Source organism: Coprococcus sp. LG101-27 (assembly GCF_027695515.1).
Lineage (GTDB): Bacteria > Bacillota > Clostridia > Lachnospirales > Lachnospiraceae > Allocoprococcus > Allocoprococcus comes.
Genome location: NZ_JAQEUJ010000007.1, coordinates 1 through 115,343, shown reverse-complemented (window position 1 = coordinate 115,343; position 115,343 = coordinate 1). Strand labels below are relative to the sequence as shown.

At 43.1% G+C, this 115,343-nt stretch carries 108 protein-coding genes, 4 tRNA genes, 2 pseudogenes and 1 riboswitch; of the genes and pseudogenes, 25 read left to right on the top strand and 89 right to left on the bottom strand.

All coding sequences use genetic code 11. The features are described from left to right. Window positions 1-49 precede the first annotated feature (49 nt). The 5 genes from PG766_RS07530 to PG766_RS07510 all read left to right on the top strand — a co-directional run bounded on the left by PG766_RS07530 (window position 50) and on the right by PG766_RS07510 (window position 3,261). On the top strand, window positions 50-904 hold the full coding sequence (locus tag PG766_RS07530; RefSeq protein ID WP_175306231.1) for an ATP-binding protein: 855 nt from the start codon (window positions 50-52) through the stop codon (window positions 902-904). 165 nt (window positions 905-1,069) lie between these two features. Further along, the gene (locus PG766_RS07525) at window positions 1,070-1,516 is read left to right on the top strand and encodes a sigma-70 family RNA polymerase sigma factor (RefSeq protein WP_118382994.1); all 447 of its coding nucleotides are present in this window, start codon (window positions 1,070-1,072) and stop codon (window positions 1,514-1,516) included. Further along, window positions 1,497-1,718 carry a helix-turn-helix domain-containing protein gene (locus PG766_RS07520; protein WP_270590705.1) on the top strand — a complete coding sequence of 74 codons (222 nt, stop codon included), beginning with the start codon at window positions 1,497-1,499 and terminating at the stop codon, window positions 1,716-1,718. Before PG766_RS07525 ends, PG766_RS07520 begins: the two co-directional genes overlap by 20 nt. A 135-nt stretch (window positions 1,719-1,853) precedes the next feature. Next, window positions 1,854-2,096, top strand: coding sequence for a DUF3173 domain-containing protein (locus tag PG766_RS07515; RefSeq protein WP_055167997.1), 243 nt, complete (start codon window positions 1,854-1,856; stop codon window positions 2,094-2,096). Continuing rightward, window positions 2,077-3,261, top strand: a complete 1,185-nt coding sequence (locus PG766_RS07510; protein WP_118382993.1) for a site-specific integrase — start codon at window positions 2,077-2,079, stop codon at window positions 3,259-3,261. Before PG766_RS07515 ends, PG766_RS07510 begins: the two co-directional genes overlap by 20 nt. 166 nt (window positions 3,262-3,427) lie before the next feature. On the opposite strand, the gene guaA is transcribed toward PG766_RS07510, so the two are convergent. From guaA to PG766_RS07475, 7 genes and pseudogenes are all read right to left on the bottom strand, one after another. Next, complete coding sequence (gene guaA / locus PG766_RS07505; RefSeq protein ID WP_008374035.1) at window positions 3,428-4,975, bottom strand: glutamine-hydrolyzing GMP synthase; 1,548 nt, start codon at window positions 4,973-4,975, stop codon at window positions 3,428-3,430. Between the two features lie 194 nt (window positions 4,976-5,169). After that, window positions 5,170-6,534: an MATE family efflux transporter gene (locus PG766_RS07500; RefSeq protein ID WP_118199821.1), complete on the bottom strand. Its 1,365-nt coding sequence runs from the start codon at window positions 6,532-6,534 to the stop codon at window positions 5,170-5,172. Window positions 6,535-6,634: 100 nt separating this feature from the next. Continuing rightward, window positions 6,635-6,787, bottom strand: a pseudogene (locus PG766_RS07495) (sporulation transcriptional regulator SpoIIID); the annotation flags it as partial. Further along, window positions 6,774-8,309, bottom strand: a complete 1,536-nt coding sequence (locus tag PG766_RS07490) for a recombinase family protein (protein ID WP_117467738.1) — start codon at window positions 8,307-8,309, stop codon at window positions 6,774-6,776. The gene PG766_RS07490 and the pseudogene PG766_RS07495, both read right to left, overlap by 14 nt. Window positions 8,310-8,400: 91 nt before the next feature. Continuing rightward, complete coding sequence (locus tag PG766_RS07485) at window positions 8,401-8,568, bottom strand: hypothetical protein (RefSeq protein WP_165853158.1); 168 nt, start codon at window positions 8,566-8,568, stop codon at window positions 8,401-8,403. Window positions 8,569-8,635: 67 nt separating this feature from the next. Then, entirely contained in the window at window positions 8,636-9,742 is a 1,107-nt protein-coding gene (locus tag PG766_RS07480; protein WP_173821263.1) for a replication initiation factor domain-containing protein, read from the bottom strand. 64 nt (window positions 9,743-9,806) lie between these two features. Continuing rightward, entirely contained in the window at window positions 9,807-10,136 is a 330-nt protein-coding gene (locus PG766_RS07475) for a hypothetical protein (RefSeq protein ID WP_117467739.1), read from the bottom strand. A gap of 250 nt (window positions 10,137-10,386) precedes the next feature. Here PG766_RS07475 and PG766_RS07470 point away from each other — a divergent pair, with 250 nt between their 5' ends. Next, window positions 10,387-11,076 carry a helix-turn-helix domain-containing protein gene (locus PG766_RS07470; RefSeq protein ID WP_117467740.1) on the top strand — a complete coding sequence of 230 codons (690 nt, stop codon included), beginning with the start codon at window positions 10,387-10,389 and terminating at the stop codon, window positions 11,074-11,076. A gap of 146 nt (window positions 11,077-11,222) precedes the next feature. Here the strand turns inward: PG766_RS07470 and PG766_RS07465 are convergent, their stop codons facing one another. The 6 genes and pseudogenes from PG766_RS07465 to PG766_RS07440 all read right to left on the bottom strand — a co-directional run bounded on the left by PG766_RS07465 (window position 11,223) and on the right by PG766_RS07440 (window position 13,216). Then, the gene (locus PG766_RS07465) at window positions 11,223-11,681 is read right to left on the bottom strand and encodes a VOC family protein (protein ID WP_117467741.1); all 459 of its coding nucleotides are present in this window, start codon (window positions 11,679-11,681) and stop codon (window positions 11,223-11,225) included. A 60-nt stretch (window positions 11,682-11,741) separates the two neighbouring features. Next, window positions 11,742-11,915 (bottom strand): DUF6440 family protein, encoded by a 174-nt coding sequence (locus PG766_RS07460; RefSeq protein ID WP_117467742.1) that lies wholly within the window; start codon window positions 11,913-11,915, stop codon window positions 11,742-11,744. A 27-nt stretch (window positions 11,916-11,942) separates the two neighbouring features. Beyond that, on the bottom strand, window positions 11,943-12,107 hold the full coding sequence (locus tag PG766_RS07455; protein WP_165853157.1) for a hypothetical protein: 165 nt from the start codon (window positions 12,105-12,107) through the stop codon (window positions 11,943-11,945). 24 nt (window positions 12,108-12,131) lie between these two features. Next, window positions 12,132-12,656 carry a cysteine hydrolase family protein gene (locus PG766_RS07450; RefSeq protein WP_117467743.1) on the bottom strand — a complete coding sequence of 175 codons (525 nt, stop codon included), beginning with the start codon at window positions 12,654-12,656 and terminating at the stop codon, window positions 12,132-12,134. Window positions 12,657-12,838: 182 nt separating this feature from the next. After that, window positions 12,839-12,967 (bottom strand): annotated as a pseudogene (locus PG766_RS07445) (sporulation transcriptional regulator SpoIIID); the annotation flags it as partial. Between the two features lie 33 nt (window positions 12,968-13,000). Beyond that, a complete protein-coding gene (locus tag PG766_RS07440; protein WP_118199819.1) occupies window positions 13,001-13,216 on the bottom strand; it encodes a hypothetical protein in 216 nt (71 codons plus the stop codon). 235 nt (window positions 13,217-13,451) lie between these two features. On the opposite strand from PG766_RS07440, the gene PG766_RS07435 reads away from it, so the two are divergent. Beyond that, on the top strand, window positions 13,452-14,822 hold the full coding sequence (locus tag PG766_RS07435) for an MATE family efflux transporter (protein ID WP_117824578.1): 1,371 nt from the start codon (window positions 13,452-13,454) through the stop codon (window positions 14,820-14,822). 358 nt (window positions 14,823-15,180) lie between these two features. Here PG766_RS07435 and PG766_RS07430 read toward each other — a convergent pair whose 3' ends face one another. From PG766_RS07430 to PG766_RS07415, 4 genes are all read right to left on the bottom strand, one after another. Beyond that, window positions 15,181-16,386 (bottom strand): tyrosine-type recombinase/integrase, encoded by a 1,206-nt coding sequence (locus PG766_RS07430; RefSeq protein ID WP_009244191.1) that lies wholly within the window; start codon window positions 16,384-16,386, stop codon window positions 15,181-15,183. A gap of 67 nt (window positions 16,387-16,453) precedes the next feature. Then, the gene (locus tag PG766_RS07425; RefSeq protein WP_004844108.1) at window positions 16,454-16,639 is read right to left on the bottom strand and encodes a helix-turn-helix domain-containing protein; all 186 of its coding nucleotides are present in this window, start codon (window positions 16,637-16,639) and stop codon (window positions 16,454-16,456) included. Further along, window positions 16,632-17,768: a replication initiation factor domain-containing protein gene (locus PG766_RS07420; protein ID WP_022431989.1), complete on the bottom strand. Its 1,137-nt coding sequence runs from the start codon at window positions 17,766-17,768 to the stop codon at window positions 16,632-16,634. The genes PG766_RS07425 and PG766_RS07420 overlap by 8 nt, the downstream gene beginning before the upstream one ends. Before the next feature lie 113 nt (window positions 17,769-17,881). Beyond that, entirely contained in the window at window positions 17,882-18,214 is a 333-nt protein-coding gene (locus PG766_RS07415; protein ID WP_009244196.1) for a hypothetical protein, read from the bottom strand. Between the two features lie 283 nt (window positions 18,215-18,497). Between PG766_RS07415 and PG766_RS07410 the strand changes: the two genes are divergently transcribed. Beyond that, window positions 18,498-19,337, top strand: a complete 840-nt coding sequence (locus tag PG766_RS07410; RefSeq protein ID WP_004844111.1) for a helix-turn-helix domain-containing protein — start codon at window positions 18,498-18,500, stop codon at window positions 19,335-19,337. A 170-nt stretch (window positions 19,338-19,507) separates the two neighbouring features. On the opposite strand, the gene PG766_RS07405 is transcribed toward PG766_RS07410, so the two are convergent. Together PG766_RS07405 and PG766_RS07400 are read right to left on the bottom strand one after the other, a co-directional pair. Continuing rightward, window positions 19,508-19,876: a hypothetical protein gene (locus PG766_RS07405; protein ID WP_004844112.1), complete on the bottom strand. Its 369-nt coding sequence runs from the start codon at window positions 19,874-19,876 to the stop codon at window positions 19,508-19,510. After that, entirely contained in the window at window positions 19,869-21,002 is a 1,134-nt protein-coding gene (locus tag PG766_RS07400; RefSeq protein WP_004844113.1) for a hypothetical protein, read from the bottom strand. The genes PG766_RS07405 and PG766_RS07400 overlap by 8 nt, the downstream gene beginning before the upstream one ends. 724 nt (window positions 21,003-21,726) lie before the next feature. Between PG766_RS07400 and PG766_RS07395 the strand changes: the two genes are divergently transcribed. After that, window positions 21,727-22,815, top strand: coding sequence for a DUF3810 domain-containing protein (locus PG766_RS07395; RefSeq protein WP_243014469.1), 1,089 nt, complete (start codon window positions 21,727-21,729; stop codon window positions 22,813-22,815). Window positions 22,816-22,831: 16 nt separating this feature from the next. Here the strand turns inward: PG766_RS07395 and PG766_RS07390 are convergent, their stop codons facing one another. The 6 genes from PG766_RS07390 to PG766_RS07365 all read right to left on the bottom strand — a co-directional run bounded on the left by PG766_RS07390 (window position 22,832) and on the right by PG766_RS07365 (window position 28,040). Further along, window positions 22,832-23,731 carry a LysR family transcriptional regulator gene (locus PG766_RS07390; RefSeq protein ID WP_118199156.1) on the bottom strand — a complete coding sequence of 300 codons (900 nt, stop codon included), beginning with the start codon at window positions 23,729-23,731 and terminating at the stop codon, window positions 22,832-22,834. A 47-nt stretch (window positions 23,732-23,778) separates the two neighbouring features. Next, complete coding sequence (locus PG766_RS07385) at window positions 23,779-24,036, bottom strand: HPr family phosphocarrier protein (RefSeq protein ID WP_055155739.1); 258 nt, start codon at window positions 24,034-24,036, stop codon at window positions 23,779-23,781. Window positions 24,037-24,188: 152 nt separating this feature from the next. Continuing rightward, a complete protein-coding gene (locus PG766_RS07380; protein ID WP_117824576.1) occupies window positions 24,189-25,577 on the bottom strand; it encodes a citrate/2-methylcitrate synthase in 1,389 nt (462 codons plus the stop codon). A gap of 110 nt (window positions 25,578-25,687) precedes the next feature. After that, window positions 25,688-26,371, bottom strand: a complete 684-nt coding sequence (locus PG766_RS07375; protein ID WP_008374092.1) for a TIGR00266 family protein — start codon at window positions 26,369-26,371, stop codon at window positions 25,688-25,690. Then, complete coding sequence (gene rsmA / locus PG766_RS07370; RefSeq protein ID WP_118199149.1) at window positions 26,361-27,245, bottom strand: 16S rRNA (adenine(1518)-N(6)/adenine(1519)-N(6))-dimethyltransferase RsmA; 885 nt, start codon at window positions 27,243-27,245, stop codon at window positions 26,361-26,363. Before rsmA ends, PG766_RS07375 begins: the two co-directional genes overlap by 11 nt. 33 nt (window positions 27,246-27,278) lie before the next feature. Beyond that, complete coding sequence (locus PG766_RS07365) at window positions 27,279-28,040, bottom strand: TatD family hydrolase (protein ID WP_118199148.1); 762 nt, start codon at window positions 28,038-28,040, stop codon at window positions 27,279-27,281. 206 nt (window positions 28,041-28,246) lie between these two features. Between PG766_RS07365 and PG766_RS07360 the strand changes: the two genes are divergently transcribed. The 4 genes from PG766_RS07360 (at window position 28,247) to PG766_RS07345 (ending at window position 31,610) form a co-directional block, all read left to right on the top strand. Further along, window positions 28,247-28,537, top strand: a complete 291-nt coding sequence (locus PG766_RS07360) for a hypothetical protein (RefSeq protein WP_118199147.1) — start codon at window positions 28,247-28,249, stop codon at window positions 28,535-28,537. A gap of 324 nt (window positions 28,538-28,861) precedes the next feature. Next, window positions 28,862-28,970: riboswitch (TPP riboswitch) on the top strand. A gap of 140 nt (window positions 28,971-29,110) precedes the next feature. Beyond that, window positions 29,111-29,617, top strand: a complete 507-nt coding sequence (gene thiW, locus PG766_RS07355; RefSeq protein WP_117835381.1) for an energy coupling factor transporter S component ThiW — start codon at window positions 29,111-29,113, stop codon at window positions 29,615-29,617. A gap of 273 nt (window positions 29,618-29,890) precedes the next feature. Further along, entirely contained in the window at window positions 29,891-31,201 is a 1,311-nt protein-coding gene (thiC, locus tag PG766_RS07350) for a phosphomethylpyrimidine synthase ThiC (protein ID WP_270590698.1), read from the top strand. A 172-nt stretch (window positions 31,202-31,373) separates the two neighbouring features. Beyond that, a complete protein-coding gene (locus PG766_RS07345; RefSeq protein WP_117558755.1) occupies window positions 31,374-31,610 on the top strand; it encodes a hypothetical protein in 237 nt (78 codons plus the stop codon). A 64-nt stretch (window positions 31,611-31,674) separates the two neighbouring features. Here PG766_RS07345 and metG read toward each other — a convergent pair whose 3' ends face one another. From metG to nadA, 5 genes are all read right to left on the bottom strand, one after another. Then, window positions 31,675-33,579, bottom strand: coding sequence for a methionine--tRNA ligase (metG, locus tag PG766_RS07340; protein ID WP_118199144.1), 1,905 nt, complete (start codon window positions 33,577-33,579; stop codon window positions 31,675-31,677). 434 nt (window positions 33,580-34,013) lie between these two features. Continuing rightward, complete coding sequence (locus PG766_RS07335; protein WP_117558751.1) at window positions 34,014-34,529, bottom strand: transcription repressor NadR; 516 nt, start codon at window positions 34,527-34,529, stop codon at window positions 34,014-34,016. A gap of 110 nt (window positions 34,530-34,639) precedes the next feature. Continuing rightward, the gene (gene nadC / locus PG766_RS07330) at window positions 34,640-35,491 is read right to left on the bottom strand and encodes a carboxylating nicotinate-nucleotide diphosphorylase (RefSeq protein WP_118199155.1); all 852 of its coding nucleotides are present in this window, start codon (window positions 35,489-35,491) and stop codon (window positions 34,640-34,642) included. 35 nt (window positions 35,492-35,526) lie between these two features. Further along, window positions 35,527-36,729: an L-aspartate oxidase gene (locus tag PG766_RS07325; RefSeq protein WP_118199143.1), complete on the bottom strand. Its 1,203-nt coding sequence runs from the start codon at window positions 36,727-36,729 to the stop codon at window positions 35,527-35,529. Between the two features lie 70 nt (window positions 36,730-36,799). Continuing rightward, window positions 36,800-37,708 carry a quinolinate synthase NadA gene (gene nadA, locus PG766_RS07320; RefSeq protein WP_118199142.1) on the bottom strand — a complete coding sequence of 303 codons (909 nt, stop codon included), beginning with the start codon at window positions 37,706-37,708 and terminating at the stop codon, window positions 36,800-36,802. Window positions 37,709-37,893: 185 nt separating this feature from the next. Here nadA and PG766_RS07315 point away from each other — a divergent pair, with 185 nt between their 5' ends. Beyond that, window positions 37,894-39,657 carry a DUF885 domain-containing protein gene (locus PG766_RS07315; protein WP_118199141.1) on the top strand — a complete coding sequence of 588 codons (1,764 nt, stop codon included), beginning with the start codon at window positions 37,894-37,896 and terminating at the stop codon, window positions 39,655-39,657. A 94-nt stretch (window positions 39,658-39,751) separates the two neighbouring features. Here the strand turns inward: PG766_RS07315 and PG766_RS07310 are convergent, their stop codons facing one another. The 4 genes from PG766_RS07310 to PG766_RS07295 all read right to left on the bottom strand — a co-directional run bounded on the left by PG766_RS07310 (window position 39,752) and on the right by PG766_RS07295 (window position 45,423). Then, window positions 39,752-40,804, bottom strand: a complete 1,053-nt coding sequence (locus PG766_RS07310; protein WP_008374119.1) for a PTS transporter subunit IIC — start codon at window positions 40,802-40,804, stop codon at window positions 39,752-39,754. A gap of 212 nt (window positions 40,805-41,016) precedes the next feature. Next, window positions 41,017-43,260, bottom strand: coding sequence for a beta-L-arabinofuranosidase domain-containing protein (locus PG766_RS07305; RefSeq protein WP_118199140.1), 2,244 nt, complete (start codon window positions 43,258-43,260; stop codon window positions 41,017-41,019). 186 nt (window positions 43,261-43,446) lie between these two features. Next, entirely contained in the window at window positions 43,447-43,971 is a 525-nt protein-coding gene (locus PG766_RS07300; protein WP_118199139.1) for a spore maturation protein, read from the bottom strand. Between the two features lie 87 nt (window positions 43,972-44,058). Beyond that, window positions 44,059-45,423, bottom strand: a complete 1,365-nt coding sequence (locus tag PG766_RS07295; RefSeq protein WP_118199138.1) for an MATE family efflux transporter — start codon at window positions 45,421-45,423, stop codon at window positions 44,059-44,061. Window positions 45,424-45,626: 203 nt separating this feature from the next. On the opposite strand from PG766_RS07295, the gene PG766_RS07290 reads away from it, so the two are divergent. Together PG766_RS07290 and PG766_RS07285 are read left to right on the top strand one after the other, a co-directional pair. After that, window positions 45,627-47,393 (top strand): ABC transporter ATP-binding protein, encoded by a 1,767-nt coding sequence (locus PG766_RS07290; protein WP_118199137.1) that lies wholly within the window; start codon window positions 45,627-45,629, stop codon window positions 47,391-47,393. Further along, on the top strand, window positions 47,390-49,369 hold the full coding sequence (locus tag PG766_RS07285) for an ABC transporter ATP-binding protein (RefSeq protein ID WP_118199136.1): 1,980 nt from the start codon (window positions 47,390-47,392) through the stop codon (window positions 49,367-49,369). The genes PG766_RS07290 and PG766_RS07285 overlap by 4 nt, the downstream gene beginning before the upstream one ends. Before the next feature lie 537 nt (window positions 49,370-49,906). Here the strand turns inward: PG766_RS07285 and PG766_RS07280 are convergent. The 11 genes from PG766_RS07280 to holB form a co-directional block, all read right to left on the bottom strand. Beyond that, window positions 49,907-50,701 carry an ABC transporter ATP-binding protein gene (locus tag PG766_RS07280; protein ID WP_172679847.1) on the bottom strand — a complete coding sequence of 265 codons (795 nt, stop codon included), beginning with the start codon at window positions 50,699-50,701 and terminating at the stop codon, window positions 49,907-49,909. Between the two features lie 8 nt (window positions 50,702-50,709). Then, on the bottom strand, window positions 50,710-51,645 hold the full coding sequence (locus PG766_RS07275) for an ABC transporter permease (protein ID WP_055155726.1): 936 nt from the start codon (window positions 51,643-51,645) through the stop codon (window positions 50,710-50,712). 24 nt (window positions 51,646-51,669) lie between these two features. Further along, window positions 51,670-52,665: an ABC transporter substrate-binding protein gene (locus tag PG766_RS07270; protein WP_055155725.1), complete on the bottom strand. Its 996-nt coding sequence runs from the start codon at window positions 52,663-52,665 to the stop codon at window positions 51,670-51,672. A gap of 169 nt (window positions 52,666-52,834) precedes the next feature. Then, window positions 52,835-53,446, bottom strand: coding sequence for a nucleoside recognition protein (locus PG766_RS07265; protein WP_118199135.1), 612 nt, complete (start codon window positions 53,444-53,446; stop codon window positions 52,835-52,837). Between the two features lie 337 nt (window positions 53,447-53,783). Continuing rightward, on the bottom strand, window positions 53,784-55,025 hold the full coding sequence (locus PG766_RS07260; protein ID WP_243014468.1) for an AI-2E family transporter: 1,242 nt from the start codon (window positions 55,023-55,025) through the stop codon (window positions 53,784-53,786). Window positions 55,026-55,095: 70 nt separating this feature from the next. Continuing rightward, window positions 55,096-57,705 carry a cation-translocating P-type ATPase gene (locus PG766_RS07255; RefSeq protein ID WP_118199134.1) on the bottom strand — a complete coding sequence of 870 codons (2,610 nt, stop codon included), beginning with the start codon at window positions 57,703-57,705 and terminating at the stop codon, window positions 55,096-55,098. 302 nt (window positions 57,706-58,007) lie between these two features. Continuing rightward, window positions 58,008-59,120, bottom strand: coding sequence for an ABC transporter ATP-binding protein (locus PG766_RS07250; protein ID WP_117824646.1), 1,113 nt, complete (start codon window positions 59,118-59,120; stop codon window positions 58,008-58,010). A 148-nt stretch (window positions 59,121-59,268) separates the two neighbouring features. Further along, window positions 59,269-60,108 (bottom strand): 16S rRNA (cytidine(1402)-2'-O)-methyltransferase, encoded by an 840-nt coding sequence (rsmI, locus tag PG766_RS07245; RefSeq protein ID WP_117558727.1) that lies wholly within the window; start codon window positions 60,106-60,108, stop codon window positions 59,269-59,271. Window positions 60,109-60,110: 2 nt separating this feature from the next. After that, complete coding sequence (locus PG766_RS07240) at window positions 60,111-60,866, bottom strand: tRNA1(Val) (adenine(37)-N6)-methyltransferase (protein WP_118199133.1); 756 nt, start codon at window positions 60,864-60,866, stop codon at window positions 60,111-60,113. Then, entirely contained in the window at window positions 60,856-61,767 is a 912-nt protein-coding gene (locus PG766_RS07235; RefSeq protein WP_117558723.1) for a PSP1 domain-containing protein, read from the bottom strand. Before PG766_RS07235 ends, PG766_RS07240 begins: the two co-directional genes overlap by 11 nt. A 3-nt stretch (window positions 61,768-61,770) precedes the next feature. Next, complete coding sequence (gene holB / locus PG766_RS07230) at window positions 61,771-62,760, bottom strand: DNA polymerase III subunit delta' (RefSeq protein WP_118199132.1); 990 nt, start codon at window positions 62,758-62,760, stop codon at window positions 61,771-61,773. Between the two features lie 334 nt (window positions 62,761-63,094). On the opposite strand from holB, the gene PG766_RS07225 reads away from it, so the two are divergent. Next, entirely contained in the window at window positions 63,095-63,820 is a 726-nt protein-coding gene (locus PG766_RS07225; protein WP_022220430.1) for an ABC transporter ATP-binding protein, read from the top strand. 17 nt (window positions 63,821-63,837) lie between these two features. Next, window positions 63,838-64,764, top strand: a complete 927-nt coding sequence (locus PG766_RS07220) for a SufB/SufD family protein (protein WP_117824642.1) — start codon at window positions 63,838-63,840, stop codon at window positions 64,762-64,764. Window positions 64,765-65,091: 327 nt separating this feature from the next. Here the strand turns inward: PG766_RS07220 and PG766_RS07215 are convergent, their stop codons facing one another. The 9 genes from PG766_RS07215 to PG766_RS07175 form a co-directional block, all read right to left on the bottom strand. Beyond that, window positions 65,092-65,691: a guanylate kinase gene (locus PG766_RS07215; RefSeq protein WP_118199131.1), complete on the bottom strand. Its 600-nt coding sequence runs from the start codon at window positions 65,689-65,691 to the stop codon at window positions 65,092-65,094. Next, window positions 65,684-67,099, bottom strand: a complete 1,416-nt coding sequence (locus PG766_RS07210; RefSeq protein WP_118199130.1) for an aminotransferase class I/II-fold pyridoxal phosphate-dependent enzyme — start codon at window positions 67,097-67,099, stop codon at window positions 65,684-65,686. The genes PG766_RS07215 and PG766_RS07210 overlap by 8 nt, the downstream gene beginning before the upstream one ends. Window positions 67,100-67,202: 103 nt before the next feature. After that, the gene (locus tag PG766_RS07205) at window positions 67,203-69,425 is read right to left on the bottom strand and encodes an alpha-galactosidase (protein ID WP_118199129.1); all 2,223 of its coding nucleotides are present in this window, start codon (window positions 69,423-69,425) and stop codon (window positions 67,203-67,205) included. Between the two features lie 203 nt (window positions 69,426-69,628). After that, window positions 69,629-70,570, bottom strand: coding sequence for a DUF4340 domain-containing protein (locus PG766_RS07200; protein ID WP_118199128.1), 942 nt, complete (start codon window positions 70,568-70,570; stop codon window positions 69,629-69,631). 18 nt (window positions 70,571-70,588) lie between these two features. Further along, on the bottom strand, window positions 70,589-72,043 hold the full coding sequence (locus tag PG766_RS07195; protein WP_118199127.1) for a Gldg family protein: 1,455 nt from the start codon (window positions 72,041-72,043) through the stop codon (window positions 70,589-70,591). 12 nt (window positions 72,044-72,055) lie between these two features. After that, window positions 72,056-72,922, bottom strand: a complete 867-nt coding sequence (locus tag PG766_RS07190; RefSeq protein WP_055297387.1) for an ABC transporter permease subunit — start codon at window positions 72,920-72,922, stop codon at window positions 72,056-72,058. Continuing rightward, entirely contained in the window at window positions 72,906-74,027 is a 1,122-nt protein-coding gene (locus PG766_RS07185; protein WP_118199126.1) for an ABC transporter ATP-binding protein, read from the bottom strand. Before PG766_RS07185 ends, PG766_RS07190 begins: the two co-directional genes overlap by 17 nt. A gap of 272 nt (window positions 74,028-74,299) precedes the next feature. Beyond that, window positions 74,300-75,205, bottom strand: coding sequence for a hypothetical protein (locus tag PG766_RS07180; RefSeq protein ID WP_117824713.1), 906 nt, complete (start codon window positions 75,203-75,205; stop codon window positions 74,300-74,302). A gap of 138 nt (window positions 75,206-75,343) precedes the next feature. Beyond that, complete coding sequence (locus PG766_RS07175) at window positions 75,344-76,036, bottom strand: 5'-methylthioadenosine/adenosylhomocysteine nucleosidase (protein ID WP_117835348.1); 693 nt, start codon at window positions 76,034-76,036, stop codon at window positions 75,344-75,346. 190 nt (window positions 76,037-76,226) lie between these two features. Here PG766_RS07175 and PG766_RS07170 point away from each other — a divergent pair, with 190 nt between their 5' ends. Beyond that, window positions 76,227-76,478: a TIGR03905 family TSCPD domain-containing protein gene (locus tag PG766_RS07170; protein ID WP_055261919.1), complete on the top strand. Its 252-nt coding sequence runs from the start codon at window positions 76,227-76,229 to the stop codon at window positions 76,476-76,478. Window positions 76,479-76,928: 450 nt separating this feature from the next. Here the strand turns inward: PG766_RS07170 and PG766_RS07165 are convergent, their stop codons facing one another. Together PG766_RS07165 and PG766_RS07160 are read right to left on the bottom strand one after the other, a co-directional pair. Continuing rightward, window positions 76,929-77,399 (bottom strand): DUF6147 family protein, encoded by a 471-nt coding sequence (locus tag PG766_RS07165; RefSeq protein WP_118199125.1) that lies wholly within the window; start codon window positions 77,397-77,399, stop codon window positions 76,929-76,931. 58 nt (window positions 77,400-77,457) lie between these two features. Further along, entirely contained in the window at window positions 77,458-78,456 is a 999-nt protein-coding gene (locus tag PG766_RS07160; protein ID WP_173698780.1) for a DUF4367 domain-containing protein, read from the bottom strand. Between the two features lie 143 nt (window positions 78,457-78,599). On the opposite strand from PG766_RS07160, the gene PG766_RS07155 reads away from it, so the two are divergent. Further along, window positions 78,600-79,667: an undecaprenyldiphospho-muramoylpentapeptide beta-N-acetylglucosaminyltransferase gene (locus PG766_RS07155; RefSeq protein ID WP_118199123.1), complete on the top strand. Its 1,068-nt coding sequence runs from the start codon at window positions 78,600-78,602 to the stop codon at window positions 79,665-79,667. Window positions 79,668-79,745: 78 nt separating this feature from the next. Here PG766_RS07155 and PG766_RS07150 read toward each other — a convergent pair whose 3' ends face one another. Continuing rightward, entirely contained in the window at window positions 79,746-80,300 is a 555-nt protein-coding gene (locus tag PG766_RS07150; protein WP_022220438.1) for an RNA polymerase sigma factor, read from the bottom strand. 17 nt (window positions 80,301-80,317) lie between these two features. Further along, window positions 80,318-80,731 carry an HIT family protein gene (locus tag PG766_RS07145; RefSeq protein WP_008374196.1) on the bottom strand — a complete coding sequence of 138 codons (414 nt, stop codon included), beginning with the start codon at window positions 80,729-80,731 and terminating at the stop codon, window positions 80,318-80,320. Window positions 80,732-80,842: 111 nt separating this feature from the next. Here PG766_RS07145 and PG766_RS07140 point away from each other — a divergent pair, with 111 nt between their 5' ends. Then, entirely contained in the window at window positions 80,843-81,574 is a 732-nt protein-coding gene (locus PG766_RS07140) for a sensor histidine kinase (protein WP_270590684.1), read from the top strand. Between the two features lie 94 nt (window positions 81,575-81,668). Here PG766_RS07140 and PG766_RS07135 read toward each other — a convergent pair whose 3' ends face one another. From PG766_RS07135 to PG766_RS07055, 17 genes are all read right to left on the bottom strand, one after another. Further along, entirely contained in the window at window positions 81,669-82,421 is a 753-nt protein-coding gene (locus tag PG766_RS07135) for a DUF6382 domain-containing protein (RefSeq protein ID WP_118199121.1), read from the bottom strand. After that, the gene (locus tag PG766_RS07130) at window positions 82,418-82,834 is read right to left on the bottom strand and encodes a TadE family protein (protein ID WP_118199153.1); all 417 of its coding nucleotides are present in this window, start codon (window positions 82,832-82,834) and stop codon (window positions 82,418-82,420) included. The genes PG766_RS07135 and PG766_RS07130 overlap by 4 nt, the downstream gene beginning before the upstream one ends. Then, complete coding sequence (locus PG766_RS07125; protein WP_173698778.1) at window positions 82,828-83,253, bottom strand: prepilin peptidase; 426 nt, start codon at window positions 83,251-83,253, stop codon at window positions 82,828-82,830. Before PG766_RS07125 ends, PG766_RS07130 begins: the two co-directional genes overlap by 7 nt. Further along, window positions 83,238-84,146 carry a hypothetical protein gene (locus tag PG766_RS07120; protein ID WP_008374202.1) on the bottom strand — a complete coding sequence of 303 codons (909 nt, stop codon included), beginning with the start codon at window positions 84,144-84,146 and terminating at the stop codon, window positions 83,238-83,240. Before PG766_RS07120 ends, PG766_RS07125 begins: the two co-directional genes overlap by 16 nt. A gap of 32 nt (window positions 84,147-84,178) precedes the next feature. Next, window positions 84,179-85,546 (bottom strand): DUF5702 domain-containing protein, encoded by a 1,368-nt coding sequence (locus PG766_RS07115; RefSeq protein WP_147356972.1) that lies wholly within the window; start codon window positions 85,544-85,546, stop codon window positions 84,179-84,181. 37 nt (window positions 85,547-85,583) lie between these two features. Then, window positions 85,584-85,784 (bottom strand): Flp1 family type IVb pilin, encoded by a 201-nt coding sequence (locus tag PG766_RS07110; protein WP_022220442.1) that lies wholly within the window; start codon window positions 85,782-85,784, stop codon window positions 85,584-85,586. Between the two features lie 11 nt (window positions 85,785-85,795). Beyond that, on the bottom strand, window positions 85,796-87,061 hold the full coding sequence (locus PG766_RS07105) for a secretion protein F (RefSeq protein ID WP_147356971.1): 1,266 nt from the start codon (window positions 87,059-87,061) through the stop codon (window positions 85,796-85,798). A 50-nt stretch (window positions 87,062-87,111) separates the two neighbouring features. After that, the gene (locus tag PG766_RS07100) at window positions 87,112-87,714 is read right to left on the bottom strand and encodes a type II secretion system F family protein (protein WP_173698774.1); all 603 of its coding nucleotides are present in this window, start codon (window positions 87,712-87,714) and stop codon (window positions 87,112-87,114) included. Next, window positions 87,656-89,026, bottom strand: coding sequence for a CpaF family protein (locus PG766_RS07095; protein WP_270590679.1), 1,371 nt, complete (start codon window positions 89,024-89,026; stop codon window positions 87,656-87,658). Before PG766_RS07095 ends, PG766_RS07100 begins: the two co-directional genes overlap by 59 nt. Next, window positions 89,001-89,927 (bottom strand): hypothetical protein, encoded by a 927-nt coding sequence (locus PG766_RS07090; protein ID WP_147356970.1) that lies wholly within the window; start codon window positions 89,925-89,927, stop codon window positions 89,001-89,003. The genes PG766_RS07095 and PG766_RS07090 overlap by 26 nt, the downstream gene beginning before the upstream one ends. A 319-nt stretch (window positions 89,928-90,246) precedes the next feature. Continuing rightward, a complete protein-coding gene (locus PG766_RS07085) occupies window positions 90,247-90,453 on the bottom strand; it encodes a pro-sigmaK processing inhibitor BofA family protein (RefSeq protein WP_117559055.1) in 207 nt (68 codons plus the stop codon). Window positions 90,454-90,585: 132 nt separating this feature from the next. Further along, a complete protein-coding gene (locus PG766_RS07080) occupies window positions 90,586-91,074 on the bottom strand; it encodes a deoxycytidylate deaminase (RefSeq protein ID WP_008375533.1) in 489 nt (162 codons plus the stop codon). A gap of 11 nt (window positions 91,075-91,085) precedes the next feature. Further along, window positions 91,086-91,715: a uracil phosphoribosyltransferase gene (gene upp, locus PG766_RS07075; protein WP_117824705.1), complete on the bottom strand. Its 630-nt coding sequence runs from the start codon at window positions 91,713-91,715 to the stop codon at window positions 91,086-91,088. After that, window positions 91,697-93,235: an L-threonylcarbamoyladenylate synthase gene (locus PG766_RS07070; RefSeq protein WP_055248207.1), complete on the bottom strand. Its 1,539-nt coding sequence runs from the start codon at window positions 93,233-93,235 to the stop codon at window positions 91,697-91,699. The genes upp and PG766_RS07070 overlap by 19 nt, the downstream gene beginning before the upstream one ends. A 38-nt stretch (window positions 93,236-93,273) precedes the next feature. Further along, complete coding sequence (locus PG766_RS07065) at window positions 93,274-94,017, bottom strand: N-acetylmuramoyl-L-alanine amidase family protein (RefSeq protein WP_243000026.1); 744 nt, start codon at window positions 94,015-94,017, stop codon at window positions 93,274-93,276. Between the two features lie 75 nt (window positions 94,018-94,092). Beyond that, window positions 94,093-95,952 carry a glycosyl hydrolase family 18 protein gene (locus PG766_RS07060; protein ID WP_118199151.1) on the bottom strand — a complete coding sequence of 620 codons (1,860 nt, stop codon included), beginning with the start codon at window positions 95,950-95,952 and terminating at the stop codon, window positions 94,093-94,095. Between the two features lie 174 nt (window positions 95,953-96,126). Continuing rightward, complete coding sequence (locus PG766_RS07055) at window positions 96,127-96,360, bottom strand: hypothetical protein (RefSeq protein WP_117559053.1); 234 nt, start codon at window positions 96,358-96,360, stop codon at window positions 96,127-96,129. 386 nt (window positions 96,361-96,746) lie between these two features. Here PG766_RS07055 and PG766_RS07050 point away from each other — a divergent pair, with 386 nt between their 5' ends. After that, the gene (locus PG766_RS07050; RefSeq protein WP_118199116.1) at window positions 96,747-97,541 is read left to right on the top strand and encodes an adaptor protein MecA; all 795 of its coding nucleotides are present in this window, start codon (window positions 96,747-96,749) and stop codon (window positions 97,539-97,541) included. 99 nt (window positions 97,542-97,640) lie between these two features. On the opposite strand, the gene PG766_RS07045 is transcribed toward PG766_RS07050, so the two are convergent. Next, window positions 97,641-97,850 (bottom strand): DUF1858 domain-containing protein, encoded by a 210-nt coding sequence (locus tag PG766_RS07045; RefSeq protein ID WP_022220329.1) that lies wholly within the window; start codon window positions 97,848-97,850, stop codon window positions 97,641-97,643. Between the two features lie 233 nt (window positions 97,851-98,083). Continuing rightward, window positions 98,084-99,004, bottom strand: coding sequence for a C40 family peptidase (locus PG766_RS07040; RefSeq protein ID WP_117824589.1), 921 nt, complete (start codon window positions 99,002-99,004; stop codon window positions 98,084-98,086). A gap of 315 nt (window positions 99,005-99,319) precedes the next feature. Between PG766_RS07040 and PG766_RS07035 the strand changes: the two genes are divergently transcribed. Together PG766_RS07035 and PG766_RS07030 are read left to right on the top strand one after the other, a co-directional pair. Next, window positions 99,320-99,709 carry a Fur family transcriptional regulator gene (locus tag PG766_RS07035; protein ID WP_270590678.1) on the top strand — a complete coding sequence of 130 codons (390 nt, stop codon included), beginning with the start codon at window positions 99,320-99,322 and terminating at the stop codon, window positions 99,707-99,709. A gap of 155 nt (window positions 99,710-99,864) precedes the next feature. Continuing rightward, window positions 99,865-100,410, top strand: coding sequence for an NADH peroxidase (locus PG766_RS07030; protein ID WP_008375550.1), 546 nt, complete (start codon window positions 99,865-99,867; stop codon window positions 100,408-100,410). Between the two features lie 141 nt (window positions 100,411-100,551). On the opposite strand, the gene PG766_RS07025 is transcribed toward PG766_RS07030, so the two are convergent. Beyond that, window positions 100,552-102,147: a DEAD/DEAH box helicase gene (locus PG766_RS07025; protein ID WP_055262176.1), complete on the bottom strand. Its 1,596-nt coding sequence runs from the start codon at window positions 102,145-102,147 to the stop codon at window positions 100,552-100,554. Window positions 102,148-102,479: 332 nt separating this feature from the next. On the opposite strand from PG766_RS07025, the gene trhA reads away from it, so the two are divergent. Beyond that, window positions 102,480-103,130: a PAQR family membrane homeostasis protein TrhA gene (trhA, locus tag PG766_RS07020; protein ID WP_055248060.1), complete on the top strand. Its 651-nt coding sequence runs from the start codon at window positions 102,480-102,482 to the stop codon at window positions 103,128-103,130. Window positions 103,131-103,245: 115 nt separating this feature from the next. On the opposite strand, the gene PG766_RS07015 is transcribed toward trhA, so the two are convergent. The 11 genes from PG766_RS07015 to PG766_RS06965 all read right to left on the bottom strand — a co-directional run bounded on the left by PG766_RS07015 (window position 103,246) and on the right by PG766_RS06965 (window position 115,248). Further along, complete coding sequence (locus PG766_RS07015; protein WP_173698758.1) at window positions 103,246-103,503, bottom strand: GIY-YIG nuclease family protein; 258 nt, start codon at window positions 103,501-103,503, stop codon at window positions 103,246-103,248. Window positions 103,504-103,548: 45 nt separating this feature from the next. Further along, on the bottom strand, window positions 103,549-104,325 hold the full coding sequence (locus PG766_RS07010; RefSeq protein WP_055248057.1) for a M23 family metallopeptidase: 777 nt from the start codon (window positions 104,323-104,325) through the stop codon (window positions 103,549-103,551). A 43-nt stretch (window positions 104,326-104,368) separates the two neighbouring features. After that, a complete protein-coding gene (locus PG766_RS07005; RefSeq protein WP_118199114.1) occupies window positions 104,369-105,268 on the bottom strand; it encodes a SpoIID/LytB domain-containing protein in 900 nt (299 codons plus the stop codon). Between the two features lie 41 nt (window positions 105,269-105,309). Continuing rightward, the gene (locus tag PG766_RS07000) at window positions 105,310-107,778 is read right to left on the bottom strand and encodes a glycogen/starch/alpha-glucan phosphorylase (RefSeq protein ID WP_008375560.1); all 2,469 of its coding nucleotides are present in this window, start codon (window positions 107,776-107,778) and stop codon (window positions 105,310-105,312) included. Between the two features lie 38 nt (window positions 107,779-107,816). Continuing rightward, window positions 107,817-110,978 (bottom strand): isoleucine--tRNA ligase, encoded by a 3,162-nt coding sequence (gene ileS / locus PG766_RS06995; RefSeq protein WP_118219792.1) that lies wholly within the window; start codon window positions 110,976-110,978, stop codon window positions 107,817-107,819. Window positions 110,979-111,443: 465 nt separating this feature from the next. Further along, entirely contained in the window at window positions 111,444-112,907 is a 1,464-nt protein-coding gene (locus PG766_RS06990; RefSeq protein ID WP_117824582.1) for a D-alanyl-D-alanine carboxypeptidase family protein, read from the bottom strand. Window positions 112,908-112,934: 27 nt separating this feature from the next. Then, window positions 112,935-114,647, bottom strand: coding sequence for an ABC-ATPase domain-containing protein (locus tag PG766_RS06985; protein WP_118199112.1), 1,713 nt, complete (start codon window positions 114,645-114,647; stop codon window positions 112,935-112,937). 207 nt (window positions 114,648-114,854) lie between these two features. After that, window positions 114,855-114,927: transfer RNA gene (locus PG766_RS06980), tRNA-Lys, on the bottom strand. Window positions 114,928-114,961: 34 nt separating this feature from the next. Next, window positions 114,962-115,034, bottom strand: a tRNA-Phe gene (locus PG766_RS06975). 19 nt (window positions 115,035-115,053) lie between these two features. After that, a tRNA-Met gene (locus PG766_RS06970) sits at window positions 115,054-115,127 on the bottom strand. A gap of 39 nt (window positions 115,128-115,166) precedes the next feature. Next, window positions 115,167-115,248, bottom strand: a tRNA-Tyr gene (locus PG766_RS06965). Window positions 115,249-115,343: the final 95 nt, after the last annotated feature.

Below are 115,343 nucleotides of genomic sequence, written 5' to 3'. Positions count from 1 at the left end.
GTCCCGTAGACAGGCTCTCAGACATGGTAACGCAGAAAGGACGAGGTAAATGAGTGAAAACGTAACGAAAACCAAGGAGCAGGACGGACGGAAGCCGGGCGAGGACTATCGCGACGCGGACGGTATCCTCGTCTGCGGGAAATGCGGAGAGCCACGCGAGCGGATGTTCCCGGCGGGCGGAATCTTCAAGGAGCCGCACCTTGTCCCGACCATGTGCCGTTGCCAGAGGGAGGAAGCGGACAGGCAGCGCGAGGAAGCCGAGCGGGCGGAGAAAAGGCGTAGGACGGAACGGCTAAGGAAGCAGTGCTTCCCCTCATCCGGCAGGTACGCCTTCTGCACCTTCGATGCCGATGACGGCAGGAACGCGGCTCAGAGCACCGTCTGCAAGGCATTTGCCGCGACCTTCGACCCGAAAGACCCGGAGGGGCTTGTCCTGTACGGGAAGCGCGGCACGGGCAAGAGCTTCCATGCGTCCTGCATCGCGAACGCCGTCATCGAGCGCGGGTTCTCCTGTCTCGTGACCGATATCAAGCAGGTCGTGAACCTGATGGAATCCTCCTTCGAGAAGCGTTCCGGGAACCTTGAGAGAATCCTCGCCCCAGACCTCCTCATCCTTGAAGACCTCGGTGCCCAGCGCTCCACCGAGTACGTCATGGAGCACGTCTACGACGTTATCGACGGACGCTACAAGGCAGGGAAACCGATGGTGATAACGACGAACTTCGACTTTCGCGAGAGAATCCTGAACGCCACGGCAGATGACCCGTGGGGACGTGTCTTCGACCGCATCGTTGAGGTCGGGTTCCCGGTGAAGTACGACGGCAATTCGCGCCGTCGGGAAATCGGAATGAAGAACCGCAAAGATTTCAAGCGGAAGTTGGGAATCGAGGGGATAGAATCGTAGCGGAGCGGTTTTTAAGCATCAGCCGCTTCTTCCTGATTCTGGTGCCGATTTCCTTCCCGGCACCGTCCCCGCGCCCCGTAGCGTATCGACGCTGCGGGGCTTTCTTTTTCCTCTTGGCAGGAAAGGGCACGGAAATCGTGCCTATACCGAAAGGAGGAAAAAAAGATGACGAAAGAGAAAGCGAACCGTAACGAAGTGGTCGGCATGTTCCTGACCTATTGCCGGAAGACCCTCGTGAACGCGCGGACGGACGTTTTGAGGGAGCGCAAAAGGAGACGCAACCGCGAGGTGCTGTTCTGCGACCTCAGAAGAAGTGAACTCGAAAGCCTTGCGGACTGGCAGGACGTGCCGGAGCGGGAAACCGTATTCGATGCCGCCGGGAAGCCTATCGGCGTGACAGACAAAGACCTCGCGGATGCGCTGGAAAAACTCTGCCCAGAGGAGCAGGCAATCATCCTGCTCTCCTATTTTGCCGGATGGTCGGATAGGCGTATCGGTGAGGACATGGGGTTCCCACGCTCCACGGTGCAGAACCGTCGCGCCCGTGCGCTCGCCCGTCTTGCGGACATTCTGACGGAAGGGGGTGACCCGCATGGCAAAGACAAAGATTGACTACGATACCGTCGTTGCCGCGACAAGCGGAGATGCCCTTGCTGCCGAGGCGGTGCTCGATTACTTCAACGACTTCATGGACGGACTCTGCACCGGGTTCTACACCGACGCGGATGGCTTCTGGGACTACGGCATCGACCTCTCGATGAAGTCGTTCATGCAGGCGAAGCTGTTGCGTGCGATGCTGAGGTTTAAACCGTAAACAGTAAAACCACAAACACAGGAAACCAGACAACCAGAAAGAAGGAAAGGAAGCAGACTATATACAAACACGCTCTGACCTGCTACAATACAGTCAGAAAGACGAGTAGTCTGCTTTCCTGTCAAAAGGAGAGCCATGGTAACCGTAACGAAAAAAGATTTAGTTGCCCTCGGCTATGGGAACTCTTTCGCCACCGATATCATCCGTCTGGCGAAAATTCGCATGGTTGAGAAGGGCTATCCCTTCTACTCCTCACGCAAGCTCGACCGCGTTCCGGCGGAAGCCGTCGAGGAGCTTCTTGGGATTGCCTTAGACGGTGATGCCGCTGGTCGCGCTCCTGAAAAAGGAGTAAAGACAAATGGCAAACGACCAAATTAAGAAAGCCGATAACGGCACCTACTATTTCCGCGCCAATCTCGGATTCGACCATTCCACGGGAAAGCGGATTCAGAAATACCGGAGCGGATTCAAGACAAAAAAAGAAGCGAAAGAGGAATATGCAAAACTCGTTTTGCAATTTGCTTCCCAATCGCTTCCCACCGAACAGAAAAGGATTCCCTTCGGAACGTTCATTGAGGACACCTACCTGCCTTGGTATCAGACACAGGTAAAGGAGAGTACCTTCGAGAACCGCGCCGGTACGGTGCGGAAACACTTCTCCTGCTTCTACGAGAAGTTTACCGATGCCATCGAGCCAATCGACATACAGAACTGGCAGCTTGCCCTCATCCGCGCAGGATATAGCCCGAACTACGTGCGCGTCACACAGGGAATGCTCTCCGTTGCCTTCGACCGTGCCGTCATATTGGGTATTACGGAAAGGAACCCGTCACGGATGGTCGGCAACGTTCGTGGGCAGAAACCGCTTGTGGACTTCTGGACGCTTGATGAGTTCGAGAAGGTGATTTCCAAACTCTACAAGGGAGACTACTACGAGCACTACCTGTTCATCAGCCTGCTCTTCCTATTCATGAGTGGGATGCGGCTTGGGGAAGCATCTGCCCTCCTGTGGAGCGATATCGACTTCACGACCGGGCTTTGTTCCATCACCAAAACGCTCTATTACCACAACCAGTCGGACTACAAGTTCACGAAACCGAAGACGCGTGCGGCAATCCGCTCCATCTATCTGGATGAGGACACGCTTTCCGAACTCGCCGCATGGCGCAAGGTGCAGCGCGTTGTCATCCCTGACTGTGAGTTCGTATTGAGCTACAACGGGCTTCCGACTACAAAGACAAGGCTTCCGCGTGCAATGAAGAAGCTCGCAGACCTCGCAGGCGTTCACCGCGTCCGGGTTCACGACCTTCGCCACTCCCACGCGTCACTTCTCATCAACATGGGAGAAAGCCCATTGCTCCTCAAGGAACGGCTCGGGCATGAGAAGATACAGACCACGCTTGGGACATATGGGCACCTGTATCCCAATACCAACCAAGCAGTCGCAAAGAAGCTCACCGGCATCCTCAACTACAGTGAGCCGAAGACGAGCATCGCGAACTACACGAGCAACCAACACACGGCGGACTACCACCGTGCATGAGGAAGAAAAAACGGGTGCCCTCCCACCAAGAAGCAGCACCCGCTCGCGACCAGCAAGCCGCTTTTTTATTGTATATTAAGACCACGCACTGTGCAATCAGTGTGCAATCGTGAAAACGGAGAGCCTTGAACCCCTTATAAACAAAGGGTTTGCGGCTCACCGGATTCTACTCAAACTCAATCGTTCCCGGCGGTTTACTCGTCAGATCATAGAATACTCTGTTAACCCCACGAACTTCATTGATAATTCTGCTCATTACTTTATCAAGTACTTCATACGGAATCTTCGCTGCCTCAGCAGTCATAAAATCTACCGTATTCACTGCACGAAGTGCAACTGCATAATCGTAAGTTCTCTCGTCACCCATAACACCAACGCTTCTCATGTTGGTCAGGGCTGCAAAATATTGTCCGATGCTGCGGTCAAGTCCCGCGTTTGCAATCTCTTCTCTGTAAATTGCATCTGCATCCTGTACGATCCGTACTTTTTCAGCTGTTACTTCTCCGATGATACGGATTCCAAGTCCCGGTCCCGGGAATGGCTGACGGAATACAAGCTTCTCCGGAAGTCCAAGTTCAAGACCCGCCTTGCGGACTTCATCTTTGAAGAGATCACGAAGTGGTTCAATGATTTCTTTGAAATCAACATACTCCGGAAGTCCTCCTACGTTGTGATGAGACTTGATCACTGCTGATTCTCCGCCAAGTCCACTTTCTACAACGTCCGGATAAATCGTTCCCTGTGCAAGGAATTCTACTGCACCGATCTTCTTTGCTTCTTCTTCAAAAATACGGATAAATTCTTCTCCGATAATTTTACGCTTTGCTTCCGGTTCTGTAACTCCGGCAAGCTTGTTGTAGTATCTTTCCTGTGCATTGACACGGATAAAGTTCAGGTCAAACTGACCATTCGGTCCAAATACTGCCTCAACTTCATCGCCTTCATTCTTACGAAGAAGACCGTGATCTACAAATACGCAGGTAAGCTGTTTGCCGATTGCTCTGGAAAGCAGTCCTGCTGCCACAGAGGAATCAACTCCGCCTGAAAGCGCAAGAAGTACTCTTCCGTCCCCAACTTTTTCACGGATTTCCTGGATGGTATTTTCAACAAATGCATCCATCTTCCATTCGCCGACACATCCACAGACATTCTTTACAAAGTTGTTGATCATCTTGGTTCCTTCCGGTGTATGAAGCACTTCAGGATGGAACTGGATTGCATAAAGCTTTTCTGCTGCATTTTCTGCTGCTGCTACCGGACAGTCTGCTGTGTGTGCAGTAATCTCAAATCCCGGTGCCACCTGCGAAATATAATCAAAATGGCTCATCCAGCAGGTTGTTGTTGCAGATACATTTTCAAATACTTTGGAATCTTTCTTATCGATGATGACTTCTGTCTTACCATATTCTCTGACGTCAGCTTTTTCAACTTTTCCGCCAAGTACGTGAGACATAAGCTGTGCACCATAACAAAGACCAAGTACCGGAATGCCAAGCTTAAAGAGTTCTTCAGAATAAGTCGGTGAATCCGGTTCGTAACAGCTATTCGGTCCTCCTGTCAGGATAATTCCCTTCGGGTTCATTGCTTTAATCTTTTCGATATCAATCTTATAAGAATAAATTTCGCAATATACATTACATTCCCTGACACGTCTTGCGACAAGCTGGTTATACTGTCCACCAAAGTCAAGTACAATCACTAATTCGTTCTTCAAGGTTTTCCTCCTGTAAAATACGATCCTTTCAGACCGCTTTTTCTATTTATTGCTTTTATATTTTATTATAGTAGAGCTCTGGATGTTTTACAAGCATTTTCTATCGCCCGAACCAAAGTTTGAACTCTGGTCTGCAATTAAAACTCATATTCAGGCATCATCTTTCTAACACAAATGACAACTTTCTTCTGTATTTACACAATTGCCCCATGTTTCCACTTTCCATTAAAGTACCGGATAATAAAACAGATTGCACGTACTACCCAGTCGATCACCATTGCAACCCACACGCCAAATACTCCCAGTCCCATATATTTTCCTACCAGATAACTGAATCCGATCCGGAAAATCCACATCGACACAATCGATGTATACATACAGGCTTTTGCATCTCCTGCCGCACGATACGCTGCTGGAAGGGCAAATGAAAGTGGCCAGATAATCATTGCACTGATTCCATGGAAATGAATAATATTTGTTGCTGCCACTGCTGTCTGATCTGACAAATTGTATGCTTTCAAAATCAATGGAAGTGCAAGGAAAATAAGTGCTACCGTTCCCACCATTGCCACATAAATGATCGCAAGCAGTTTTTTCAGATAGTAATGTACCTGTTCATAGTCATTTGCGCCGACGCACTGAGAAATAACTGTCGTAATTGCCAGCGAGATCGCCATTCCAGGAAGAATCTGGAACAGCGCAATCGCATTGGAAACTGCATTTGCCGCAATTGCATAAGTACCGAAGGTTGAAACCAGACTCAGCACTAAAATTTTGCCCAGCTGAAACATACTGTTTTCCAGACCATTTGGAACCCCAATTGCAAGTATTTTCCGTATCATTCTTCCATCAAACCGGATTTTCAGTGTCCGCTCAATATGCAAGATACGTGTCTGATTGCAAAGCAACACTGTTATCACTATCGCGGCAACCATTCTGGAAATCAGTGTCGGTATTGCAACACCCGCCGTTCCGATCCGTAATCCGAACACAAGAATCGCATTTCCGGTTACATTGATCGCATTCATCAAAAGCGATACCCGCATGGATACCTGCGAATTCCCCATTGCACGGAAAATTGCTGCCCCACCATTATATAACGCGATAAATGGAATCGAAGCTGTTACAATTAGCAGATAAATATCTGCATGTCCTTTTACTTCCGCTGTAATGTGACCAAATACCTGATTCAGAATTATATCTTTTCCAAGGTAAACCAATATCATGATCGCAACCGCACTAAGACTCACAAACCATACCAGCTGTGTAGCCGCTTTACATGCCGATTTTTCATCTTTCCTGCCAATATACTGTCCGGCAACAACTGCTCCACCAGTCGCCAGTGCTGCAAAAATATTGATGATCAGAATCATAATATTGTCAACCAGCGACACGCCCGACACAGCTGCTTCTCCAACATTTGCAACCATAATAGAATCTGCCATCCCAACAAAAACTGCCAATAACTGCTCGATTACCAAAGGTCCGATCAGATTTGCCAGTTCCCGATTGGAAAACAGATAATGACTTCGATCCTGTTTTTGTTTCGTTTTCCCCATTCTTCTCTTTTCCTGTCCCTTCTCTTTTGTATATCCCCGTTTTCTCTATTATATACTGTAAAAATGTAATACACCATCTTTTTGCAAAGAAAAGGATTTTTTATGCGTGCTGATGCAGGTACTTTTCTCTGGTAGCAAGTCCGCCCCGGATGTGTCGTTCCGATTTGTTCAAATCCAGAATCTTTCGCGCCTCACCTGCAAGAGATGGGTTGATCTGGAGAAGACGTTCTGTTACATCTTTATGTATGGTCGTAACTAATTAGAACGCTATCATCTAAACCTAAATCACCAAATATTCTAAGGTAAATGTCCACATTCCCCTCTTTATCTACTTCAATCTTCTGTATAATCTGTTTCAACTGCTCATTTGTCATATCTGCAACTGAAGTAATGCCCTCAATGTTTTTGAACGTATGCTGTACGATTTCTTCCAACTGGTCGCCCTTATTCAGATTATACTCTACCAGTTTTAACTCGTTTTCCAGTTTCTCAATCTTTTTCTTCATACCTCCGATTTTTTCATTCAGTTCCTCACGGCTGATTAAATCATCTGTGTACATATCCATATACTTTTCTCTTGTCTTTTTCAACTTTGCAAGTTCTGTCATTAGTTCATTTTCGTATTGTTCATTATCTTCCTTTTTCTTATATATCCGATTAAACTCTTTTACAATACGATTTATGATATTCTTCTTATCCTTTAAAATCTCTTTAAAATATTCATCTAATGCCTGTATGAGTTCCGCTTCATCTATCGTGACTGCATTCGGGCAATTATCTACCCCTTTTCCGTTATGTCCCGAACAAACCCAACGAATATAAGTATTTTTATAGGTTCTGACTGTTCTTCTAAAAGACCAGCCACATTCTTTACACTTAATTAAGGTACTAAAAATATATTTGTTACTCTGTCGTTCTTTATTTAGTTTAAATGCCTTATGCCTGCTTTTTAATACTTCTTGTGCCTTATCAAATATCTCCGGTTCAATGATTCTAAGTTCCGGCTTGTCCGTAATCAGCCACTCGCTTTCTTCTTTTGTGGTTCTTACCCCAGTCAGAAAGTCCTCAACTTCCTCTTTTCCATTGATGATTTTTCCCGTATAGAGTTCATTTGTAAGAATACGGCAAATCGCATTTTGACTCCACGCACAATTACGTTTTGTTTTTATCCCTTGTTCATTCAACATATTTGCGATTTTAGCCGCACCATATCCCTCGTCAATATACCATTTGTAAATCTGCCTTACATTTCTAGCTTCTTCTTTATTTATTTCAAGATTGAAATAATCTCCAATCGTTTTATCATACCCATAAACAATATTAGGAACTCGTCCTTTTTCTGCGTTCATTTTCTTTCCGAATTTCACACGTTTAGAAGTGTTTGCACTTTCTTCCTGTGCCAAAGCTCCGAAAATGGTTAGAACAAATTCCGAGTTCCCCAATACTGTCATATTCGCTGTTAAAAATGTTGTTTCAATTCCTAGTGCTTTCAATGCACGAATACTTTGTAAGAAATCAACGGTATTACGGGCAAATCTTGAAATATCCTTTACAACAACCATATCAAATAACCCCTGCTTTGCGTCACGCATGAGTTTTTGAAATTCTTTTCGATTTTTAATCTTTGTTCCCGAAATACCCTCATCTGCATATAGTCTTACAAGATTATGTCCATTACGCTCTGTAAACTCTGCAAAAAACTTTTTCTGTGCTTCTAAACTATTTAACTGGTCTGATTTATCTGTTGATACTCTACAATAAGCGGCTATATTCATCTCCAACACCTACCTATTTACTAATCATCTTTCTGTTACTTCTTTATCTTATCATAGTCACTTCTGTTTCTCAAGATGAATTTGCAACTTACTATACTATTTTCATTACTTCTTCATACTCTTTCTTCTGTATAGCACTTTCTACTTCTTTTTCTAATCTTTGGACACCTACTGCTACGAAAATCTTTGCTATGTACTGAACGGTTTCTTCCTCCGTATTCGGATTATGAAAACGTATATTCAGTTTCGTCTTTTTCAAATATGTTCACTCCTAAAAGTCCTTTCTGCATTTATATGTCCAGTCTGAACGATTATTCCCTTTTACCTTAACTTCTCTTTTCACTTAACTTTAAGGATTTTAAGTAGTCCTCATACAACTGCTTCTGTGTGATATTCATTTCTCCATTTGCTATGAGATTCCCAATATAATCTCTCTGCTCTATCTTTCCCACCTCTGCAAACAGCTTTAAAGATGGTGCAACATATTTTTCCAGCCATTCCCACACCTTTTGCAGACTTTTCTTCTGTGGTTGCATGGTAAGTTTCACCTTACCTATGTCTTTCATCAGTTCCGCCCACGCGCGATAAGTGGGATAAAGTCTTTTTCGAGTTGTCATGCTGTCTGTCGGCTTTTCTAAAAATCGTATTTTACTGTTCAATACTTCCATTGCCAGTCCTGCCACATCTCTGTATCTCAATAATTCCTGTACGACACTTACTGCCATTTCCTGTCGAAATCTCAATTCATATCGATTCCAATTTTCATCCAGTTCCGTTCCATACTTTTTATTCTGTTCATATCCTTTTTCATAAAATACCAATCTTAAATTACTGGCTGAACTGCCGAGATAAAGACTTCCACCTTTACTCTGAAAGACTTCCTCTTTTAGTTCTCCCGAATCGTGAAAATCTATCTCCCGTAACTTTGTGGAAAGCAATCCCTCTTTTGTCCTTACAATCAAATCGGGAATACTCAAATATGGTTTTCTATCATCTATCGCCAAATCAATCCGAGGAAAGTTGATGTGATACTGGCAAACTCTGTTTAAGAAATCAAACCATGTTTCCTCATTGAGCTGTAAAAAAATCTCATAGTTGCGACAGCCTTTCCCACTCATTAAAATCTGAAAGCCTTGATACTGTGCGTTTCCTGTTGGCTTTAGCACCTTGATATTATCGAAGATTGCTACAACCTCATGTCCTGCAATCCCCTTTTCATAGCCTGTGACCGTCATAAGTTCCAAAGGTATTCTCAGCACATCTTCTATGACTGCTTCTAATGGAACTTCCTTAATGGTTATCTGACACCAGTCTATCAACGCGCTTAATTCTTCTTTCTGCCGTATTACTCCCCTGTTAGTGTAGGGGAGTTCTGAAAGAAGACTTCCGCTTCTTTCTTCCAAATTTATCAAACCTCCTATCTGCAACGGCATTGCCGTTGCCCTGCCCCCAACCTGCCGTTTGGTACGTCAGAACGGGGACAGGAACTTTGACTGCCTATACCTGTTTGCTTGAAATACTGCGGATTCCTTTACAGGTAATCCTCTCCACCAGCACAGGGAAATTCCCTCTCTGTACATAAGGCGAGTATACTGCTTCTTCCAGTTCTACCACCGCATAAGGCTCAATCTTCGGAAGTTCCGTTGCTTCCAGACGAATATCCACGCTGTTTCCTAACTTCATGCTTCCAAGATGAAGTTTTAAGGCTTCCACTTCCTCTGTTTTCTTCTTGTTCTCCCTATCATAATGGTAACAAGCGTCTGCACCCATAAATCGAAGTTCTCCAAAGGCTTCTCTGACCTGTTCTTTTGTCAATGTAATCTGCATACATCTTCCTTTCTCCCCGTCCTGCCGATAGGACAGCTTTCTTTTATTTCCAGTTCCTTTGATATGACGTCATATAGTTCAGTTATTTCTGAACCCGTTTGTATCATAGCACACAGATTTTCAGTTCGCAAGAGAAAGTTTAGTTTTTTATGAACTTTTTATTTTCTTTTTTCTGCACCTGTGGTATAGTGGATTTAGATGATAAGATATAACAAGTTATAACGAGATATAGAAAGAGAGGTTTTTTCAGATGAATACCATCGCAGAACGGATTCGATTTGCTATGAAAGCTAAAAATAAGAAACAGATTGATATTGTAAAAGATACAGGTATCAGCAAAGGAGCATTCAGTTCCTATCTTTCAGGACAGTACAATCCCAAAGCAGATAAAATGGAACAGATTGCCGATTCTTTAGATGTGGACTTGCGGTGGCTTTACGGAGAGAACGTACCCATGCAGACTGGCTCACAAGGGCAGGAACAGGCACTTCCTTATGTCTTTTATAATAATGACTGCTCGGAATATCTTCTTGACAAGCTAGATGATATGTATATTGCCATGATGCCCCAGTATGCCGCCATGATTCCCCGTTTCTATGTTCTTGTAGACAGGAGTTCCAATGCAATGCACCTGCTCCCCTTGTTTTTAAAAGAGGACTGCTCCGAGTTTTACGAATGTCCATCAGACCTGTTCCACTCTGACAGGCACGCTATTTTTACAAAAGATTTTGAAAGTATCAACATGGTACTGATAACTGCTACTATATATTATTACGGAATTGACACAAAAACGTTTGAACCGAAAGTTACCATGCTTTCCTATTCACCAACTGATGATTGTTTTCAAATCAATACTAAACCATATGGATTCCATATAAAGGCATTTGAGAAAGAAATTGAAAAAGAAGCACTATACCTAAAATATCACAACCAACAATAAACAAGAGGACTTGCAAGGTTTCTGACCTTACAAGTCCTCTGCTGTATCATGGTGCTGTTGGCTGTGTCCGTTCCGTCAAGGACTGCCCTACGGCGTATCGGCTTCGCCTTGTTCCTTGACCTCACTAGGTATAGGCAAACTGGGATTTATCGCATACAGGCATTGACAAATTTCATAGGTACGTCCATGCGTTCTGATACTTGTTTTGGTGTCATTCCACTATTTAAGAAACGCTTACATACTATTTTCATGTTCTCACCAACTTCAATAATATGTTTATCTGGGTCATAGAAACGAACAACACGCTGTCCCCATGAATGTTCTACAATGGGGTGGACGTATTCAACATTACATTCTTTCAGCTTATCCGCAAATTCATCGAAATTATCTTCTTCAAAATAAATTTCAAAGTTATTGCCACCAAAAGAAATACCACTTTTCCCGATAAAGTCTTTATATGTTTCAACCGTCTGCAAAGCCAAACCGCCTGTTAAAGTTTTATTTGCTCCAAAATCCATAATCACATGAAGCCCGAAAACTTTTTTATAAAACTCAACTGATTTCTCTATATCTGTTACCACTAGCATAGGATTTTTCAATTTCATTTCCATTACCTCCACAAGTCCTAGTTTATATATTCGTCTATTAGTTCTTAGTATTATGGATCATTTCGTAATAATAGGTTTTCCCTCCACATCTAATAATGGAGTTAAACCACCTCCAAATCCATTTGCAATAAAAAGATAATTTACTCCTGTTTCTTTATCAACATATATTGTTTTCTCACTTTTTAAACCCGTTTCTTGATACACTATTTCAAACCTATTATTTTTACTCATTTCAAATCACCTCTGATTTTTAATTTTTTATTTTGATTTATTCTTGAAAAATCCAATCAACATTAAAGCAATACCTAAAATTGCTACTGGAATATAAACAATATTAGGTATGCGATAAACAAATCTATCCACTCCAGCCATAATAATATAAAGAATAATTCCCATACTGATTAAAATACTTTTATCTTTCATAATAATCTCCTCATCAACTAAATTTTAGTCCTCCATTCTTTTTATAGTTTCCTCTATAGAAATACATTCAGCATACCGTTCATGCCACATAAATTCGTTATAATACCGATAGCTTTTTTTGTTATTCATATAATTATTGTTTACCGTCGAATTTGCGAATGCAGGTACAATCAAATTAAAGCCATATTCAAATCCACTTATTACTGTTGCATTGATACATTTATCGGTTTGAAGTCCAACAACAACTATATCTTTTTCATTTTTTTTCATTAAATACTCAACTAAACCAGTATCTTTAAACGCACTATTCACGATTTTAACAAATACTTTTTCATTAGATAGTGGCTTAAATTTTTCAAATATTTCAAAACCATCAGTACCTTTTGTTAAACCGCTCCCAACACCATCATCATGTACAACATAAATGACTTCAACATTGTTTTCTCGTGCTTTTTTAATTAGCAGTTGAATATTGTCAATAAACTCATTACAATTATATAATTCATCGTTAACAAGTGCCTTTTGCGTGTCTACAACCAATAATACCATTCTTCCACTACTCCTTAATAAATTCCAATATTTATCTTTATTTGCATTATACCAAATCGTTAGCACGCCAACTAGTCCTAAGTACATTGTTAGTTCTATTTTTTATAATGAAAACGGGCATATTGTACTTACACAACACGACCATTTTTTCTCTTATATTATCTCGATCAGAAATCTTTCTATTTTGTTACTGCCATATGTATCGTACTCTTACTTACCCCAAACGCCACCGCCGTCTGCCTCACCGTCGCCTTATTTTCAATAATATAATAAGCAATCTCAACCGCTCTCTCCTCAATATAATCTTTCATAAAAACCCCTGCATAGTTTGTTTTTTTTACAATCTATGCAAAGGCGAAGGGATGTATGTCTGATTGAACTTCCTTCAAAAATATCTCATTCAATTTCTCCCAACTTACCTTTTTTTCTTCCCCTAATTTTCCCGCTTTCTCTCTCAATCCTGCTATTTCACTCTCCAAAATCCACTGACCTGCCAGTAATATTTTACCATGCTCTTTTTCTTCTATTTCATGAAGTTTTTGTACTATTATTTTTTCCATCAGCTTCCCCTGCTTTCCCTTTCTAGCCTATAGCTGCACGCGGCGTGCAGTCAAAGGCTTTTATTTTTGAATTCTGGTTATCTTCTCCATCCTTCGTTGAAAGGGCATGTTTTTTTCGCGAATTCTCCAGATTGACTTTCCCCTCCTCATAAGTTATCCTTATCATAGTACGCCATGCTGACATATTTACAGCACTGGTGAATTTTATTATTCTTACAGGTAAGGATTTGAGAAAATGAGTAAAACAAAAACAATCGACCTGACTTCCGGGCCGATTCTAAAGACGCTGGCAGAGCTGGCACTTCCGATCATGGCTTCCTCGCTGCTGGGGACAGCCTACAATATTACGGACATGGCATGGATTGGCATGCTGGGTTCCAAAGCCGTTGCCGGGGTGGGCGTTGGGGGAATGTACGTCTGGCTCTCACAAGGGCTCGTGGCACTTCCGCGAATGGGCGGACAGGTCAATGTCGCACAGGCCTGCGGACGCGGAGACTATGAACAGGCAAGGGGATATGCCGCTTCCGCTCTGCGACTTACATTTTTACTGGGAATTTTATTTGCTGCAGTATGTATCGTGTTTATTCATCCGCTGCTCGGCTTTTTTAACCTCGGAGATGCAGAAACTTATACCGCTGCGAAATTATATACACTGATCACCTGCGGACTGATTCTGTTTTCATTTTTAAATCTGACTCTGACCGGACTTTCTACTGCGCAGGGAGATTCCAAGACACCGCTTATGGCAAATCTTCTTGGACTGGTTGGTAATATGATCCTGGATCCGATTCTGATCCTCGGATTTGGACCATTTCCAAGGCTTGAGGTTGTTGGCGCTGCAGTTGCTACCGTGACCTCGCAGATACTGGTTCTGATCGTCATGCTGATTCGGATTATGCACTCTGATCTGGAACCAAATATTCTGCAAAACATGCATGTACTGTCGCGTTTCCCTGCAAAATACTACATCAGTATTTTTAAAATTGGATTTCCGACAGCAGTACAGAGCAGTATTTACTGCATGATTTCCATGATTCTCACACGAATGGTTTCTGCATTCGGGGCAGGTGCCATTGCCACACAGCGAGTCGGCGGACAGATTGAATCTGTTTCATGGAACACTGCTGACGGCTTTGCTGCTGCGTTAAATGCTTTCGTTGGTCAGAACTACGGTGCAAAGAAACCAGACCGTATTCGGAAAGGATATAATATTTCATTTAAAATCCTCGCTGTCTGGGGACTCATTGTAACCGGTGCTTTCGTATTCCTGCCAGGACCGATTGCTTCCCTTTTCTTCCACGAAAAAGATGTTCTGGCGATTGCGATCAACTATCTGATCATCATCGGATTCAGCGAAACCTTTATGACCATTGAGCTTATGACCATCGGCGCACTTTCCGGTCTTGGTATGACAAAGCTTTGCAGTATCATCAGCATTGTCCTCACCAGTGCCAGAATCCCACTTGCCATGATCCTCACTCAAACCGGTCTCGGTCTGAATGGTGTATGGTGGGCACTTACAATTACCTCTATCACCAAAGGAATTGTTTTCTACTTCACCTTCCACCACACCAGCAGACACCTACCTGACGCTAATGACAATTAATTTAACTACCCACCTTTTTTATTTTTTCCTGTTTTGTTTATTTCTTCTTCATATTTTTTTGATTTTTTTTAGAGTTTGAACATATTTCTGTCACAAATTATCTGTATACTAATAATCAGATAGTTGATAAAGCAACTATCTCCCCCTCATAAAGTAGAAGCAGTCAGAATTCTGATTGCTGCACTTTACTCTCATTCCTTTAGATAACTATAAAACAACGAAGCCCGTTAGCCCTTGTGGTTAGCGGGTTTTCGCTGTTCTGTACTTGTTGCAAAATCCGCTTCGGTCAAATCTCGGTCAAATAATTTTCTAAAGAAATGTTGCACCTTTTCTATTCTCTTTCTTATTCTTGTTCTGATTATATGATTTCCTTATACAAATTCTGTAATTTATCCATTTCCGATTTTGCTTTATCATCTGTGACGTGCGTATACAAATCCAGTGTGATTGCTATGGAATAATGTCCGAGGAATCCTTGTACTACCTTTGCGTCAATCCCGGCTTCAAAACAACGCGTTGCAAAAGTATGACGAAGTGCATGTGGATAAAAATGCGGAATCGGTATAAACACTGTCTTGTTTTTCTCTGCCTGCTTTTTTCGTTCCTTATTGATAGATTTTTCTATCCAGTCTAACGTCACTTGAAAGGTGTGTTCTGTAATCGGTTTTCCGTTCTTTCCAACAAACACAAGATTTTCAAATCCCTCTAATGGTTGCCATTCACTAGCTGACAACTGCATTTCTTTCAACTGAATCCACTGACGTTTTAAAGCCTTATACACACTGTCCTGCATGGGAATCGTCCGTATACTGTTCTTTGTCTTTGGTGTCTGGTACTTGAATACATACTTCTTTGTTTCCTTATCTTTGATATACACCAACGTTTTATTTACAGAAATTTCCCGTTTCCGAAAATCTACATCATCCCATGTAAGCCCAAGCAGTTCTCCGCCACGCATTCCCGTTCCGAGTGCTACCTGTATGAGATTCTCGTGTATTCTCTCCTTTGCGTGTTCCAATACTTCCCGTTGTTCTTTCACAGTCAGTACCCGTATCTGTTTTGTCTTTGTTTTGGGAACTTCCACTCCTGCACATGGGTTGAATGTAAGAATCCTGTTATGCACTGCATATTTGAACATAGCATTGAGAATATTATACACATCCCGTATAGTCTTTGTGCTGTAATCATCATCTGCCATATTCTGAAGCAGACGTTCCAAAATAATCGGATTAAAATCTGCCACACGTTGTTTTCCTATCTGCTTCTTTATGTAACGTCTGTAAAAATCATCATAACGTACTTGTGTACTCTCCTTGATAGTCCGCTTCTTATGGGTATTCAGCCAGATATCAAACCATGTATCCAGAGTGATATTATCGCCCTTTCCTTTCAACCCATGCTTGACTTCATAGCGTAAATCTTCCATTTCTTGAACTAACTTTTTTAAGTCCGCATTATCTTTTGTATACGTTTCTCCTTTGTAATAAAACCGCCCTCTGTAAATTCCGCTTTTTCTCTGCATAATTCCCGGCGGTAATGGATTTCCTTTTAAGTCCTTGCCCAATCTGCACGCTCCTTTCCGTGCAAGGACTATCAGAACTGGTCTGACAGTATTATATGCTTATTTGTGTTTATACTGCAATTACTTCATATTTATTTTTCAGATTATGCCCTTCGTTTTTCTTCAAAAACTGGTCTAAAACCTCAGAGCGTATAAGAATCTTATTTCCAATCCTTATGACCGGAATCTTCTGCCATGTAATCAGCTTTCGCAGATTATTTCTTCCAATTCCCGTATACTCTGACGCTTCATTCACTGTAAGGGCTTTCTTTGTCTGTATCGTTTTCTGTGTATGTTCTGTCAAAGATTCTCCTTTCTTCTTCCCTCAAAAGGAAAGATTTTTTATAGTCCTCATATATGCGTTGTTGTTCTTCGTTCATCTGCCCCCGTTCTATTAGCTGGCGGATATAATCTCTGTTATCCAGTTTTCCGATTTTATCCATTAGCTTTAAAGAGGGCGAAACTGCTACGTTCAGCCACTGCCATGTTCGTTCCAGTGTCTTTTTCTCTGGATTCATGGTCAACTTTATCTTCCCTACATCCTGCATGAGTTCTTCCCACGGGGGATAAGTAGGATAAAGCCGTTTTCTTGTAACCGTGCTGTTTTCCGGCTTCTGTAAAAACCGCACTTTCTCGTTTAATACAGACAACGCAATCCGTGCCACATCCCTGTCTTTCAGAAGTTCTTCTACTAATCTGACCGCTTTTTTGTGCCGGAATCGAAGTTCATATCTGTTCCAGTCCGGGTTGAGTTCTTTTCCGAACTTTTCTGCCTGTTCATATCCCTTTTCATAGAATGTAATCCGAAAATCACTGTGTTTACTGCCGAGATATAGTGTTTTTCCCTGCGCTTCTATTTCATCCTCTTTCAGTCTATCAGAACGATTCTCTGCTGTATCACGCAACTGACTAGATATCAGCCCCTCGTTTTTCAGACGAATCAATTCCGGGATAGACAGATAAGGCTTTGTATCGTCGATTGCCAAGTCTATCCTCGGAAAATTCACCGGGTATCTGCAAACTCTTTCCAGAAAATCAAACCATGTTTCCTTATTCATCATAAGGAAATTTTCATAATTCCTGCACCCCGAACCACTCATAAGAATCTGAAATCCCTCATACTGTGCATTTCCTGTCGGTTTCAGAATCTTGATATTGTCAAATCTTGCTATCAGTTCGTGTCCAGCAATTCCTTTTTCCTTACCATGCAGTTCCATAAAACTCAGTGGAATCCGCAAGATATCTTCTATGATTATGAACACGTCTACACCTTTGACAGTAATCTGACACCAGTCAATCAGTGCTGTCAAATCTTCTTTCTGACGAGTTACCCCCCTGTTAGTATAGGGGGGTTCTGAAATTTTCATTACCTCTGTTATCATCATCCCTGCCTTTCGTAGTATGCCGTGGCTTTCGCCACGTTCCCGGAACTTCTCTACTCCCTTTGCTCCTTTCACGCTGTACGGAGCAGTCCGCAGAGAATTTCCGGGAACAGTCTCTACACGTTTCCTTTTCCGGTAACAACACGGATACCCTTGCAGGAGATTCTGTCCACCAATACCGGGAAGTTTCCTCTCTGCACATAAGGGGCATATACCGCTTCTTCTAGTTCTACCACTGTGTAAGGCTCTACCTTTGGAAGTTCTGTTGCTTCCAGACGGATATCTACGCTGTTTCCAAGTTTCATGCTTCCGAGGTGAAGTTTCAATGCTTCCACTTCCTCGGTTTTCTTCCGGGTTTCCTTATCATACTTGTAGCAGTAGTCTGCTCCCATGTAACGGAGTTCCCCGAACGCTTCTCTGACCTGTTCTTTTGTCAATGTAATCTGCATGCTACATTTCTCCTTTTTTGAAATCATGGTGAATGAGTGTCTGGTAAGTGTGACAAGTCCTTTTCATATCCACGTCTATATTTATTTCATTACTTTTCTCCTTACCTCTTAACCTCATCATAGACCTGTTTTTTCTTCTTGTCAACAATTATTTTACTTTTTCCCTTACTTTTTATTTTTGTATTTCAAACGCTTAACTATATCTTTTTATAACTTATTATAATTTTACCCTTACATTTATCCTTATCTTGTGTTATGATGAAAACAGAAACGAGGTGTGCATATGTTTGTGAATAAAGAAGCAGTAGGAAAACGAATTTTACAGATACGCAAGAAATACGGTTACAGTATGCAGAAGTTTGGGGAAATCATAGATAATGCCCCGAAAGGCTCTGTAAACAGTTGGGAAAAGGGTGTGAATCTTCCCAATGAGAAACGCTTGAAGCAGATTGCCACGTTGGGCAATATGACGCTGAATGAACTTCTGTATGGTTCATTTAAAGAATATGTAGATATGCTTATCACAGAAAAACTGGGGATTGAACTGCCGGAAGAATTTACCAGAACTTTCTATTCTCTTTTAGAGCAGAACGGATTTACCTACGGGGATGATATCGAGATTGTCCGGCTTGTAAACGGCTTTCTGACTTATCATAACCTTACAACAAAAGAAACCGCCATTTTCTATCAGCCAACTGCATACTCCGGCGATTATTTTGACGGTATCATACAAAAAGCGGATTCTTCCGTTCTGGTCTGCCGGGCATATGCAGATAAGGCAAACAACACCTTACATATCATTCCGGCTTTTGAGAATGGACAGACTGAGGAAGTAGCAGACTTCTTTCATGCACTGAAAAGCATAACCGCTCCACACAACAACAATTATTTCACTTCCGGCTTTCTGACACTCGGACTGGCATTGAGAGATTCCAAAGTAATTATCTATGGAATTGATGAAAAACAGGGAACAGCACAGGTAATCCCTTACGAATATGATTGCGAATCAGACGCTTATATCCAGAATGAACATCTGTCATATACCAGACAGGATAGCTTTTTCCGAGAAGCCACGAAAGAAGCGGTCTATTGGAAAATGCAATCCGACAGAAGTAACCCATAAGATAAACAAGAGGACTTGCAAGGTTTGTGACCTTTCAAGTCCTCTTATGTATCATGATGGTATTGGCTGTGTCCGTTCCGTAAAGGACTGCCCTACGGCGTCTCGGCTTCGCCTTGTTCCTTTACCTCACTAATAATAATGTTCTGATAGCAGAACTCTTACTTATACTTTTATCTTACTATTCTTTCAATTTTTACCGTTTCACCATCAATATTATACTTAAAAAAATAAAATTTAATAACATTTCCTTCTGATACTTGTTCTAGATCACCTTTACACTTAGTACAATCTAAACTAACTTTTGTCGTATCAAAAAATAGACTACTTTCTTCCTTCTCATTTAGTTCTATTAAAAGTGTATCAAAAGTTTTCTCTACAACAACCCCACTCAAATGAAACCAATGAGAATTATCATCTCCACTAGAACGCAACTCCATATTTTGACGATTCTCCTTAAAAACATTTCCTTTTACGCCAAGCACAATTAATACTATTGCAAGCAAAAGTATGATTAACAAAATCAATCGTTTCTTATCCATTAAATGTAGTCCCCGATATGTCTGTCCAACTATCAAAATCAAAATTCAAATAACGTACTGTATCCCCCCATCCATCAAATACCATCAATGTATGTACTGTATTTCCAGAATTATATGCTCGCAAAGTTGCATATCCCTCTGCTGCCATTGAATGCCCCGCACGTTCTCCAGTATCACTGCTAATTATACCACAATGGACAACTGCTATATCTCCTCTATCAATGCAATTAGTGAAAAAATTATAATTGGGACTATAGTCAGTATTTTGTGTTACAGAAACATTCTTTCCAGCACAAAAGTCCACAAATCCAGGTCCAATATTGCCAATAGTTGTTGAACCATATGTTATTCCTCCACTCTCCGATGAAACTGTCGTTCCTGTTGAATCCCAAATATCCATATAATCACCTGCAATATCTGTATAATCAACAGCATTATAATATGCACCACATGCTAATAATGCACTAACTGCACATGCATAATGTCCTGTTACACTTTCTATATACGGCTCATTAAAGGAAATAAATTCTTGAAGATGATTTGTTGAAACAAGCGTGTAGTTTTCATAAACTTCATCAATATCTAGCAAAACCTCATCCCAAGTAGCTGGGTCTTTTCCCCTACTCTCATTCAAGGACAGTACTGTTTTTTCTAATGTTTCACCATAATTCGTTCTAATCTTTCCCAAATTATCAACAATACCATATTCAAACGGAGCTATTTTATATATTTCAGAGGTATTTGCTTTTTCACTAAATACATTTGCTTCACTTTGATAAATCACCTCATATGGATTTGCTGAATTATTACCAAATGAGTATTCTGATATCAAAGATTCACACGTAGTATCAAAAACTACATATCCATATGGTTTGTTTTCTAAATTGTAATTTACAATATATCCAATAGCTTGACCTGTTGTATCATAAAATTTTCTCGGATTATTAGCAACAATATTGCTATTTTCTCCTATTCCCTTTGCAAAACGTTCTGCCATCTGTATCGCCAAATCATCCGTAACATTTACAACAGAAGTATTCTCCGATGCATGGACAGGAACTATTGACATAATAGTCAATATAAAGATTGTCAAAAGTGAAGCAAATCGTTTAAAAATTTTTCTCATAAATATCCTTCCTCCTTAGATTATATATTTACTTTAATATTATATCTTATTCCCTATTTTGTCTATATTTTTTTATGTTTATTTCAAATATTTCATTCTATTTTATTTTTATCAAACTATTTTCAAACAAATCCAAACAAAGAATCTCGGGGCAAATTTCGGTCAAATCAGGATAAATAAATATAACACTTTATATGTAAGTCAATTTTAAAAAAGCCTGTAATTCCGGGCTTTACAACACTTTGTAACACAATATAAACCAGTTCGATAATCCCTCATTCCTTTTAGATAACAATAAAAACACCAAGAACCTCTCCATTATGGAGAGGTTCTTGCGTTGTGGATTTTTTTAATATTCTATAAACCTATCATTTTTATATTTTTAATCAGATTTTATAATTTCTTAACACTTTTGACACATTTTCATCGTATAGTAATAAATGGATAGTTGGGAAACAACTATCTCCCCCCTCATAAAGTGAGCGCAATCGGGCATGCCCGATTGCCGCACTTTGATTTTTACAGAATATTATTCTGGGACGAAGGTTATCCTCCGTCCCATATTTTATTTGTAAATGCAGTACCGTGTGCCCGGATATCTACCTGCACAGAACGTTAATCACGGCCATTCATCATCAAATGAACTCAAACCTTTTACGACCTTGCACGAATGTCTCTCTGGTACATCATACTTTTTATCCTCAATTACCGGAAAGGATTTATTATGAAACGCCCTACTTTACATAAACTGATTTTTTCAATTCTTTTATTTGCCATAAGTTTCCTTGCTCTTTTCATCAGCCACAAAAGCTCTGCATTCGCGGATTGGTATTCTTCCACCATTTACCCGCTTTTCGTTTCGTCCATCGGACGCTTTTTCGGAATCTTCCCATTTTCTGTTTCTGAAATTGGATTGTATATTTTTGTCATTCTTCTGTTTCTTTCCTTGATCCGGATGCTGGTCAGCTCCATTTACAAAATGTATGCCAAAAAAAAGACCCCAGCCTGGCTCGGCTACGGTTCCTCACTCCTGCTTCTCTGCGGATGTCTGTTTACCATTTATACTTTTTTCTGCGGAATCAACTACGGACATACTTCATTTGCAGAAAAATATCACCTGGAATCCGGTCAGTATACTCTGGCTGAACTGACCTCTTTATGCAACGAACTGACTGATCAGTTAAATGCACTTTCTGACTCTTTAGACCGGGATTCTGACGGTCTTGCTGATATGGGTAAGGATCTGCAGGATCGTGCACGGGCTGCTATGTTCTCCCTCGGTGCTACCTACCCTGAACTTTCCGGATACTATCCACAGCCAAAAGGTCTTTTATTTCCGGCTTTTCTCTCGGTACAGAATCTTTCCGGGATCTATTCACCATTTACCATTGAGGCAAACTATAACTCCGCAATGGTTTCCTACAATCTTCCATTTACCATCTGTCACGAATTTTCGCATCTGCGTGGATTTATGCAGGAGGAAGAAGCAAATTTTATCGGTTTTCTCGCCTGTGTAAATGCCGACGATACCGCCTTCAACTACAGCGGCTATCTTCTTGGCTGGATCTACGCAACCAATGAACTTTACGAAGTCGACTACGACACCTTTGAGGAAATCTACAACAGGCTTTCTGACAATGTAAAGGCAGATCTTTCGGCTAACAGCAGCTTCTGGAAGCGATATGACAGCAAGGTCGCCGAAGTATCTGGTCAGATCAATGACCACTATCTGAAAGCAAATGGTCAAAGTGACGGGATAAAAAGTTATGACCGGATGGTTGATCTGATGATCACCTGGTTCCGGTCAAAATAATTCTTTCTTATAAAGTTTACTCTTTCTCTCCAGCCTGAAACAGCATCTCTTTCAATACGTTTGCCGCCATGCTGTGAGGACTGCTCTTATCTTCCACAAAACAGATTTCTCTTACCGGTGGTTCTTCCAATAGTGGAACCTGAATGACAATGCCCTGCTCAATCACTTCCTGTGCAAGCGGTTCCGGAATAAACCCGATTCCCAGATTCTGTCTTACCATCGGCAGAATCTGATCGATGGTTGCTGCTTCGGTATCTGCCGTCATTGCAATTCCATGCTCCAGAAAAAATCTGGTATAAAAATCATAAGTTGACGTGTTTTTCCCAAGGCAGATAAATGGATACTTCACCAGCTTTTTCAAACTTACCGGTTCTTTAAACATATCTTTGTACGCCGCATTCGCAACCAGAATTTCTTTAAATGAAAGAAGCGGAATTGCCTTTAAAGGCTTTTTCACCTCTGCCGGTGTAGATGCTACCGCAAAATCTGAAAGTCCGTTCCGAACCGTCTGTATCGCCTGTGGTGCTGTATAACTCGAAATGCGAAGTCTGATTTTAGGATACTTTCTTCTAAACTCTCCCAGCACCGGAAGCAGAAGCAAATGCAATGCAATCTCACTTACCCCGATCGTTACGGTTCCCTGTTCCAGCTTCTTTTCATTTTCAAGCTCTAGCTCTGCTGCATGCAGATGATCGTATGCAATTGCAACATGTGAATAAAGCCGTTCTCCCTCCGGTGTAAGCTCTGCTCCCCGGTTAGACCGGATAAATAATCTGCATCCAAGCTGACTTTCCAGATTGTGGATTGCCCTCGTTACATTCGGCTGATTACTCATCAGGATTGTCGCCGCCTGTGAGAAACTTTTATACTTTGCCGCATAATAAAAAATACGGTAATAATCATAGGTAACTTCCATCTTCCTGCTCCTTGTTCCGTATATCTCCGGCATATCCAGTGCCGCCTTTAACTGAACGGAATCGTAACCGGTGTACAGTCAAATTTTTCAAAATAACTGTCGGCCAGATGTTCCTCTTCGCCTTCGATCAGAAGATGCATCTTCTCTCCCATTCTTATCGTCATCAGTCCCACGATCGATTTGGCATCGATCTCGAAACGTCCTGTCACATCCTTTACCGTAATATCTGCATTCATCTTCTGGCAAACATTACAAAAAGTCATCAATTGTCCTGTAGTCATAAAACGTATATTCCTCTGTACCATAATAGGTCAACCCTCCGCAAGTCTTTTTTTCCTGATGTCTAGTTTACACAATATCGTACAATTTGAGAAATGTCTCTTTGAAATGTCTGATATGTCATTTGAACATATCAGTTGTTTCTTTATTTTACATACTACATAGCAGTTTGTCAACACTATCGGTCATTTAAATTTTTATATTCTCGATACTCTGCCAGTGGCATATATGCCGGACGAATAATCTTATCCACATTGATCAGCTCTTCCAGACGATGTGCACTCCATCCAACGATTCGCGCTGCGGCAAAGATCGGCGTATAAAGCTGCTCCGGAATTCCAAGCATATGGTAAACCAGTCCGCTATAAAAATCGACATTTGCATTTACCCCTTTATACATCTTTCTTTTTTCGGCAATGATTTCCGGTGCCATATGTTCCACTTTCTCATAAAGTGCGTATTCTTTATCGTATCCTTTTTCATGTGCAAGCTGAGCCACAAATTTCTTGAAAATCTCAGCACGTGGATCAGATACTGAATAAATCGCATGACCCATTCCATAGATCAGACCTTTTTTATCAAACCTCACCCTTGCAAGCAGACCTTCCAGATATGCTCTTACCTCATCGTCATCTTCCCAGTCTTTGACCTCTTCTTTCATATCAGCAAACATCTGCGTCACTTTGATGTTCGCACCGCCGTGCTTCGGACCTTTTAACGATGCCATTGCAGCAGAAATTGTAGAATAGGTGTCTGTTCCGGACGAAGTGACAACGTGGGTAGTAAATGTAGAGTTGTTTCCACCACCGTGATCCATATGCAGCACAAGTGCCATATCCAGGATCCTTGCTTCCAGCTCCGTATACTGTCGGTCTTCACGAAGCATCATCAGAATATTTTCCGCGGTGGACTTCTGCGGATCCGGTGCATAGATGTACATATCCTGACCCTGACGATAATTGTATGCATGATATCCGTAGACCATCAGCATCGGAAATTCACTGATCAGGTTCAGACACTGTCTGAGAACATTCGGGATTGAAGTATCATCAGCTTTTTCATCGTAAGAATACAGATTCAGAATCGCCCTTGAAATATTGTTCATCATATCATGGCTCGGTGCCTTCATAATAACATCGCGCACAAAATTCGGCGGAAGTGTCCTTCTCTCCGTCAGTGTCTCATGAAACCCATCCAGCTGTACAACCGTCGGAAGTTCACCAAAAAGAAGCAGATATGCAATTTCTTCATATCCAAAATGATCCGCATCCAGGAATCCACGAACCAGATCCTTGATGTTATAGCCTCGATAATACAAATTACCGGCACACGGAACTTCTTCGCCATTTACAATCTTTTTGGCACATACATCGGAAATGTTGGTAAGTCCCGCAAGGACTCCTTTTCCGTTTACATCACGGAGACCTCTTTTTACATCATGCTTTACAAAAAGTTCTTTGTCGATCCCGGTATTCGCTTCACATAATCCGGCAAGTTCCTTGATTTTCGGCGAAATATCAAACAGAATGCTATCCAGATCTTTCGCACTGTTCACTGAATTTGTCATACACCTACTCCTTTCTGTTAAAGGCTCTGCAAATACTGCAGAAAGTATGAATGAAGGACGGAAACACGCACTTTTAGCATCGTCCCCCGTCCCTTCTTCTTATTTGTAAACTACTTACTACTTGTTGGAAAATATGGTCTCAATGAATCTGCCACACTGCTGATCGGCATTGTCTGAAGCCATACATGTCCCGGTCCTGTAATAACCGTATTAAATAATCCTTCTCCGCCAAAGACAATATTCTTAAGTCCCGGCACAGTCTGGATATCCATCTGGCATGTTACACTCATCGCTGCCAAATAACCGGAATCAATTACGATCTGCTGACCCGGTTGTAATTCGTATTCTACCACATGTCCATCGAATTCTGCAAATACAATTCCATTTCCGGATACCTTCTGCAAGATAAATCCTTCTCCTCCAAATAGTCCTGAAGCCACTTTCTTGTGAAAATGAACAGATATATTTACTCCAGGTTCGCCAGCAAGGAATGCTTTTTTCTGAAAAATATATTCTTGCCCCGGTCCGATTTCAAATGCCTTGATCGAACCCGGAAAGCTGGATGCAAATGCAATCAGTCCATTCCCGCCCTGTGCGGTATAGATATTCTGGAACATCGCTTCTCCAGAGAACATTCTTCCAAATGCTTTTCCAAATCCTCCATTTGTCGAAGTCTCCATCTTCATATTCGGAGACATCCATGCCATGGATCCCCGCTCTGTGATCATCCGCTCGCCAGCTTCCAGATGGCAGATCACTACCGGAAGGGTATCACCCTTGATTTCATACTTCATGCTCCATTTCCTCCTTTATAATATTAGTCAGTCTGGCAAATTCTTCCAGATCCAGTGCTTCGCCCCGGACACTGCTTCCTTTTCCGAGTTTCTCTATCGCAGCAGTAATGACTTCCTTCGAAAGATTCAGCTCTCCTGAATTCTTAAGTCCATTCGCCAAAGTCTTCCTCCTCTGATTAAAGGATGCCCGTATAAGACGGAACATCAGTTTTTCATCCATAACCTCTACCGGAGGCTTCTGATGTCTTGTCAGGCGGATTACTGCTGAGCCGACTGCCGGACGCGGCATGAAACAGTTCGGGGGTACATTTGCAACAATATACGGCTCTGCATAATACTGTACAGCAAGTGAAAGTGCACCATAATCCTTTGTTCCCGGTCCTACCTGCATACGGTCAGCCACTTCTTTCTGTACCATAACCGTAATACTCTCAAGCGGCACATGGCTTTCAAATAAGCCCATGATGATCGGTGTCGTTATATAATATGGAAGATTCGCAACCACCTTGATCGGCCGTCCTCCGTTCTTCTCCTTTGCAAGTGCTGCAATATCCACCTTCAGGATATCTTCATTGATGATCGATACGTTGTCATATTCTTTCAGCGTGTCTTCCAAAATTGGAATCAGCGCACGGTCGATCTCAACTGCCGTTACTTCTCTTGCCGCACAGGCAAGATACTGTGTCATCGTCCCGATTCCGGGACCGATCTCCAATACGTAATCATCCTTTGTGATCTCGGCTGCACGAATGATCTTATCCAGCACATGCTCATCGATCAGAAAGTTCTGTCCAAATTTTTTCTGAAAATTAAAATTATATTTTTGCAGAACCTCAATGGTATTCTGCGGATTTCCAAGTGTAGGTGTTTTCATCTGTTATTCTCCTGATTATTCATTGCCTGCGTCTTAGATGCCGTACAGATCTCTCGCATTTTTCTCTGTCACAGCGATCACTTCTTCCGGACTCATCTCTTTTAACTCTGCAATTTTCTCAGCCACATACCGGATATAAGAAGACTGATTCCGTTTGCCACGGTACGGCTCCGGTGCCATATACGGGCAGTCTGTCTCCAGCACAATCTTCTCGATCGGGATCGCAGTTGCGACATCTTTTAATTTCTTTGCATTCTTAAATGTGACGACTCCGCCGATTCCAATAAAGAATCCCATCTTCACATATTCTTCAGCCATTTCACGTGAATAGGAATAGCAGTGAATAACTCCGCCAAGCCCCTGTGCATAATTTTTCATGATATACATGGTATCTGCGGCAGCTTCCCTGCTGTGGATGATTACTGGTTTCTTTACTTCTCCCGCAAGCTCCAGCTGGCGGATAAACCACTTCTGCTGTATCTCATGTGATTCATTATCCCAATAATAATCCAGACCGATCTCTCCGACTGCAACCACTTTTTTGTTACGGCAGAGTTCTTTCATGTGCTGGATCTTATCTTCGTTAAGTTCTCCAATCTCATCCGGATGCACACCGATTGCAGCATAAACATATGGATACTTTCCGGCAAGTGCCAGAACCTTCTCACAGGATTCATAAGTCGCACTTACATCCACGATCGTTCCAACTCCAAGATCCGGCATCGATTTTAAAAGCTCATCCCGGTCCCCGTCAAACTGTTCATCATCATAATGTGCATGTGTATCAAATATCATTTTCCTCGTCTCGCTTTCTTTTTACTGACTGCTCTCAGATGCTCTAAGTATACCACACATTCTTAGCCGCTGAATAGTCACTTTTTTTACTTGCTTATCCGGTTTCTTCTATGTATACTATAGATAGTGCAAATAGATCACATCTGCAAATGTATGGGGAATATATTTCTGAAGATTCTGATCAGATATTATAGGAGGATTTTAAAATGAAAGTATTTGACACTGTAAACAATGTCGAGCTGGAAGCCGACACAAAGAAACTTGTAGACATTATGGTAGACGGACGTCAGGTTGATGTATACCTGAAAGAAAAGAAGTCTGATGAAGACGGCTACATGAGCTGGGATGTAGAACACTGGTCAGCAATCGACAAAAAGCGTTTCATCCGCTGCTACACTCTGGAAGGCCGTGTCCTCAGCGAGTCTACCGGTCACAACATCTATGACCTTTACAATGAATTCAAACCGGAAGATGCTTTAAAAGTAGAGCTTAGCTAATCTCTGCTGTATTCTACATAAGACGGTAATGAAATTCCGGACGGGCAGAACTTTCTGTCCGTCTTTTATTGTACAAAAATCTACTCTGATTCTGCACAATGTTACTGTTCACACGATGTGCGACCAGCAACGCATCTCGCCATTTTAAATCGCCTTTGGCGATGGGGCGAGATGCATTCAAGCCAAAACATGCATCCTCCGTGTCAATCAGCGGAGTGATTGACACGGGAGTGAACAGTAACTGCACAATGTCTTTTCTGAGATACTTTTTCATTTCCTCTTGTCAAATCCAGCATGCCGCGCTATAATTCTACTTGTACAAGTTCATATGTACCAGGGAGCTGGAGATAACTGGCTGAGAGGGGATTTTATCTGTCCCGACCTGTAACCTGATTTGGATAATGCCAACGGAGGGAATGTATACCATGTATTTGATAGAGATGCCTCCGCATCTCTTATTTTTTTACATGACAGATCAGAACACGCTGCCAACGTGTTCCGTGATTACGGACAGCAGGAACTCCACTCAGGTGTGGAGTTCCTTTTTTATTTAAAAGGAAGGAGAACTCTACTATGAAACAAAATAATACAACAAAGAAACTCGCACTTGCCGGTGTTCTCACCGCGCTTGCAATCGTCGGAAGCTTTATCAGTGTACCGGTTGCCGGAAGCAAATGCGCTCCGGTACAGCATATGGTCAACATTCTTGCCGCCGTGACACTTGGTCCTGCATGGGGCGTTGGCATTGCATTCTGTGCAAGTTTACTCCGCAATCTGCTCGGTCTCGGAAGCTTTATGGCTTTTCCGGGAAGCATGGTCGGTGCTTTATGCTGTGGTCTGGTCTACAAAAAATGCCACATCTTAAGTCTTACCTGCCTTGCCGAAGCGATCGGAACCGGATTCCTTGGCGCACTTGCCGCTTATCCGGTTGCTTTGTATCTGATGGGAATTGCGCCGGCAGGACTTTTCGTTTATGTCGTTCCATTCCTTATTTCCACTGTCGCAGGAAGCATCCTTGCGTTCATCCTGATCACAGTTCTGGAAAAAGGCGGCGTTATGTCACAGATCAAAGAAGCATAATCATCATTCATTCTTACAGCACTCTGCTGTAAATGAAACCGCGTTACACCGGGGACACCACCTTGTATCGCGTAATAAAAGGCAGAGATTTTCAAATAAAATCCTGTTCATTGCCGGAAATTTTCCGACAAAGGCGTTAGCAATTCTATCATTCCGAACTGGAAGTGTACCCATCAGGCTGTGTCTGGTTTTTTTCGTGTACGCTGTCCGTGTTTTGCTGACGCCAGATTTTTGTGATACTCACAAACCAATAAGAAACGGAGGCAAAACAACATGAGAAATTACACAACCCAGATGGACGCTGCCAGAAAAGGAATTCTGACTCCGGAAATCGAAACCGTAGCAAAAAAGGAACATATGCCTGTTGAAAAGATGATGCAGCTTGTCGCAGAAGGCAAGGTTGCCATCTGTGCCAACAAGAACCATACCTGCCTTAACCCGGAAGGTGTCGGAAGCATGCTCCGTACCAAGATCAATGTAAACTTAGGCGTTTCCCGCGACTGCAAAGACTATGATATTGAAATGCAAAAAGTTATGAGTGCCGTTAATCTCGGCGCAGAAGCAATCATGGATCTTTCCAGCCATGGTAATACCCAGCCATTCCGCCAGAAGCTGACTCACGAATGCCCGGCTATGATCGGAACCGTACCGGTTTATGACAGTGTTATTCATTATCAGAGAGACCTGGCAACTCTTACTGCACAGGATTTTATTGATGTTGTCCGTCTTCATGCTGAGGATGGCGTGGACTTCGTCACACTTCACTGTGGAATCACAAGAAAAACCATCGAACAGATCAAAAAACATAAACGTAAAATGAACATCGTAAGCCGTGGAGGAAGTCTTGTCTTTGCATGGATGTGCATGACCGGAGAAGAAAACCCATTCTATGAGCATTACGATGAAATCCTCGACATCTGCGAAGAATACGACGTAACTATTTCTCTTGGTGATGCCTGCCGTCCGGGATGTCTTGCTGATGCAACAGATGTATGCCAGATTGAAGAACTTGTCCGCCTCGGAGAACTGACCAAACGTGCATGGGATCATAATGTACAGGTTATGGTAGAAGGACCTGGACATGTGCCGCTGGATCAGGTTGCTGCCAACATGAAAGTACAGCAGAGTATCTGCATGGGCGCACCGTTCTATGTACTTGGACCTCTTGTTACTGATATCGCTCCTGGATATGACCATATCACAGCTGCCATCGGTGGAGCTGTTGCCGCTATGAGCGGAGCTGCTTTCCTTTGCTACGTTACACCGGCAGAACACCTTGCTCTTCCAAACGTAGAAGATACCAAACAGGGAATCATTGCTTCTAAGATTGCAGCCCATGCCGCTGATATTGCAAAAGGTATCCCGCATGCACGTGATATCGATGACAAGATGGCAGATGCACGCCGTGTTCTTGACTGGGATGCACAGTACGCCTGCGCTCTCGATCCTGAAACAGCAAAGGCAATCCGTGACAGTCGTAAACCAGAAGACGACCACAGCGATACCTGCAGTATGTGCGGAAAATTCTGTGCTGTAAGAAGTATGAACAAAGCACTTGCCGGAGAATATATTGATATTCTGTAAACTTAAAGATTGCTTGCAAAAGAAGAGAATCGGAAATTATCCGGTTCTTTTCTTTTTCACTAATTTTCGCTCTATTTGTTCTACAAAATATAGCACTTTGCCAGTGGTAAATTTTCGGGTTTGATGTATAATTATTACACAGCAAAAAGGATACAACGGGAGGGAAAGGTTTATGAAAAATAAAATAATGTGGAAAGATGTTACTCTTATTGTACTTGCTATTCTCCTTATTTTTTCGATGTGCAGAATACATACACTCAAACAGTCGAACAAAAAACTGTACTCACAAAATCTGGAGCTGAATCACCAGCTTGCCACACTGAAAGAAAAGAATACAGGTTTAGAATCAAAGCTGAACAGCGAAGAAAGTATCACAGATGAAAAAAAATCAGACAATTCTCAACATTAAAAATTGAGGAGAAGTTTCCAGATCCTGGATTCTTCTCCTCGTTTTTATTTATCCAATCATTTAATTAACAGATCTCTGCTCCTGCCGGCATCTTCTTCTCCGGTGTCATCAGCGCAAGATTACCATCTGCATCTTCTGCGCAGAGCAGCATACCTTCTGAAAGCACTCCGGCGAGTTTTGCAGGTTTCAGGTTCACAAGAACCATAACCTTCTTACCTACCATTTCTTCCGGTGTATAGTGTGCTTTGATTCCGGAAACGATCTGTTTTACCTGACTTCCGATCTTAACCTGTGAGCAGAGAAGCTTCTTGGATTTCTTGACTGCTTCGCAGGAAATGATCTCGCCTACCTGGAACTGCATCTTTTCAAAATCTTCAAAAGTGATCTCCGGTTTTGCTTCGATGTCGATTCCTTCTTCTTCCTCTTCCTTTTCTTCTTTAACCTTTGGATGAAGCTCTTCTACTCTTTTCATGACTTCTTCCAGGTCGAGTCTCTGGAACAGGATTTCCAGTTTTTCTACCACATGTCCGCCACCAAGCTGTGCCAGGATCTTTTCAGCTGTTTCCGGCATGAAAGATTCAAGCAGTTTTGCACCTTCGGAAATGCTTTGGATCAGATTCCACAGAACTGTTTCCAGACGATCCTTCTTGTCTTCTTCTTTTGCCAGTGCCCACGGCATGGTCTCATCGATATATTTGTTGCAGCGTTTGAACAGATTGAAGATTTCTGTGATTGCATCTGCCACACGCAGCTCTTCCATTTTTGCTTCTACTGCCTTTGGTGTATTTTCTGTTACAGCTTTCAGATCTGCATCTACTTCTTCTGTAACACCTTTATTTGTCACAGTTCCGCCAAAGTATTTATTTGTCATAGAAATAGTACGGTTTACAAGGTTTCCAAGTGTATTGGCAAGATCGGAATTCAGTCTTTCTACCATCAGCTCCCAGGAGATTACGCCATCATTTTCAAACGGCATTTCATGCAGCACGAAGTAACGGACCGCATCTACGCCAAAGAAATCTACGAGTTCATCTGCATAGAGTACATTTCCTTTTGATTTACTCATCTTTCCATCGCCCTGAAGAAGCCACGGATGTCCAAATACCTGTTTTGGAAGCGGAAGTCCAAGTGCCATCAGGAAGATCGGCCAGTAAATCGTATGGAAACGGATGATATCTTTTCCGATCAGATGAAGGTCTGCCGGCCAGTTCTTATTGAACATTTCATCGCTTTCACCATCACAGTGATATCCGATACCAGTGATATAGTTTGTAAGTGCATCAAGCCATACATAGACTACGTGCTTCGGATCAAAGTCTACCGGAATTCCCCATTTAAAAGAAGTTCTGGATACACAAAGATCCTGAAGTCCCGGAAGAAGGAAGTTGTTCATCATCTCATTCTTACGTGCTACCGGCTGGATAAATTCCGGATGTGTATTGATATATTCAATCAGTCTGTCTGCATATTTGCTCATCTTGAAGAAGTATGCTTCTTCTTTTGCAGGCTGTACCGGGCGTCCGCAGTCCGGACATTTTCCATCTACAAGCTGGGATTCTGTGAAGAAGGATTCACATGGAGTACAGTACATTCCTTCGTAGTGTCCTTTGTAAATATCTCCCTGGTCATACAGTTTCTTGAATATCTTCTGCACTTCTTTCTCATGATAATCATCCGTTGTACGGATAAATTTATCATAAGAAGTGTTCATCAGATCCCAGATTCTCTTAATCTCCCCGGATACGTTATCTACAAATTCCTTTGGTGTAACACCTGCTTCTTCTGCTTTTAATTCAATTTTCTGTCCATGCTCGTCAGTTCCTGTCTGGAAAAATACATCATATCCCTGACTTCTCTTATAACGTGCAATTGCGTCTGCCAGCACGATCTCGTATGTGTTACCGATATGTGGCTTACCTGATGTATAGGCAATTGCAGTTGTAATATAATATTTTGGTTTGTCTGCCATGATTCTTTATCTCCTTTTTCTTTAAATTAAAAAAGTGCACATCTCCGGCACGTAGTGCCTTTTATTTAACAGAAACTTCCTGTTAAATAAAAAACCGCCTTCTATAAAATATAGAAGACGGGATTATTACCGTGTTACCACTTCTCTTCATCCTTCCCTCACAGGAAGAATCTCACCGGGTACAGTCTGCTGCTTTTGGCAGTCTATATCTGCACTCGCCGCTGTAACGGGCGGAACCCATCGCATGCTTGCACAAGAAACTGATTCGTTGCTTCCTTATGTTCACCTGCGCTGCTCAGAAGCCATCTTCAGTCCTTCTCCAGCCATCCCTCTCAGCCTCTGCGGGACTTCTCTGTAAACATTCAAAAGACCTACTCTCTTCATCATCGCTTTTCCTATATCAGAAAAATCGTATCACAGATATCAGAAACTTGTCAAGGCGTATTTGACACCAGATAGCCTTTTTCCTTCAATACCTGCTCGATCAGATCCAGTGTCTCTTCCGAATCCGCTTCAACTGTGTGGTAGTGATAGTTGGAAGTGATATTCTTAAGCGGACTGGACTTTCCACTATGGATCCCTTCCATGAATTCTTTGACATTTCTCCGCGATGCCACATCAAGAGGTGCTTCCATATGTCCATAAATCCGGTGATTGATCATTACATTTACCACCTTGCCTCCCAGATCCACGATTGAACAAAGCTCATCCTCCATCTGTTCATCCGTATGACTGACTTTGAACACTCTCGTTACCGTATGCGGTGCATTCAGAATATATCCCCGGTTGGTTGAAATGATATCATATCCGGCTGCACGGATCAGCGCAATGTCCTGTACAATGACCTGACGGCTTACATCATATACCTTCGCCAGTTCTTTCCCGGGTACCGGAACCTCACTGCTCTTTATTTTGCTGACAATCTCTTCTCTTCGTCTGGAACCTGTCATCCCGATATAACTCTCCTTTTTCTGCAATTCTGCTCTGTGCCTGACGTATTACAGACTTTCCTCTTCTGTCTGCCAAATCCTGTCTTCACTCTTACTGAATCCAGACCGGCTTAAATAGCATGCAGATTCTTCAGCGAAATGTCAAGGACAGGAGCAGAATGGGTAAGTGCCCCACTTGATATATAGTCTACTCCAAGAGACGTCAGACGGTCAATATTTTCTTTTGTTACATTTCCGGAACATTCTGTCTCTGCACGTCCGTCAATAATCCGGATTGCCTCCTTCATATCCTCCGGCGACATATTATCCAGCATAATAATACCTGCTCCCGCATCAACAGCCTCACGCACCATATCCAGATTCTCAACTTCTACCTCAATTTTGCGGACAAACGGTGCGTATTCCTTTGCCATTTCCACCGCCTTTGCCACACTTCCTGCCGCTCCGATATGATTGTCTTTTAAAAGCACTCCGTCGGAAAGATTATATCTATGATTGTATCCTCCACCGACACGGACCGCATATTTTTCAAAAATACGCATATTCGGCGTTGTCTTTCTGGTGTCCAGAAGCTTCGTCTTCGTTCCTTCCAGAAGCATTGCAACCGAATGTGTATAAGTCGCAATTCCACTCATTCTTTGCAGATAATTCAGTGCCACCCGTTCCCCTGAGAGCAGCGCACGGATATCGCCTGTAATAATCCCCATCAATTCTCCTTTTTTCACTTCGTCACCGTCTTTACAATAGAAATCTGTCTTCACATTTTCATCCAGAATTTCAAATACTCTGTGAAATACATCCAGCCCGGCAACTACTCCATCCTGTTTGCAGATCAGCTGCACCTCTCCGGTCACCGCTTCTTTCATCACCGCATTGGTGGTCACGTCCTCACTGGAAATGTCCTCCTGCAGTGCTTCTTTTATCAGATGGTCTACATTCAATGTCATCGTAATCTTATTCATTTCTTTTTTCCTCATTCTAAACAGATCTTTTTCTTTTATATTGCCTCTTTACAGAACAGTACAGGATTTACTGCATTTTCCACTCCGGAAATCTTATGTGCCGCACGTTTTGCAAACACCAGGCTCTCAAGCAGAGAATTACTTGCCAGACGGTTCGCCCCATGGACGCCATTGCAGCTGGTCTCTCCAACCGCATACAGATGCTCCATCGAAGTTCTGCTGTCGCTGTCTACCCAGATGCCTCCCATGAAATAGTGTTGTGCAGGAACAACCGGGATCCATTCTTTTGTCACGTCATAGCCTTCTTCCCGGCACCGCTCACAGATATTTGGGAAATGCTCCAGGATTGTATTCTTATCAATATTTTCCATGGAAAGCCATACATGATCCGTTCCATCTTTTGCCATTTGTTCCCGGATTGCTTTTGTCACCACATCTCTCGGAAGAAGCTCATTTACAAAACGTTCTCCGTCTTTATTATAAAGAACTGCGCCTTCTCCACGGACAGATTCTGAAATCAGAAATCTTCGCCCCGGTTTTGAAGAATACAAAGTTGTCGGGTGGATCTGGACATAATCCAGATGCTCCAGACGGATTCCATGCTTCCTGGAAATATCAAGCGCATCTCCTGTCAGATGTGGAAAGTTTGTAGAATGCTGGTATCTTCCTCCGATTCCACCGCTTGCAAAAATCGTATCCTGTGCATAGATCTTCATCTCTTCACCGTCTGCCGTCTTCGCTAAAATACCTGCGCATTTTCCATTTTTAACAATTATGTCTGTCATAGTTGTATATTCGTGTATTTGTACATTTTTTCGTTTCTTTACATGCATGAGCAGTTTACTCGTAATCTCTTTCCCTGTAATATCTTCATGAAAAAGAATCCTTGGTCTGGAATGCGCACCTTCTCTTGTAAATGCAAGATTTCCGTCTTTTTTGGCAAAATCCACGCCATATCCAATCAGATCATGAATAATTTCCTGCGAGCTGCGGATCATAATATCCACCGATTCTTTCCTGTTCTCGTAATGACCTGCGCGCATTGTATCTTCAAAATATCCCTCATAATCCTCATCATCACGAAGTACACAGATTCCACCCTGTGCCAGAAATGAATCACTGCTTTCCAGATCTGACTTGGTAATCATAAGGATCTGTTTATCCTCCGGAAGATTCAGTGCTGAAAACGCTCCACCAACTCCCGTTCCAACGATCACTACATCTGTCTTAATCTCCAACTTTATCCCTCCAATTCCGGTTCTCTTAGCCGGTCACCTATTGTTTCTTATTTTTGATTTTCCGGTTCTTTTATTTTGCAGCAAGCTCAAGCATTTTCTCTAACGGTTTTTTGGAATTTTCCCGAAGTTTTGCATCTACGTGAACCTCATTTTCACCAGTCTGCAAAACATGCAATACCTTCTCCAGCGTATTCTTTTTCATATTCGGACATACCGGTAGCTTGTCCGGATAATAGAATGTCTTCTCCGGGTTCTGTTCCTTCAGCTTGTAACCCACACCCTCTTCTGTACAGACAATGAATTCCTGACAATCACTTGCCGTTACATACTGGATGATTCCTGATGTGCTTCCCACGTAATCTGCCATCGCAAGAAGTTCTGCACGGCATTCTCCGTGTGCGACGATCTGTGTCCCCGGATGTCTCCTTTTCACTTCGGCTACATCCTCTGGTTCCATCCGTTCATGAGTCGGACAGAATCCATTGTTGTAAACAAAATTTTTTTCCGGTACATGATCGGCTACAAAATGTGCCAGATTCCGATCCGGAATAAAGAAAATATTCTTGTTCGGAAGTTCTTTTACGATCTTCACTGCATTTGCAGATGTCACACAGACATCCGAGTATTCTTTCAGTGCTGCCGTTGAATTGATATAACAGACAACAGCAAGATCATCATACTCTTTCCTCATCTTCCGGATCGTCTCCACATCTGCCATATGTGCCATCGGACAGTCTGCTGTCATATCCGGCATCAGAACCGTTTTCTCCGGATTCAGGATCTTCGCACTCTCCCCCATAAAAGAAACGCCACAAAATACGATTGTCTTTTCTTGGAGCTTCGTTGCTACCTTGCTCAGGTAAAAAGAATCCCCTATATAATCTGCTATTTCCTGCACCTCCGGCCGCACATAATAATGTGCCAGAATGACAGCATTCTTCTCTTTTTTAAGCTTCTGTATCTCTTCCACCGTTGTCATAACGTGATCCTCCCTTACTGACTCTTTTCTCATCTCTGATCTTTTTTCAGCATAGTGCACATTATAGCACCACACTTTACATCTGACAAGACACTTGTTTTATTTCTGTAAAGTTTCGTTTGAGATACATATTTCCAGAATCAAAATCATATACATAGAAACAACATCATTTCTTCTGGAGTTTTATGTTTCATTTAATTCTTAAACACCGGAAAAAAATATTTCTGATTCTTCCCTGTTGTCTGCTGGTCATTCTGATTTCTTTTCTGTCTGGCAATGCATTTTGGAACTCTCTGCATGCAGAATCTTCCGACCGGCAATTCCGTACCTTCACACGCAGCCTTTTCCAGACGGAAGTATCCGCAAATACCATCAGTCTTCACTATACCTTGCGTTCTCCTTCTGACTATGGAATCACGGACATCCCGGCTACATATGGCAGTCTTTCTTCTGATCCCGTTGCAGCGAAAGCTTCTGTCAGAAATGTTCTCTCTTCTCTGCAGGAATTTGATCCCGGCACTCTTTCTTCAGAAAATGCACTGACTTTTAAAATCCTGGATACCTATCTTAAAAATGCATCCACAGGAACAGATTATCTGCTTTATCAGGAGCCTCTCGGCCCCGTATCCGGCATTCATACCCAGCTGCCTGTTCTGCTCTCGGAATACAGCTTTTACGACACACAGGATGTAGAAACCTATCTGGCTCTCTTAAAAGAAACGCCTGCCTATTTTGATTCTGTCATCCGGTTTGAGCAGAAAAAAGCTGCTTCCGGTCTTTTTATGCCGGATTACCAGGCTGACTCTGTTCTGGACACCTGCCAGTCTTTTATCGATATGGGTAAAGAGAATTATCTGATCAGTACATTTAGCGAACGGATCGCGTCACTGGATCTTTTACCTGAAAACAAAAAAGATTCTTTTCGGAAAGAAAATATAAAACTTGTAACAGAAGAGATTTATCCAGCTTATCAAAATCTGATCACCGCTATCAAATCGCTGAAAGGAAAAGGAACGAATGAACAGGGACTTAGCCATTTCCCTTATGGGAAAAAATACTATGAATATCTGGTGCGTCAGACTACCGGCTGCAATGAGTCCATTTCCCGGCTGCGACTGATGACCAGGGCACAGATACTAGAAGATCTAAATGCCATGCAGAAGGTTCTCTTCCCTGCTGACGCAGCACTTACCCAGGCATCCGTTTTGGAGCAGACACCTCCTGATTCCATGCTGGATGATCTCAGGTCTAAAATCACAGATACATTCCCGGAAATTCCTGATGTTGATTTCCAGGTCAAATATGTTCCGGAATCCATGCAAGATTATCTAAGTCCCGCTTTCTATATGATCCCTGCCATTGACAATCTGACGGAAAATGTCATCTATATTAACAACGGACAGACCGCCTCAGGGCTGAATCTCTACACGACTCTTGCTCACGAAGGCTATCCCGGACATCTGTACCAGACTGTCTATTTTTCTGCTTCTGAACCGGATCCCATCCGGAGTATTCTTGATTTTGGCGGATACGTTGAGGGCTGGGCCACCTATGCGGAAATGATGTCCTACTACCTTGCACCTCTCTCTAAGACGGAAGCATCCCTTCTCCAGAAAAACAGTTCTGTCATTCTTGGACTTTATGCACTTGCAGATATGGGAATTCATTATGACGGCTGGTCTGTAACTGATACAGTCCGCTTTTTCAGCGATTACGGAATCAATGATGCAAATGCAGTACAGAGTGTCTACGAACTGATCATTGGAAGTCCTGCCAATTATCTGAAATACTATATTGGATACCTGAAATTTTATGAATTGAAAAAGGAGATGGCAGATACCCTGGGAAATCAATTCTCCCAGAAAGAATTTCACAGGGCGGTACTGGATGTGGGACCGGCACCATTTGAGATCGTATATGATGAGGTGGAAAAAAATTTATTAGATTGATCCTGCTTCACACACAAAAAACTATCCTGTGAGATTCCAAAATATTCCCACAGGATAGCCCCTCAAACACATTTTATATAATTTACACCTGAATCTACAGATCCAGCTTCAGATCATTTTCCTTGATCCAACCACATTTTCTCATCGGAATCGCAATCGCCCAGGAAAGCACTGCCGGAAGAATAAAACAGATCAGCACCAGACCTGCCCAGTCCATTCCGGTGATCGCAGCTTTGGTTCCTTCTGCAATATCATTTACCCAGCCAGTGTACACACCAATCTGTCCGACCAGTCCGCAGGTTCCCATTCCGGATGCCACTGCCGCACCGTTCATCTTCAGATGGAAGATACAGGTTGCGACCGGACCGGTAATTGCGGATGCCAGTGTCGGCGGAAGCCAGATTCTCGGATTTCTCACAATGTTTCCCATCTGAAGCATCGAGGTTCCTATTCCCTGTGCAAAAAGACCACCCCATTTATTTTCCTTAAAACTCATAACCGCAAAACCAACCATCTGTGCACAGCAGCCGGCTACAGCAGCACCTCCTGCAAGCCCGGTAAGTGAAAGTGCCGCACAGATCGCTGCACTGCTGATTGGAAGTGTCAGCGCAATACCAACAATCACAGATACGATAATTCCCATGAAAAATGGCTGTAATTCAGTCGCCCACATGATCGCAGTTCCTACGGTACTTGCCGCTGCTCCGATCGCCGGTGCACATCCCAGTGAAAGCAGAACCCCCACACAGATCGTCACAAATGGTGTCACAATAATATCTATTTTTGTTTCTTTTGAAACCAGTTTTCCAAATTCTGCTGCAAAAATCGTAACGACCAAAACCGCAAGAGGTCCTCCGGCACCCCCAAGTTCATTTGCTGCCATTCCGACTGCCGCCAGTGAAAACAATACAAGTGGCGGACACTGAAGTGCTACTCCGATCGAGATTGCCATCGCAGCTCCGGTTGCTCCTTTCGCATAACCGCCTACTGTTACAAGGATTCCTATACCAAGCTGTTCTCCGAGTGTGCTGATGATCGTACCGATCAGAAGCGATGCAAACAGTCCCTGCGCCATTGCACCAAGCGCATCGATTCCGTATCGCTTCGCTGAAAAGATAATATTTTTCTTTCTTAGAAACTCTTTCATAACTTTCTCCTGCTCCTGTCATTCTTTTAGTGTATAATCTACTGTCTTGTCACATGTGATTACTGTGCAATATTATCCACTGTTTTGCAGAATCCGTCAAGAAGATTTTATTTAAATCTCTTATCTTCGCAAAAGTATGATATAACTGATATGACAAAAAAGTAGGAGTGTACATTTTTTAACTGCACACTCCTGCTTTTTATTTCTTATTTTTATTCTTTATGAAAATATACATGATAAGCTTCCATATCTACTTCCGGAAGAGGGATCATCTTCATTCCATTCGCTTCAAACTGTAATTTTCCATCAACCATATGAATTTCTTCTACTGCCGGTGCTGCAAGGAATTCTTTTTCCTCTGAAAGTGCCGCAAGAATATATGGCCCATATGCAAGATTGACAAATGCCGCATCAGACTTGTTATCCAACACACGGAATTCCATCGGAAGTTCCAGTCGGATCACATCTCCGGCTTTCGGATCTGCATCAATTACCAGATACCCATCATGAAGTGCTGTATCTGCAAGAACTTTTCCATTTACAGTCACATTAAAATCCTTCTGCCCCCATGCCGGAATATGGATTTTAAGAACTTTTTTCTGATCCTTTTGACAACGGATTTCCATTACACCTTCTTCATCCACACTCTGAAGTTCGATCATCGTTTTTCCATTTTCGTCCGTCAGCACGGAATCTACAAGAAGGTTAATGTAAAGCGCATCTTCATCCTGCGCATAAATATTTTCCATATAACGGAATCTGCTCTCCATACCGGTTCCATGACAGCAGGAATTCTCTGAAAGGAAGAATTCTTTTCTGCCACCCGGACCAAGTGGAAGAAAATAAGTCGTTCCACCATCACATTTATGACTACTTGATGTCAGGATATGATTTCTCAGCGTATTATCATAATAATCCATCAGATCGCCGCTTCGAGTATATTCAAATAACTGACTGGTCAGGCGCAGCATATTATAACTTGCACAGCTTTCAGCAGCCTTATCCGTAAGATAAGAGCACGTTGTATTTGCACGATGGAACATCTCAGTCTCACCAACCCCACCGATACAATATGTATGTCCACCAGTCACGATATTCCAGAAATTCTTTCCGATTTCCCAATAAATCTCATCACCAGTTGCCCGATACAGATCCATTGCACCGATAATCTGCGGAATATGCTGGTTTGCATGCATATCCTCCAATGTATCGCATTCTTCTTCCATCGGATAGAATAACTTTTCATTTTCAAAAAGTTTTGCAGCCTTCAGATGATTTTCTTTTCCGGTCAGCTCATAGACTTTTACCATTGTTCCAAGCATACCACCAAACTCGCCCGCAATATACATTGCCCACATTTTATCCAGTGTTTCTTTTGGCAGACGGGAAAGTCTGTCATATACCCAGTCTCCCATCAAGTCCAAGATCTCTTTTGCCGTCTCATTTCCGGCAAGTACATGACAATCATATAATCCGGACATAATCTTATCCAAAGTATAATACGGAGCCCAGATTTCCGGATACTTGGTATATACTTCCAGAAGATCGAACTGTTCCTCTGAGTATGCGCTCAAAAATCCTCTGTGATATTTGCCGGTTGCCGCAAATGCATCCTGGCACTTTTTCAGCTCTGCTACCATGTAATTGACTTTATCTAAAAATTTTGGATTGCCGGTTGCTGCAAATGCAAGTGCAATACCTGACAGATAATGTCCGGTCGTGTGCCCTTTCAGTTTACAGCTTTCCTCATCCCAACCGGTCATCGGAGGTGCTCCTTTGGTATCCAGTCCGGTCGCTTTGCGGAAATTATAAAGCATCTGGTCATCGTCAATTCCAAGAAGATATTCTTCCATCAGCTTCTGGTATTTATAATAAAGAGTTCCTTCTTTCAACCGAACCTGTCCAAGTGGAACATAATCCACCTTTTTCTCCGGTCCTTTTACTGGTACTATTTCCTTTTTATAATGGATCTCTGCAGATGCTTCCTTTTCTGTTCCATCGATCACACCTGCAACTGCAACCACTGTCTCTTCTTTTGCCGGCTCATATGTATTCCATTTCACCGGCATTGTCATGCGGCGTCCATCTTCTGTATATGCGATCACAACAGACGGAAGATGTGCTTCTTCACCGACCTGTGCATTAAGGACGACTTTACGTACTTCTTTTACGATATTTTCTTTTGCTTCCTGCAATACGGTCGCCACATATTCTCTTGACTCACTACATCCTTCATAGGTTGCAGTAACCGTCAGTGTAACCTTACGGTTTCCCATGCCATGCAGCGGACGATGTACCTTTCCTGTATTGTCAATAAATCTTTCTTCCCCTGTCTCCCAGGTAAATTGAGCACCATATTTTCCATTCTCCGGGAGTGTAAGATCGTCATCTACTGTGCTCAGATTCCCAATATAAATTGCATCCAAATCTTTTTTAATAATTTCTGCTGCGTTCATGTTTTGCTCCTTTTCGTATAAAAATTGGATTCGAACCATCTATAGACTATATTCTATGTTTCTCTCCATTCTTTGTCAAGATTTTGCACATTTTTTGTTAATTGTAATCATTTTTATTGTGCGATATATACATTTTTCAAAAAGATCTGAATACAACATTCGATAATTTTTATATACAACTTTTATTTATACAAGTGCTGCCAGCCACACACTCGCTACAAGCCCTGCAAATGTTGCAATAAATGCTCCGGCAAGAGTGTACCTGGTTTTTTTCACCTTTGCTGACATAAAATACACCGATATCGTATAGAAAATCGTTTCCGTACACGCCATCGAAATTGAAGCAATCATTCCATTTCTCGAATCTGTTCCAAATTCCTTGTAGATATCAAGCAATAATCCCGTTGCTGCAGAGGACGAAAACATTTTCACAATCGTAAGCGGAACCAATGCCCCCGGAAATCCAATCTGCTCCGTCACATTTCCAATTATTTCCGATATAAATTCCAGAAAACCCGATGCACGCAAAATCCCCACTGCCGCCATCAATCCAATCAACGTCGGCATCAGCCGCACGACCGTCCAAAATCCACGCTTTGCTCCCTGAATAAAAGTATCATATACATTCACTCCTGCAAAAATTCCATATATAAGAATGGACAAAATCATAAAAGGGACTATAAAGTCAGATATGTATAAAAAAAGGCGCATAAAAACAGCTCCTGGCGAACCACTTTACTAAAAAGTATATTCGCCGGAGCTGTTATTCATTCCGTTTGCTTTATAAAGAAAACTTTTCTATTCCTCATCCGCATACTTCGCAAACCGTTTTTCATTCTGATGAATAACATAATAATACATCACAATCAACAGTGCACTTGCCAGGATCCATGCCGCCGGACTTGCCATGCATACCCCAAAGTAACTCTTCTGCCCTGCCGCGATCATGGCAACAACGCCCCTGCCAACCAGCTCAGCCACACCAGCCATCATCGGGAGCAGTCCATATCCCATTCCCTGGATTCCATTCCGGTAAACATTTACAACTGTAAGCGGAATAAAGAAAGTACCGACGCATTTCAGGTAAATATCCACGGAATGCATAATTTCTGTCAGATCCCCAGACAGGAACAGATACGTCATATATTTTCCAACTGTCATAATGATCGCCGCAACTACGACTGAATAGATACTTCCCATGATCGTAATTGACTTAAATCCCTGACGGATCCTTTTGATCTTACCAGCTCCAATATTCTGTGCGCAATAGGTTGCCATCGTGGTTCCCATCGCAACATATGCCTGCGTCACGATCTGCTCGATCTTATTCGCTGCGGTAAATGCTGCTACCTGTGTGGAGCCAAGCAGATTCAGGGCAGTCTGTACCATCATGGTTCCGATTGCTGTGATCGAATATTGAAGAGCCATCGGAATTCCGACTGCAAGCTGGATCTTCAGCAGATGTCCGCTCGGACGCCAGTCCTCCTTATGTAAATGCAGGATCGGAACCGCCTTCACAATATATACCAGACACAGGATTCCCGAAATCCCCTGTGAAATCACGGTCGCCCATGCCGCACCGGCTGCGCCCATGTGAAATGCAATGATAAATACCATATCCAGCACAATGTTGAGCAACGCCGCAAGAATCAGGAAATACAGCGGAACCTTGCTGTTACCAAGTGCCCGCAAGACACTGGATAAAAAATTATATAGCATCTGCGCCGCAATTCCACCACAGATTACCATAATATACGCATAGGCATCCTTGAAAATATCATCCGGTGTCTTCATAATCCCAAGAAGCGGTTTCATTGCCATCATTCCGAGCACAGTCATAATAAGAGACATAATAATCGCCAGAATCGTGGCATTTCCTACAGTCTTGCGCATTGCTTTCATATCACCTGCGCCAAATTTCTGTGCCGTAAGTACGGTAAATCCTGCTGTCATTCCCAGAATAAATCCATTGATCAGAAACATGATCGTTCCCGTACTTCCAACAGCCGCAAGTGCTTTGGTTCCCACGAACTTTCCTACGATAATTGTGTCCGCCATACTGTAGAACTGCTGAAATACATTTCCAATGAAGATCGGCAGTGTGAAATTAAAAATAATTTTTCCCGGATTCCCGGTCGTCAAATCTTTCTGTAATGTTTTCATATATTCCCTCTGTTTATCTCATTAACATTTTACCTCCCGTCATTATAGAAAAATGTATCTTAAATAGCAATTGTCGTTTTCACGAAATTTTCCCTGTTTCACAAAGTATTTTCCGTTTATTTGACGGAATCTTTGACACCCCAGGTTCTACCCTCTATAATAGTTAATATAGAAAAAATTTATCATTTTCAGGAGGCATTGATATGAAACCACTGCCCTTTATCATGCAATATGTCAGGCGATACAAATATCGCTATATTGCCGGAATCCTTACTCTTTTTGCTGTAGATGCGGCAAGTGTATTTATTCCAAAACTTACCGGTATCATTACCGATGGTCTTACCGCGCGCAGCATTACCTGGAGTTCCATTTGTACCTGTCTTCTTGGGATCTTTCTGATTGGTCTTCTGCTTGCAGTCGGCCGTTTTTTGTGGCGTTATTTTCTTTTTGGAACCGCACGTATTATCGAGCGTGAACTGCGTAATGAAATGTTTTCCCATCTGGAAACTATGGATGTGGAATACTACAACAGCCACAAAACAGGTGATCTGATGACCCGGTTTACCAGTGACTTAAATGCGGTCCGCATGGCAATTGGCCCTGCTGTCATCTGCATCTTTGATTCCGTAGTCATGACGCTCCTGGTCGTCTGCCAGATGATGTATTATGTCAATATAAAACTAACCCTTCTGGCACTGATCCCGATGGTCATCATCTGCCTCGGCTATATGCATTACGGAAAGGTACTGGATGACCTCTACACCGAACGTCAGGACAGTGTTTCCAATCTTGCCGACTTTGTACAGGAAAGCTTCTCCGGGATCCGTGTGATCAAGGCCTTTGTCCGCAAGCAGGCAGAAATCCTTTCTTTTTCCAAAAAGAACCAGGACACCATGGATAAAAGTATGCGCATCGCAAAGCTGGAAGCCATCCTGATCCCGCTTCTGGATGTGATCATCGGATTTTCCAGTCTTGCCTCACTCCTTTATGGGGGATACCTCGCCCTGATCGGACAGATTACACTCGGACGCTTCGTAGCTTTCAATCAGTATGTCAATATGCTGGTATGGCCGATGCTCGCCTGTTCGGAAGCTGCCGTCATGTTTTCCCAGGGAACTGCATCCATCCGTCGTGTACAGGAAATTCTGGAAGCGCAGACAAATGTAAAAGATACTGCTTCTGTCACGACTTTAGACACCCTGCACGGGGATATCCGTTTTAACCACCTGACATTTGCACACCTTGGAAATACTTCTCCGGTACTGCATGATATCAATCTGGACATCCCATCCGGGACAACCCTTGCCATCATCGGGCGCACCGGCAACGGAAAATCCACTCTGATCAATCTTCTGCTCCGGCTTTACAACACCGAGCCAGGCATGATTTATCTGGATGACCATGATATCAACACAATTCCGCTGAAAACTCTGCGTGAAAATATTGCTTATGTACCACAGGATAATTTTCTTTTTTCCGATACTCTGAAAGCAAATATTGCATTCGGCACAAAGTCACAGGATATGAGCCGTATTATCGCCGCAGCAAAATCAGCCTGCATTCACGATAATATTGCAAATTTTCCTGACAACTATGATACGATCGTCGGCGAACGTGGCGTTACGCTTTCCGGCGGTCAGAAACAGCGCAGCTCCATCGCCCGCGCCCTGATGAAAAATGCGCCGATCCTGATTCTTGATGACTCCCTTTCCGCTGTCGACACCGATACGGAAGAACATATCCTGCATAATCTCAGGGACGATCGTAAAGGGAAAACAACAATCCTGATCGCACACCGCATTTCCACAGTACAGCATGCCGATCTGATCATGGTACTTGAAAACGGAGAAATGAAAGAGCTTGGAACACACACCGAACTGATTCAGAAAAATGGCATTTATAAAGATATGTTTGCAAAGCAACAGTTGGAAGCTTCCATTGGAGAACAGGAGGTAGCCATAATAAGATGAAACGACTTTTAAGTTATCTAAAACCGCATAAATGGGTAATGACCCTGGCAACTGTCCTGGTTCTCTTCATCATTGCTGTGGAACTTTACCGCCCGATCATCATCGGAAATGCAATCGACCAGTATATCAATGGTTATTATCATCCGTATGTAGAAGCCGACGTTTCCGCTCCGGACGCTATAAACTGGAACGGTCTTGTATTGTCGCGCGACCAGGCAGTATCCACGGCGGATTCTGCTTCCTTTTATCAGATTTTTCTCTGGAAGGATCGCTATTACATGGCAGAAAATCTCACCCGCTCTGAATGTACTGCACTGCAAAATGCCGATACATCTGTTTTAAAAAATTATGTCAGTGAAGGTGCTCAGAAGCTTACTTCCAATGATCTGAAGATTTTAAGACAAAATGATTTTAAGGGGATCCTAAAAGCCGGAATTCTGTTTCTTCTGCTGCTTTTTAGCGGATTTTTCCTGAACCTTGCCGACACCTGGCTTTTACAGAAGATGGGCCAGCAGATCGTGTACAAACTGCGTGAAGAAACATTTACACATATACACAGCCTGTCACTTTCTTTTTTCAATATAACACCGGTTGGCAAGCTCGTAACACGTGTATCTAACGATACTGAAGCAGTCAACGAACTGTTTTCCACCATTCTTGTGAAACTTTTTAAAAACGTTGTAAAGATTATTGGTTACGCTGTTGTCATGCTCTCAATTAATGTGAAAATGGCGGGTATATCCTTCCTGCTTTTACCTCTGGTTGCAATCCTGACTTTTGTTTTCCGGCATCTCTCCAGAAAAGCTTACCAGATCACAAGAAATAAAATCACAGAGCTGAACACCTTCCTGTCCGAACATATTTCCGGTATGAAGCTGATCCAGATCTTTGCACGCGAAAAAGAGAAATACAGTGAATTTGAAGGCAAATCTATGGAACTGTACCGTGCCAATTTCCGCGAGATCATGACTTTTGCGATCTTCCGGCCTTCAATCTATATGGTTTCGGTCATTGCCATGATCCTTGTTATCCGAACCGGAAGCCTTTCTGTGTTAAATGGAAGTCTTTCTCTCGGAACTCTGTTCGTGTTTATCACCTACATCAGCTCCTTTTTCGAGCCAATCCAAGAGCTTTCCGAACAGCTTGGAACCCTGCAGTCTTCCATTGCTTCCGCAGAAAAGATTTTCAGTATTCTTGATGTAAAACCAGAAATCGTATCTCCGGTCGATCCGACTCCGGTCAATATTCTTGGTGAAATTGAATTCCGCCATGTCTGGTTTACCTACGAAGAGGAAAATTATATTTTAAAAGATGTAAGTTTTGTAATCCAGCCGGGTGAAAAAGTTGCTTTTGTCGGCGCTACCGGGGCAGGAAAATCTACAATTTTAAATCTGATCGGAAGATATTTTGATATCCAGAAGGGACAGATCCTGATTGATGGGATTGATATTCATGAAATTGATCTGGATGTGCTCCGCGGTGCAATTGGTCAGGTTCAACAGGATGTCTTCATCTTCACCGGAGACATCAAAAGTAATATCTCGCTGAATAATGAAGCGATCTCACCGGACGATGTCAGACGGGCTGCCGAAATTGTAAATGCAGATCCATTTATTCAGAAACTGCCGCACGGATATGATGAGCCGGTCACAGAGCGCGGAAGTACTCTATCTGCCGGTCAGCGCCAGCTTTTGTCCTTCGCACGGACACTTGCTTATGATCCAAAGATCCTTGTTCTCGATGAAGCAACTGCCAACATCGATACAGAAACCGAAACACTGATCACACAGGCACTTGCGCGGCTGATGGATGGAAGAACTACGATCATGGTTGCCCACCGGCTTTCTACGATCCAGCATGCGGATAAAATTATTGTGATGCATCACGGAGAAATAAAAGAATCCGGAACCCATCAGGAGCTGCTGGCGAAGGATGGGTTGTATAAGAAATTATATGAATTGCAGTTGATGGATTAGACAATTCTGTCATTTTATTTTATATTGATTTTCTTCTTTATGTTTGTTACCATAAGTTCAAGGTGCTATTTCACTGTGTGCGACTTTTTACAGTCTTGGGTATGTGCGTGGAAAGCATGATTCCAAGACGCAAAAATAACCGCCCATCGTCCTGAGAAAACATGAGCGGTTATTTTTAATAACCAAATAATATCAGGCGAACCGTCATCGGTAGCACCTTTTCTATTTATTATACTAGCATCTTTACACTTTTATGTCAATTTTCTTTACAAGATTTCTTTCGCCCTATGGCATGCAACGGAATGTCCTTTGGCTTTCTTCTGCCTCTTTCTCTTCCATTCCGGATTTTTTAAGAGGTTCATTGATAATTTCTATCCTGTATTACTAATAGGTATTCTCTATAATTTTATAGCATTTCAGAATCTGCTCTGTTTTTTAATAGTACATTTAAACAAGACGTGCAAAAAAACGAGGCTCTACATCAATCGTAAAACCTCGTTCCTGTTTTCTACTATTATTTCATTTTCAAAATATTCTTTACGACAACATCATCCGGTCATTCGCAAACTCGCCGCCGCTGACTTCTTCAAACTTCGCCAGCAGATCTGCAACCTTCAGATTCTTCTTCTCTTCTCCTGATACATCGTAGATAATTTTTCCTTCATGCATCATGATCAGGCGGTTGCCGTGCGCGATGGCATCTTTCATATTATGTGTTACCATCATTGCAGTAAGCTGATGCTCCTGAATGATCTTATCAGAGATGGCAAGTACCTTCGCTGCAGTTTTCGGGTCAAGTGCTGCAGTATGCTCGTCCAGAAGTAAAAGTTTTGGCTTCTTAAGAGACGCCATCAAAAGAGTGATCGCCTGTCGCTGTCCACCAGAAAGAAGTCCGACTTTACTGCTCAGACGGTCTTCCAGTCCAAGATCAAGTTCTTTCAGGGCTTCTTTATAGCGCTCCCGCTCTTTTTTCGTAATGCCCCATCCAAGACCTCTGCGCTCGCCACGTCTGGCTGCGATCGCCATATTTTCTTCAATCGACATAGTTGCCGCAGTTCCAGTCATCGGATCCTGGAAAACTCTTCCCAGATAAAGTGCTCTTTTATGCTCTGAAAGCTTTGTAATATCCACTCCGTCAATGATGATCTTTCCTTCGTCTACAGACCACACTCCTGCGATCGCATTCAGTGTGGTGGATTTTCCTGCACCATTTCCACCGATGATAGTCACAAAATCACCCGGATTGAGGTTCAGATTCACTCCGTTAAGTGCGACTTTTTCGTTGATCGTTCCCGGATTAAAGGTTTTATGAATATTCTGGATTTCCAACATATATCCCATTATGCAGTCCTCCGTTTCTTTGTTAAATATTTACCCTTCATGTACGGAACTGCAAGGAAGCATGCAACCACTACCGCTGAGAACAGTTTCATATAATCAGAAGGCATCTTCAGCCACAATACCAGTGCGATTACAATATAGTAAATAATCGCTCCGATAAAGATTGCACCCAGTGTAAATGCAAAGGCTGCTTTTCTGCCTGCACAGAATTTTCCAAAAATAACTTCGCTGATGATAACGGCTGCAAGTCCGATTACAATGGCACCACGTCCCATATTAACATCGGCTGCTCCCTGGTACTGTGCGTAAATCCCACCGGAAAGTCCCACAAGTCCGTTGGAGATCATAAGCGCCAGAACCTTTGTAAAGCCTGTATTGATTCCCTGTGCACTTGCCATCTGCGGGTTACATCCGGTTGCACGGATCGATGCGCCAAGCTCAGTTCCAAAGAACCAGTAAATAATTGCGATCAGGATAAGTGCTGCCACGATCAGCTTTACAAAAAACAGTTCACTTCCTTCGCCGGTCACATAACGAAGCGATGCAACCAATTTATACTGCATAACATTGACTGCCTGATTGGATTTTCCCATGATTCCGAGATTCACCGAGTAAAGTCCGATCTGCGTCAGAATACTGGCCAGAATGCCCGGAATTCCAAAAAACGTATGTAAAATACCTGTCACAAATCCGGCTGCCATACCTGCCAGAAATGCGAAAAGAAGTGCCAGTGCCGGATTCATACCGCCGCGGATCAGCATAACTGCAACTGCTCCACCTGTAGCCAGCGATCCGTCAACCGTCAGATCCGCAAAATCCAGAATGCGGAAGGTGATATAAACGCCAAGCGCCATAATTCCCCAGATGATCCCCTGCGCTACATTTCCCGGAAGGGCGCGCACAAGAGACATCGGATCTAAAGCTGCTAAATACATTGTTCTTGCCTCTTTCTATACTGATTATTCCTCAATTGCTTCGTAATCGTCCGGAACAGTGATTCCGAGTTCGTCACAAATTGTTTTGTTATACATCTTTGTAACATTCGGTGCACTTTCAATATCCATGGTTGAGATATCTTTTCCATTTACAAGGATATCGTAAGCCATTTCACCTGCTCTGTATCCAATGTCATAGTAGCTGATAGAAAGAGTTGCAATACCACAGCCTTCACAGATTCCCTGTTCACCTGCGATTACCGGTACTTTTGCCGGAAGACAGATATTGTTGATAATCTCTGTGTTAGATGCCATTGTATTATCAGTTGGGATGTAAAGTGCGTCGCACTCATCTACTGCACTTGTCACTACAGACTGGATTTCATTAGAATCTGCTGCTGTGTATTCTTTATACTTAATTCCATCTTTTTCAAGTGCTTCCTCAAACTTCTTCGCCTGGTATGCTGAGTTCGGTTCTGCTGAACAGTAAAGGATACCTACTGTTTTTGCATCCGGAAGGAGCTCTTTAAGCATTGCTTCCTGTTCATCGATCGGTGCAAGGTCACAGGTTCCTGAAATGTTCATGCCTGTTGATCCTGTCCAGTCAGAAATATCAAGAGCAGTTGCATAATCTGTAACAGATGTTCCAAGAATCGGGATCGTGCTTGTTGCAGCTGCTGCACACTGAAGAGCAGTTGTTGCATTTGCAAGGATCAAGTCATCATTGTCTGCCACAAAATTGTTTACGATGGTTGCGCAGTTTGCCTGTTCGCCCTGTCCGTTCTGAAGATCGAACTTCACTTTGTCTTTTCCGAATTTTTCTTCACAGGCTTCTTCAAATCCTTTGGTTGCCTCGTCAAGAGCTGCATGCTCAAGCTGCTGGCAGATACCGATCTTATATACCTTGTCTGATGAATCCTTTGAAGAAGATTCTTTGTCTGATGAACTTCCGCCACAGGCAGCAAGTGCCAGTGTCATTGCTGCAGTAAGTGATACTGCTAAAATTTTTCTTGCTTTCATAATAACATACCTCCATCTATGTTCTTTTCGAACAAACTTTTTCCGTTTTGGCTTTATAGCTTTAAACTTTAGCGGTTTAAACTTCAATGGTTTAAAGCTTTGCCGTGATATTGATTATAGCGTTTTTTTGTACTTTAGTCAAGGTATGTTACAAAAAGCTACAGAAATTCTAGCTTTTCCGGTCCATTATCCTGCAAAATAAAATCGCCGCCCCGGTACTGACCGCCGTTGCCGCAATCCCAGGTCCAACAACGGCTGTCGGATTCACGCTTCCGTACTGGCTCCGGTAGGCGATCACCGACACCGGGATCAGCTGCAGTGAAGAAATATTTACGATCAGGAAGGTACACATCTCATTGCTTGCAACGCCTCTTTTTCTTACCGGTCCTGCCGCTTTTCCAAGGCGGCGGTCTTCTTCCAGCTTCTGAAGCTCTTCCATTGCTTCAAGACCTGCCGGAGTTGCCGCCCAGCCAAGTCCGAGGATATTTGCAATGATGTTTGCCGCGATTGGTTTTTCTGCCGGGTGATCTTTTGGCAGTTCTGGAAAGAGGAAATGGATCAGAGGGGAAAGGCAGTCAGCTGCCGTTTTCAGAATGCCGGATTTTTCTGCGATTTCCATGAGTCCGGTCCAAAAGGACATGACGCCCATCATGGTAATACAGAGTGTGACAGCTTCTTTGGAGGAATCTAAGGCGGCGGTGGTGATGTCCGGCATTTTGCCGGAGAAAGCGGCAAAAAGGATGCCAATAAGAATCATTCCCGACCACAGGTAGTTGAGCATTTTTTCTCCTTTCTTGGATGGGGGAAACGTTGGGAAAGGGGACGCCGGGTGGAAAATAAATTGTGTTCAAATTCAAATTGTGCAAACCATTCCGACGAACCTCTTAGAGCGAGAATCGTGTTCAGCAATGGCTTCCACGATTCCTGAGTTTCGTCTCCATTGCACAAAAAATTGAATTTGAACACAATTTATTTTCCGCCCGGCTGACATTCTACAAGTCATACTTTTCCGCCAAACTATAAATGGGGAGTCGAAAAGCCTGCTCTTTGAGATTGCATCTCAAAGTTGCAGGCTTTTGCTGCGATTTCAATACATTTATATGTATGAAATTGCTTCCTTATTCAAGACATTTTTCAGGGTGCTCTTTTTCATATAGTTCTTTCATTTTGTCAATTTCTTCTTGGGTATACTCTTCTACTTCAGTTTTCGTCACTTTCTTAATGTGTTGTTTTTTCAAACGCAAATACACATATTCCCGGAAGAGGGTGTAGAGTACGGACACTAATGGAATGAATATGAGCATTCCTATGATTCCCAGAAGGTTGCCGCCAATGGTGACTGCGGCGAGGACCCAGATGGAGGGAAGCCCTACGGAGCTACCGACTACGTGTGGGTAGATCAGGTTACCTTCGATCTGCTGGAGGATCAGAAATACAAGGATGAAAAGGATTGCCTGTTTCGGGCTCACCATGAAGATCAGGAGGCTGCCAAGTACGCAGCCGATGAAGGCTCCAAAGATTGGGATCAAGGCTGTGAAGGATATGATGATTCCAATCAACAGTGCATACGGCATTTTCAGTATACTTAATGTAATTACAAACATACTTCCGAGGATGACTGCTTCCAGGCACTGTCCGGTAAGGAAGTTTGCGAAGGTACGGTAGGTCAGGGAACAGACTTCAAGAATTACTTCTGCTTTTCGTTTTGGAATAAACGCGAAAAACACTTTTCTCACCTGCACATGCAGTTTTTCTTTCTGGAAAAGAATATAGCAGGCAAAGGAAAAGGCAATAAAAAATGTAGTAACTCCACTGACGATGGAACCAACCGCTGTCATCGTTGTATTCATAAAATTTCCCGCACCATTTCCGAGAATACTCATCCCCCACTGGATTGCCTTATTCGGATTGAACTCCACCTGGTTCACAAGATCCATGATTTCCCGGTTATTGTGTGTAAATTCCCGTACCCAACTCTGCATCTGCGGAATAAATTCTGCAATACTGTTCATCAGACTTCCAATTGTTGCCGTAAGCTGCGGAATCAGACCGAACATGACAAGAACGATCACCCCCACTACCAGTACGATCGTAAGAAGAAGACTGATCGGTCTTGCAAGCTTTTCTGCCGCCTTACTTCCTTTCTCTTTTGTCTTTCCAAATAATTTTTTCTCCAGAAAGCTCATCGGAACATTGATCACAAACGCGATCGCACCGCCAAGAGCGAAGGGAAAAATAATCCCCCATACCGCCTTGATCACGCCAAAAACCACATCAAATTTCCACAATGCAACTACGATCAGCGCTGTAAATACGATCAATTCCCGGATTTTTTTTATAGATAATTTACTAAAATCCACTATTTTCTCCATTCTACTACAACATATTTATGGTTAATCCCCTACAGCCAGTAAGAATTTTCCCATATTGTTACTCAGATAATTTTCCACGTACCCACTTCAGAAGCTGTATGATTGGAAAACAGGCAAATGCATACAGGTAGACAGTCCCAAGCTGTTCAAAGTTCAATGTTTCTACTTTGAACACCTGATGCAGCCCCGGAATTGTAAGTACAGCCGTGATCAGAATTGCGCCCAGTGCAAATGCGCCCTGCATCCATTTATTATTGAAAAACCGTTTGGTAAAAATCACCGGATGATCTGATTTACAGTTATATCCGTGAAACAGCCGTGCAAGACAGAGCGTTCCAAATGCATAAGTACTTCCAAGAAGTGCACCGTCCTGATGATATCCTGTCAGGAAACTGATCATCGTCATTACACCGATCACCAGTCCTTCCAGACCAATCTTTGACAGGAAATCTTTTGTCAGGATCGACTCATCTGCCGGTCTTGGCTTCTCATTCATCACATCACTGGTATGCGGTTCTACTCCCAGTGCAATTGCCGGGAGACTATCAGTCAGCAGGTTGATAAAAAGCAGATGAACCGGTGCAAACGGAACCGGAAGTCCTGCGATCGATGCATATAAAACAGCGAGAATTGCACCGAAGTTTCCCGATAACAGAAACTGGATCGCATACTTGATATTACGGTATAAATTTCGTCCGTTTTCCACTGCTTTTACAATTGTGGCAAAATTATCGTCTGTAAGTACCATCGCCGCTGCATCTTTGGCAACTTCTGTTCCGGTTACTCCCATTGCAACACCTATATCTGCCTGCTTAAGAGCCGGTGCATCGTTGACACCGTCGCCGGTCATCGATACAATATTTCCACGCTCTTGCCATGCACGGACGATCCGGATCTTATGTTCCGGCGAAACCCTTGCATAGACAGAAATCTTCGGGACAAATCCCCGCAACTCCTCGTCACTCATATTTTCAATCTCCGCGCCCTCACAGGCTTCGGATAAATCCTTTAAAATGCCGATCCGTTTTGCGATCGCTGCTGCCGTGATCTTATGGTCTCCCGTGATCATCACCGGACGGATGCCTGCTTTGATACATTCTTCTACTGCAGCTTTTGACTCTTCCCTCGGCGGATCCATCATCGCGATCATTCCGAGAAATACCAGATGGTCCTCATCCTCTGCGGTCAGCAGATGTTCTTCCGGAATCTCCCGGAAGGTAAATGCCAGCACTCGAAGACCTTCCATTGAAAATTCCTGATTCTGGCTCTGAATCTTTTCTTTATCTTCTTTTGTAATCTCCCGTATTCCATTTTCTGTCCAGATCCGGTCTGTCAGATCCAGGAGACGGTCAACCGCACCTTTGACGATCATCCGGTTTTCGCCGTCTATCCGGTGAAGCGTCGACATCATTTTCCGGTCACTGTCAAATGGAATCTCATCTTCTCTTGGATAACTTTCTCTTACTTCTGCAGCTTCCACTCCATAGCGGCTTCCCAGATTGATCAGCGCTGTCTCTGTCGGATCTCCGATTTCCACTCCATTTTCATTGGTAGAATCGTTACATAAAATGCTGCAATCAAGCAGAAATCTCTGTGCCGGATCTGCCATATCAATCTCATCTGCCCGGATTCTTCTGCCTTCTATATAATAATCTTCAACAGTCATCTTATTCTGCGTGAGAGTTCCGGTTTTATCCGAACAGATCACGGAGACACTTCCAAGACCTTCTACCGCCTGCAGTTTTCGAATGATTGCATGCTCCTTGGCCATCTTCTGCGTTCCGAAAGAAAGGACGATTGTTACAATTGAACTTAATGCCTCCGGGATTGCTGCAACCGCAAGTGCTACTGCAAACATAAACGCGCTTCCGATATTTTCTCCACGAAATACACTGATTCCAAATAAGATTCCGCAAAATACCAGGATCAGAACCGAAAGCTTCTTTCCGAACTCTTCCAGATTCACCTGAAGCGGAGTCTGCTTTTCAGAGGTTGATTTCAAAAGTCCGGCAATCTTTCCGACTTCTGTCTGCATACCTACACTTGTCACAACGGCTCTTCCACGTCCGTAAGTAACAAAGCTTCCCGAAAATAACATATTGTTCCGGTCACCAAGCGGCACTTCCTCTTCGATTTCATCCAGGCTTTTCTCAACTGCAAGACTTTCCCCGGTCAGTGCACTTTCATCGATCTTCAGGCTTGCGTTCTCGATCAGTCGTCCGTCTGCCGGAACATAATCCCCGGCTTCCAGAAGGATCACATCTCCAACTACCAGTTCTCTTGCCGGAATCGGTGTCACCGTACCATTCCTGAGAACCTTCGCCTCCGGTCCTGAAAGCTTTTTCAGGCTCTGAAGCGACTGCTCTGCTTTTACCGTCTGCACGGTTCCCAAAATTGCATTCATTGTAATGACGATCACAATAACCGCCGCACTTTCTGCGTCTCCTAAAATTCCTGAAATAATCGCCGATGCAATCAGGATAATCACCAGGAAATCCTTGTACTGCTCCAAAAAAATCTGCAGCACACTTTTTTTCTTTCCCTCCGCAAGCTCATTCCATCCACATTTTTCACGGGACTTTTCCACTTCTTTTATCGTAAGTCCCTCTTCTCTGCTTCCCATCTGTCCAAGCACTTCTTTTACCGATGACTGATAAATTTCTTTCATCCTTTCCGCCTCCTGTTTCTGAGTATTCACATTCCTGAATTTCTTATGCAACGAAGCTCTCTTTCGATAAAAATGTACAAAAAAAGAAACCCTTATTGCACAACAAATAATGCAATAAAAGTCTCACCATTTTCTTGTGGTACCGGATGCTTCCACCGTACTGACGACACCACAAACGCGGATTCCCTTGCGTAGGTTACTCCCCTTTATTAACGTAACTATATACCACGAATAGCCCGATTGTCAAGAAAATTTTAACCGGAGTCTCCAAAATCGGAAACTCCGGCAAATAATTTCACATCTTAGTTCGTAATTGTCTTTTCTGTCTCTTTGTCGAACACATGGATCTTTTCAGCATCGAATGCAAATGTAACAGTGTCGCCTGTTCTTGCTGTTGTTCTAGGATCAACACGGGCTGTCATTGTAGCTCCTTCATAATCAAAGTGGAGGTATACTTCAGCACCAAGCATTTCATATACACGGATCTTAGCCTGAATAACTGTATTCGGTGAAGATGTGATAAACATCTGCTCATCATGTACATCTTCCGGACGGATTCCAAGGACAACAGTCTTTCCTTCATATCCTCCATCGATAAGTTTCTTTGCTTTTGCCGGTGGAAGTTCAATATCAGCCGGTCCAACTTTGAGGACAACTTTGTCACCCTTCTTCTGGCATACAGCATCAAGGAAGTTCATCTGTGGTGATCCGATGAATCCTGCAACAAAGAGGTTGCATGGGGTATCATAAAGTACCTGTGGTGTATCTACCTGCTGAACAACACCTGCGTTCATAACTACGATTCTGGTTCCCAGTGTCATAGCTTCTGTCTGGTCATGTGTTACGTAGATGATTGTTGTACCAAGTCTCTGATGAAGTTTGGAAATCTCGATACGCATCTGTCCACGAAGTTTAGCATCCAGGTTGGAAAGTGGTTCATCCATAAGGAATACCTTCGGGTTACGAACGATTGCACGTCCCATAGCAACACGCTGTCTCTGTCCACCTGAAAGAGCTTTTGGTTTACGGTCAAGCAGTGGTTCAAGGTCAAGGATCTTAGCTGCTTCACGAACCATCTTATCAATCTCCGGTTTCGGAACTTTTCTTAATTTAAGTCCGAATGCCATGTTATCATATACAGTCATATGTGGGTACAGAGCATAGTTCTGGAATACCATCGCGATATCTCTGTCTTTTGGTTCTACATCATTTACCACTTTGTCACCGATCTTAAGTTCACCGCTTGTGATCTCTTCCAGACCTGCAACCATACGAAGTGTAGTAGATTTACCACATCCAGATGGTCCTACAAAAATGATAAATTCTTTATCTTCAATTTCAAGGTTGAAATCTTTAACTGCTTCAAATCCGTTCGGATATGTTTTGTTAATATGCTTTAATGATAAGCTTGCCATTTATTTTTCCTCCTAAATCTTTGTGCGATTCTTACACACGCTGTCGCTGTTCTTGTTTCTGAAATAAAGTATATCTTTTTTTACATCGTCGGTCTATGACCGGGTTGAACAAAGATTTTTCAAGAAGGTGTACAAATTGACGAAAGCCTTACAGCAGTTCTTTATAAATGTCCCTCTTTCCGACTCCGCGGTCTTTTGCCACCTTTTTCATGGCTTCTTTCTTATCGATTCCCTGGTTCATATAGTAATCCATATGCTCCTGAACCGTCATTTCTTCCCATTTTGCGCGCTCCTCCTGTAAAATGCTCTCCCGGCTCTTCCCCTCGATCACAAGCACACACTCCCCCTTCGGATCGTTGCTCTCGTAATAAGAAACCGCTTCCGCAAACGTGGTGCGAAATGCAGTCTCATGCTTTTTTGTAAGTTCCCGGCACACAGTCAGATGTCTGTCCCCGCCAAGAACTTCTCCAAGCTCTCTCAAGGTTCTCACCAGACGGTGCGGTGCTTCGTAAACGATCATCGTTCTTGTCTCATCTACAAGCTCACCCAGGACTGCCTGTCTTTCCTTTTTGTCCGTTGGAAGAAATGCTTCAAATGCAAATCTTCTGGTGGAAAGCCCGGAAAGTGTCAGTGCCGTAATACAGGCAGCGGCTCCCGGAAGGGAAGTGACCGTAATTCCGGCTTCATAGCACATTTTCACCAGTTCCTCACCCGGATCTGAGATTCCCGGTGTGCCGGCATCGGTGATCAGTGCAATATTTGTCCCTGCAAGAAGTTTCTCCACCAGAGCATGTCCTTTGTCTATCTTATTATATTCATGATAACTGGTCATCGGTGTTTTGATCTCAAAATGGTTCAGCAGTTTAATACTGTTCCTGGTATCTTCCGCTGCAATCAGGTCAACCTCTTTCAGCGTCCGGATCACCCGGAACGTCATATCCTCCAGATTGCCGATCGGCGTTGCGCACAAATATAATGTTCCTGCCATAGTTACTCCTTTCCAGTCCCTGTCATTCCGTAATGTTCCAGGATTTCCCGTGTATAACTGCCATCTTTCTCATAAACGATCAGCGGCGGCTCCACGGTCATCCGCGATTTCGCGCCACGGATTCCCTCGATCAAAACCATGTTTGGCTCCTTATCCACATATGGATACACCAAGCGCATCCGCTTCGGCTCCAGCTTCGCCTCGCACATTGCCGGCAGGATCTCGGCAAGCCGGAACGGTCTGTGTACCATGTAAAATCTGCCTCCGGCTTTTAAAGTCCGCGCACTTTCCCGGATAATATCATCCAATGTACAAAGGACTTCATGCCTTGCGATCGCCTTGGCACTCTCCGGATTGGCAAACCCATGCCCACCGATCATATACGGCGGATTCGTTGTGATCACATCCATGGAACCGTGTCCAAATATCTGTGACGCTTCTTTGATATCTCCCGTCACAATGTCGATCTGCTCCTCAAGCTGGTTGTGCCAGACGCTCCGGCGCGCCATATCTGCGCTCTCTTCCTGGATCTCCAGCCCTGTAAAATGCTTTCCTTTTGTCTTTGCGGCCAAAAGAATCGGGAGAATTCCCGTTCCTGTTCCAAGATCAAGAACGCATTCTCCCGCTTTTACTTTGGCAAAGGCACTTAAAAGCACTGCATCCATTCCGAAGCAGAACCGCCCCGGGCTCTGGATGATCTCATAGCCTTTTATCTGTAAATCATCGAGCCGTTCTCCCGGCTTAAGATTATTTGTCATCTAACTTTGACGCTCCTTCACCTTTCTCCAGAGCTGCAAGCTCTTTCATTTCCTGTTTGGAAAGTTTCACATCCTTTTTCCGGCGGCGCGGTTTGAACTTCAGGTCAGCTGCCGGATATTCACGGATTTCTTTCTCATCATTGTCCAGAGTTACAATAACCCTGACAAGCTGACGCAGTACGCTTAATGACTGTACTTCACCTTTCAGGCCTTCCGGAGTTGTCACTGACTCACCTACAGACGGAAGATTATTGTTGAGTTCCTCGTATGTCTCTTCCTCATTTGTCAGGCAGCACATCAGTCTGCCACATACACCTGAAATCTTAGTCGGGTTCAGCGACAGATTCTGTTCTTTTGCCATCTTGATCGAAACCGGTGCAAACTCAGACAGATAGGTGTGGCAGCAAAGCTCTCGTCCACAGATCCCGATTCCTCCGCGGATCTTCGTCTCGTCTCTTACACCGATCTGGCGAAGTTCAATCCTGGTACGGAATACCGCTGCCAGATCCTTTACCAGTTCACGAAAATCAATTCTCCCGTCTGCGGTAAAGTAAAACAGCACTTTATTGTTGTCAAAGGTATATTCTGCATCGATCAGCTTCATCTCCAGCTCATGCTTGTGGATCTTTTCCAGACAAATCTGAAATGCTTCTTTTTCTTTTTTGCGATTCTTTTCTTCTACACGGCGGTCATCCTCTGTCGCCAGGCGGATCACTGTCTTAAGAGGCTGGGTGATCTCTTCATCCTTCACTTCCTTCGGTCCCATCACAACGTTACCGAATTCTACTCCTCTCGCAGTCTCTACAATTACCTGATCGCCACGCTTCACCTCAAATTTGCCCGGTGAGAAAAAATAGATCTTTCCTGCAGTCCGAAAACGGACTCCAATTACTTTTGTCATTCCCTAGTTCTCCTTTATTGTCAACAGAAGAAGTTCCATGACAAGATCAAAGTTGACATTGGCGCGCAGTCTCGCCTTTGCTTTCTCAAGTGCTTCCAGAATTGTCTCAATTCCTTCATAAGAGCTCTTTTTCGCACGCTCCCTGATACTGTCGATCTCTTCACCGAAAATCAGTCTGTCGATATTCATTGTTGCTTTATAGATCAGAACATCACGATACCAGATCATAAGGATGTCCAGATAATCTGTGATCTCAATCTTGTAAGCGGAAATCCGTTTCACAGCTTCCACCAGATCACCGAGTTCCATGGTATCGATATTCTTCAGCAGACGAACTGCCTCATCTTTAATTTCATTAAAATGCTCAGAGCCTGCCAGCATAGCAGCTTTTCCAATATTGCCCTGTGCAAATGCAGTACACACGTCTGCCTTGTAATCAGGAACCTGAAGCTGCTCCATCAGATACCTTTTCACAAGCTGATCCTTAATGTTGCGGAGCTTCAGCATAACGCATCTTGAGCAGATCGTTGGGAGCAGACTGTTCGCATTCTCTGTAAGAAGCAGAATTACCGCATAAGCAGGTGGCTCTTCGATTGTCTTCAACAGAGCATTCTGTGCCTGTACAGTCATCATATCTGCATCCGGCACAATGTAGGTCTTGTATTTTCCATTATAAGGCTTCACCTGAATATCCCCATTGATCTGAACCCGGATATCATCTACACTGATGCTGTTCGGCTTTTCATGCGTTACCCAGATAATATCCGGATGATTGCCGCTGACTGCCTGCTTGCACGAATGGCACTCATAGCACGGTTCTGTTCCGCCCTTTTCGCACTGCAGAGTCTGTGCAAAAAGACCTGCAAGCATCTTCTTTCCTGATCCCTTCTCGCCGTTCAGAATATAAGCGTGTGATACTTTATCTTCTGTAACCGCGTTCTGTATATACTGAATGATCTCGCTATGTCCTACGACATCTTTAAATCCTGACATATTATCACCCTCTTCTTTCTTACTATTCCATTAGTATAACATAAATTTATGCAGATACCTAGAGCAAATTCCTGTGGTCTTTCTGAATTATTTCTGAAAATTCTGCGAATTTCGCTTTGCAGGTATGCTTTTCAATAATAAAAGATGACAACTTTTTCGATATGTTTTATAATAGACATAAATATATAAAGATTCTGTATCCAATGATGTAATCAGATTGCTCCATTGTTACGCAATTTATTCTTTTGATACTTACATCATACAATTTATGAATATAAATTTTTCAACCAGACAAACTTTATATAAGTTTCTTACACAGAAAGGGGATGAACTCATGCTGGAAGTAAAAAATCTTACATTCCAGGTGAATGAAAACGGAATAGAACGCAGCATTGTAGAAAATATCAGTTTTAACGTAGAAGACGGAGAAATGCTGGTGATCACCGGTCCGAACGGAGGTGGCAAATCCACACTTGCAAAAGTGCTGATGGGGATTGACCAGGCAAGTGCCGGACAGATCATCTTAGACGGAACCGATATCAGTGATTATGATATCAACCACAGGGCAGAAGCCGGAATCGGTTACGCATTCCAGCAGCCACCGCGCTTCAAAGGAATGACGGTAAGCAAGCTTTTATCACTTGCGGCTGGAGAAGATCTGACAAGAGATGTCTGTTGCAGACTTTTAAGTACCGTTGGACTTTGTGCCAACGAATACATTGAACGTGAAGTAGACGGAACCTTATCCGGCGGTGAAATGAAGCGTCTGGAAATTGCAACCGTTCTCGCAAAGCCGCACAAACTCTGTATTTTCGATGAACCGGAGGCCGGAATCGATCTCTGGAGTTTTTCTATGTTGATCGAACAGTTTGAAAAAATGCACAAAGAGAAAAAACAGAGTCTTATTCTTATTTCTCATCAGGAGAGAATCATCCAGATGGCTGACCGGATCATGGTGATCGAAGGCGGAAAGATCGCTTCGATCGGACAGACTGCGGATATCCTTCCACAATTATTAGGAAAGACAGCCGATTCTTACAGCTGTCTGAAATGTAGATAACAGGGGAGGAAGATACAATGACTTTATTGGATAAAATTACAGAAAAAGTATTAGCACAGATCGATGACACCGGTTTTACACAGTCCGGTGCATTCAATTTACGACATAATGGAATCGCTCTCTGCCACGGAGACAGTGAGCATATTAAAATCAAGAAAAAACAGGACAAGCCGGGAATTGATATTTTCATCGATGGAAAAACAGACGGCGAAGAAGTTCATATTCCGGTTGTTGTTGATGCAAGCGGAATGACGGACGTTGTTTACAATGATTTTTATGTAGCAGAAGGTGCAAATGTAACTATCATTGCCGGATGTGGTATCCACAACAGCGGATGTAACGAAAGCCGCCATGATGGTATTCATACTTTCCATGTGGAAAAAAATGCAAATGTACGCTATGTAGAAAAGCATTATGGAGAGGGCGAAGGCACTGGAACCCGTGTACTCAATCCTGTTACCGAAGTTTATCTTGGTGAAAATTCTGTATTTACACTGGATACTGCTCAGATCAAAGGAGTCGATTCTACGGTTCGTGAAAATAATGTACATCTGGAAGCCGGTTCCAAGCTTTATGTCATTGAAAAACTGATGACACATGGAAAACAGGAAGCTACTTCAAATATGATGGTGGAACTGCTCGGAGAAGGCAGCTCTGCGCAGATCGTATCCCGTTCGGTCGCAAAAGGCGAATCCAGACAGGTCTTCCATCCGAGGGCTGTCGGAAAGAACCGTTGCCATGCACATGTTCAGTGTGATTCTATTATCATGGATCATGCAGAAGTAAGTTCAATTCCTGAGATCAATGCGAAGCATGTGGATGCGGCTATTATCCACGAAGCTGCGATCGGAAGGATCAATGATGAGCAGTTAATCAAGCTGCGGACTCTTGGAATGACGGAAGAGGAAGCAGAAGGGGTGATTATTGAGAACTTCTTGAATTAGAGTCATACGTGTAGTAGTAAAAGAGACGAAAAAGACAAAATTATCCTCTGGCTATGCTCAGTTGCACTAACCATTCCACCGAGCCTTTGAAAGCATCAATTGTGTCAGCAATGGCTTCCACAATTGATTAAGTCTCGGTTCCATAGTGCAAAATTCGCAGATCCAGAGGATAATTTTTGTCTTTTTCTGTGTCTTAACTCCACTACATTATAAAATCTTATTTAAGTTTCAAGAATTTCTCAATGCAGGATTCATCTGAACAGGTGGGCCTGTCTCACTGGGGTGTTGAGATCGGTGTTATTTATGAATGGTTGAGTTTTGTATGGTTTATAGCTGACTCTGCTTTTTTAGTATTTTTTTACAGATTTTTTCGAGGATGTCTTCAAGGTCTGTGTTTTCGTAGCGTTCTGTGATTCCGGCGTGGGCGAGGTTTTCTTCGGAGAAATCTTTGGAATCGGCGAGGAAACGGCGGCACATTTCGGCGTATTTGGGTTCTTTCTGGGTTTTCTCACGGGCGAGGGCTCGGGTTAAGCGCTCTCCGTCTTCTACCTCGATGTAAAGTGGAACTACTTTTTCGTTTCCAAAATAGGTTTTCAATTTTTCATAGGATTCAAGAGTTCCGATCATGAGATAATCCTGATTTTTTTGTTCAAAATCGAACTGTCCGTCATCAGCGGTGAAATAGTGCCAGATACCATAAACTGTATTGTAAGCACGTTCTTCGATCAATCGGCCTTCTGTTTTGAACTTTTCAAGTTCAGTTTCGTCTGTAAAGAAATATTCTTCGCCTTCTTTTTCTCCCTCACGCCGTGGACGGGTTGTATAGATCGTTACATTTTTTAACTGTGGCATTCTTTTTCTCAATTCTTTGTAGATTGTGTCTTTCCCCGTTGAACTTTTTCCCATCAGATAATATATTTTACTCATGTTTCCACACCTTTATCTTGCCTTCCGTCTGTATTCCTTCTATTTGGAGATTCTGTGTTTCATAATAACAAAGAAGTTCTACTGCTTCCCGGCTGATCCGCTCTCCGGGTACGATAACCGGGCTTCCCGGTGGGTAGAGATATGCGTATTCCAGAGAAATGTGTCCTTCACTTTCTTTCCATGGAATCTCTTCTGCTTCTCCGTCTTCTTCCCGGTCTGCTGCCTCCTGCGGTGTAAAATACTGCTCCAGTCTAGGAAGCTCTCCGGAAATCTCTATGCTTCCGGAAACGGCTGTTTTTGCTTCCAGCTGACCGTCTATTTCCAGTAACGCAGCTTTTAACCTGTCCAGTCCTTCCTGCGTATCTGCCACGGTCGTCATCGCAAGTACATAGGTTCCTCCGGTCATTTCCATTTCCAGATGATATTCTTTTCGCAGCCGGTCCGCAAGTTCCGGACTTGTAATATTTGCATTTGCCGTGGAAATCACAACTTTGGAAATATCATAATGTTCTGTACGGAGAATCTGTAAATGCTGCAATAGTTCCAGCTCTTCTCTGAACTTTTGCAGCCTCTCTACATAAAGTTCAAATGCTTCCTCACATTTTCCATCCAAGAAATCCACGCAGGCATCCAGGCTTGCCATGAAAATATACGACGGACTGCTGCTCTGCAACATATCCAGATATTTCTTAATTCTTCTTCGATTGGCAAGCTTTCCGTTAATATGCAGGATCGCTGTCTGGGTAAGGGACGGCAATGTCTTGTGCAGACTGTTGATCACCACATCTGCTCCCAAATCATTTGCACACTCCGGAAATGCCGGATGAAATCCAAAATGAGGTCCGTGTGCTTCATCTACGATCAGCGGAATCCCATACGAATGTACCACTTCTGCAATTCCTTTCACATCCGATACCACACCGTCATAGTTTGGAGATACGATCACAACGGCTTTGATATCCGGCTCTGCAGCAAGTGCTTTTGCCACATCTTCTTTGCTGATCTCCCCGTTCATATGCATGGAAATATCAAATTCCGGATACACATAGCGCGGTACAAGACCATTCATATAGATTGCATGGTAAATGGATTTGTGACAATGGCGTGCCACCAGAATCTTATCTCCCCGGTGCGTACATCCCATCACTGCACTTAAAATTCCGGCAGTACTTCCATTTACCAGAAAATGACTTTCCTCTGCCCCAAATACCCTTGCGGCTCTTTCCTGCTCTTCTTTTAAAATACCATCTGCGTGATGCAGATCATCGAAACCATCGATTTCCGTGATATCCAGATCGTATGGGAGTTCAATTCCAAGAAGTGCCTTGTTTCTCTTATGTCCCGGCATGTGAAATGCGTAAAAATCGCTCTCGGAATATGCTTTTAATTTATCGTATAGTCGTTCCATTTGATACCTCTTTAAGTCTTTTAGAAACATCATATAATTTTTCTTCCGAAAACGCAAGAGGACGAAACGGTTCTCCCATTTCGTCCTTTCCATATATTCCGGCTTACACAGCCACAATCTCAAACACTTTCGCCTGGAAATCTCCCTTATCATTCACGCCCTTCTTCCATACACCGGACGCAGAATCGGACAGGATCATTCCGACTTGCATCAGCTCATCGCCATAGCAGTCATAATCATATCCGCTGACCTTATAACAGATATCTTCTTTCAGCCCTTTCAGCTTCAGTCTCTTAAATCCAACATTGACCGGCTGCATTACCCGGTAATAACCGACCAGCGCCTTCTTCTGATCCTCCGATACGATCATCCATGCGGTCTCATTTCCCTCAAACGGACTCTTCAGTCGATAGAAAGTTCCTTTCTGGATCAGTTCTCTCTTCTCCTTCATGAATGCGATCTGTCTGCGGATTTCTTCCTTTTCTTCCTCGCTGAGTTTTAAAAGATCAAGCTCATATCCGAACGTTCCGAAGTAAGCCACATCCGCTCTTGTCTCGATCGGTGTCACACGGTTTGTCTGATGGTTCGGTGACGCTGATACATGGCTTCCCATACAGCTTACCGGATAGACCATAGAAGTTCCATATTGGATCTTCAGACGTTCAATCGCATCGGTATCATCCGAAGTCCATCCCTGCGGTGCATAATAAAGCATTCCCGGGTCAAATCTTGCCCCACCACTTGCACAGGATTCAAACAATACATGTGGGAACCGGCTGGTCAGACGCTCATAAAGCTCATACACTCCAAGAACGTATTTGTGGCAGACCTTTCCCTGATACTCTCTGTCATTTCCATTGGAGAACACCTCTGAAAATGTACGGTTCATATCCCATTTGATATAAGATACCGGCACTTCTGCAAGAAGATTTTCCAGCATGTCCCCGATATATTCACGTACCTCTTTCTTAGAAAAATCCAGTACATACTGTGTCCGGCTGTGGCAGATCCGCTTGCCCTGTTCTGCAAGAAGCCAGTCCGGATGCGCCCTGTACAGATCACTGTCTTTGTTCGTCATCTCCGGTTCAATCCAGAGCCCGAATTTTAAACCTTTGGCATTGATCTTTTCTGCCAGCTCCTTTAACGTTCCTTTCAACTTTTCCTCATTCGGATACCAGTCACCAAGGGAAGAAGTACTGTCATCTCTCTTTCCAAACCATCCATCATCCAATACAAAAAGCTCCATTCCAAGATCTGCTGCCGCATCCGCAAGTCCCAGAAGCTTTGGCGCATCAAAATCAAAATAAAATGCTTCCCAGCTGTTGATCAGGATCGGGCGAACCTTATCTCTCCAGGTTCCCCTTGCCAGACGTGTGCGGTACAGCTTGTGAAAGGTCTGGCTCATTCCGTTAAGTCCGGCTTCCGAATATACCATTACCATCTCCGGTGTCTGGAAGGATTCGCCTTTTCCAAGTGTCCACTTAAATCCATTTGGATGGATTCCCATCAGCACACGGGCGGTATCATAATTGTCTACCTCTGTCTGTGCAAGAAAATTTCCGCTGTAAACCAGGCTGAAACCGTAGACCTGCCCCTGGAACTCGTCTGCATTTTCACGCGCAAGTGCAAGGAACGGATTGAACTGGTAGCTGCTGCATCCGCGCATACTGTAAATACTCTGGATACCGTAATCTAGCTTATGTCTTCTCACATGGCGCTCTCTCGCCCACACACCGGCAAGATCGATCATCTCATAATCCTTGTCCGGCAGATCCACACAGGCGCTCATTGCAGAAAGAAGTGTGATCTTTTCGTCAGAATCACATTCAAAACGTACACTTCTCGCGATCACCGGAAATGCTTCATAGATCGTATATAAAAGGACAATTCTTGTATTGATACTTGTATCCTCCAGAACCAGTTCCAGAGTCTGCGCCTCATCATCACTTTCTACATATGTCGCCGGAAGTCCTTCAAGCTTTGGTTTGCCATTATAAATTTTATGCTCTTTATATACAAACTCGACTACATGGCTTCCGTTCTCCCGCTCGATCTCATATGCCGGAAAACGCATATCTCCGCAGCCGAAAGTCGGATACTCCTGCTTGATATTCTCCAGTGAGAATGTAGAATTTCCCTCGAAAGCATACGGTGACATATCGCGCGTCGCATATTCAAAAAGATGTCCAAAATCTTCTCTGTGTGTCAGGCGTTTTCCGTAGTAGAGCTGTCCCGGCTGTTCGTTGTCAAGGATCTTGATGATATAGCTGATCTCCTGGTTGTAGAGATGAAACTCTCTTGTTTTTTCATTGTATATGATTGGCATATCGTTTCTCCTCATTCCGTATTGTATAACGTTCATTTTTCCGTATTATCTGTATAGTATCACTGTTGGTTTTTCAGCGTCAATGATTCCTGCGGATAAATTTGTAAAAACGTACACTCAAAAAAGGGACTCTGTCCTTTCCTAAAAGACATCATCCCTTTTCCTTTCTTAGCAGATTTATTTAATTTTCTCTTTGTATTCTTTTACTCTGCACTACTGTCCACTTTCCATCCAAGCGCTTTCTCTACCGTATCGATCAGTACCCGGCTTACTCTTTGTGAACCGTCCATCTGTACATAATAGTAGGTCGCACTGTCGTCCTTGCTTCCCACATAGAATGTAACTGTCTTTTCCTTGTCATCATCCGACGTATCCTTGTAAGTCAGCTCCACCTTCGTCCGCTGATCTTCCGCAAGCCCGTAATTGCCAAGCGTCGCGTCCGTCACATGATAATCTGCACAATCTGTAAAATAGAATCCGGAAAGTGCTGTCATAATACTTGTGACAGTATCTTCCTGATCCTCATTGTCCGCTTCGTAGGTTTTTACCTCGTCACCCGGTTTTGTCACAGTCTCTTTTACAAAGTTATCAGATGTAACTGTTACAAAGCTGTCCTTTTCAGCAACATCTGCAAGCTGCCATACCATTTCCGAAATCAGATCTGCCGATACCGTGTACACTTTTTCTGTTCCATCTTCCATGAAATAATAATTTTCTCCGGAAGCATTCCCGATTAGAAATTTATGTGCCTCGCCATCCTTTCCGGTCAGCGTAAGATTATATTCCGGTGAATCAAATCCATAGTCCGAAAGGTCATCCGGATTCTTGATCTCTTTTACCGCCCGAATATCCGAAAATGCATCTTCCATATTTTGCATACTGCTCTCCGTCAGTGCGATCGTGGTGTCCGGCGCATACTCCCAGGTATCATCTTCTTTTACAAAGGACATTTCTTCCCCAGATGCTTCTTTATACTCGATCGACTCCAGCGAATCTGTCTCAAAAATATGCACCACTGCATTTTCTTTTTTCTTCTCTTCTGCCTCTGACTTAGATGTATTCCATTTTTTCAGCCCGAAAAATGTAATGAGCAAAACAAGCAGTACGAGCAGAAGGATTCCTATTGTCCTTGTTTTTTTCTCCATCTTTTTTCCTCCTGCCTCTTACGCTTTCCGTCTTCTCATCCAGATCACAAATCCAAGGATCAGAATTGCAAGCGGAATAATAAAGATCACAAGGATGCTGAATGCACCTGCATGCATCGGTGTGTTGGTCTCAGTCGAAAGACTCTTCGCTTCAATCGCAACATTGTTTACATTATCAAAATTCTCTGTCACTGAATTTACAAACAAAGTCAGGTTATCCAGTGTCGTCAGCTGATCTGTGATATCCGAGCTGATCATAGATGCAGAAGCAAGCACCGTAAGTCTTGCTGTCTTTGTGTCTGTATCCGTTGCATCACTCTTATCGTCTTCATCCTCGCTGTCCGAATCTGAAGAATCCGCAGAAATCGCATTGGTAGAAACGGCTCCCAGGATATACTGTCCCTGTGTCTGGTCATTTTCTGTCACTGCATATCCACTGTCTGATGTCTGCATAAATGGAGTAACCGTCAGATTATCATTATCCGTATCTGTTTTCTCCATACCAGGTGAATTCAGCAGAAGTACCATTTGATTGCTGATGCCGCTTCCCAGGTCACCACTCAGAGAAAGCTGTGGGAAGATTGCATAATAATTTCCCTGGTAGCATCTCTGGGTATCTGCAATATAACCGCTGACTTTTTTCAGTCCATAATCCGACATAATTCCGTCCAGATTTGGTGTGTCTGAAGTCGTATCTCCAAGGATCAGATAAACCTTTCCGCCGTCACTCAGATATTTCTCAATAATTGTCTTTTCATCATCTGTAATATCCGATGTCGGTGCATAGAGGAACAACAGGTCACAATCATCCGGGATTTCCGGATTCATGCTCAGGTTGATTTCTTCCGTCTCCAGATTATTCTTAGTAAGCAGATCACTTACCGAACTTGAAAATGTCGCTTCTCCGTGACCACTGGTTCGGTAAATCTTGCTTGTTTCCTCGCTAGTTACATAATTGATCGCACTGGTAAGCTGTCCTTCTCCGTCGAAAGAACTTTCACTGGCACTTCCGGTCGTATAATAAGAGTAATAATCGGACTGGATAATATCTGAAAATGAAATCGTTGTAGACTTTCCGGTTGCATCACAGGACACAACGATTACATTCCCATCGGTATTATATTTCTGAAGAACGGACGGATGCAGTACGCTGTCCACCCATTCCACTTTTACTTTACCGGAAAGCGCCGCATATTTTTTCACAAAAGTCTTGATCCTGGTATCCACAGAATCCTGTTCTGCGATCACTTTCAAATCTACTTTTTTATCCAGCTTCTTCAGCATTTTTGTGGACACGCTGCTGATATCGTACAGATTGTTGCTGCTGATATCAATATTTCTTACTTTTTCCGGAAGCTGTCCTGCCACCAGATTGATCACGATCGCGATTGCAATCACGATCACTGCAAGCCCTACGCTGTAAGTTCCGTTCCGGGAGGACTTGCTGCTGAACATTTTTTTGATTTTTTCCATGTCTTCTCCCTCCTAACTCCAACGTCTTTTCTGAATGGACTGCATGGTCAAGAAGATAAATACACCTGCCACACTCAGATACAGGATCAGCCCACTCACATCGAAAAGCTTGTTATATGCTACGTTGTCAAATACATCTGCAAGATACAGCTTCTTCATGATGTTGACCAAAATATTTTCAAATAATGAAGATTTTACGAAGCTTACGATCACAACCGCAACAACTCCGATCGCTTCGATAATTCCTGCGATCATCCAGTTTCCAGTCATCCGGTAAATGATCAGCGCCGCAATGGTAACGAATACCACAATACCGATCATGCCGCTTGTAGCTGATGTCGGGAGGAAATCGATCAGTCCTCCCCAGAGATAGATCAGAAGCAAAACGCCAAAGGTTATTACTGCCGCAATGATCTGACTTTCTGTGAGTGACGAAAGAAACATTCCGATTGCCAGATACACGCATCCGAGCAGGAAGAACATCAGGATCGACAGATAATCCACCTTCAGATACGCCGTTCCAAAGCTCTTAATGATAATCGGGAAAATGCAAAAAATCAGGCACGGTACCGCAAATACCGTCACCATCGCAAGGTATTTCCCCATCACGATATCAAATAATTTTACCGGTGCGGCAAGCAGAAGCTGGTCTGTCTTGTTCTTCCGTTCCTCCGCAAAGGAACGCATGGTGAGCATCGGGATAATGATGATCAACACGTAGTTGATATTCATCAGAACATATGAAAAATAGGGATATCCCGAATTTAAGTTGTACGCCATAAAATAGATTCCCGTGAAGATCACAAGGAAGGCGATCAGGACATAGCCTGTCATTGATTGAAAATAGGATTTTAATTCTCGTTTATAAATTGCTGTCATTTTCGAGATCCTCCTTTTCATCCTCACTTGTCGGAACGGCATTTTCTTCCGGCTCTTCATCCATCTCAGTCAGCTCGTTCTCTTCTGCCTCTTCCTGCGCATTTTTCTTGCGCCGCTTTACCATCCAGTCTTTCTTTTCGCCGTCCTTCATCGCTTTTGCTGCTGCAGGTGTGCTTCCCTGCGTCAGCTCCAGGAATACATCTTCCAACGTCGTGCGGCTGTGATACAACATAAGTAACGGGCAGCCCTCCTGTGCAAATGCCTTAAATACTGTTTCCCTGATATCTTTTCCATCCTTCGGGAACAGACTCGCTTTTACCGTTCCTTCTTCTTTTCCGTGTTCCACGGATGCCTTCTGCACATTACCGATTGTGCCGATGACTTTCCGTACCGTATCTTCATTTCCCTTTGCCAGGATTTCCACAGTCTGCTGATTCGTCAGAAGCTTTTCCAGATTCTCCGGTGTATCACTTGCCACCAGTTTCCCTTTGGAAATGATCATAATATAATCGCAGACTTCCTGGATCTCTGCCAGAATGTGCGAGCTCAGGATCACGGTATGCTCTTTTGCCAGCTCGCGGATCAGTTCACGGATCTCAATGATCTGCTTCGGATCCAGTCCGACCGTCGGTTCATCCAGAATGATGATCTCCGGGAATCCAAGGATTGCCTGCGCAAGTCCGACTCTCTGCTTATAACCTTTGGACAGGTTCTTGATCAGCCGGTCCTGTACATCCATGATCTTCACCATCAGCATGACCTTCTCAATCTGCTCTTGCCGTTCCGATTTTGGGATCTTCTTCAATTCCGCTACGAACCTCAGGTATTCATTCACCTTCATATCCGTGTAAAGCGGTGGCATCTCAGGCAGATAACCAATACATTTTTTTGCTGCCTCCGGTTCCTCCAGTATATTGTGCCCGTTGATCAGCACTTCACCTTCTGTGGCGCCAAGATAGCCGGTCATAATATTCATCGTTGTGGACTTTCCGGCACCGTTCGGTCCTAAAAATCCATAGATCTGCCCGGTATCTACAGTAAAATTCAAATGATCTACAGCCAGATGTGAGCCGTATTTCTTTACAAGATTTTTTACCTCAATCAATGTTGTTCCTCCTGACTACAAAATTTCATGTTTTTCAATTATACGGATGATTTGTGAAACTTCTGGGGGCAATCTGTGTTCATTCTGTGTTTTTTCTGTGAAACTGTGAACTGTAAAAGTGTACCACCTGCCCGATAATAATAGAAATACCGATATCTGGAATCAGCTTTTCCACATATCGGTATTTTATATTTTTAAATCACTTTTTTACCCGAGAAAGACTTTTTTATATACTGGGCAGATTTCACTTAACTTGCGATTATCCACACCAGTCAGGCAAGGAATTCTTCCAGAATTTCCCGGATTCTTGCCTCTTTTGTCGGCTCCAGCTTTTCGCCGGTATCTTCCTGCTTAAATCTGGAACCGGCTGTATCTTCCATCCGTGCTCCCGGCTGCTGCGTCCGCATTTCATCAGCCTGATTTGCATTCGCCTGTCCCACTTTTGCTACTGTCTGCACGGTCTGCTGCATTTGTCCATCTTCTGTATACCGTTTTTCGTTCGCAGAAACCGCATTTACCGTAGCTGCGCTTGCTGGCACGGTTTCTTCTGAAAATGGTCTTTGCACCTGACCAGAATGCGCCGCTTCATTTTCCTCTGCATCCATTTTCTCCGGAATCTCATCCGCTCTCTGAACCGTAACCTGGATTTCTTTCTGATTGGTCTTCTCATAGCGATGAGCATATGTATTTTCCAGGAAATCTACCATATAGGTTTTCGCTGCCTCCAGCTGATAGGCATCATCCGCAAGCATCCGGAGTAGAAAGAGCGCCAAAGCTCCCATACCGCCCAAAATACCATATCTGTAAAGTCCCTGTTCCCTCTCCCCCGCTGCATAAGCAAGCGCTGTTCCTGTGGCTCCAAAGATAAGGCAGAGCCAGATGCTCCCCTTCGCCCACTGCCTCCAGGTATGCAGCCTCACGCCAAGCACCCGGTATTCATACAAATATTTCTCTACAAATGCACCAACATTCTGTACTTTATCACTCACCATACACCCATGCTCAAATTTTGCCCTTACAAGCCGCATCAGCGGATGATTGCTTTTACTCATGTTACTTGCTGCTCTTACCAGCTTTTTCAGTGAAATCCCGGTAATCAGTCTTGCAATCGCGCCGATCCCGATCATCACTCCCGTCAGAAAAAATACCGTTTCTCTCACCACGAACATTTCCAACATAAAAAGAATCCTCCTTCTTAGATTTACCGTCATTATACCGTAAACCTCCGAATTTGGATTCCCTAATCGTTCGCCACAATCCGACATCCTGTCTGGAAAATGACGCTGCTTTTCTGTTTTACTTTGCTGCCTTACGCATTACATTCTTTCTACAAGACCTTTGACAAGCCCTACATAATGGGTGATTGCCATCTTCACAAACTCCGGATAATCCATCGTTGCACTGTTGTCAGCTTTGTCCGAAATTGCACGAATAATGACATACGAAACTTTATTCAGATATGCGGTCTGCGCCATTGCTGCGCCTTCCATCTCCGCACACTTTCCATCAAATGTCTTTACCAGATATTCCTTCTTTTCCTTGCCGGAAATAAACTGATCTCCGCTGAGCACTCTTCCGGTAAATGTCTGAATGTCCGGATTCACTTCTTTGTTTACTTCCACTGCCAGCTTCACAAGCTTCTCATCTGCCGGGAAAGAAAAGGTATCCATTCTCGGAATCTGTCCTACCGGATCACCAAGCATACTTACATCCATGTCGTGCTGAACTGCATCTGTAGAAATCACGATATCCCCGATGTTGATATCTGCATCCAGAGAACCTGCCACACCTGTATTGATCAGCGTATCCACACCAAAACAGTCAATCAGAATCTGTGCGCAGATTCCCATGTTGACTTTTCCGATACCACTTCTTACAACTACAACTTCCTTGCCACTCATAATACCTTTGACAAAAGTCATTCCGGCACGTTCCATCATATCCTGAACTTCCATCGATTCCTTTAAGATTGCAACCTCTTCATCCATTGCTCCGATAATTCCTATCATTTGAAAATCCTCCGTTTTTCCTACATATTGTTTTTATCTATATCTATAGATTTCCCTTCAAAATTACAATAGCTATTATATCAGATTTCTTATAATATGCACTAGCATTTTCTTATAAGGCTGTGTTATAATCATTGAGGCAATTTGATAAGACACAATAATAGTATAAATATAAAGGAGGACTATACTCATGGAATTTACACCACACGGCGTCTGTTCTAAGAATATTCACTTAGAAGTAGATGAAGCTGGACGTATTCACAATGTTGAGTTCACAGGCGGATGTAACGGTAACTTACAGGGCATCGGACGCCTCGTTGAAGGAATGGATATTCACGAAGCAATTTCACGTATCGAAGGTATCAAATGCGGATACAAAGCAACATCCTGCCCGGATCAGCTTTCACTTGCTTTAAAAGAATATTTAAACAATAACCAGTAATCAAATAATTTTTTCGCAATTTTGCGTCAAAACAAGCAGGTCAGGAATTATCCCGACCTGCTTGTTTTGGTCTAATTCAGTTTAACATTAGTTAGGCTTCTTGCTTGCTCTGATATTCCATACTCACATACTTCGCGACCGGGTTGTATTATTTGGTCATATGCTTTCTGTCCAATCAGAAAATACGTTTATTAGTTGTGGTCTTTACAGTCCTGTTCGCCCTCTTGTCAGTCTGCAAGACCGGAGATGTTGAACTTTATCAACCTGCAATTCAGACAGGTGTTAAAAGGAATCTTCCCATCTCCCTCCCTCATATTGTTCCCTTGTCCTTACTTTCGCTAACTGCCGCACCGGTTGATAGTCGTATGAATATTTTATAAAAAATATTTTTTTTGGTGGTGCGTGGTGAGTTAGGGTGGGTAAGGGGTTGGGATGTTTGGTTTGTGATTTTTAGATGTAAATGCCGTTGGTGAATGATCCGCTTACATCCGAATTTGCATAATGTACACAGCATACTCGATAGTAATAACCAGTTGGTACAGACAATGTTTTGCTTGTACTTACATAAGCTGAATTATAATTAGTTTCAACCCAAGAAGTATAATATCCCCATTTTCCGTTTACATATCTTTCTACTGTTACATCCACTGTGATTTTGGAAACTGTTTTCTGCCCTACCGTGTTTCCTCCAGCACCGATTTTTCCTGTTCCTGCTCTTACAATATTAGAAGATCCACTTTTCAAGTATATGCCTCTGCTCATTGGACCAACCGTTACTTCTGATGAATCATCATTTGTCAAGTAAGATCCATCAACACATTCCGGGATGTCTGATGCCTGAACATTTTTTTGTGTACTGATAAACAATGCACAAACCATAACCATTGTCATAATCAGCGAGAAAATTTTGTTTTTTTTCACCTTTCGCCTCCTCTCTACACTATATTAACAATCGAGAAGACAAAACCTCACGCCATTTTCAAAAAAAATACAAATTATTTAAAAGTTCTTTAAAATCTGCTTCCTTCATTGTTGCATTTATTGTATAAAATACGTCTTCATATGCAAACTGAGCTACATTTTCTTCATTTCCATCCTCTAATTCATACTGAATGATATCTATCTTATTTCCATCAACCGTTATTTGTGTCCTTTTTACCTTTTTATCCTCAATATCATATGCATATGATTTGTTCTCACTTTGAATTTCCATCTGATATTGAATAAGTGCATTTTTGTTCTCATAAATTAAGCAGACTTTTTTTAAAACTTCATCTATATCACTCTGTACCAATGCCATTCCGACCGAGTTTCTCTTTAGCCTAACAACATCAATTCCAAATTTTTCTTTTATTTCCTCATATACACTTTCTTCATCATAAACATCGACCTTATTCTTATCCCCATCCTCTCTCTCCGTATCCACCTGTGTCATCTTCCTATCTCCAATAGTCTGCGTCCACAGTTTTCCAAAGAACGGCGTCCCACCAATACTCACCATACTCCACATCATAGCAAACACAGCCACGATCGCCACGATTCCATATGCCTTCCAGTGCCGTTTTCTCTTCTTAACTTTCTTCTTCCCGGCTTCCTTCCCGGTCTCTCCGTTCGTACCGTCGTCACTTGCTTTATTGTCTGCTTCATGTTTCCCATGCTCAATTGGCACAACATTATCTATATAACTGTCACTCTCCACATCTTTCTTAAGACGATCCTTCGTATCTTCCCCGCCGCGAAGTGCCTGAACCTCTCGTCCGAGACGGATTGCCTCCTTGTCGGCATCTGACAGTTTTTCATATGCTTTCTGCTGTTCTTCATATTCTTGGATTTTACTCCACATCTTTTCATCCAGGTCTTCCGGAAAGGAAATGTCCTGCAGTGATTCGTCCGAGTCCACTTCTTCCATGATTTCCCCGGCTTCTTTTTCCAGTTCAGCTTTTAAAAGCTTATCCAGATTATCTTCATGTTTTTCCATTTTAAACCTCATTCTTTTGGATTTCTTTTCCCTTTAACTTGACCTTTTTCCTTCACCTGTTTAATATTATGATATCAGGGCAGTCTCTCTGCCTGTATCAACTGCGAATCTTAATTCGCACCATCAATGGGAGGATTTTTATTATGAAACGCATCATTCTGACCGGCGGAGGTACTGCCGGACATGTTACACCTAATATTGCACTGCTTCCCCGTCTTCGGGAACTGCAGTATGACATACATTACATCGGTTCTTACAACGGTATGGAAAAGCAGCTGGTTGAACAGCAGGGAATTCCATATCATGGTATCTCTTCCGGTAAGCTCCGCCGGTATTTCAGCCTTCAGAACTTTACGGATCCGTTCCGCGTCCTGAAAGGCTTCAGTGAAGCCAACCGTCTGATCAAACAGTTAAAACCGGATGTAATTTTTTCAAAAGGTGGATTTGTAAGTGTTCCTGTTGTGATTGCCGGAAAGAAGAACCATGTTCCTGTTATCATTCACGAATCGGATATGACTCCGGGACTGGCTAATAAGCTTTCCATTCCTTCAGCTGCAAAAGTATGCTGTAACTTCCCGGAAACTTTAAGTTCTCTTCCTCAAGATAAAGCAGTCCTTACCGGATCCCCAATCCGTCAGGAGCTTTTCACCGGAGATAAAGAAAAAGCCCGCGCTTTCTGCGGTTTCAAGGAAGTCAAACCAGTTATCCTGATCGTCGGAGGAAGTCTTGGCGCAGTCGCAGTCAATAACGCAGTACGCAAGATCCTTCCTGAACTCTTAAAAGATTTCCAGGTTGTTCATCTCTGTGGTAAAGGCAAGCTCGATGAAAAGCTCACCGGTCTGAACGGCTATGTTCAATTTGAATATATTCAGGATGAACTGAAAGATCTCTTCGCCCTTGCCGATGTTGTAATCTCAAGAGCAGGTGCAAATGCAATCTGCGAATTGCTTGCTCTTCGCAAACCAAATCTTCTGATTCCACTTTCAGCTAATGCAAGCCGTGGTGACCAGATTCTGAATGCCCGTTCTTTTGAACATCAGGGATTCAGTATGGTTATGGAAGAAGAAGAGCTTACAGATGAAAAGCTTCTCGCAGCTGTCCACAAGCTTTATGATTCCCGTGAAGACTTCATAAATGCAATGAATCAGTCTTCTCAGCAGGATCCGATCAAGACAATTATCGGTCTGATCGAAGATGCTGCTTCCAAATAATTTTTTAACAACAGTTATTTACATTGTTCAAAAACAGGTGCCGGAACGACACCTGTTTTCTTTACATATCCATCGGTGCTATTTTGTGTAATCATCAGAATTGTAATGTATCTTTACCCATTTTCTTGCTCTGTACAGTACACCCGTCAGTGCTTGGATACTGATCCCCATAGATTCAGCCACATCTTTTTGTTTTCTCTCCAGACAGTAAACCATGGTAATTGCTTCGTACCAGTTTTCATTTTCTTCGTACAATGCATCCAGAATCGTCCATCCATAACCCACTTTTTCTTTTTGTAAAATTTTGTGGAATACATGCTCCTCTGCACTTTCCGCATATTCCTTCGAGTACAGATCCGAAAACAGCTCAATATCTGCCTTCGGACATTCTCTTGCCCGCTTCTTCATATAATTGATAGCTGTATTTTTCGTTGTTGTTACCAGCCATGCTGCCATGTATTCTTCATCCACTGTATCAAAGTGTGTATATAGTTTTAGAAAAACCTCCTGGAATATCTCTTCCGCTGACTCTTTGTGACTGCCAGAATAATCCATTGCTATCCGATAAACGTTGAACTTATTTTTATGGTACACGTTCTCGAATTCCTTTTTATTCTTATTCTGAAAACTCACTCCAGTACCTCACTATTTTATTTTTCTTTCAGTTTTTCCAGGATTTCATCCCGATCTTCATCTGTAAGTTTACCTGGTTTCCAGCCGAATCCGCTCTTGTCATTTTTATATCTCGGAATCAGATGCATATGGAAATGGAATACGGTCTGACCGGCCACTTCCCCGTTATTCTGTACGATATTATATCCGTCACATCCAAGTACATCTTTTAATCTTGTTGTGATCTTCTTTGCAAGCTTAAATGCTTTTCCTGCCAGTTCTTCATCAATAGAATAAATATCTGCCGCATGTTCTTTTGGCAGGATCAGTGCATGTCCCTTTGTCGCCGGTCCAAGATCCAGAATTACTCTGAAATCATCATCCTCATATATGGTTGCAGATGGAATTTCTCCATTTGCGATTTTACAAAAAATACAGTTCTCATCCCTCATGTTTTTTCCTTCTTTCTACATTTTCTTCGATTAATCTCGAATTTGTTTACGAACCAGACTTTCAATGATAAACTACAACTACTTTATATCATGGAAAGGATGGTCGTTACCATGCCATTTACTGCAAATGATTATGAAAAGTTACATCAGCTTATGAATTCCAGTCCGGAAATTCGCGAATTACTTCAGAAACTCCTGGATTCACAGCAATATACAATCAGCAAGATCAGTCATGAAGTTCGCAATCCACTGACGCTGATCTACAGTACCTTTCAGCTCATAGAGTCCAGTCACCCTGAAACCAGAGATTTCAGCCACTGGTCGGAGCTTCGCGAAGACATCGAATACACAATCTCTCTGCTGCAGGAGCTGTCTGCCTATAATAACAGTGAACATCTGCATCTGAGCACGTTTTCTGCACAGGACTTTTTGGGACAGATCTGCCTGTCCTTTGCCGCCTCCTGCGTAGATACCGACATTGGATTCTCTTCTCTGATAACCCCTGATCTTCCATCTCTGACGGCCGACAGATTAAAGCTGCATGAAGCGATTCTCAACCTTTTAAGAAACGCCCGTGAAGCCATTTCGTCTGTTGGTTCAATCCGTCTGGAAGCAGTCCTCAAAGATCAAATGCTTCAGATTACCATATCTGATACCGGATGTGGAATCTCACCGGAATATCTCGACACGATTTTTGATCCTTTTGTCACTTACAAACCAGACGGCACCGGTCTTGGTCTTGCCATTGTCAACCGGACAATCACAGCTCACGCCGGAACAGTAACAGTTACTTCCTCCTGTGGAAAAGGCACTTCTTTTTTGCTTTTGTTACCAATTACATAATCATTTTTATTATAAAAAACACGTAATTGTTTTACAAGTACTTCTTTCCATAAACTGGAAAATGTAGTAAAAAGAAAAACATGTCCTATCTTACTTATTCCTCTAAATCATCCGCCATTATCTCATCCCATTGGGATTCCCGTTTTTTTCTACGTTTCTGAAGGCGCTGATTCAGAAATCCCCAGACACTCTGCCTGTCCTTTATAACCTGCCCTTTCATTTCCTGTTCTGCAATCCAGTCATCCAGGATCAGTTCCTCCTGCAGATCATATCCTGCTTTTTTCTCCGGCTGTATACTCTCCATTTCATTCTCCTTTTTCTCCAGTATCCGCTCCAGCGCATACTCAATATTATAATTTTCTTCCATTGAAGCCTTATGTAATTCATATGCCAGATAGACTGCCTCTTTCTGTTCATAATCTGTCTCCCTGACAAAATACTCTGTAAGCTCATGAAACTTTTCCAGAATATTACCTTCCAGTCCCGGACAATAACAAAAGTAATAGATTTCATCCGATACATAAATATGTCCCGGATCCAGGCTCAGACAGTTCACGTCCAGCAGATAATTCTTCACTGCATAAAGCACCTGGATAAACTGTCTCATAAATTTTTCCAGATCTGCAAATTTCCAGTGCTCTTTTTCTCTCTTTGCCTTCACGGATATCTTCCCACTGATCTCGTAGCGGTACTGGCTTTTATCATCTTTTCCCTGCCCTCTTACCGACAAGAGTCCGGGAATCGCATTTTCCATCAGCATCCGCATCTGATAATCTTCTTTATATAGCTCATCTGTTTCCAGAATCATCCAGGCATGATGTAAATCTCTTTCGTACTCTTCTCTCATTCCTCCTGGTCCCTTTCTACAATCTCCTGCAATACTTTTTTCCTGCGTATTTTTTCCTCTGGAACGGTCAGTGCCGCACTGCGTTTAACAGATACGCGCATTTTTCTCTTTTGCGCTCCTGCTGTCACTTCAAATTCATCTTTTACTACCGCAGTTTCCACCGATACTGTATCAAAAAATATCAGTTTGTTTTCAATTCTTTTCTGAAAATACTGCTCCATTTTTCCATCTTCTATTTCCTTTTGCCATCGCCATTCTTCACTTCCGACAATCGCAGTCTCATATGCCGCCCCACCGATAATATTTTTATCATGGTAATAAAAAAGTGCGAAAATAACTGCCATCCAACAAAGCAATACTACCGGCATCAGATACGCCATCTCAATTACTGTACTTCCTTTTAGCTTTACCATATAAATGTCCCCAGATAGCCGATCAGAAGAAAAGGATAAAACGACATTCTTGTCGTCCGTTTCCATTTTCCGCTCCAAAGACCTGCTCCTGCTGCCATCGCAGCCACAAGAAATGCAAGCATCAGCATTCCAAGCAGATTCCAGATCCCAAGAAAAATACCCATATTCAGGATCATCCAGCTGTCTCCGTACCCTATTCCCTCCTGTGACCATTTCGATATCATGAGAAATACAATTCCACATCCCAGTCCGGCAACCCATACACTCCAATGCATCCGTCCAAATAACGCACGGTACAGAATCGCCGCACAGCTTCCTGCGAGCAGATATTTCGTCGAGATTTTCTGATATTTTATATCCTGTGCTGCTCCGAATCCTAAAAAAAATAATCCTGCCAATTTTGCTATTTTCCACCACATTTTGAACATGCTCCTTTTCCTTTTACTTCTGACAGCGGAACTGTATAAACTTTTCTCTTCAGTCCGCTGCATGATAATGAAGTATGATAACGATCCCCGTAATCTGTGACATAGCAGTTGCCATCATTTCCCGGCATCCATCCACACCGTTCACACAAATGATAAATTCCTCCACTGCTGTTTCTCAGTTCCCCTAACTGTGTTTTCGCAACACTGCGCACGGACGGTTCCAGATAAGTGCACTGATAATTCCGGTGATATACGATTCCTGTTTCTGTCACATATACAAGTTCATTATCTCCAATTCCTGCTTCGTAGGTCTTTACATAACCGGTCCATGTCTTCATCCTCATTTTTTCTTTATAATGCAGTACCGGAATATGAAAGACAGGAACCGGCAATTCTACTTCATATTCTGCCGTTAGTTCCAGCACTCCCATTCCCGGTATCGCCCAGGATCTTTTACAGCTGACTCCTCCGCTTCCGCCAACAATCATACTTCGATCCATTCTTTCTTTCCCGACCGCATTTACAAGATCTGCATGCAGACTTATCGGGTTCAGCACCGGAATTTCTGCAAAACTCTCTGCCACCTGCTTTCCTGCACTCTGCAGTCCGCATCTTACTGCAGACTGGATGCTTCTGAGCTCCAGCATCCAGATCAAACTCACCGCCGCATATAGGAACAGCGGAACACAAAGTACAGCTTCTACTGTTACCGAGGCAGATACAGATGCCTTTTCTTTGACACAAGATATGGCGATCAAATCAGGTAGAAAATCAAATCCTTCCTCCTTTCTGCGAATATCAAATATGTGTTTGTAATTCAATATTTTTCTGTACATCATCAAAGGAATTTTATTTATTATTTCGATTGTCCTCAGAAAAGACACCTGTATCCACCTCCTAACATTTTCATTTTTTGTTACTGATATTGATATAAAATATGATACTGATACCGGATTCCTCTTCTCAGATAACATGTCATGTCAAAGTCTGCTCCTGATACGCAGGCATCTGCCCGGAAAAACGTTTTCTCCATTCCGGATCGCAGATTCATTTCCACCAGATCCAATGCTCTCATCGACAGTTCTTCCTTTGATTTTAAAACCAGCATCATTTGCAGATACTGCTCATAAGAATTTCCCTCTTCTGTCTCCTTCCCTTCCGGAATACTTCTGTTCTTTGACAGTTCAAGCAGACTATCCAACGTCAGATTCCAGCTCTCCTTACTCTTTACAGCCGGAACCTTCTTCCCTGCCAGAAGCGTCTTAACATCCGTAAGGCTTTCTCCATAAGCCCATGCAAGAAGCAGCGCATGCTTGATCACAGGTCTGATCTCCGGTGAAAGAAACACCGCACTCAGTGTCGTTGCAAGGGTATCCACCTCCATTTGCATGTCCTTATCGGTCAGCAAATATCCATAATTCACTGCAAATCGAAGGATTCGGATTCTCCCGATCACATATTCCAGATTGTCCTTGTCGCTCGCCTTTCCTCCTAACAAATACTCCATCTCATAGTCCAGTACCGTATTCTTTTTCTTATTTGCAGCATTGCCAAACTTATCTATAAGGTACAGATTGAAAAAAATGGTATCTCCGGCTCCATTATCTTTTTCCTTCATGGTTCCGTATCCCTGCCTGAGCTTTCGGTTCGATACAGTCTCTTCTGACTTTACAGCTTTCGATGACAGCGTAAATCCTTCTGGGCTGACCAGATTTAACAGTGCTTGCGCCTGTATATCCACAATATCCGCCAATGGATTATTTTCTGCAGGAAGTTCTTCTTTTTCACTTTCCAGCATCTGGTCAAGTTCTTTACTCGTCTCTATATTCTCTTTCCCATATTCATTTGCTTTCAGTTCCTGCTCCTTCCATTCGGATACCTTTCCCGTCAGATTCTCTATCGCCGCAGCTCCTGTCTTCATTTTCTCGTATTCAACCGCCTGCCGCAGAAATTCTTTTCCATTCTGGTCTGTCAGATAACGGATTGCCGCAATCTCTGTTTCTATATTTTCTGCCCCATAAAAGGACAGTCGGTTTAAAATATTTTCTTCAGACATTGTTCCGGATTCATAACTGCCTTCTATTGCAAAAATACCATATCGCTCCAGAAGATCTTTCTGATATTCTGCAAACGCAGATTCCACTGCCCTGCCTGCGTCTGCTCTTCTCTCATTCTTTGCCAGCTGGATCGAGGCACTTTCCAGTAAAGCCCCAACCAGAGTAAGAAGCAGAAGAAAGACCAGGCTTAGAAACACAGTAATCTCTCCCTTTACCATTTTTTTCATCTCTGTACACACTCACTTCTGAAATAAAATTTTTATTTTAGATTCCTGAACTTTCATTCGTTATTTTTTCAAATATTTTAGTTACAAGTTCATTAAGCTGTTTCTTAAAAATGATAACCAGACCGATAATGACGACCAGTACAAGGATCAATTCTACCGTTGATATCCCGTCTTTTTCCGTCAGAATCTTCTGAATTCTGATCCATCCTGTCCACAGCTTCTTTTTTACCGCCTTCATTCTCTCACCTCCTACACCTGGATCGACAAAAATGCCGGTACAACTACGATCGTAATCACGATGATCAGCATCAAAAGCATTGGGATCAAAAGTCTGGTTCCTGCCTCTTCTCCCAGCTGTCTCGCCCTGCTCTTTCTGTCCTCCAGTGCCTGTACTGCCTCCATACGAAGCATTTCAGAAATTCCTTTTGCACCCTTTTTCAGATTCTGTGAAAGAAGTGCTCCCATTTTCATATACGGAATCAGATCACATCTTCTTGCAAATCTTTCATAACATTCCATCTCCGGAATCCCACTTTTCATTTCCTGCCAGGTTTTCCAGATTTCTTCATATGCTTCTCTTTTTCTTCCCGTTTTTCCCCTGGTGATCCCATAGTCTTCCGCAATCCTTTTCCACACATTTTTCGCTGTCATTCCGGCACCGGTCAGCATCGTAAACTCTGTGATAATTTCCGGATAATCCAGCATCATCTGCTCTTTTCTCGTCTTCTTCCGATTGCTTTCTTTCTGTATTTCTCTTCCGACAAGCAGAATACTTATCGCTATTCCGAGCATCAGAATCGGAATCACTTTTGAATCTTTCTCCTCTGTCCAGGCAATTTTTCTTCCGTCCAGACTGGAAGGCAGTATAAGATATGCTTTCTGCCTCGTAGCACTGTCCTGCGATCTTACCAGTTCCAGAACCCGCTCTTTCGTGGAAAGCGTTTTCTCCTGTCCTGCAAAAATAACCAGATCCATCTCACACGGATATACCTTATCTTCATAATGCAGAACTCCGGTAATATTCATCCCAATCCCCTGGTTCTCCGGATCTTCTTCCCGGATTTTTTCCTGATCCAGTCTCCCAAGCGAATCCATTACATCATATCTGCTAAGTTCCCAGGAAACCGAAAACGGAAAATCGTCCAATGCTGTTACCAGATCCAGATCTGTCTTTATATGCGACAGATCCTGATTTTCCCCGGAAATCACTTTTGCAAGCTCTTCCCTCGCTTTCTGAAACTCCTTTTCCAGCCGCTTTTCACTGTAAATCTTCGGTGACACCTGAATTTCTATATCCTGCTTTTTTTCTCCTTCAACCTGCATAGAAAGCGCCGCTTCTTTTTGTCCTTCCCCGTACCCGTTCCGCTTTATCTGCATGGTTTCAGAGTTTTCCGTCCCTGTCTTCTGCACGATTTCCGACAAAAATGCCAGACTTGTCACCGCCACCATCAAAAGAAATATCTGCCTGAGAAGCCTGTCCCATTTTTTGAAAAGTGATTTCTTATTAAAATACATCCGTGCACAAACTCCGAGAAAGAAATACATTCCGATACAAAACCACATTTCTATACCTCGATTTCCACAATCTTACATCCAAGTCTCCAGGCAGCAATATAAGCTCCAAGACAAATACTCATAAAAGCCGCTCCTGGCAGATTCCCGTATAACCCTGCCATAAATTCCGGAAAGCTCAGACGCATATAACCAATAATTCCCAAAGGGATCACTGACATGATCTGAAATTCCATTTTCTTCGCTGCAATTACAGTATCGATTTCTCTTTTTACTTCCGCTTTATCACCAAGTTGTCTAACCGCATTTTTAATGATCAGAATACTGTCGCCTCCGCTTCTCTTTGCCAGAGAAAATACAGTGACAAATGTATCCACCTCCGAAAGTGCTACCCTTGTAGCAAAATCCTTCCAGGCAGCTTCCGCGGTTACGTTCAGATTCAGCTGCCTTACCATATACGTAAATTCCCGTACAATAAGTGCATGCCTGTCATACATGATCTGCAGATCTCTCTGTACCTCTTTGATCGCGTTTTCCATAGAGTATCCCACATTCAGCTGCGCTTCCAGTGATTGAAGTGCATCCTGGAACTGTCTTTCAAAACGTCTCTTCCCTTTTTCCTCCGCCTGACGGATCATCCTTTCGTAATACTTCATTCCCAGAGGAAAAAACACTGCCATCATCCACAGTCTTGAATAGAACAGCATGGCGATCAGAAACACCAGAAGAATACTTTCCGTTATTGCCAGGGCATACTCCTTCCGGCTGATACCCTGCCGCCATAAGTTTTTCCGTCCTTGTAAGCGTGGACCTTTTCACCCACTCCCCTTGGATTTTTCCATCCTTACTTCCCGTCTCCTGAAAGGAAAATAACGGTTGAAGCCTGATTTCTCCTTTTTCATATCCCAATACCTCCATGATTTCCAATACTTTCCTGCTCTTGTCCCGAAGGCGTCCCAGATGTACCAGGATATCGATTCCGGAAGCGATCTGACGCATAACTGCTTCCAGCGGAAGTTTAATCCCCATCAGTACCATTGTAGACAGTCTGCTCATCATATCATCCGGACTGTTCGCATGGCCGGTACTGATCGACCCGTCATGGCCCGTATTAAACGCCTGTAACATATCCAGTGCTTCTTTTCCTCTGACTTCACCGACAATAATCCTCTCCGGTCGCATCCGAAGCGCTGTCCTGATCAGATCACGGATATTGATCTCCCCTGTTCCTTCTACATTTGCATTCCGTGCTTCAAGCCGCACCAGATTTGGAATCCCTGTGATCTGCAGTTCCGCGCTGTCCTCAATGGTAATAATACGTTCTTCTTTCGGAATAAAATCCGACAATACATTCAGAAAAGTTGTCTTTCCTGATCCTGTCCCTCCGCTGATAAAAATGTTATACTTTGCCTTCACGGCCTGGATCAACATTGCCGCCGCTTCTTTTCCGATAGAGCCTGTGTCGATCATCGTCTCCATCGTAATCCTGCTTTTCGGAAACTTTCTGATCGTAACAATCGGTCCATTGAGCGCAACCGGCGGCAGTACCACATTTACTCTGGATCCATCCTCCAGTCTCGCATCTACGATCGGTGTTGCCTCATTGACAACCCTGTTACAGCCTGCTACCATCTGCTGAACCACATCTTCAAGCTTTCCCTTTGAAAGAAACTTTTTATCGGTTTCATAAATCCTTCCGTTACGCTCGATGAAAATCGGCTGCGTTCCATTGATCATAATTTCCGTAATCTCTTCATCCTCGATCAGCTCCTGCAAGATATCCAGCTTCCTGAACGCGTTAAAAAGCTCTCTCCCGAGAATTGCCTTTTCTCCAAGCGGAATGAACTCTTCTTTCGATTTTTCTTCCAGTATCCTGTGGATCAGTTCCAGCAGCTCTTCATCGCTTGCTTCCTTCGACAGATCCATCTGCGCCAGAATTTCTTCATGAAGTTGTTCTGCCCTCCGCATAGAAGAACCTCTTTTCTGTACTTTCTTTTAATAACTCAACTGTTTCTTTTACTGTCTGACGCATATTTTTCCCCATATTGATATACATGGTACGCGACTCCAGCTCCTGATACCGCAGTACCTTCAACATATGCTGGTACTGCGCAATTTTTGCCATCGCATATACATCCTCCGCACACGGCATGAGAATCTGGTCACACAGCCTTAACAGCTGAAACACATCCTCCATCCCATTTCCGATATCCAGAATGATCACGCTGTATACACTTTGGCTGATCAGTCTTTCAAATAGAGTTTTCCATTCCTCTGTATGCACAGCACGAAGATCTGTCCATACTTTCATTGGCGGGATATAGTCCAGATCACCCATTCTTTTTACCATGGATGCAATCCGTATCCCGATATCATCTCTTTCCTGTTTTGCATAGTAAAGAACATTTGCCAGATCAGGAGCATCCTGATCCCGGAAATATCCTCCCATGCCTGCATAGGTTTCCAGATTCAGATACAGCACGTCCTCTGACTGTGCCAGTGCTTTCCCAAGTTTCAGTGAAAACGTTGTCTTTCCAATTCTGTGAACCGGTGAATATACTCCAAGGATTCTTCCATTTCCGTTATCCGCACACGATCCAGGAAACTTCTCTTCCTGAAGTCCTTTTAAAATCCCGGTCATCAGTCCGTCAACCGGCTGATATTTCCGAAGCTCCGTTTCCTCCTCTCCCAGATCCACACAATGCTGTCTCGTCAGAATAATTCTCTTCCCGGTAAAAATCTGCTTTCTTTTTTCATATGGAACATCCTCACTGATCAACAATACCTTTATCAGACCAATCTTCAGTAACTCCTGTACCATTTCCGGCGACGAACAGATTCGCACTCCTGCTGTCACCTCTTTTTTCAAAAGCAACGCCTCCGCAAGTCTTCTGACATACTCTTCTTCTGGATCACAAATTAAAATTTCTCTGTCGATTCTTTGCTCTGCTCCTTTCCGGCATGTCCGCCCTTTTTCTTTCAAACTTTGAATCAAATGCCGAATGGCATATGACGGAACACGTTTGCATTCCTTTTTTGACACAGTATTTATCAGAATATAAATACTGCTGAAACTGATTTTTTGATTTTCTAACTTATTGCTTTGCCTCTCTTGTAAGACGTATTATATGCGCCACTTTTCCCTTTGTCCATAGCTTTAAACCAGAAAAAAACGTTTTGCGCAACACCTACATAAACTGATAAAACATAATCCCATAAAGCATGGCAACTCCCGGAATTCCAAGACATCCGGACACCAAAAATGACAGAACATTTAGTCCGACAGAAACAGGAATGTTTCTATAGTCCATCCATTGATTGACCAGAAAAATACTGCCCATTCCTGTCAAAGCCCTGACAATAAAGTTTATCTGCCATGATCCTCTTCTTTTCATGCTCCGCCACCTCCTGCTCTATCTTATGAACTTTTTCACACAGATATGTTTTTTACCTCTGAAAAGAATTTCCTATAAAAAAAGAGCGCCACTGTCTGCACTTCGCAGTCCAATGGCACTTCCACATATCTTTTATAATTCAATTTCCACTTTTCGCCCGGTCCGGTGATACTGGTGGTATCGCACCCCGGCACAGTCAAACATCATTTTAGATGCTTTTACAGAAGTTGTATCTGCATACTTGTCTGAATCATAGATTACTTCTTTGATTCCACTCTGAATGATCGCTTTTGCGCATTCATTGCACGGAAAAAGCGATACATAAAGTTTGGCTCCTTCAAGACTTCCTCCACTGTAATTCAAGATTGCATTCAGTTCACTGTGTACGGTGTATACATACTTTGTCTTCAGCGGATCCTCACCTTCCCGTTCCCACGGAAATTCATCATCCGAACAGCCTCGTGGCAGACCGTTGTATCCCATTGACAGAATTTTGTTATCTGCACTTACGATACAGCATCCCACCTGGGTATTCGGATCTTTTGACCGTCTTCCCGAGAGAATGGCAACTCCCATAAAATATTCATCCCAGGAAATATAATCCTGTCTTTTTCCACTCATGATCGTTTCCTCTATTTTGTTCCGAAAATACGGTCTCCGGCATCTCCGAGCCCCGGAACAATATATCCATGTTCATTTAACTTTTCATCCAATGCTCCAATATACACTTCAACATCCGGATGAGCTTCCTGAAGCTTCTTTACTCCTTCCGGTGCTGCAATAATACACATAAAACGGATATTTTTTACGCCTCTGTTCTTCAGCATCTGGATCGCTGCGATACAGGATCCTCCCGTAGCAAGCATCGGATCTACTACAAATACTTCTCTTTCTTCACAGTCAGCCGGAAGTTTGCAGTAGTATTCTACCGGTTCAAGAGTTTTCGGATCACGGAACAAACCGATATGACCTACTTTTGCAGCCGGAATCATCGCAAGCATACCTTCTACCATTCCAAGTCCTGCTCTCAGGATCGGAACAACAGCAAGCTTCTTTCCTGCAAGCTCTTTTGCTGTCATCTTGCAGATCGGTGTCTGGATCTCGACATCCTGTAATTTCAGATCTCTGGTTGCCTCATAGCACATCAGCATTGCGATCTCACCGATCATCATTCTGAAATCCTTTGAACCTGTTTCCTCTCTTCTGATAATCCCGATTTTGTGCTGAATCAGCGGATGATCCATTACGTGTACATTTGACATTTGTTTTTTGCCTCCTCGTTTAACTTATTGGCAAGTTTTTTGACATACCCCTGGATCAGCTCATACATCTGCTCATACTGTTCCTGTGTCTGACCATATACAGACGGAATCTCTTTGCTTCCATTTACAAATTCACATAGTGTATAAACCTGTCCTTTTCCCGGATAATCATTCTGTATCTTTTGTTTGATACTGTCCTGCATTGCCAGAACAAGCGTATCTTCCCCAAATTCCTCTTCTGATAATGCAACAGTCTCATATCCTTCTGTCTCAATATGATGTCTCGCCAGAAGTTCTTCTGCTCTCGGATTCAGTGGCTCCGGGAAGAGAACCACAAGTCCTCTCGCACACACCTCGTATTCCTGGAAAAGCGGCTGCTTTTTCAGAATTGCTGCTGCGATCGGAGCACGACAGTTCGCGCTGTTGCTCACAAATACAATCCTGCGGTAATCCTGAAGCTTCGTGATCTCAGATGCCTGCAGTACATGATGTCCTGCTGCTTTGCCCAGCCGGTTCATGATCGCAGTTCCGATACCTGCCTCCGGAAATGCTTCACTGTAAATGTAATCAACTTCCTCTTCATCAAATTCACGTAGGACTTTATAAAGGTTTCTCGCAACCGTCTTTTCATTCACACGGGAACCTATGCATTTTACTACACCGGTCGTATACTGATCAACCGATTCATTAGACGCAATGATCCCCACCTTATATCCAAGTCTTACCTGCTCGTAAGCAATCTGCTTGATCGCCCGAACAGCCTCTTCAGGCTCTCCGTCAACAATGATCATCTCTGCCTTCGGCGCGTAGTGACGGTACTTCATTCCCGGTGCTTTCGGTGCTTTTGTGCTGTTCTCTGAAATCAAAGTTTCATCCACAGCCACCTCACCGATCACTTCACTTAACATCTCTTTTGTGATCGCTCCCGGTCTCAGGATCATCGGTGGAGTCACCGTCATATCCAGAATCGTAGACTCTACTCCGATATCTACACTTCCTCCATCCAGGATCATCTCGATCTTGCCACTTAAATCCTCTGCCACATGCTGTGCTGTCGTCGGGCTCGGTCTTCCGGATGTGTTGGCACTTGGTGCTGATACATATCCGCCTCCTGCAAGAATCAGCTCACGGGCAATCTCATCATCCGGCATACGCACAGCGACCGTTTCCAGACCACCGGTTGTTCCCAGCGGAACTTTTTCGTTCTTATTGAAAATCATCGTAAGTGGCCCTGGCCAGAAATGTGCCGCGATCTCATCTACAATAAGTGGTACAGATTCAACGATCGCACCCAGATCCTCCAGTCTCGCAATATGGACGATAAGCGGGTTGTCTGACGGGCGTCCTTTTGCTGCATAGGTCTTTTTCGCTGCCTCCTCATCAAGCGCATTTGCCCCCAGTCCGTAGACTGTCTCTGTCGGAAATGCTACCAGACCGCCATTCTTCAGGATTGAACCGGCTTCTTCCATAATCACCTGATCTATTTGGTTTCTGTCTATTTTTTTTATTATTGTTTCCATGTGTTTCATTATAGCATTATCCACATGGCATGGCAATTTTAATTTCCATACTCGTTCAGGTATTCCAGACATTTTGCGATTCCTTTGGCAACAGCTTCTGCAACCTGCTCCTGATATTCTTCTCCCGACAATTTTTCTGCCTCTTCCGGATTAGTCAGAAAACCGCATTCCACGATCACCGTAGGCACTTTTGTCCGCCTCAGAAGATAATAGGTCTCATTTGCTTTTGCCTGCCTGTGATTTTCCGGATCAATCTCCTGCAAACTTTCCTGCAGGATCTTCGCAACAGCCTCTCCTTCCCGGGAATGGCTGTAATAAAACACCTGCGCTCCATGAATTTCCGGGTCTTCATAGCTGTTCTGATGGATACTCACTGTAAGGACAGGTTTCGTCTCGTTGATCATCTTCACTCTTGCCTGCATATCTTCTGTCTTTTTACTTCCGTCTCCTGTTGTTACAAGCCCTTTATCCTCTTTTCTTGTAAGCTCTGCTGTTATCTTTTCCTTTTCCAGACATTTTTTCACTTTCTTAGTAATTGCCAGATTGATATCCTTTTCCAGAAGGTTATTCAGCCCGATTTTTCCCGGATCACTTCCCCCGTGTCCGGCATCCAGGATTACCTGAGCCTGCTTTGCCTCCACCTGATCCGCCTCGGTATACCTGCTTAATGTATAGCTGCCATAAATACATCCCGTCAGTAAAATAAGAGCCAGAATCCACTTTATTTTGCTCTTGAAAATAGTTTTCCCCCTTTTTACCATTTCACTGATTTTTTTATTCAAAAAAAGAGCCTCCTGCATATATTTTTACAAATATATGCATGGAAAGCTCTTTTCTATACCTTTCTCATTATGTAATCAGTTTACATATTTCTGAATCAGATCCCAGATATCGGAAGTCTCAAATCCAAGTTTCCATGCCGCCGTTCCTGCCAGATTATTGTCCTTCATAAGTCCGAGTTTGACTTCAAGTGAAGAAGCATCCTCCAGCCAGATCCTGTAGGTTGAATCGTTATCTCCCTGCCACTCTGCATAGTTCTGCTTCGCCGTATCATCCCATGTCACAGTTGCTCCGGCTTCGCTTACCCGCTGTGCCGCTTCTTCCATGCCAAGTGCTTCGCTGGTAACTTTCATTGAATAGCTTGCAGCCTCGGTTCCCTGATCTTCCGCACGCTCTTCGTCCGTCTTCGGTGTCTCATTCCACAGCCTTGTATAGAATGGCACTGCATTGATCACCTTATCTGCCGGTACATCCCGCAAGGTTTCTTCAATTCCCTCTTTTACATAATTGTAAGATGCCACAGAACCTGCTTCATAGGAACCGGCAAAATGTTCATCATATCCCATAATGATCACATAATCTGCCATAACCCCCTGTTCTTCTCTGTGATAATGTGTGTTATAACCCTTCGGCACATAATTATCTACAGAAAGGACCAGATTGTTCACCCGGCACAGCACAGAAAGCTCCCGGATAAACTGAATGTAATGCTCTCCGACATCCGTCGGTATCTGTTCAAAATCCACGTTGATTCCGTCAATTCCATTCTGAAGTGCTGCATTTACCAGCTGATTCTCCAGATTCTCCCTGCTTGAAGTATGACTGAGCAGCTCCATATCGTCTACATTCTGGTCGAAATTATCAACCAACGCCCATACTTCCAGTCCACACTGATGTGCATAATCCACATAGTCTGTACTTGCAATGGAACTGATATTTCCGGAATTATCCGTTACACTGAACCATGTAGGGGAAATCGTATTGAGTCCTTTTGTAGCTGCAAGCGCATCTTCAATCCCTTCGTTGGCAGCTTCACTTGTGACCTGATGCCATACCAGATTGATCTTGTAATCTTTCTTGATTCCTGTATAATCCGGTTCCTCAAATTCTCTTGAGATTGTCTCTTTCTTGGCATCCTTCAGCTTTGACTTCTGAATATACCCGACAATTCCGGACTTTGTACAGACTTTTTTCCAGTCACTTACATCTTCAAGAACCGTAAGCTTATCTCCCTTTTTCACTTCTTCGAGCACCGGACTTTTTACACCTCCCAGAATCCTTACCTGGGAATCATCCTTAACCTTTGCCGTCTGACGCTCTCCAAACTTACTGGTGATCACGACTCTTGCCGGATCTTTATAAACTTCGTAGTCAAAATTTGCATATTTCTGCAGGAAATCCAGTGCAATATATGCTGTATCTCCTTCTGTCTTTACAATTGTATAATCCTCACTGTTCACAGTATCTGAAACAGAATAATCCTTACTGTCTGCCGCTACCTTTACCATATCTCTCGGCAGTGTATACAAAAGTATATGCTCATTGGAATCCCAGTAAAAACGATCGCTGATATAATCCTGTACAAAGTTATAAGACAGATATGCAGTTCCGCCTTCTGTAATTGCCTGAGCATCCAGTACCTCGTTGTTGATCGTTACACCCATCTGCGACTTTGCCGTAATTCCAAAATATTTATTCAAATCATAGGTTTCTTTTGTCGGCCCATACTTTATCCAGTATATTGTTCCACCGGCAAGCCCAATGACAACTATAAAGATCACCAGCAATGCAATACACACGTTTCTGACACGGCGACGTCTTTTTCTTGCTCTTCTCCGTCTCTGATAACCTACGCCCGGATCCTCGTATCTTGCAGCAGCTTTTCTTGCTGCCGCAGCTTTGCGTCTACGCTCTCTTTCCCTTTGCTCATTGGTCATTCTTCTTTCGTCCACATGACACCTCCTGTTTGCAGCATATTTTCACAGTTTAACCAAGCTTGTAATATGCGCACACTTTAGGTTATTATACCACATATATCTGCCATTTGTACACATCTGAAAACTATTTCCATTCCCCACAGGTCATGTCTTGGCGAGGGGGCTCTGCTTTTTTCATTCCACCTGTGAATGGTCTGTTCCTATACTGTTAAAATCCAGTTCCCGGATCATTCCCTGTTCATCCAGAATATAATCCCGCATATAATTACTTTCTTCTCTTACCATATGCGCTGACACGATCTGAAGCGGACTTGCCGGAAAGCCATTCATCTGCATCCGGACACCACTACGCTCATAATTTGTCAGTTCTGTAAATAAATCCTGATACTTTTTCTCTTGCTCGTCCATATTTCCCCCTTGAGTCAGACAGTTTTTACGGCAAAAAGCGACCATAAGGCAACACTTGTGATATATTACTTCTCCTGTGCTTTTTCCGATGACAAGAAAATGATCACTGTCCATACTTCGGTTCAATTGTTAGGTTCTGTTGATAAATCGTCTGATATGACCTGAATGTACTTGATTCTGTACGCTGTGTGCGAAATGCGTATGATAAATTCAAGATTTGTGCGATTGACTGGTCTGTCTTATTTTCCTGTAACGCCATTATAAGAAAGAGTTTATAAAAAAGCAAGCATTTTTTATTTTTTATTTTGTTTACATCGTTCCGTTTTTTGTTTATACTATTAGTAATTGTTCAGATAGATTTTTGATTGAATAGGAAGTGATACTTTATGAAGATAGAAAAGATAAATGATAATCAGATCCGCTGCACACTTACCCGTGATGATCTCGCTCAGAGACAGTTAAAGCTCAGCGAGCTTGCTTACGGCTCCGAGAAGGCAAAGTCTTTATTCCGCGAGATGATGCAGCAGGCCGCTTCTGAATTTGGATTCGAAAGCGACAATCTGCCACTGATGATCGAAGCAATCCCGACCGCCGGTGATTCTATTGTTCTGAATATAACCAAAGTTGATGATCCGGATGAACTGGATACCCGTTTTTCCAGATTCACACCTACTCCTTCGGACGAAGCTGCTGATAAGCACAAATCCGTGCTGGAACATCTGAAAAAACTTGACGGAGCCGAAGATTTTCTCGACATTCTCCGCCAGATGAAAGAGGCTGTATCCCAGCTCCCGGAGAACCCGGAAGCACTTGCCGATACTCCGGTCCAGGAACAGGCTCCTGCTTCAGAAGCCAAAGAAGCAGCTCCTGCTGAACCTTCTGTTCCACCGGTCCGGCTTTTCTCTTTCTCAAGACTTGACAGTGTGATTCATGCCAGTCATTTTTTAGCTGAGATGTATGATGGTCCGAACACACTTTACAAGGATGAAGCAGAGAACATGTACATCCTGACACTTGCACAAGGAGAGCATCCGTCTTCTGATTTTAACCGTATCTGTAATATGCTCTCCGAGTATGGTTCACCGGAACAGGGTGGTGGTATATCACTTGCATTTCTGGAAGAACACTGTGATATGATCCTTGCCAAAAACGCAATACAGACTCTGACTTCATTTAAATAACAGACAAATCCACAATTTTTAACTTGGCGAAAAAAGACGGGGACGGCAGATTAATGATCTGTCGTCCCCGTTAAATTATATCTTTTATTTATTCACGGTCTATGCTTCAGCTGCTAAGAGTGCGTTGATCTTTGCGATAAGAAGATCTGCATCAATTCCATGAACCATTGCTGCTTCTTCAAGAGACTCACCCTGTGAAGCCGGGCATCCAAGACAATGCATTCCAACTTCCATAAGAACCGGTGCTGTCTGTGGAGCTACCTGAAGTAATTCGCCAATTGTCATTGTTTTTGTTACTTCGACTGCCATCTTTCTTCCTCCTTTGCTTTTCGTATCCCTTATTATAATACCATTTATCCCAAAAAACAACCTTAATATCCGACTGTATTGCTCGGATATTAAGGTTTCTTTGCTTTTGTAAAATATTTTCCCCCGTTTTCCACAAAAAACGTATGTTTTTATGTGGACAATGTGGATAACCCACAAATATTCAGCATTTTCACATTTTTCAAATGCCTGCTTTCACTGGTGTTTCCAAGCTTTTACACGATTCTTCTTACTGAAAGAATTGTCGTATAAGTCGCCGGTGAAATCCCGATTCCCTGTTCCGGGTTCTGTGCATTGACGATCTGACCGTTCCCAATATAAATTCCTATGTGGCCATCATAACAGATCAGATCTCCCGGCATCGCCTGATCATAGCTTACCTCCACGCCTGCATTAATCTGGTCATACGTTGTCCGTGGAAGACTGATTCCAAAATGCGCAAATACTGATTGTACAAATCCGGAACAGTCTGCCCCATCTGTCAGACTTGTGCCGCCCCAGACATACGGATTCCCAATGAACTGGCATGCATAATCAACGATCGCCTGTCCATTTGACGCCGGTTGTGCGGAAACTTCGGTAGTCTCCGTCTGCTGTACATTTTCCTGGACTTCCTGCGTCATCTGCGCTTCTTCGGATTCCCTGGACACTGCATAGTTAAATGCTTCTGCTTCTTCTTTTCCTTCCTGCTGCGCTTCCGTTACCAGATTCTCCGCATACGTCTGCGCCTCTGCTCCTGTCAGTATATATTCTGTTTTTACATATCCGGTGACATCTCCCGATTCAACTGCCGTCCATTCTCCCACAGGACCTGTGATCTTCGCCGCGTATCCCGGATACAGCTTTCCGACATATTCACTTTCCTTCGTCGGTTCGCTTCTGACATACAGAAAACTCGTTACATTGGCAAATGCCATATCTAAATACTCGCCCTTATTTTCCGGTACCAGATAATCCTCAGCTTTAATCTCCCTGTTCTGAGAATAAAGATCATTCAATACCGCTTCTATCCCTACGCCCGGCATCTTTGCAGCTTCTGCGGTGTCTCCATCTGCTGCCATAACCGAAATTCCCGGAGATACTGTCATCCCCAGAAAAGTAACTAGGAACAATCCTTTTTTTAGATTTGAATGCATAAATCTCCCTCCTTCATGTATTCTTATCTTTTGTAAATATTACAGAATTGTTACATTTGTTACGGTGATATTATATCAATCAAATTTCACATTGTCAAGTTTTCCTCAGTTATTTCGTAGTACACAGTTCTACACCGTTCTTTATACACTTTGTTTTTTCGTCATATTTGTTACAAATTATTACATCTCGCTTAACAGTATTTCCATTTTTTATTCTTTTATTCAATATACAATTTTTTATTGACATTATAAGAATATTATTATAATATGATTTTAGTAATTATTATTATTATCTATTTGTAGGAGGTGACATCAATGGCAAGTTTAAAATACAGCAGACAGCGTGAGGCAATTAAGGATTATCTTTCCTCTGTTACAACACATCCAACAGCAGATACTGTATATATGCATATCAAAGAAGAATTTCCAAATATCAGTCTCGGAACCGTTTACCGCAATTTAAATCTGCTTGCCGACATAGGCGAGGCAATTAAAATTACAACACCCGATGGCGGCGATCGTTTTGATGTACGTACCAATCCGCATTATCATTTCTATTGCAAGTGCTGCAAGCGAATGATTGATATGGATTTTGATCACATGGATAAGATCAACCATCTCGCATCCGAAAGTTTCGACGGTCAGATTGAATCACACACCATGCTTTTCTACGGTATCTGCGGTGATTGTTTAAGAAAGTCCTGACTATGTAGTATAAATTCAGAAATTTTGAAAAAACTTATCAATTATAGTTGACAAAGAAGGATGTATATGTTATCTTAATATCAGTAACAGTTACTAATATTGCTAACTAAAAGAAATCAAATATACTATCAAAAAAAGAAAAGGAGATTATTATTATGAAGAAATTTGTTTGTACAGTATGTGGTTATGTATACGAAGGCGAAGCAGCACCGGAGAAATGTCCAGTATGTGGCGTAGGCGCTGACAAGTTCACAGAAGTAAAAGAAGGCGAAAGAGAATGGGCTGCAGAGCATGTAGTTGGAGTAGCTAAAGGCGTAAGCGAAGACATCCTTGCCGACCTCAGAGCAAACTTTGAAGGTGAATGTTCAGAAGTAGGAATGTATCTTGCAATGGCAAGAGTAGCTCACAGAGAAGGCTATCCGGAAATCGGACTTTACTGGGAAAAAGCTGCTCACGAAGAAGCAGAACACGCTGCTAAATTCGCAGAACTTCTTGGCGAAGTTGTAACAGACAGCACAAAGAAGAACCTTGAAATGAGAGTAGAAGCAGAACACGGCGCAACAGCAGGTAAATTCGACCTTGCAAAACGTGCAAAAGCTGCAAACCTCGATGCGATCCATGACACAGTTCATGAAATGGCAAGAGACGAAGCAAGACACGGAAAAGCATTCGAAGGATTACTCAAACGCTACTTTGGCTAAGCTACAAGCCGAGCAGGGATAAATAGAAGAGCCCCTGGAAGAACGAATTTATTCATTCTTCCAGGGGCTCTTCTATTTATCCCTATTAGGCGACAGCCTGCAGCGAGAAGTAGCGCAGCGCATTCGAGCTGGCTCGACCTCCTATTTCTGGTTCGCCGGCTCCACAGCCACCGTCTTCCCTTTAATTTTCACATTCTTCATCGCATTCAGTACCTCACGGGCATATTCCCTCGGCACCTCAACAAATGTATACTTATCATACATATCAATCGTTCCGATCAGCTTTCCATCCATTCCGCTTTCCCCGGCGATTGCACCAAGAATATCTCCCGGACGTACTCTCTGCTTCTTTCCAATATTGATGAACAGACGTACCATTCCATCCTCACCTGCACCGGTATCTCCAAATTCCCAGTCATTTTCCTCTGTATTTTTGTTATCCTCTGTCATTCCACAGCAGATCTTTAAAAATGCAGCCGCCATATCCATTGCTGTAAATTCAGAATTATTGACACGTTCTTCGATGGCATTGATCATCATGTCCAGATCTTCCTGCTCGATCACACGCTCCACATCATCCAGAATATTTTCCATCTTAGTATTCGCAACGTCATTCAGTGACGGAACTTTCTGTGCATAGATCTTCGTCTTGCAGTATCTCTGGATCTCTTTCAGTTTGTAAACTTCTTTTCCTGATACGAAAGAAAATGCTCTTCCTTCGCGTCCTGCGCGTCCGGTACGCCCGATACGGTGTACATAATATTCATCATCCTGCGGGAGATCATAATTAAATACTGCTTCCACTTCATCTACATCAATTCCACGGGCCGCCACATCCGTTGCTACCAGGATCTCTGTCTTACCGGTCCGAAAGCCCTGCATCACGCGGTCTCTCTGTTCCTGCTTCATATCCCCGTGAAGTCCTGCCGCAAAATATCCGCGTCCGAGAAGTGCATTTACCAGAAGATCCACCTGCTTCTTCGTATTACAGAATACAACCGAAAGCCTTGGTGAATAAATATCAAGAAGTCTGGAAAGAACTTCCTCTTTCTTCTTCGGCTTTACATCATAATAATACTGCTCAATATTCGGAACAGTCAGTTCCTTTTTTGTAACTTTGATCACTTTTGCGTTATTCTGGAATTTCTTCGTAATCTCCATGATCGGCTTCGGCATGGTTGCTGAGAAAAGCACGGTCTGGCGCTCCTCAGGAACACCACTTAATACAAATTCGATATCCTCACGGAATCCCATATTCAGCATTTCATCTGCTTCATCAAGCACAACCGTGTGTACAAAATCCAGCTTCATCGTCTTTCTGCGCATGTGGTCCATCACACGCCCTGGAGTTCCTATGACGATCTGTGTTCCACTCTTTAAGGAACGGATCTGCTTTACGATATCCTGTCCTCCGTAAATCGGCAGAACCTTAATTCCATGCATATATCTGGACAGGTTGCGGATCTCGTCTGCCACCTGGATTGCAAGCTCTCTGGTCGGGCAGAGAACGATCGCTTGCAGCTTTTTCAGCTTCGGGTCTACCTTTTCCAGAATCGGGATTCCGAATGCTGCGGTCTTACCGGTTCCGGTCTGTGCCTGCCCGATCAAATCGATCCCGCTAATCATTGCCGGAATTGCCTTTGCCTGAATCGGTGAAGCCTCCTCAAATCCCATGTATCTTACTGCTTTCTGAATCTCTTCCGAAAGTCCCATTTCTTCAAATCTAACTGTTTCCATCCATTATCCTTTCTATTAAATACATTACCAATTACAAATATGACCTTAAACTCCATCATATAAACTCTGCCGGGGCGCATTCTCGCGCCTGCGACGGTCGCTTGCGACATCTTCCTTATCCGTCGCAATGCACAATAAAAAACTCCTTACTTGGTGACAATACAAGTAAAGAGCATCGTAACATTCGCGTTATATTCTAACAAATAATTTTTAAAAAGTCAATTTTCACTTGCATTTTATGCATAAACGGTATAATATATTCATATACTTAATGTAGTATTGATTACTACGTGTTGTAGTTTTAATTATTCATCTCTAGGGAGGGATTTGTGATGAAAAAGAAACATATTAAAGATCCAGGAAGTGCAATCACACATTTTATCGGCATGCTGATGGCAATTTTCGCCGCATTTCCACTTTTAATAAAAGCAGCCCACGAACCGAGCCGGATTTACCTGATCTCGCTTGCAATCTATGCTGTCAGCCTGATTCTTTTATACGCCGCAAGCACAACCTATCATACCTTTGATCTTTCCGAACGTGTCAACACGATCCTGAAAAAGATCGACCATATGATGATCTTCGTACTGATCGCCGGAAGCTACACACCGATCTGCCTGCTGGTACTGGAACGCAGAACCGGACTTATCATGCTCGCACTTGTATGGGGTATTGCAATCACCGGAATTATTATTAAAGGGTTCTGGGTATTCTGCCCGAAATGGGTATCCTCCGTCCTCTACATTAGTATGGGATGGATCTGTGTCCTCGCATTCAGTCAGATTCTCAACAATCTGACACGTGCAGAATTCGGATGGCTTCTCGCCGGCGGAATCATTTACACGATCGGCGGTGTGATCTATGCACTGAAGCTTCCGATTTTCAACAATAAGCATAAGAATTTTGGCAGCCACGAAATCTTCCACCTCTTCGTGATGGGCGGAAGTGCATGCCACTTTGTTGTAATGTATTCTTTATTGTAAACCTTGCATCCTCGAAAAATCCAGAAAACTCGCCCCACTAAAGCTGCGGAAGTAATTTTTTATTCTGCACAAAATGCCGACAGGAGAAGCAAATCTGCTTCTCCTGTTTCATGCCCTACTGCCCCGTCTCTTTATAGCTCATCACCAGCCCAATCTTCGCCCTCCGCGTCATATGCTTAATCGCATACTCCCGCCGCATCGCCTCTTCTTTTGTCTCAAACTGCTCCAGATACACCAGCTCCACTGGTCTCCTGGATCTGGTGTATTTTGCGCCTTTCCCGGCATTATGCGCTTCCAGACGCTTTTCAATATCATTCGTCCACCCGGTATATAATGTTTCATCCTTGCATTTTAAAATATATGTATAATTCATCGCTTCAAAGAGGGACCAAAAAGCCCCTCTTCCTTTCTTCTGCTCTTATTCTTCAGCCAGATAGTCCATCGGATTGACCGGCTGACCATCTTTTAACATCTCGAAATACAGATTGCAGCCCTCCAGACTGTAATACTTGGTCGGAATCTCCAGATATCCGATCACATTGCCCGCTTCCAGATAATCACCGACTTTCACCTGCACTTCCTTGAGCTGTCCATACATGCACTCGTAGCCATTCCCCATATCCAGTGTCACCGTGATTCCCGTCTGCGCAAAGTTATCAATGGATTTTACAAGACCCGGTGCTGCTGCGATCACGTTATCGTTCACCGCACCGGATATGATCATCGCCGGATTATATCTGTACTGATCCAATGTAGAAAAATATACGGTTTTATCCATACTGTAGCTCATCAGCACATTGCCGTCCACCGGCCACAGAAGCTGGCTGTCCTCCCCGAAATTCAGGTTCATTGCCGTTCCTGCGGTCTGCGTGCTGTCCGTTTCCCAAGTATCCATCCGGTTCTCTGTACTTCCATCTGCTGCCGTATTTGCAGCCTGGCTGTCCTCTTTTGTCACAGGCTCTTCATCTTCCAGCGCTTTCTTTGCAATACTGCTTGTCTCTTCCGCATTTCTTTTGATTTCTTCCTCTTTCGCCTGCTGTTCTTCCTCGATCTTTGCCTGCTCATCCTTCACATTTGCCCGGTAATTTCTCCATGTATAGGCTCCTGTAAGCACAATAGCAGCGGCAAAGCAGACCGCAAGACCGATCGACGCTCTTTTTCTCCTCTTATTAGAGGACTGCTGCTTTTTATTCATATTCTATCACCTCTGACAATATTTTTGCCAGAAAATGACCAACTTATTCTCCCTTTTCGTTTTTTTCGATCACAATATCCGTGACCTCTTCCAGACTGACATCAGTGAAAAAATATTGCAGGATTTCTTCACAGGTTTTCCCTTCCTCTGCCATCTTCTCTGCCGTGTACTGGCTCATCCCAAGACCGTGCCCGATTCCCTTCGCCGTAACCCTTGTCTGCCCGTCATAATCCTGAAGCGTAAAGCATGACGAGGCAAGATGGTAGGTTCTCCGGAATTCTTCACCATTTACTGTTTCACTGCCACAACGGACTGCTGTCACATACCCGGCACTGTCAGTTCCTGTCACTTCCATGTCGCTTCCCTGGATCATGGACACGGTCATCTCCTCTTTTGCCTCCACATCTTCGGGACATTCCCTGCTCTGAAGATACGGATACTCTTCCGAACCAAACACTTCATTTCCAGACCTTGTTTTTCCGTTGCTTAACCGGTGATACGGGGTCAGAATCAGCTTTCCGTCATACATCAGAACCTGTCCCCTCGTCTCATCCCACGCAGCTTTCATCTTCTCATAATATTCTCCATAATGATCTGCTCCCCAGTTGCTCTCCATCTGCTGCCTGGTCCAGTATTCCTTCGTCAGGACAGTGTTGGTGCCCTCATCCTGGATGCTTTTGTAAATGCTGGTCCGGATCAACACTGCCTGTGCCTTTAACGCTTCCTCCTCCGCATCTCCCTCAATTTCTTTAGCCAGAATCCCGATCCCATATTCATCCAGTGAAATTTTTCTGTTCTTTTCGTCACTTTTTACGGTCACATACGGGCTCGTCCCATTGTCCTGCGCCAAACTGCTTCTGCCATTCAGCAGAATCGTAACCACATACGGAAGTAATATAAGAATGGCAGCAAAATAGCCTGCCTGTCTGAAGTATTTTCGCATAATAAAACCTCCCATACCACTGTATGAGAGGTTTTGACTGATTATGCTTCTGGTTTAACTGTAACATAATCCAGTTTCCAGATATTATCAACATATTCCTGAATGGTTCTGTCTGAAGTAAATTTACCACAGCTTGCTGTATTCAGAAGTGCCATCTTAGCCCAACGATCCGGATCTTTGTAAGCTTCTTCCACTTTCTTCTGTGCTTCTGCATAAGAGCGGAAGTCTTTCAGGATAAAGTATCTGTCCGGTCTGTCTCCACCCTGTGTATTCAGAAGTGAATTATACAGGTCGCGGAACATCTCATGGTCACCATGTGAATAAGTTCCATCCATCAACTGGTCAACGACTCTCTTAATATCCCAGTCATTGAAGTAGATCTCCTGCGGGTTATATCCGCCATTATTCTCATAGTTGATAACTTCGTCAGAACTGAGGCCGAAAATAAATGCATTTTCAATTCCAACTTCTTCTACGATCTCTACATTGGCTCCATCCATAGTTCCAAGTGTCGGTGCACCGTTCAGCATGAACTTCATGTTACCTGTTCCGGAAGCTTCTTTGGAAGCGGTAGAAATCTGTTCGCTGACATCTGCTGCCGCGAAGATCCATTCTGCGTTGGATACGCGGTAATCTTCGATAAATACGACTTTCAGCTTTCCATTGATGCTCAGGTCATTATTTACCACATCTGCTACAGAGTTGATCAGTTTGATGATCTCTTTTGCACGGACATATCCTGCGGAAGCTTTTGCACCAAAGATAAATGTTCTCGGATAGAAGGACATCTCCGGATGTTCTTTGATCTGGTTGTACAGATACATTACATGCAGAATGTTAAGAAGCTGTCTCTTATATTCATGAAGACGCTTAACCTGTACATCATAAATAGATCTCGGATCGATCTCTACTCCATTGTGTTCCAGAATATATTTTGCAAGACGTTCTTTGTTCTTGTATTTGATATCCATAAATTCTGCTCTTGCCTTCGGATCATCCGCAAGCGGTTTTAATTTTGACATCTGGGACAGATCTGTGATCCAGCCGTCTCCGATGTGGTCTGTTACCCAGTCTGCAAGCAGCGGGTTTCCATGAAGAAGGAATCTTCTCTGTGTGATACCATTGGTCTTGTTGTTGAATTTCTCCGGCATCATTTCGTAGAAATCTTTTAATTCCTGATGTTTCAGAATCTCTGTATGAAGTCTTGCAACACCATTTACGGAGTAGCCTGCAATAATAGCCATATGTGCCATTCTTACCTGACCGTCCATCAGGATAGCCATCTTACGGACTTTATCTTCATTGCCCGGATACATACGGCGAACCTGTTCTACAAAACGGCGGTTAATTTCCTGTACAATCTGGTATACACGCGGAAGCAGTCTTGAGAACAGGTCGATCGGCCATTTTTCAAGTGCTTCTGACATGATCGTATGGTTGGTGTAAGCAACCGTCTTTGTTGTTACTTCCCATGCTTCATCCCATCCAAGACCTTCCTGGTCAATGAGCAGACGCATCAACTCTGCAACTGCTACAGTCGGGTGAGTATCGTTCATCTGGATCGTAACTTTTTCATACAGTTTGCGCACATCTTTGTGTTTCTTTTTATATTTATCAAGCATAACCTGAAGACTGGCAGATACAAAGAAATACTGCTGTTTCAGACGAAGCTCTTTTCCTGCATAGTGATTGTCATTTGGATAAAGAACCTCGACGATCGTTTTTGCAAGGTTTTCCTGCTCGATCGCTTTATGGTATTCTCCTCTGTCAAATGCATCCAGTTTAAAGTCTGTGATTGCCTGTGCATCCCAGATACGCAGTGTATTGACTACGTGGTTGCCATATCCTACGATCGGCATATCATATGGAATAGCAAGTACGGATTCATAATTTTCCTGGATGAAATCTTCTTTCTTGGTCTGTTCATTATACTGTACACGAATGGTACCACCAAAACGGACTTCCTTTGCATACTCGTCACGGCGGATTTCAAACGGATTGCCATCTTTGAGCCAGTTATCCGGCACTTCTACCTGATAGCCATCTTTGATCTTCTGTTTGAACATACCGTAGCGGTAACGGATTCCACAGCCGTAAGCTGCGTATCCAAGAGATGCAAGTGAATCCAGGAAGCAAGCTGCAAGACGTCCAAGACCACCATTACCAAGTGCCGCATCCGGTTCCTGATCTTCTACCACATTCAGATCAATGCCCATCTCATCAAGGGCTTCTTTTACTTCTTTATATGCAGTCATGTTGATCAGGTTGTTGCCAAGTGCACGTCCCATAAGAAATTCCATTGACATATAATATACGGTCTTTGGATCTTCTTTTTCGTATGTTTTCTGTGTCGCAAGCCAGTCATCTACAATTGCTTCTTTTACTGCATAAGATACTGCCTGGAAAATCTGCTGCGGAGTTGCTTCTTCAATCTCTTTACGATACAGTGTCCGCACATTTTCTTTCACATCATTTTTAAAAGTTTCTTTTTCAAATCTTTTACTGTACATGCCTATATTCCCTTCTCATTTTTGCGCAGCGGCAGGGATTATTCTCCCTGCTTTTCTACGCCCATATTTACAGCTTCACCGTTGATCTTCCAGTCTTTCACATAGCCTGCAGGTTCAGCCTTTTCAACTGCTACCGCAAGTGTCTCCTGTCCGATCTGCTCTGCATACTCTGCAAATACTTTTTCTGCCTTTTCGCTTCCGTCGTAAGTTACCTTGATCTTATCCATAACTTCAAATCCGGCTTCCTTACGCATAGTCTGGATCTTGCTGATGATCTCACGTACAAATCCTTCTGTCAGAAGTTCTTCTGTCAGGTTTGTATCCAGTACAACGGTGATACCATAGTCACTCTCAGATACATATCCTTCCATCTGTGCCATGTCGATCAGAAGGTCTTCTTTTGCAAGTTCAATTTCCTGTCCATTTACCTGAAGCTTCAGAACACCTGTCGCATTCAGTTCGTCCATAGCAGCATTTCCGTCCAGATTGCTGAGTTCATTCTTGATTCCACCTAACAATTTACCATATTTTGGTCCAACTGTCTTTAATTGTGGTTTAAATGTATAAGAAGTAAATGCACGAACATCATCTGTAAGTTCGATTTCTTTTACATTCAGCTCATCTGTCACGATATCCTGATAGAACTCCGGCAGATCGGAAGCACCTTTTACGAACATCTTTCCGATTGGCTGACGGTTCTTGATGTTGGCTGTATTACGGCATGCACGTCCCATTACAACGATCTTCAGGACTTCATCCATGTTCTCTTCCAGAGTCTTATCGATATAAGCTTCATTTGCAACCGGATAATCACAAAGGTGGATACTTTCCGGAGCGCTTTCATCTACGCTTCTTACCAGGTTCTGATAAATTTCTTCGGTCATGAACGGGATCATCGGTGCTGCAACCTTTGATACAGTAACGAGTGCTGTATAAAGAGTCATGTAAGCATTGATCTTATCCTGTTCCATTCCTTTTGCCCAGAAACGTTCGCGGCTTCGTCTTACATACCAGTTACTCATATCATCTACGAAGTCCTGAAGTGCTCTTGCAGCTTCCGGAATCCGGTAATTTGCAAGATGATTATCTACTGTCTTGATCAGTGTATTCAGTTTTGATAAGAGCCATTTATCCATTACAGATAATTTGTCATATTCAAGTGCATATTTTGTTGCATCAAAATCATCAATATTGGCATACAATACGAAGAATGCATAGGTGTTCCAGAGTGTTCCCATGAACTTTCTCTGTCCTTCCATAACCGCTTTTCCATGAAAACGGTTCGGCAGCCACGGTGCACTGTTTACATAGAAATACCAGCGGATCGCATCTGCACCGTATGTCTCCAAAGCATCAAACGGATCAACCGCATTTCCTTTGGATTTACTCATCTTCTGACCATTTTCATCCTGTACATGTCCGAGAACGATTACGTTCTGGTATGGTGCTTTGTTGAAGATCAGGGTTGAAATTGCCAGCAGAGAATAGAACCATCCTCTTGTCTGGTCGACGGCTTCAGAAATGAACTGAGCCGGGAACTGCTGTTCAAATACTTCTTTATTTTCAAATGGATAGTGATGCTGTGCAAACGGCATGGATCCGCTGTCGAACCAGCAGTCGATAACTTCCGGTACACGGTGCATCTGTTTTCCACACTTCGGACACTTGATTGTTACATCGTCAATATATGGACGGTGAAGCTCGATATCATCCGGGCAGTTGTCTGACATGGATTTCAGTTCTTCAATGCTTCCGATCGAGTGCTGGCATCCGCATTCGCATTCCCAGATATTCAGTGGAGTTCCCCAGTAACGGTTACGGCTGATACCCCAGTCCTGAACATTTTCAAGCCAGTCACCAAAACGTCCTTTACCAATGCTTTCCGGGATCCAGTTGATAGTATTGTTATTTGCGATCAGGTCATCTTTAACTTCTGTCATCTTGATGAACCATGATTCTCTTGCATAGTAGATCAGTGGAGTATCACATCTCCAGCAGTGTGGATAACTGTGTTCAAACTTCGGAGCATCGAAGAGCAGTCCACGAGCATCCAGATCTTTAAGTACTTCCGGATCTGCTTTCTTTACGAAAAGTCCTGCAAATGGAGTTGTCTCGCCCATATCCCCTTTCTCGTCAACGAGCTGTACGAATGGAAGGTCATATTTGCGTCCTACTTTCGCATCATCTTCACCAAATGCTGGTGCCAGATGAACAACACCAGTACCATCTGTCAGAGTTACATAATCATCACAGGTAACAAAGAATGCTTTCTTTTTCTGTTTTGCTGCGCAGTCATATGCACACTGGTAAAGCGGTTCATATTCTTTGTATTCCAGATCTTTTCCTTTGTAAGTTTCCAGAACTTCGTATGCCGGTTTGTCTTCTTCTGCAAATTTCCCAAGAATGGTGTCAAGCAGAGCGCATGCCATATAATAAGTATATCCGTCTGCACATTTTACTTTGGCGTAATCTTCTTCCGGGTTTACGCAGAGTGCGATATTAGACGGAAGAGTCCAAGGTGTGGTTGTCCATGCAAGGATGTATGCATCTTCGTCTTTCACTTTGAAACGAACGATAGCAGAACGTTCTTTGACGTCCTTATATCCCTGTGCAACTTCCTGTGCTGAAAGTGGTGTTCCACAACGTGGACAATACGGAACGATCTTAAATCCTTTGTAAAGGAGTCCCTTATCCCAGATTTTCTTCAGAGCCCACCATTCAGACTCGATAAAGTTATTATCATAAGTAACATATGGATTTTCCATATCTGCCCAGAAACCTACTGTAGAAGAGAAATCTTCCCACATTCCTTTGTATTTCCAGACACTTTCTTTACATTTATTGATAAATGGTTCTACACCATATTTTTCAATCTGATCTTTTCCATCAAGGCCGAGCAGCTTTTCTACTTCCAGCTCTACCGGCAGTCCGTGAGTATCCCATCCTGCCTTACGCGGAACCATGTAGCCCTTCATTGTACGGTATCTCGGGATCATATCTTTGATTACACGGGTAAGAACGTGTCCGATATGCGGTTTTCCATTTGCTGTCGGAGGTCCATCGTAGAAAGTATAAGTTTCTCCTTCTTTACGGTTCTCCATACTTTTCTTGAAAATATCTTCTTCATTCCAGAATTTTTCAACTTCTTTTTCTCTGTCTACAAACTTCAGGTCTGTATCCACTTTTTTGTACTTAGCCATGATAAGCTCCTTTCTGAATCAATGACTTTGTATGCATTTTTGGGTATATAGAAAAATGTGCCCCGGCACGTAGTGCCCTTAATTTTGCAAGAAGTATTTGGAATTTCCTGCAAAATTAAAAAAGACTTTCACCCGTAAAAGGACGAAAGTCTGTACATCGTTAACCACCTGTTACTGCATACCAGCATATGAGTTTCCTGTAACGGGGGAAATAACCGTCAGAACTTACTCGCCAGATTGCTTTCAGTTACTGCAACTCGGAAGTGATGTTCAGATCTACCCTACTTGCACCGGTCTTCCACCATCTCCGGTTCGCTTTACCTTTCAAATAAATCTTACTGTCTTCGTCAATGTCTTTTGATCTTTTTTCACCATTTCTAGGTTATTATAATAAAGAACCCCTTGCTTCGTCAAGGGGTTCTGCGGGATTTCGTGATTCTTTCCTTATATTTGACTGACCAGACGTTAATCTTTGTCAACTTCTCTTCTGCGCTTTCTGTTTGTTTCCACTTTCTTCTTTCTCAAATGTTTCAGAACAGCCCTCCATACAATAATAAGAATGAGTACTGCTGCAATCACACAGATTACAAGGATTACCTCTCGTGGTATTGTACTCTGAGCCTGCTTTTGTGTTTCACTGTCTGACTTATCGCCGGACACCTGTGCTTCATTTTCTGTGTTATCCTTCTGCAGATATTCATCACTTAATGTCACAGCTGCTTTTCCGACCGGGTTGCCCTGATAAGTATAAGTTACTGTTCCGGTGCTGCTGTTCGTGTCATCCTGCGTAATTTCGTAATCCAGGCTTTGGAAATTTACATTTTCCGGAAGTACAACATATGCATTCGGATCAATTTCTTTAAAATCTGCGGAGTCTTCATAATCCGCAATCGTATATTTTGCGAAATTATTAAATCCATACTCCAGTAAATTGATGGAGTCTGGGTATACATTTTTCCCATGTGTCTTCAAGACAACACTGATCAGCTCCAGATTATCATCTGCTGCACAGGATACCAACGTGTTGAGTGCTTCATCTGTATAACCGGTTTTTCCGGCTATTGTCTTTGGATAATAATAGTCGTTTCCCTCGTAAAACATCAGATCACTCTGCTGAAAGGTTCTCGCCTGATTTACCAGATTGGTTGCACCGATCGTATACTGCTGTGTCTGGGCAATCGTCTTGAATTCTTCATGATTTTCAAGCAGTTCCTGTGTAATAAGTGCCATATCACGTGCCGTCGTATAATGGTTCTGCGCATTCAGCCCATTCGGATTTTCAAAATCAGAATTTACTGCTCCCAGCTCTTTTGCGCGTTCATTCATCTTTGCAATAAAGCCATCATATCCTAAACCACCCACATTTTCAGCAATCGCATAAGCAACTTCATTTGCAGATGCCATCAGAAGTGCGTGAAGCGCATCATTTAAAGAAATTTCCTCCCCCGCGATCATTCCTATATAAGCATCCCCCTCTGCTACACAATCCACACTATTCTGTGTAATCGTGATCTTGTCATCAAGATTGCCGTTTTCCAATGCGACAAGTGCCGTTAAAATCTTTGTAATACTGGCAGGATAAGCCTTTCCGTCAATGTTTTTCGCATAAAGGATCGCACCGCTTTTTGCCTCCATGACAATCCCAGCCTCTCCGTAAGTAGCCGGTCCTTCCGGCCAGTTCTCCAGCTCATTGCTGGCAATCTTCATATCATATGCCTGCTGTGTTACTTCATCAATTTTCTGCTGCTGCAGGGCTTTAATTTCTTCTTGATTTTTTCCGGAAGTTTCTTCCTCTGTCAGATTATAATTGCTGACCGTTGTATCAATTGGTTCATTTGCTGACGTATCTTCTGCAAATGCGGTCATTCCAAGACTTCCAACCATCACTGCCACCAGCGATGCACTTAAAATTTTCTTCCATCTCCTCACGGATCTTCTCCTCCAAATTCTTTAATCTTATACGATAAATCCCCGATATCTGTTCAGGCATGCGTAAATATCCTGTTTACGGATCTGTGCCATCGCTACAGAAACATAACTTCCTTTGCAAAGGGATGCCAGACCCTGCTTCTTAATCTGACTCCAAAGCTTTTCCACGCAAAGATCAACATCCTGTTCCTTCCGTTCCATTTCTTCCAACAGATTCTTCAGGCAGTACGCTAATGCCGTTGTCTGTTCTGCATCCAGGATTTGTTCTACATATTTCAGATCCACATTTTCTCTTCCAATAGAAAATGAATCTTTACCAAACTGTTTTATCTTCACCTGATCTCTCTTCTTTTCCATTTTTCCGGCCTTTAAGCTTCTGTGATGATCTTTATCAAATAAGACATCTACATCAACCGGAACCTTTTTCTCTCCGGTCTCACTTTTTTCACCAATCACCGTTTTCACTTTTTCTGTGATATCGTACGTTCGGTAATTATCCATCTGCAGCACATGATCAGCAATGTAAAAATAAGATCCAGAACTTCCGGCCACCAGAATAATAGAAATTCCCTGCTTTTGATACAGGTTACCTGCCTGAAGAGTAAATGGTGTAATCGGTTCCTGTTCACCGGATACGACAGCCTGCATCAGCTCATCTCTGACCATAAAGTTCGTCGCACAGGTGTCTTCATCGATCAAAAGACATTTTGCACCTGACTGTACCGCTTCTACCACATTTGCAGCCTGCGAAGTCGAACCACTGGCATCCTCTGTAGAAAAATTTACTGTATCTTTCTTATTCGGCAGATCATTGATAAACGGTGAAATATTGATATGGGATACACATCTTCCATCCTCGGCCCGGATCTTCATCGCAGTATCCGAAGTAATCACGTATTCTCTTCCATCTCCGGCGACGTGATTGTAAATTCCCTGCTCGAGTGCCTTCAGAAGTGTTGATTTTCCATGATATCCTCCACCCACGATCAAAGTAATTCCTTCCGGGATTCCCATTCCTTTTATTTTACCCCGGTGTGGAAGTTCCATCTCTACTTCCATACTTTCCGGTGCTTCAAAAGCAATTGCACCTTTCATAGGCTTCTGTGATACACCGCTTTCTCTTGGCAATATAGAACCATTTGCCACAAATGCAATAAGTCTCCGCTTTGTCAGTTCTCTTCTTATATAATGTTGATCTTCCGCAAGTTCTATACACTTTTTCACTTCCTGCTGATTCAGGTTCTTATAATATAAAGATCTGTCAGCTATTTCCGGAAGATACTCAAACAAAATCTTCCTCAGTTCAAATGCATTGATCGTCCGTCCATTTGCCGGAAATCCAACTTCAAACCGTACCAGAAGATCTCCATCCTTAATTTCAAATGCAGTCCTGTCCAGAACCTCCTGTCCACAGCGGCTTATCCCAATCAATCCACTTTTTCCGGAACCCTTTGCCTGGAAAATAAATTTGGAAACAGCTTTTCCGAATTGTCTTGTCAGATAATCCTGAAGCGCAATTCTTCTGTGTTCTTCTTTATAATATTCTTCTGGAAATCTCGCCTGGATTTTCTTCACCTGAATACTCAGCTTTGACGGAGAAGCAAATGGATCTCCTTGTACATGATCAATATTGAGCTGGTATCCCTGAAACTGATAGCTTCCTCTCAAATCTTTGTAAGCTGGATAGCTTCTTCGATTGATACTCATCAAATTTTTTTCTAATTCTGCTGCTGATTTCATATCCTGCTCCCTCTTATCAAATTCTATGATGTTGGGGTCAAGAGGTCAAAAATCCTCTTGCAGGCAAGCTTGCATCGGCTTTCTGACCTTTTGACCCTGGTATCATTCTATTTTACTAGCAAAAATTTACTTGGTGCATATTAAATTTTCTATAAAACGAAAAAAGATGTAAACCCAATTTATACAGGATTTACATCTTCTAAATCATGAAGCATCGGGGATTCGAACCCCGGACAACTTGATTAAAAGTCAAGTGCTCTACCACCTGAGCTAATGCTCCATCTGTTATACAGCTTGCCTTCTTTCGAAGACAGTGCCCAGAACCGGAATCGAACCAGTGACACGAGGATTTTCAGTCCTCTGCTCTACCGACTGAGCTATCTGGGCATACACACTAATGTGTGAGTTGCGGGAGCAGGATTTGAACCTACGACCTTCGGGTTATGAGCCCGACGAGCTACCAGACTGCTCCATCCCGCGATGATATCTCATTATAGCACATTTTTTCTAAATATGCAATGGGCGGAGGTGGATTCGAACCACCGAAGCAAATTGCAGCAGATTTACAGTCTGTCCCCTTTGGCCACTCGGGAATCCACCCATATGAAGTTTTACTGTCTTCCAACAGACATCATTCAGATTAACTGTCTGATGCAAGCCGATGATCGGACTCGAACCGATAACCTGCTGATTACA

What these genes read in the sequence shown, in the direction of transcription:
- PG766_RS07530 (WP_175306231.1), top strand. Translation starts at nt 50, where the DNA reads ATGAGTGAAAACGTAACGAAAACCAAGGAGCAGGACGGACGGAAGCCG.
- PG766_RS07525 (WP_118382994.1), top strand. Translation starts at nt 1,070, where the DNA reads ATGACGAAAGAGAAAGCGAACCGTAACGAAGTGGTCGGCATGTTCCTG.
- PG766_RS07520 (WP_270590705.1), top strand. Translation starts at nt 1,497, where the DNA reads ATGGCAAAGACAAAGATTGACTACGATACCGTCGTTGCCGCGACAAGC.
- PG766_RS07515 (WP_055167997.1), top strand. Translation starts at nt 1,854, where the DNA reads ATGGTAACCGTAACGAAAAAAGATTTAGTTGCCCTCGGCTATGGGAAC.
- PG766_RS07510 (WP_118382993.1), top strand. Translation starts at nt 2,077, where the DNA reads ATGGCAAACGACCAAATTAAGAAAGCCGATAACGGCACCTACTATTTC.
- PG766_RS07500 (WP_118199821.1), bottom strand. Translation starts at nt 6,534, where the DNA reads ATGGGGAAAACGAAACAAAAACAGGATCGAAGTCATTATCTGTTTTCC.
- PG766_RS07490 (WP_117467738.1), bottom strand. Translation starts at nt 8,309, where the DNA reads ATGAATATAGCCGCTTATTGTAGAGTATCAACAGATAAATCAGACCAG.
- PG766_RS07480 (WP_173821263.1), bottom strand. Translation starts at nt 9,742, where the DNA reads ATGCCGTTGCAGATAGGAGGTTTGATAAATTTGGAAGAAAGAAGCGGA.
- PG766_RS07475 (WP_117467739.1), bottom strand. Translation starts at nt 10,136, where the DNA reads ATGCAGATTACATTGACAAAAGAACAGGTCAGAGAAGCCTTTGGAGAA.
- PG766_RS07470 (WP_117467740.1), top strand. Translation starts at nt 10,387, where the DNA reads ATGAATACCATCGCAGAACGGATTCGATTTGCTATGAAAGCTAAAAAT.
- PG766_RS07465 (WP_117467741.1), bottom strand. Translation starts at nt 11,681, where the DNA reads ATGAAATTGAAAAATCCTATGCTAGTGGTAACAGATATAGAGAAATCA.
- PG766_RS07460 (WP_117467742.1), bottom strand. Translation starts at nt 11,915, where the DNA reads ATGAGTAAAAATAATAGGTTTGAAATAGTGTATCAAGAAACGGGTTTA.
- PG766_RS07455 (WP_165853157.1), bottom strand. Translation starts at nt 12,107, where the DNA reads ATGAAAGATAAAAGTATTTTAATCAGTATGGGAATTATTCTTTATATT.
- PG766_RS07450 (WP_117467743.1), bottom strand. Translation starts at nt 12,656, where the DNA reads ATGGTATTATTGGTTGTAGACACGCAAAAGGCACTTGTTAACGATGAA.
- PG766_RS07440 (WP_118199819.1), bottom strand. Translation starts at nt 13,216, where the DNA reads ATGGAAAAAATAATAGTACAAAAACTTCATGAAATAGAAGAAAAAGAG.
- PG766_RS07435 (WP_117824578.1), top strand. Translation starts at nt 13,452, where the DNA reads ATGAGTAAAACAAAAACAATCGACCTGACTTCCGGGCCGATTCTAAAG.
- PG766_RS07420 (WP_022431989.1), bottom strand. Translation starts at nt 17,768, where the DNA reads ATGATGATAACAGAGGTAATGAAAATTTCAGAACCCCCCTATACTAAC.
- PG766_RS07415 (WP_009244196.1), bottom strand. Translation starts at nt 18,214, where the DNA reads ATGCAGATTACATTGACAAAAGAACAGGTCAGAGAAGCGTTCGGGGAA.
- PG766_RS07410 (WP_004844111.1), top strand. Translation starts at nt 18,498, where the DNA reads ATGTTTGTGAATAAAGAAGCAGTAGGAAAACGAATTTTACAGATACGC.
- PG766_RS07405 (WP_004844112.1), bottom strand. Translation starts at nt 19,876, where the DNA reads ATGGATAAGAAACGATTGATTTTGTTAATCATACTTTTGCTTGCAATA.
- PG766_RS07400 (WP_004844113.1), bottom strand. Translation starts at nt 21,002, where the DNA reads ATGAGAAAAATTTTTAAACGATTTGCTTCACTTTTGACAATCTTTATA.
- PG766_RS07395 (WP_243014469.1), top strand. Translation starts at nt 21,727, where the DNA reads ATGAAACGCCCTACTTTACATAAACTGATTTTTTCAATTCTTTTATTT.
- PG766_RS07390 (WP_118199156.1), bottom strand. Translation starts at nt 23,731, where the DNA reads ATGGAAGTTACCTATGATTATTACCGTATTTTTTATTATGCGGCAAAG.
- PG766_RS07385 (WP_055155739.1), bottom strand. Translation starts at nt 24,036, where the DNA reads ATGGTACAGAGGAATATACGTTTTATGACTACAGGACAATTGATGACT.
- PG766_RS07380 (WP_117824576.1), bottom strand. Translation starts at nt 25,577, where the DNA reads ATGACAAATTCAGTGAACAGTGCGAAAGATCTGGATAGCATTCTGTTT.
- PG766_RS07375 (WP_008374092.1), bottom strand. Translation starts at nt 26,371, where the DNA reads ATGAAGTATGAAATCAAGGGTGATACCCTTCCGGTAGTGATCTGCCAT.
- rsmA (WP_118199149.1), bottom strand. Translation starts at nt 27,245, where the DNA reads ATGAAAACACCTACACTTGGAAATCCGCAGAATACCATTGAGGTTCTG.
- PG766_RS07365 (WP_118199148.1), bottom strand. Translation starts at nt 28,040, where the DNA reads ATGATATTTGATACACATGCACATTATGATGATGAACAGTTTGACGGG.
- PG766_RS07360 (WP_118199147.1), top strand. Translation starts at nt 28,247, where the DNA reads ATGAAAGTATTTGACACTGTAAACAATGTCGAGCTGGAAGCCGACACA.
- thiW (WP_117835381.1), top strand. Translation starts at nt 29,111, where the DNA reads ATGAAACAAAATAATACAACAAAGAAACTCGCACTTGCCGGTGTTCTC.
- thiC (WP_270590698.1), top strand. Translation starts at nt 29,891, where the DNA reads ATGAGAAATTACACAACCCAGATGGACGCTGCCAGAAAAGGAATTCTG.
- PG766_RS07345 (WP_117558755.1), top strand. Translation starts at nt 31,374, where the DNA reads ATGAAAAATAAAATAATGTGGAAAGATGTTACTCTTATTGTACTTGCT.
- metG (WP_118199144.1), bottom strand. Translation starts at nt 33,579, where the DNA reads ATGGCAGACAAACCAAAATATTATATTACAACTGCAATTGCCTATACA.
- PG766_RS07335 (WP_117558751.1), bottom strand. Translation starts at nt 34,529, where the DNA reads ATGACAGGTTCCAGACGAAGAGAAGAGATTGTCAGCAAAATAAAGAGC.
- nadC (WP_118199155.1), bottom strand. Translation starts at nt 35,491, where the DNA reads ATGAATAAGATTACGATGACATTGAATGTAGACCATCTGATAAAAGAA.
- nadA (WP_118199142.1), bottom strand. Translation starts at nt 37,708, where the DNA reads ATGACAACGGTGGAAGAGATACAGAAGCTTAAAAAAGAGAAGAATGCT.
- PG766_RS07315 (WP_118199141.1), top strand. Translation starts at nt 37,894, where the DNA reads ATGTTTCATTTAATTCTTAAACACCGGAAAAAAATATTTCTGATTCTT.
- PG766_RS07310 (WP_008374119.1), bottom strand. Translation starts at nt 40,804, where the DNA reads ATGAAAGAGTTTCTAAGAAAGAAAAATATTATCTTTTCAGCGAAGCGA.
- PG766_RS07305 (WP_118199140.1), bottom strand. Translation starts at nt 43,260, where the DNA reads ATGAACGCAGCAGAAATTATTAAAAAAGATTTGGATGCAATTTATATT.
- PG766_RS07300 (WP_118199139.1), bottom strand. Translation starts at nt 43,971, where the DNA reads ATGCGCCTTTTTTTATACATATCTGACTTTATAGTCCCTTTTATGATT.
- PG766_RS07295 (WP_118199138.1), bottom strand. Translation starts at nt 45,423, where the DNA reads ATGAAAACATTACAGAAAGATTTGACGACCGGGAATCCGGGAAAAATT.
- PG766_RS07290 (WP_118199137.1), top strand. Translation starts at nt 45,627, where the DNA reads ATGAAACCACTGCCCTTTATCATGCAATATGTCAGGCGATACAAATAT.
- PG766_RS07285 (WP_118199136.1), top strand. Translation starts at nt 47,390, where the DNA reads ATGAAACGACTTTTAAGTTATCTAAAACCGCATAAATGGGTAATGACC.
- PG766_RS07280 (WP_172679847.1), bottom strand. Translation starts at nt 50,701, where the DNA reads ATGTTGGAAATCCAGAATATTCATAAAACCTTTAATCCGGGAACGATC.
- PG766_RS07275 (WP_055155726.1), bottom strand. Translation starts at nt 51,645, where the DNA reads ATGTATTTAGCAGCTTTAGATCCGATGTCTCTTGTGCGCGCCCTTCCG.
- PG766_RS07270 (WP_055155725.1), bottom strand. Translation starts at nt 52,665, where the DNA reads ATGAAAGCAAGAAAAATTTTAGCAGTATCACTTACTGCAGCAATGACA.
- PG766_RS07265 (WP_118199135.1), bottom strand. Translation starts at nt 53,446, where the DNA reads ATGCTCAACTACCTGTGGTCGGGAATGATTCTTATTGGCATCCTTTTT.
- PG766_RS07255 (WP_118199134.1), bottom strand. Translation starts at nt 57,705, where the DNA reads ATGAAAGAAATTTATCAGTCATCGGTAAAAGAAGTGCTTGGACAGATG.
- PG766_RS07250 (WP_117824646.1), bottom strand. Translation starts at nt 59,120, where the DNA reads ATGGCAAGCTTATCATTAAAGCATATTAACAAAACATATCCGAACGGA.
- rsmI (WP_117558727.1), bottom strand. Translation starts at nt 60,108, where the DNA reads ATGGCAGGAACATTATATTTGTGCGCAACGCCGATCGGCAATCTGGAG.
- PG766_RS07240 (WP_118199133.1), bottom strand. Translation starts at nt 60,866, where the DNA reads ATGACAAATAATCTTAAGCCGGGAGAACGGCTCGATGATTTACAGATA.
- PG766_RS07235 (WP_117558723.1), bottom strand. Translation starts at nt 61,767, where the DNA reads ATGACAAAAGTAATTGGAGTCCGTTTTCGGACTGCAGGAAAGATCTAT.
- holB (WP_118199132.1), bottom strand. Translation starts at nt 62,760, where the DNA reads ATGTCAGGATTTAAAGATGTCGTAGGACATAGCGAGATCATTCAGTAT.
- PG766_RS07225 (WP_022220430.1), top strand. Translation starts at nt 63,095, where the DNA reads ATGCTGGAAGTAAAAAATCTTACATTCCAGGTGAATGAAAACGGAATA.
- PG766_RS07220 (WP_117824642.1), top strand. Translation starts at nt 63,838, where the DNA reads ATGACTTTATTGGATAAAATTACAGAAAAAGTATTAGCACAGATCGAT.
- PG766_RS07215 (WP_118199131.1), bottom strand. Translation starts at nt 65,691, where the DNA reads ATGAGTAAAATATATTATCTGATGGGAAAAAGTTCAACGGGGAAAGAC.
- PG766_RS07210 (WP_118199130.1), bottom strand. Translation starts at nt 67,099, where the DNA reads ATGGAACGACTATACGATAAATTAAAAGCATATTCCGAGAGCGATTTT.
- PG766_RS07205 (WP_118199129.1), bottom strand. Translation starts at nt 69,425, where the DNA reads ATGCCAATCATATACAATGAAAAAACAAGAGAGTTTCATCTCTACAAC.
- PG766_RS07200 (WP_118199128.1), bottom strand. Translation starts at nt 70,570, where the DNA reads ATGGAGAAAAAAACAAGGACAATAGGAATCCTTCTGCTCGTACTGCTT.
- PG766_RS07195 (WP_118199127.1), bottom strand. Translation starts at nt 72,043, where the DNA reads ATGGAAAAAATCAAAAAAATGTTCAGCAGCAAGTCCTCCCGGAACGGA.
- PG766_RS07190 (WP_055297387.1), bottom strand. Translation starts at nt 72,922, where the DNA reads ATGACAGCAATTTATAAACGAGAATTAAAATCCTATTTTCAATCAATG.
- PG766_RS07180 (WP_117824713.1), bottom strand. Translation starts at nt 75,205, where the DNA reads ATGTTGGAAATGTTCGTGGTGAGAGAAACGGTATTTTTTCTGACGGGA.
- PG766_RS07175 (WP_117835348.1), bottom strand. Translation starts at nt 76,036, where the DNA reads ATGATAGGAATTATCGGAGCAATGGATGAAGAGGTTGCAATCTTAAAG.
- PG766_RS07170 (WP_055261919.1), top strand. Translation starts at nt 76,227, where the DNA reads ATGGAATTTACACCACACGGCGTCTGTTCTAAGAATATTCACTTAGAA.
- PG766_RS07160 (WP_173698780.1), bottom strand. Translation starts at nt 78,456, where the DNA reads ATGGAAAAACATGAAGATAATCTGGATAAGCTTTTAAAAGCTGAACTG.
- PG766_RS07155 (WP_118199123.1), top strand. Translation starts at nt 78,600, where the DNA reads ATGAAACGCATCATTCTGACCGGCGGAGGTACTGCCGGACATGTTACA.
- PG766_RS07145 (WP_008374196.1), bottom strand. Translation starts at nt 80,731, where the DNA reads ATGAGGGATGAGAACTGTATTTTTTGTAAAATCGCAAATGGAGAAATT.
- PG766_RS07140 (WP_270590684.1), top strand. Translation starts at nt 80,843, where the DNA reads ATGCCATTTACTGCAAATGATTATGAAAAGTTACATCAGCTTATGAAT.
- PG766_RS07135 (WP_118199121.1), bottom strand. Translation starts at nt 82,421, where the DNA reads ATGAGAGAAGAGTACGAAAGAGATTTACATCATGCCTGGATGATTCTG.
- PG766_RS07130 (WP_118199153.1), bottom strand. Translation starts at nt 82,834, where the DNA reads ATGGTAAAGCTAAAAGGAAGTACAGTAATTGAGATGGCGTATCTGATG.
- PG766_RS07125 (WP_173698778.1), bottom strand. Translation starts at nt 83,253, where the DNA reads ATGTGGTGGAAAATAGCAAAATTGGCAGGATTATTTTTTTTAGGATTC.
- PG766_RS07115 (WP_147356972.1), bottom strand. Translation starts at nt 85,546, where the DNA reads ATGAAAAAAATGGTAAAGGGAGAGATTACTGTGTTTCTAAGCCTGGTC.
- PG766_RS07110 (WP_022220442.1), bottom strand. Translation starts at nt 85,784, where the DNA reads ATGAAGGCGGTAAAAAAGAAGCTGTGGACAGGATGGATCAGAATTCAG.
- PG766_RS07105 (WP_147356971.1), bottom strand. Translation starts at nt 87,061, where the DNA reads ATGTATTTTAATAAGAAATCACTTTTCAAAAAATGGGACAGGCTTCTC.
- PG766_RS07100 (WP_173698774.1), bottom strand. Translation starts at nt 87,714, where the DNA reads ATGAAGTATTACGAAAGGATGATCCGTCAGGCGGAGGAAAAAGGGAAG.
- PG766_RS07095 (WP_270590679.1), bottom strand. Translation starts at nt 89,026, where the DNA reads ATGCGGAGGGCAGAACAACTTCATGAAGAAATTCTGGCGCAGATGGAT.
- PG766_RS07085 (WP_117559055.1), bottom strand. Translation starts at nt 90,453, where the DNA reads ATGAAAAGAAGAGGATCATGGCAGATAAACTTTATTGTCAGGGCTTTG.
- PG766_RS07080 (WP_008375533.1), bottom strand. Translation starts at nt 91,074, where the DNA reads ATGAGTGGAAAAAGACAGGATTATATTTCCTGGGATGAATATTTTATG.
- upp (WP_117824705.1), bottom strand. Translation starts at nt 91,715, where the DNA reads ATGTCAAATGTACACGTAATGGATCATCCGCTGATTCAGCACAAAATC.
- PG766_RS07070 (WP_055248207.1), bottom strand. Translation starts at nt 93,235, where the DNA reads ATGGAAACAATAATAAAAAAAATAGACAGAAACCAAATAGATCAGGTG.
- PG766_RS07060 (WP_118199151.1), bottom strand. Translation starts at nt 95,952, where the DNA reads ATGACCAATGAGCAAAGGGAAAGAGAGCGTAGACGCAAAGCTGCGGCA.
- PG766_RS07055 (WP_117559053.1), bottom strand. Translation starts at nt 96,360, where the DNA reads ATGGACGAGCAAGAGAAAAAGTATCAGGATTTATTTACAGAACTGACA.
- PG766_RS07050 (WP_118199116.1), top strand. Translation starts at nt 96,747, where the DNA reads ATGAAGATAGAAAAGATAAATGATAATCAGATCCGCTGCACACTTACC.
- PG766_RS07045 (WP_022220329.1), bottom strand. Translation starts at nt 97,850, where the DNA reads ATGGCAGTCGAAGTAACAAAAACAATGACAATTGGCGAATTACTTCAG.
- PG766_RS07040 (WP_117824589.1), bottom strand. Translation starts at nt 99,004, where the DNA reads ATGCATTCAAATCTAAAAAAAGGATTGTTCCTAGTTACTTTTCTGGGG.
- PG766_RS07035 (WP_270590678.1), top strand. Translation starts at nt 99,320, where the DNA reads ATGGCAAGTTTAAAATACAGCAGACAGCGTGAGGCAATTAAGGATTAT.
- PG766_RS07030 (WP_008375550.1), top strand. Translation starts at nt 99,865, where the DNA reads ATGAAGAAATTTGTTTGTACAGTATGTGGTTATGTATACGAAGGCGAA.
- PG766_RS07025 (WP_055262176.1), bottom strand. Translation starts at nt 102,147, where the DNA reads ATGGAAACAGTTAGATTTGAAGAAATGGGACTTTCGGAAGAGATTCAG.
- trhA (WP_055248060.1), top strand. Translation starts at nt 102,480, where the DNA reads ATGAAAAAGAAACATATTAAAGATCCAGGAAGTGCAATCACACATTTT.
- PG766_RS07015 (WP_173698758.1), bottom strand. Translation starts at nt 103,503, where the DNA reads ATGAATTATACATATATTTTAAAATGCAAGGATGAAACATTATATACC.
- PG766_RS07010 (WP_055248057.1), bottom strand. Translation starts at nt 104,325, where the DNA reads ATGAATAAAAAGCAGCAGTCCTCTAATAAGAGGAGAAAAAGAGCGTCG.
- PG766_RS07005 (WP_118199114.1), bottom strand. Translation starts at nt 105,268, where the DNA reads ATGCGAAAATACTTCAGACAGGCAGGCTATTTTGCTGCCATTCTTATA.
- PG766_RS07000 (WP_008375560.1), bottom strand. Translation starts at nt 107,778, where the DNA reads ATGTACAGTAAAAGATTTGAAAAAGAAACTTTTAAAAATGATGTGAAA.
- ileS (WP_118219792.1), bottom strand. Translation starts at nt 110,978, where the DNA reads ATGGCTAAGTACAAAAAAGTGGATACAGACCTGAAGTTTGTAGACAGA.
- PG766_RS06985 (WP_118199112.1), bottom strand. Translation starts at nt 114,647, where the DNA reads ATGAAATCAGCAGCAGAATTAGAAAAAAATTTGATGAGTATCAATCGA.